Annotated in this window: 111 protein-coding genes, 2 tRNA genes, 1 pseudogene and 1 CRISPR repeat array (1 of these 115 cut by a window edge); of the genes and pseudogenes, 49 read left to right on the forward strand and 65 right to left on the reverse strand. The window is 50.8% G+C overall.

Annotated features, from left to right (window positions below):
• Positions 1–2 precede the first annotated feature (2 nt).
• The 8 genes from OGW13_RS24085 to mltB form a co-directional block, all read right to left on the reverse strand.
• Positions 3–79 (reverse strand) — tRNA-Arg (locus OGW13_RS24085).
• 3 nt (positions 80–82) lie between these two features.
• Positions 83–175, reverse strand: a tRNA-Ser gene (locus OGW13_RS24090).
• 334 nt (positions 176–509) lie between these two features.
• Positions 510–695 carry a carbon storage regulator CsrA gene (gene csrA / locus OGW13_RS24095; RefSeq protein WP_000906486.1) on the reverse strand — a complete coding sequence of 62 codons (186 nt, stop codon included), beginning with the start codon at positions 693–695 and terminating at the stop codon, positions 510–512.
• A 240-nt stretch (positions 696–935) separates the two neighbouring features.
• Complete coding sequence (gene alaS, locus OGW13_RS24100) at positions 936–3,563, reverse strand: alanine--tRNA ligase (RefSeq protein ID WP_248381709.1); 2,628 nt, start codon at positions 3,561–3,563, stop codon at positions 936–938.
• 128 nt (positions 3,564–3,691) lie between these two features.
• The gene (gene recX / locus OGW13_RS24105; protein WP_044255094.1) at positions 3,692–4,192 is read right to left on the reverse strand and encodes a recombination regulator RecX; all 501 of its coding nucleotides are present in this window, start codon (positions 4,190–4,192) and stop codon (positions 3,692–3,694) included.
• Between the two features lie 115 nt (positions 4,193–4,307).
• Positions 4,308–5,369 (reverse strand): recombinase RecA, encoded by a 1,062-nt coding sequence (gene recA, locus OGW13_RS24110; protein ID WP_044255092.1) that lies wholly within the window; start codon positions 5,367–5,369, stop codon positions 4,308–4,310.
• Between the two features lie 80 nt (positions 5,370–5,449).
• Positions 5,450–5,947 (reverse strand): nicotinamide-nucleotide amidase, encoded by a 498-nt coding sequence (gene pncC / locus OGW13_RS24115; RefSeq protein ID WP_044255090.1) that lies wholly within the window; start codon positions 5,945–5,947, stop codon positions 5,450–5,452.
• Positions 5,948–6,090: 143 nt separating this feature from the next.
• Positions 6,091–7,170, reverse strand: a complete 1,080-nt coding sequence (gene mltB / locus OGW13_RS24120; RefSeq protein ID WP_042999611.1) for a lytic murein transglycosylase B — start codon at positions 7,168–7,170, stop codon at positions 6,091–6,093.
• 269 nt (positions 7,171–7,439) lie between these two features.
• Here mltB and srlA point away from each other — a divergent pair, with 269 nt between their 5' ends.
• From srlA to gutQ, 7 genes are all read left to right on the forward strand, one after another.
• Complete coding sequence (gene srlA, locus OGW13_RS24125) at positions 7,440–8,003, forward strand: PTS glucitol/sorbitol transporter subunit IIC (protein WP_044266606.1); 564 nt, start codon at positions 7,440–7,442, stop codon at positions 8,001–8,003.
• Positions 8,000–8,983 carry a PTS glucitol/sorbitol transporter subunit IIB gene (srlE, locus tag OGW13_RS24130; protein WP_044266608.1) on the forward strand — a complete coding sequence of 328 codons (984 nt, stop codon included), beginning with the start codon at positions 8,000–8,002 and terminating at the stop codon, positions 8,981–8,983. Before srlA ends, srlE begins: the two co-directional genes overlap by 4 nt.
• Before the next feature lie 11 nt (positions 8,984–8,994).
• Positions 8,995–9,357, forward strand: coding sequence for a PTS glucitol/sorbitol transporter subunit IIA (srlB, locus tag OGW13_RS24135; RefSeq protein ID WP_042322676.1), 363 nt, complete (start codon positions 8,995–8,997; stop codon positions 9,355–9,357).
• A gap of 10 nt (positions 9,358–9,367) precedes the next feature.
• Positions 9,368–10,147, forward strand: a complete 780-nt coding sequence (srlD, locus tag OGW13_RS24140; protein ID WP_042999607.1) for a sorbitol-6-phosphate dehydrogenase — start codon at positions 9,368–9,370, stop codon at positions 10,145–10,147.
• A 91-nt stretch (positions 10,148–10,238) separates the two neighbouring features.
• Complete coding sequence (gene gutM / locus OGW13_RS24145; protein ID WP_042999606.1) at positions 10,239–10,598, forward strand: transcriptional regulator GutM; 360 nt, start codon at positions 10,239–10,241, stop codon at positions 10,596–10,598.
• A 68-nt stretch (positions 10,599–10,666) separates the two neighbouring features.
• Entirely contained in the window at positions 10,667–11,440 is a 774-nt protein-coding gene (srlR, locus tag OGW13_RS24150) for a glucitol operon DNA-binding transcriptional repressor SrlR (protein WP_042999605.1), read from the forward strand.
• Entirely contained in the window at positions 11,433–12,398 is a 966-nt protein-coding gene (gene gutQ / locus OGW13_RS24155; protein ID WP_042999604.1) for an arabinose-5-phosphate isomerase GutQ, read from the forward strand. Before srlR ends, gutQ begins: the two co-directional genes overlap by 8 nt.
• Here gutQ and norR read toward each other — a convergent pair.
• Positions 12,395–13,912 carry a nitric oxide reductase transcriptional regulator NorR gene (gene norR, locus OGW13_RS24160; RefSeq protein ID WP_054176945.1) on the reverse strand — a complete coding sequence of 506 codons (1,518 nt, stop codon included), beginning with the start codon at positions 13,910–13,912 and terminating at the stop codon, positions 12,395–12,397. The two genes, gutQ and norR, sit on opposite strands and share 4 nt — an antisense overlap.
• Positions 13,913–14,099: 187 nt before the next feature.
• Between norR and norV the strand changes: the two genes are divergently transcribed.
• Entirely contained in the window at positions 14,100–15,545 is a 1,446-nt protein-coding gene (gene norV / locus OGW13_RS24165) for an anaerobic nitric oxide reductase flavorubredoxin (protein ID WP_125339075.1), read from the forward strand.
• Complete coding sequence (gene norW, locus OGW13_RS24170; RefSeq protein WP_287116576.1) at positions 15,542–16,684, forward strand: NADH:flavorubredoxin reductase NorW; 1,143 nt, start codon at positions 15,542–15,544, stop codon at positions 16,682–16,684. The genes norV and norW overlap by 4 nt, the downstream gene beginning before the upstream one ends.
• A 106-nt stretch (positions 16,685–16,790) precedes the next feature.
• On the opposite strand, the gene hypF is transcribed toward norW, so the two are convergent.
• The 3 genes from hypF to OGW13_RS24185 all read right to left on the reverse strand — a co-directional run bounded on the left by hypF (position 16,791) and on the right by OGW13_RS24185 (position 20,838).
• On the reverse strand, positions 16,791–19,031 hold the full coding sequence (gene hypF / locus OGW13_RS24175) for a carbamoyltransferase HypF (RefSeq protein ID WP_287116577.1): 2,241 nt from the start codon (positions 19,029–19,031) through the stop codon (positions 16,791–16,793).
• Between the two features lie 103 nt (positions 19,032–19,134).
• Complete coding sequence (gene hydN, locus OGW13_RS24180) at positions 19,135–19,680, reverse strand: electron transport protein HydN (protein WP_042999599.1); 546 nt, start codon at positions 19,678–19,680, stop codon at positions 19,135–19,137.
• 144 nt (positions 19,681–19,824) lie between these two features.
• A complete protein-coding gene (locus OGW13_RS24185; RefSeq protein WP_054176948.1) occupies positions 19,825–20,838 on the reverse strand; it encodes a LacI family DNA-binding transcriptional regulator in 1,014 nt (337 codons plus the stop codon).
• A 265-nt stretch (positions 20,839–21,103) separates the two neighbouring features.
• On the opposite strand from OGW13_RS24185, the gene ascF reads away from it, so the two are divergent.
• The 3 genes from ascF to OGW13_RS24200 all read left to right on the forward strand — a co-directional run bounded on the left by ascF (position 21,104) and on the right by OGW13_RS24200 (position 24,423).
• The gene (gene ascF, locus OGW13_RS24190) at positions 21,104–22,558 is read left to right on the forward strand and encodes a PTS cellobiose/arbutin/salicin transporter subunit IIBC (RefSeq protein WP_287116578.1); all 1,455 of its coding nucleotides are present in this window, start codon (positions 21,104–21,106) and stop codon (positions 22,556–22,558) included.
• 21 nt (positions 22,559–22,579) lie between these two features.
• Positions 22,580–24,004, forward strand: a complete 1,425-nt coding sequence (locus tag OGW13_RS24195) for a 6-phospho-beta-glucosidase (RefSeq protein WP_287116579.1) — start codon at positions 22,580–22,582, stop codon at positions 24,002–24,004.
• 167 nt (positions 24,005–24,171) lie between these two features.
• Positions 24,172–24,423: a SymE family type I addiction module toxin gene (locus OGW13_RS24200; protein WP_042999595.1), complete on the forward strand. Its 252-nt coding sequence runs from the start codon at positions 24,172–24,174 to the stop codon at positions 24,421–24,423.
• A gap of 26 nt (positions 24,424–24,449) precedes the next feature.
• Here OGW13_RS24200 and hycI read toward each other — a convergent pair whose 3' ends face one another.
• The 9 genes from hycI to hycA all read right to left on the reverse strand — a co-directional run bounded on the left by hycI (position 24,450) and on the right by hycA (position 32,318).
• Complete coding sequence (hycI, locus tag OGW13_RS24205; protein WP_044266632.1) at positions 24,450–24,914, reverse strand: hydrogenase maturation peptidase HycI; 465 nt, start codon at positions 24,912–24,914, stop codon at positions 24,450–24,452.
• On the reverse strand, positions 24,907–25,317 hold the full coding sequence (locus OGW13_RS24210; RefSeq protein ID WP_044266634.1) for a formate hydrogenlyase maturation HycH family protein: 411 nt from the start codon (positions 25,315–25,317) through the stop codon (positions 24,907–24,909). Before OGW13_RS24210 ends, hycI begins: the two co-directional genes overlap by 8 nt.
• Positions 25,314–26,081 (reverse strand): formate hydrogenlyase subunit HycG, encoded by a 768-nt coding sequence (gene hycG, locus OGW13_RS24215; RefSeq protein ID WP_042999592.1) that lies wholly within the window; start codon positions 26,079–26,081, stop codon positions 25,314–25,316. Before hycG ends, OGW13_RS24210 begins: the two co-directional genes overlap by 4 nt.
• Positions 26,081–26,623, reverse strand: a complete 543-nt coding sequence (gene hycF / locus OGW13_RS24220; protein WP_044255059.1) for a formate hydrogenlyase subunit HycF — start codon at positions 26,621–26,623, stop codon at positions 26,081–26,083. The genes hycG and hycF overlap by 1 nt, the downstream gene beginning before the upstream one ends.
• A gap of 9 nt (positions 26,624–26,632) precedes the next feature.
• Positions 26,633–28,342: a formate hydrogenlyase subunit HycE gene (gene hycE, locus OGW13_RS24225; RefSeq protein ID WP_042999590.1), complete on the reverse strand. Its 1,710-nt coding sequence runs from the start codon at positions 28,340–28,342 to the stop codon at positions 26,633–26,635.
• Positions 28,343–28,359: 17 nt separating this feature from the next.
• A complete protein-coding gene (locus OGW13_RS24230) occupies positions 28,360–29,283 on the reverse strand; it encodes a respiratory chain complex I subunit 1 family protein (protein WP_042999589.1) in 924 nt (307 codons plus the stop codon).
• A 2-nt stretch (positions 29,284–29,285) separates the two neighbouring features.
• On the reverse strand, positions 29,286–31,112 hold the full coding sequence (gene hycC / locus OGW13_RS24235) for a formate hydrogenlyase subunit 3 (protein ID WP_061069679.1): 1,827 nt from the start codon (positions 31,110–31,112) through the stop codon (positions 29,286–29,288).
• Positions 31,109–31,720 (reverse strand): formate hydrogenlyase subunit HycB, encoded by a 612-nt coding sequence (gene hycB / locus OGW13_RS24240; RefSeq protein ID WP_042999587.1) that lies wholly within the window; start codon positions 31,718–31,720, stop codon positions 31,109–31,111. Before hycB ends, hycC begins: the two co-directional genes overlap by 4 nt.
• Positions 31,721–31,856: 136 nt before the next feature.
• Entirely contained in the window at positions 31,857–32,318 is a 462-nt protein-coding gene (gene hycA / locus OGW13_RS24245; RefSeq protein WP_042999586.1) for a formate hydrogenlyase regulator HycA, read from the reverse strand.
• Between the two features lie 210 nt (positions 32,319–32,528).
• On the opposite strand from hycA, the gene hypA reads away from it, so the two are divergent.
• The 6 genes from hypA (at position 32,529) to flhA (ending at position 38,450) form a co-directional block, all read left to right on the forward strand.
• Positions 32,529–32,879 carry a hydrogenase maturation nickel metallochaperone HypA gene (gene hypA, locus OGW13_RS24250; RefSeq protein ID WP_042322631.1) on the forward strand — a complete coding sequence of 117 codons (351 nt, stop codon included), beginning with the start codon at positions 32,529–32,531 and terminating at the stop codon, positions 32,877–32,879.
• A gap of 3 nt (positions 32,880–32,882) precedes the next feature.
• Positions 32,883–33,755, forward strand: coding sequence for a hydrogenase nickel incorporation protein HypB (gene hypB, locus OGW13_RS24255; RefSeq protein ID WP_042999585.1), 873 nt, complete (start codon positions 32,883–32,885; stop codon positions 33,753–33,755).
• Positions 33,746–34,018 carry a hydrogenase 3 maturation protein HypC gene (gene hypC / locus OGW13_RS24260; RefSeq protein ID WP_042999584.1) on the forward strand — a complete coding sequence of 91 codons (273 nt, stop codon included), beginning with the start codon at positions 33,746–33,748 and terminating at the stop codon, positions 34,016–34,018. The genes hypB and hypC overlap by 10 nt, the downstream gene beginning before the upstream one ends.
• Positions 34,018–35,139, forward strand: a complete 1,122-nt coding sequence (gene hypD, locus OGW13_RS24265; RefSeq protein ID WP_044266644.1) for a hydrogenase formation protein HypD — start codon at positions 34,018–34,020, stop codon at positions 35,137–35,139. The genes hypC and hypD overlap by 1 nt, the downstream gene beginning before the upstream one ends.
• Entirely contained in the window at positions 35,136–36,146 is a 1,011-nt protein-coding gene (gene hypE / locus OGW13_RS24270) for a hydrogenase maturation carbamoyl dehydratase HypE (protein WP_044266646.1), read from the forward strand. Before hypD ends, hypE begins: the two co-directional genes overlap by 4 nt.
• A 225-nt stretch (positions 36,147–36,371) precedes the next feature.
• Positions 36,372–38,450, forward strand: a complete 2,079-nt coding sequence (gene flhA, locus OGW13_RS24275) for a formate hydrogenlyase transcriptional activator FlhA (protein ID WP_044255048.1) — start codon at positions 36,372–36,374, stop codon at positions 38,448–38,450.
• A gap of 77 nt (positions 38,451–38,527) precedes the next feature.
• On the opposite strand, the gene OGW13_RS24280 is transcribed toward flhA, so the two are convergent.
• Positions 38,528–38,872 (reverse strand): nitrous oxide-stimulated promoter family protein, encoded by a 345-nt coding sequence (locus tag OGW13_RS24280; protein ID WP_042999580.1) that lies wholly within the window; start codon positions 38,870–38,872, stop codon positions 38,528–38,530.
• Positions 38,873–39,075: 203 nt separating this feature from the next.
• Here OGW13_RS24280 and OGW13_RS24285 point away from each other — a divergent pair, with 203 nt between their 5' ends.
• The 7 genes and pseudogenes from OGW13_RS24285 to OGW13_RS24315 all read left to right on the forward strand — a co-directional run.
• The gene (locus OGW13_RS24285; protein ID WP_287116580.1) at positions 39,076–39,993 is read left to right on the forward strand and encodes a metal ABC transporter substrate-binding protein; all 918 of its coding nucleotides are present in this window, start codon (positions 39,076–39,078) and stop codon (positions 39,991–39,993) included.
• A complete protein-coding gene (gene sitB, locus OGW13_RS24290) occupies positions 39,990–40,811 on the forward strand; it encodes an iron/manganese ABC transporter ATP-binding protein SitB (protein WP_042999578.1) in 822 nt (273 codons plus the stop codon). Before OGW13_RS24285 ends, sitB begins: the two co-directional genes overlap by 4 nt.
• Positions 40,808–41,665: an iron/manganese ABC transporter permease subunit SitC gene (gene sitC / locus OGW13_RS24295; RefSeq protein ID WP_287116581.1), complete on the forward strand. Its 858-nt coding sequence runs from the start codon at positions 40,808–40,810 to the stop codon at positions 41,663–41,665. The genes sitB and sitC overlap by 4 nt, the downstream gene beginning before the upstream one ends.
• On the forward strand, positions 41,656–42,504 hold the full coding sequence (gene sitD / locus OGW13_RS24300) for an iron/manganese ABC transporter permease subunit SitD (RefSeq protein WP_192502212.1): 849 nt from the start codon (positions 41,656–41,658) through the stop codon (positions 42,502–42,504). Before sitC ends, sitD begins: the two co-directional genes overlap by 10 nt.
• A 490-nt stretch (positions 42,505–42,994) precedes the next feature.
• Positions 42,995–44,179, forward strand: coding sequence for a DUF4297 family anti-phage-associated protein (locus OGW13_RS24305; protein ID WP_080916667.1), 1,185 nt, complete (start codon positions 42,995–42,997; stop codon positions 44,177–44,179).
• The gene (gene herA, locus OGW13_RS24310; protein ID WP_016239655.1) at positions 44,179–45,894 is read left to right on the forward strand and encodes an anti-phage-associated helicase HerA; all 1,716 of its coding nucleotides are present in this window, start codon (positions 44,179–44,181) and stop codon (positions 45,892–45,894) included. Before OGW13_RS24305 ends, herA begins: the two co-directional genes overlap by 1 nt.
• Positions 45,895–46,030: 136 nt before the next feature.
• Positions 46,031–46,246, forward strand: a pseudogene (locus OGW13_RS24315) (hypothetical protein); the annotation flags it as partial.
• A 90-nt stretch (positions 46,247–46,336) separates the two neighbouring features.
• On the opposite strand, the gene OGW13_RS24320 reads toward OGW13_RS24315, so the two are convergent.
• The gene (locus OGW13_RS24320) at positions 46,337–46,654 is read right to left on the reverse strand and encodes a hypothetical protein (RefSeq protein ID WP_080916671.1); all 318 of its coding nucleotides are present in this window, start codon (positions 46,652–46,654) and stop codon (positions 46,337–46,339) included.
• A gap of 1,003 nt (positions 46,655–47,657) precedes the next feature.
• Between OGW13_RS24320 and OGW13_RS24325 the strand changes: the two genes are divergently transcribed.
• From OGW13_RS24325 to OGW13_RS24385, 13 genes are all read left to right on the forward strand, one after another.
• Positions 47,658–49,205, forward strand: a complete 1,548-nt coding sequence (locus OGW13_RS24325) for a type I restriction-modification system subunit M (protein WP_085037110.1) — start codon at positions 47,658–47,660, stop codon at positions 49,203–49,205.
• Positions 49,202–50,434: a restriction endonuclease subunit S gene (locus OGW13_RS24330; RefSeq protein ID WP_186943942.1), complete on the forward strand. Its 1,233-nt coding sequence runs from the start codon at positions 49,202–49,204 to the stop codon at positions 50,432–50,434. Before OGW13_RS24325 ends, OGW13_RS24330 begins: the two co-directional genes overlap by 4 nt.
• A 58-nt stretch (positions 50,435–50,492) precedes the next feature.
• A complete protein-coding gene (locus OGW13_RS24335) occupies positions 50,493–53,732 on the forward strand; it encodes a type I restriction endonuclease subunit R (RefSeq protein WP_186943940.1) in 3,240 nt (1,079 codons plus the stop codon).
• Between the two features lie 52 nt (positions 53,733–53,784).
• Positions 53,785–54,378, forward strand: coding sequence for an anti-phage protein KwaA (gene kwaA, locus OGW13_RS24340; protein ID WP_064150751.1), 594 nt, complete (start codon positions 53,785–53,787; stop codon positions 54,376–54,378).
• 10 nt (positions 54,379–54,388) lie between these two features.
• Positions 54,389–55,360, forward strand: a complete 972-nt coding sequence (locus OGW13_RS24345) for a Kiwa anti-phage protein KwaB-like domain-containing protein (RefSeq protein WP_080917241.1) — start codon at positions 54,389–54,391, stop codon at positions 55,358–55,360.
• Between the two features lie 429 nt (positions 55,361–55,789).
• On the forward strand, positions 55,790–56,776 hold the full coding sequence (locus OGW13_RS24350) for an ankyrin repeat domain-containing protein (protein WP_080917244.1): 987 nt from the start codon (positions 55,790–55,792) through the stop codon (positions 56,774–56,776).
• Between the two features lie 356 nt (positions 56,777–57,132).
• The gene (locus OGW13_RS24355) at positions 57,133–57,573 is read left to right on the forward strand and encodes a hypothetical protein (protein ID WP_080917247.1); all 441 of its coding nucleotides are present in this window, start codon (positions 57,133–57,135) and stop codon (positions 57,571–57,573) included.
• 15 nt (positions 57,574–57,588) lie between these two features.
• The gene (locus tag OGW13_RS24360) at positions 57,589–58,533 is read left to right on the forward strand and encodes an ankyrin repeat domain-containing protein (protein WP_045286507.1); all 945 of its coding nucleotides are present in this window, start codon (positions 57,589–57,591) and stop codon (positions 58,531–58,533) included.
• 176 nt (positions 58,534–58,709) lie between these two features.
• Complete coding sequence (locus tag OGW13_RS24365) at positions 58,710–59,114, forward strand: hypothetical protein (RefSeq protein ID WP_001594377.1); 405 nt, start codon at positions 58,710–58,712, stop codon at positions 59,112–59,114.
• Positions 59,111–60,340 carry a relaxase/mobilization nuclease domain-containing protein gene (locus OGW13_RS24370; protein ID WP_080917250.1) on the forward strand — a complete coding sequence of 410 codons (1,230 nt, stop codon included), beginning with the start codon at positions 59,111–59,113 and terminating at the stop codon, positions 60,338–60,340. Before OGW13_RS24365 ends, OGW13_RS24370 begins: the two co-directional genes overlap by 4 nt.
• 189 nt (positions 60,341–60,529) lie before the next feature.
• Complete coding sequence (locus OGW13_RS24375; RefSeq protein WP_080917253.1) at positions 60,530–60,802, forward strand: hypothetical protein; 273 nt, start codon at positions 60,530–60,532, stop codon at positions 60,800–60,802.
• Positions 60,803–60,851: 49 nt separating this feature from the next.
• Positions 60,852–61,238 carry an SEN1984 family lipoprotein gene (locus OGW13_RS24380; protein WP_080917256.1) on the forward strand — a complete coding sequence of 129 codons (387 nt, stop codon included), beginning with the start codon at positions 60,852–60,854 and terminating at the stop codon, positions 61,236–61,238.
• 26 nt (positions 61,239–61,264) lie between these two features.
• Positions 61,265–61,585, forward strand: a complete 321-nt coding sequence (locus OGW13_RS24385; protein ID WP_057058078.1) for a hypothetical protein — start codon at positions 61,265–61,267, stop codon at positions 61,583–61,585.
• Positions 61,586–61,730: 145 nt separating this feature from the next.
• Here the strand turns inward: OGW13_RS24385 and OGW13_RS24390 are convergent, their stop codons facing one another.
• Positions 61,731–62,156, reverse strand: a complete 426-nt coding sequence (locus OGW13_RS24390) for a hypothetical protein (protein ID WP_080917259.1) — start codon at positions 62,154–62,156, stop codon at positions 61,731–61,733.
• Between the two features lie 991 nt (positions 62,157–63,147).
• Between OGW13_RS24390 and OGW13_RS24395 the strand changes: the two genes are divergently transcribed.
• A complete protein-coding gene (locus OGW13_RS24395) occupies positions 63,148–63,714 on the forward strand; it encodes a helix-turn-helix domain-containing protein (protein WP_080917262.1) in 567 nt (188 codons plus the stop codon).
• 88 nt (positions 63,715–63,802) lie between these two features.
• Here OGW13_RS24395 and OGW13_RS24400 read toward each other — a convergent pair whose 3' ends face one another.
• Positions 63,803–64,378, reverse strand: coding sequence for a hypothetical protein (locus OGW13_RS24400; protein WP_016239676.1), 576 nt, complete (start codon positions 64,376–64,378; stop codon positions 63,803–63,805).
• Positions 64,375–65,844 carry a tyrosine-type recombinase/integrase gene (locus OGW13_RS24405; RefSeq protein ID WP_080916715.1) on the reverse strand — a complete coding sequence of 490 codons (1,470 nt, stop codon included), beginning with the start codon at positions 65,842–65,844 and terminating at the stop codon, positions 64,375–64,377. Before OGW13_RS24405 ends, OGW13_RS24400 begins: the two co-directional genes overlap by 4 nt.
• A gap of 159 nt (positions 65,845–66,003) precedes the next feature.
• Between OGW13_RS24405 and mutS the strand changes: the two genes are divergently transcribed.
• Positions 66,004–68,571, forward strand: coding sequence for a DNA mismatch repair protein MutS (gene mutS, locus OGW13_RS24410; protein WP_287116582.1), 2,568 nt, complete (start codon positions 66,004–66,006; stop codon positions 68,569–68,571).
• 97 nt (positions 68,572–68,668) lie between these two features.
• On the opposite strand, the gene OGW13_RS24415 is transcribed toward mutS, so the two are convergent.
• From OGW13_RS24415 to OGW13_RS24425, 3 genes are read right to left on the reverse strand one after another with little or no spacing between them, the layout of a single operon-like run.
• Complete coding sequence (locus tag OGW13_RS24415; RefSeq protein ID WP_042999548.1) at positions 68,669–68,905, reverse strand: non-oxidative hydroxyarylic acid decarboxylases subunit D; 237 nt, start codon at positions 68,903–68,905, stop codon at positions 68,669–68,671.
• 10 nt (positions 68,906–68,915) lie between these two features.
• Positions 68,916–70,343: a non-oxidative hydroxyarylic acid decarboxylases subunit C gene (locus tag OGW13_RS24420; RefSeq protein ID WP_287116583.1), complete on the reverse strand. Its 1,428-nt coding sequence runs from the start codon at positions 70,341–70,343 to the stop codon at positions 68,916–68,918.
• Positions 70,343–70,936, reverse strand: coding sequence for a non-oxidative hydroxyarylic acid decarboxylases subunit B (locus OGW13_RS24425; protein WP_044255030.1), 594 nt, complete (start codon positions 70,934–70,936; stop codon positions 70,343–70,345). The genes OGW13_RS24420 and OGW13_RS24425 overlap by 1 nt, the downstream gene beginning before the upstream one ends.
• A 171-nt stretch (positions 70,937–71,107) precedes the next feature.
• Between OGW13_RS24425 and OGW13_RS24430 the strand changes: the two genes are divergently transcribed.
• Entirely contained in the window at positions 71,108–71,515 is a 408-nt protein-coding gene (locus tag OGW13_RS24430; RefSeq protein WP_044255027.1) for a MarR family winged helix-turn-helix transcriptional regulator, read from the forward strand.
• Positions 71,516–71,634: 119 nt separating this feature from the next.
• On the opposite strand, the gene rpoS is transcribed toward OGW13_RS24430, so the two are convergent.
• The 12 genes from rpoS to cysD form a co-directional block, all read right to left on the reverse strand.
• The gene (gene rpoS / locus OGW13_RS24435; RefSeq protein WP_000081550.1) at positions 71,635–72,627 is read right to left on the reverse strand and encodes an RNA polymerase sigma factor RpoS; all 993 of its coding nucleotides are present in this window, start codon (positions 72,625–72,627) and stop codon (positions 71,635–71,637) included.
• A gap of 62 nt (positions 72,628–72,689) precedes the next feature.
• Entirely contained in the window at positions 72,690–73,766 is a 1,077-nt protein-coding gene (nlpD, locus tag OGW13_RS24440) for a murein hydrolase activator NlpD (protein ID WP_309295136.1), read from the reverse strand.
• A gap of 189 nt (positions 73,767–73,955) precedes the next feature.
• On the reverse strand, positions 73,956–74,582 hold the full coding sequence (gene pcm, locus OGW13_RS24445) for a protein-L-isoaspartate O-methyltransferase (protein WP_042999543.1): 627 nt from the start codon (positions 74,580–74,582) through the stop codon (positions 73,956–73,958).
• Positions 74,576–75,337: a 5'/3'-nucleotidase SurE gene (gene surE, locus OGW13_RS24450; RefSeq protein WP_042999542.1), complete on the reverse strand. Its 762-nt coding sequence runs from the start codon at positions 75,335–75,337 to the stop codon at positions 74,576–74,578. Before surE ends, pcm begins: the two co-directional genes overlap by 7 nt.
• A complete protein-coding gene (gene truD / locus OGW13_RS24455; RefSeq protein WP_044268948.1) occupies positions 75,318–76,367 on the reverse strand; it encodes a tRNA pseudouridine(13) synthase TruD in 1,050 nt (349 codons plus the stop codon). Before truD ends, surE begins: the two co-directional genes overlap by 20 nt.
• Entirely contained in the window at positions 76,364–76,843 is a 480-nt protein-coding gene (ispF, locus tag OGW13_RS24460) for a 2-C-methyl-D-erythritol 2,4-cyclodiphosphate synthase (RefSeq protein ID WP_042999540.1), read from the reverse strand. The genes truD and ispF overlap by 4 nt, the downstream gene beginning before the upstream one ends.
• A complete protein-coding gene (gene ispD / locus OGW13_RS24465) occupies positions 76,843–77,553 on the reverse strand; it encodes a 2-C-methyl-D-erythritol 4-phosphate cytidylyltransferase (protein WP_044255010.1) in 711 nt (236 codons plus the stop codon). The genes ispF and ispD overlap by 1 nt, the downstream gene beginning before the upstream one ends.
• A gap of 18 nt (positions 77,554–77,571) precedes the next feature.
• Positions 77,572–77,883 carry a cell division protein FtsB gene (ftsB, locus tag OGW13_RS24470; protein WP_042288707.1) on the reverse strand — a complete coding sequence of 104 codons (312 nt, stop codon included), beginning with the start codon at positions 77,881–77,883 and terminating at the stop codon, positions 77,572–77,574.
• Positions 77,884–78,066: 183 nt separating this feature from the next.
• Complete coding sequence (locus OGW13_RS24475; protein ID WP_042999538.1) at positions 78,067–78,390, reverse strand: DUF3561 family protein; 324 nt, start codon at positions 78,388–78,390, stop codon at positions 78,067–78,069.
• A 46-nt stretch (positions 78,391–78,436) separates the two neighbouring features.
• Complete coding sequence (cysC, locus tag OGW13_RS24480; RefSeq protein WP_058587028.1) at positions 78,437–79,042, reverse strand: adenylyl-sulfate kinase; 606 nt, start codon at positions 79,040–79,042, stop codon at positions 78,437–78,439.
• Positions 79,042–80,469: a sulfate adenylyltransferase subunit CysN gene (gene cysN / locus OGW13_RS24485; RefSeq protein ID WP_042999536.1), complete on the reverse strand. Its 1,428-nt coding sequence runs from the start codon at positions 80,467–80,469 to the stop codon at positions 79,042–79,044. The genes cysC and cysN overlap by 1 nt, the downstream gene beginning before the upstream one ends.
• 9 nt (positions 80,470–80,478) lie before the next feature.
• Positions 80,479–81,387 (reverse strand): sulfate adenylyltransferase subunit CysD, encoded by a 909-nt coding sequence (gene cysD / locus OGW13_RS24490; RefSeq protein ID WP_042322572.1) that lies wholly within the window; start codon positions 81,385–81,387, stop codon positions 80,479–80,481.
• A 273-nt stretch (positions 81,388–81,660) separates the two neighbouring features.
• Here cysD and OGW13_RS24495 point away from each other — a divergent pair, with 273 nt between their 5' ends.
• Entirely contained in the window at positions 81,661–82,698 is a 1,038-nt protein-coding gene (locus tag OGW13_RS24495; protein ID WP_287116584.1) for an aminopeptidase, read from the forward strand.
• A 139-nt stretch (positions 82,699–82,837) separates the two neighbouring features.
• Positions 82,838–84,393: a CRISPR direct-repeat array (repeat unit 29 nt; unit sequence CGGTTTATCCCCGCTGGCGCGGGGAACAC).
• A gap of 104 nt (positions 84,394–84,497) precedes the next feature.
• Here OGW13_RS24495 and cas2e read toward each other — a convergent pair.
• The 11 genes from cas2e to cysJ form a co-directional block, all read right to left on the reverse strand.
• Positions 84,498–84,782 carry a type I-E CRISPR-associated endoribonuclease Cas2e gene (gene cas2e / locus OGW13_RS24500; protein ID WP_287116585.1) on the reverse strand — a complete coding sequence of 95 codons (285 nt, stop codon included), beginning with the start codon at positions 84,780–84,782 and terminating at the stop codon, positions 84,498–84,500.
• The gene (cas1e, locus tag OGW13_RS24505) at positions 84,779–85,702 is read right to left on the reverse strand and encodes a type I-E CRISPR-associated endonuclease Cas1e (RefSeq protein WP_287116586.1); all 924 of its coding nucleotides are present in this window, start codon (positions 85,700–85,702) and stop codon (positions 84,779–84,781) included. The genes cas2e and cas1e overlap by 4 nt, the downstream gene beginning before the upstream one ends.
• Positions 85,699–86,349 (reverse strand): type I-E CRISPR-associated protein Cas6/Cse3/CasE, encoded by a 651-nt coding sequence (cas6e, locus tag OGW13_RS24510; protein WP_287116587.1) that lies wholly within the window; start codon positions 86,347–86,349, stop codon positions 85,699–85,701. The genes cas1e and cas6e overlap by 4 nt, the downstream gene beginning before the upstream one ends.
• The gene (cas5e, locus tag OGW13_RS24515) at positions 86,331–87,077 is read right to left on the reverse strand and encodes a type I-E CRISPR-associated protein Cas5/CasD (RefSeq protein ID WP_287116588.1); all 747 of its coding nucleotides are present in this window, start codon (positions 87,075–87,077) and stop codon (positions 86,331–86,333) included. The genes cas6e and cas5e overlap by 19 nt, the downstream gene beginning before the upstream one ends.
• A gap of 10 nt (positions 87,078–87,087) precedes the next feature.
• On the reverse strand, positions 87,088–88,146 hold the full coding sequence (cas7e, locus tag OGW13_RS24520) for a type I-E CRISPR-associated protein Cas7/Cse4/CasC (protein WP_287116589.1): 1,059 nt from the start codon (positions 88,144–88,146) through the stop codon (positions 87,088–87,090).
• A 22-nt stretch (positions 88,147–88,168) separates the two neighbouring features.
• Positions 88,169–88,711, reverse strand: a complete 543-nt coding sequence (gene casB, locus OGW13_RS24525; protein WP_287116590.1) for a type I-E CRISPR-associated protein Cse2/CasB — start codon at positions 88,709–88,711, stop codon at positions 88,169–88,171.
• Positions 88,708–90,264 carry a type I-E CRISPR-associated protein Cse1/CasA gene (gene casA, locus OGW13_RS24530; RefSeq protein WP_287116591.1) on the reverse strand — a complete coding sequence of 519 codons (1,557 nt, stop codon included), beginning with the start codon at positions 90,262–90,264 and terminating at the stop codon, positions 88,708–88,710. The genes casB and casA overlap by 4 nt, the downstream gene beginning before the upstream one ends.
• 10 nt (positions 90,265–90,274) lie before the next feature.
• Positions 90,275–92,938 carry a CRISPR-associated helicase Cas3' gene (gene cas3 / locus OGW13_RS24535; RefSeq protein ID WP_287116592.1) on the reverse strand — a complete coding sequence of 888 codons (2,664 nt, stop codon included), beginning with the start codon at positions 92,936–92,938 and terminating at the stop codon, positions 90,275–90,277.
• A 240-nt stretch (positions 92,939–93,178) separates the two neighbouring features.
• Positions 93,179–93,913, reverse strand: a complete 735-nt coding sequence (cysH, locus tag OGW13_RS24540) for a phosphoadenosine phosphosulfate reductase (RefSeq protein WP_044255000.1) — start codon at positions 93,911–93,913, stop codon at positions 93,179–93,181.
• A 58-nt stretch (positions 93,914–93,971) separates the two neighbouring features.
• Positions 93,972–95,684 (reverse strand): assimilatory sulfite reductase (NADPH) hemoprotein subunit, encoded by a 1,713-nt coding sequence (cysI, locus tag OGW13_RS24545; protein WP_287116593.1) that lies wholly within the window; start codon positions 95,682–95,684, stop codon positions 93,972–93,974.
• Complete coding sequence (gene cysJ, locus OGW13_RS24550; RefSeq protein WP_287116594.1) at positions 95,684–97,483, reverse strand: NADPH-dependent assimilatory sulfite reductase flavoprotein subunit; 1,800 nt, start codon at positions 97,481–97,483, stop codon at positions 95,684–95,686. Before cysJ ends, cysI begins: the two co-directional genes overlap by 1 nt.
• Before the next feature lie 304 nt (positions 97,484–97,787).
• Here cysJ and queD point away from each other — a divergent pair, with 304 nt between their 5' ends.
• The 4 genes from queD to OGW13_RS24570 all read left to right on the forward strand — a co-directional run bounded on the left by queD (position 97,788) and on the right by OGW13_RS24570 (position 100,346).
• Positions 97,788–98,150, forward strand: a complete 363-nt coding sequence (gene queD / locus OGW13_RS24555; protein ID WP_090048506.1) for a 6-carboxytetrahydropterin synthase QueD — start codon at positions 97,788–97,790, stop codon at positions 98,148–98,150.
• A gap of 81 nt (positions 98,151–98,231) precedes the next feature.
• Positions 98,232–99,503 (forward strand): FAD-dependent oxidoreductase, encoded by a 1,272-nt coding sequence (locus OGW13_RS24560; protein ID WP_287116595.1) that lies wholly within the window; start codon positions 98,232–98,234, stop codon positions 99,501–99,503.
• Positions 99,494–99,754, forward strand: a complete 261-nt coding sequence (locus tag OGW13_RS24565; protein WP_071888367.1) for a ferredoxin family protein — start codon at positions 99,494–99,496, stop codon at positions 99,752–99,754. The genes OGW13_RS24560 and OGW13_RS24565 overlap by 10 nt, the downstream gene beginning before the upstream one ends.
• A 16-nt stretch (positions 99,755–99,770) precedes the next feature.
• The gene (locus OGW13_RS24570) at positions 99,771–100,346 is read left to right on the forward strand and encodes a glycerol-3-phosphate responsive antiterminator (RefSeq protein WP_042999529.1); all 576 of its coding nucleotides are present in this window, start codon (positions 99,771–99,773) and stop codon (positions 100,344–100,346) included.
• On the opposite strand, the gene OGW13_RS24575 is transcribed toward OGW13_RS24570, so the two are convergent.
• The 5 genes from OGW13_RS24575 to OGW13_RS24595 form a co-directional block, all read right to left on the reverse strand.
• Entirely contained in the window at positions 100,343–101,197 is an 855-nt protein-coding gene (locus OGW13_RS24575) for an electron transfer flavoprotein subunit alpha/FixB family protein (RefSeq protein ID WP_054176865.1), read from the reverse strand. The genes OGW13_RS24570 and OGW13_RS24575 overlap by 4 nt on opposite strands.
• Complete coding sequence (locus tag OGW13_RS24580) at positions 101,194–101,976, reverse strand: adenine nucleotide alpha hydrolase family protein (RefSeq protein WP_042999527.1); 783 nt, start codon at positions 101,974–101,976, stop codon at positions 101,194–101,196. The genes OGW13_RS24575 and OGW13_RS24580 overlap by 4 nt, the downstream gene beginning before the upstream one ends.
• The gene (locus OGW13_RS24585) at positions 101,954–103,366 is read right to left on the reverse strand and encodes an MFS transporter (protein ID WP_072185400.1); all 1,413 of its coding nucleotides are present in this window, start codon (positions 103,364–103,366) and stop codon (positions 101,954–101,956) included. The genes OGW13_RS24580 and OGW13_RS24585 overlap by 23 nt, the downstream gene beginning before the upstream one ends.
• Positions 103,363–104,817, reverse strand: coding sequence for an FAD-binding oxidoreductase (locus OGW13_RS24590; RefSeq protein ID WP_042999525.1), 1,455 nt, complete (start codon positions 104,815–104,817; stop codon positions 103,363–103,365). Before OGW13_RS24590 ends, OGW13_RS24585 begins: the two co-directional genes overlap by 4 nt.
• Before the next feature lie 62 nt (positions 104,818–104,879).
• Positions 104,880–105,665, reverse strand: coding sequence for an SDR family oxidoreductase (locus OGW13_RS24595; protein WP_130097296.1), 786 nt, complete (start codon positions 105,663–105,665; stop codon positions 104,880–104,882).
• A 319-nt stretch (positions 105,666–105,984) separates the two neighbouring features.
• Here OGW13_RS24595 and OGW13_RS24600 point away from each other — a divergent pair, with 319 nt between their 5' ends.
• Positions 105,985–107,283 (forward strand): MFS transporter, encoded by a 1,299-nt coding sequence (locus tag OGW13_RS24600; protein ID WP_042999523.1) that lies wholly within the window; start codon positions 105,985–105,987, stop codon positions 107,281–107,283.
• A gap of 26 nt (positions 107,284–107,309) precedes the next feature.
• Entirely contained in the window at positions 107,310–108,788 is a 1,479-nt protein-coding gene (locus tag OGW13_RS24605) for an FGGY-family carbohydrate kinase (protein WP_287116596.1), read from the forward strand.
• Between the two features lie 35 nt (positions 108,789–108,823).
• Here OGW13_RS24605 and queE read toward each other — a convergent pair whose 3' ends face one another.
• The 3 genes from queE to OGW13_RS24620 all read right to left on the reverse strand — a co-directional run bounded on the left by queE (position 108,824) and on the right by OGW13_RS24620 (position 111,812).
• Positions 108,824–109,495: a 7-carboxy-7-deazaguanine synthase QueE gene (gene queE, locus OGW13_RS24610; protein ID WP_044254268.1), complete on the reverse strand. Its 672-nt coding sequence runs from the start codon at positions 109,493–109,495 to the stop codon at positions 108,824–108,826.
• Between the two features lie 71 nt (positions 109,496–109,566).
• Entirely contained in the window at positions 109,567–110,256 is a 690-nt protein-coding gene (locus tag OGW13_RS24615; RefSeq protein ID WP_287116597.1) for an N-acetylmannosamine-6-phosphate 2-epimerase, read from the reverse strand.
• Positions 110,256–111,812: a maltose/glucose-specific PTS transporter subunit IIC gene (locus OGW13_RS24620; RefSeq protein ID WP_044264684.1), complete on the reverse strand. Its 1,557-nt coding sequence runs from the start codon at positions 111,810–111,812 to the stop codon at positions 110,256–110,258. The genes OGW13_RS24615 and OGW13_RS24620 overlap by 1 nt, the downstream gene beginning before the upstream one ends.
• A 165-nt stretch (positions 111,813–111,977) precedes the next feature.
• Between OGW13_RS24620 and OGW13_RS24625 the strand changes: the two genes are divergently transcribed.
• Positions 111,978–112,802 carry a MurR/RpiR family transcriptional regulator gene (locus OGW13_RS24625; protein ID WP_044254266.1) on the forward strand — a complete coding sequence of 275 codons (825 nt, stop codon included), beginning with the start codon at positions 111,978–111,980 and terminating at the stop codon, positions 112,800–112,802.
• Positions 112,803–113,548: 746 nt separating this feature from the next.
• Here OGW13_RS24625 and OGW13_RS24630 read toward each other — a convergent pair.
• The 5 genes from OGW13_RS24630 to eno form a co-directional block, all read right to left on the reverse strand.
• Positions 113,549–113,797: a hypothetical protein gene (locus tag OGW13_RS24630; RefSeq protein WP_287116598.1), complete on the reverse strand. Its 249-nt coding sequence runs from the start codon at positions 113,795–113,797 to the stop codon at positions 113,549–113,551.
• A 4-nt stretch (positions 113,798–113,801) separates the two neighbouring features.
• Positions 113,802–114,245, reverse strand: a complete 444-nt coding sequence (locus OGW13_RS24635; RefSeq protein WP_287116599.1) for a DUF4225 domain-containing protein — start codon at positions 114,243–114,245, stop codon at positions 113,802–113,804.
• On the reverse strand, positions 114,170–114,586 hold the full coding sequence (locus OGW13_RS24640; protein ID WP_287116600.1) for a hypothetical protein: 417 nt from the start codon (positions 114,584–114,586) through the stop codon (positions 114,170–114,172). Before OGW13_RS24640 ends, OGW13_RS24635 begins: the two co-directional genes overlap by 76 nt.
• A gap of 12 nt (positions 114,587–114,598) precedes the next feature.
• Entirely contained in the window at positions 114,599–114,913 is a 315-nt protein-coding gene (locus tag OGW13_RS24645) for a hypothetical protein (protein WP_192502204.1), read from the reverse strand.
• A gap of 200 nt (positions 114,914–115,113) precedes the next feature.
• Positions 115,114–115,343, reverse strand: partial view of a phosphopyruvate hydratase gene (gene eno / locus OGW13_RS24650; RefSeq protein WP_042999518.1) — the 3' end only. Its footprint extends 1,066 nt past the window's final position; the window shows 230 of its 1,296 coding nt (coding positions 1,067–1,296); the start codon falls outside the window, past its right edge; its stop codon occupies positions 115,114–115,116.

Here is a 115,343-nt window from a genome sequence, read left to right on the forward strand (position 1 = left end):
GATGGTGCATCCGGGAGGATTCGAACCTCCGACCGCTCGGTTCGTAGCCGAGTACTCTATCCAGCTGAGCTACGGATGCAAATGGCGGTGAGGCGGGGATTCGAACCCCGGATGCAGCTTTTGACCGCATACTCCCTTAGCAGGGGAGCGCCTTCAGCCTCTCGGCCACCTCACCACACGCCTCTTACGAGTGCTTCGAAGAACTTGTTTCTGCTCATCGTCGCTGCGTGGCGCACATATTACTTTCTGGGACTTATAAGTCAAACAATTTTTCCTGAGCTTTTATCGTTTGCACACTTCACGTTCAATTAGTCTGCAAAAACGGCAAAAAGAGTGTTTTATCAACAGATAAATTGGACTCTGGGCAACGGACTACCTCAATGGAAAAGACATACGGATGCAGTAGCGCCAGGCGAAACTGGAAAAAGAGTCACAGAAAAACGAAACAGAGTGGGATATTGCGACGATGTCAGGTTGCGCCTCACCCGGTCAGGTGAGACGCGGAAACCTTAGTAACTGGACTGCTGGGATTTTTCAGCCTGGATACGCTGGTAGATCTCTTCACGATGGACAGATACTTCTTTCGGGGCGTTTACGCCGATGCGTACCTGGTTGCCCTTCACCCCTAAAACTGTCACGGTGACCTCATCTCCAATCATGAGGGTCTCACCAACTCGACGAGTCAGAATCAGCATTCTTTGCTCCTTGAAAGATTAAAAGAGTCGGGTCTCTCTGTATCCCGGCATTATCCATCATATAACGCCAAAAAGTAAGCGATGACAAACACATTACATGTAAGCAGTCACGGCATCACATTCTGTTAAACCTAAGTTTAGCCGATATACACAACTTCAACCTGACTTTATCGTTGTCGACAACGTTGATGCAAACGCCGCGGAATGCTTATCCGCGGCATCGGCTAACGCTTATAGTTATTACAATTTTGCGCTGACCCAGGCTTGCACACTGGCTAACGCCGCAGGCAGAGCAGAAGCATCCGTACCACCGGCTTGCGCCATGTCCGGACGACCACCACCCTTACCGCCCACCTGCTGAGCGACCATACCTACCAGTTCCCCTGCTTTGACACGGTCGGTCACGTCCTTAGACACACCAGCAATCAGAGAAACCTTACCTTCCGCTGCCGTTGCCAGCACGATAATTGTCGACCCCAGTTGATTTTTCAGATCATCAACCATGGTGCGCAACATTTTCGGCTCAACACCCGCAAGCTCACTCACCAACAGCTTAACGCCATTGATATCAACCGCTTTGCTGGAAAGATTCGCACTTTCCTGCGCCGCAGCATGTTCTTTCAACTGCTGAAGCTCTTTCTCAAGCTGACGAGTACGTTCCAGCACTGAACGCACTTTGTCGCCCAGATTCTGGCTATCGCCCTTCAACAGATGTGCAATATCGGCTAAACGATCGCTTTCTGCATGCACAGTCGCAATGGCGCCCTCACCGGTTACCGCTTCAATGCGACGAACCCCGGCGGCGGTTCCGGACTCAGAGACAATACGGAACAGGCCGATGTCACCGGTACGGCTGGCGTGCGTCCCGCCGCACAGTTCGGTAGAGAAATCACCCATGCTCAGCACGCGAACGCGTTCGTCATATTTCTCGCCGAACAGCGCCATTGCGCCTTTTGCTTTCGCCGCTTCCAGATCCATCACGTGGGTTTCAACCGGCAGGTTACGACGAATCTGCGCGTTCACCAGATCTTCAACCGCCCGGATTTCCGCCGGCTTCATTGCTTCATTATGCGAGAAATCGAAGCGCAGCATTTTGTCGTTAACCAGCGACCCTTTCTGTGCCACGTGCGTGCCCAGAATCTGGCGCAACGCCGCGTGCATCAGGTGCGTTGCGGAGTGATTCAGACGAATACGCGCACGACGCGCCTCATCCACATCAGCCTGGACCGCATCGCCCACTTTCAGAGAGCCCGCAGACAGCTTGCCGAGGTGGCCAATTGCCTGACCATATTTTTGCGTGTCACTTACGGCAAACGCAAAGCTCGCGCCTTTCAGTTCACCTTTATCGCCAACCTGACCACCGGATTCCGCATAGAATGGGGTTTGATCCAGTACGACAACGGCTTCCTGACCGACACTGATCGCATCAACCGCTTTACCATCAACAAACAGCGCGGTCACTTTACCGTTCAGTTCCAGATGGTCGTAGCCTTTAAATTCAGAGGCGCTATCCACGCGAATCATCGCGTTATAGTCCGCACCGAAACCGCTGGCTTCGCGCGCGCGACGACGCTGCTCTTCCATGGCGGCTTCAAAACCGGCTTCATCCACTTTGATGTTGCGCTCACGGCAAACGTCAGCCGTCAGATCAACCGGGAAACCGTAGGTATCGTACAGACGGAATGCTGTTTCGCCGTCCAGCGTATCGCCGGACAGTGTCGCCAGTTCTTCGTCCAGCAGCGCCAGACCACGCTCCAGCGTACGGGCAAACTGCTCTTCTTCGGTTTTCAGAACTTGCTCAACCTGAGCCTGCTGACGCTTCAGTTCTTCGCCCGCCGATCCCATGACGTCAATCAGTGGGCCCACCAGTTTATAGAAGAAGATCTCTTTCGCGCCCAGCATGTTGCCATGACGTACCGCACGACGAATGATACGACGCAAAACATAGCCACGGTTTTCGTTCGACGGAACCACGCCGTCGGCAATCAGGAACGCACAGGAACGAATGTGATCCGCAATCACGCGCAGTGACTTGTTGCTCAGATCGGTTGCACCGGTCACTTTCGCTACTGCTTCAATCAGCGTGCGGAACAGGTCAATTTCGTAGTTGGAGTTGACGTGTTGCAGCACAGCCGCAATACGTTCCAGACCCATACCGGTATCCACGGAAGGCTTAGGCAGCGGCTCCATCGTACCGTCAGCCTGACGGTTGAACTGCATAAAGACGATGTTCCAGATCTCAATGTAGCGATCGCCGTCCTCTTCCGGGCTTCCCGGAGGGCCGCCCCAGATGTGATCGCCATGATCGTAGAAAATTTCGGTGCACGGACCGCACGGACCGGTGTCGCCCATCTGCCAGAAGTTGTCGGACGCATAAGCCGCACCTTTGTTATCACCGATGCGGATAATACGCTCGCGAGGAATACCGACTTCTTTTTCCCAAATTTCATAGGCTTCATCGTCTGTTTCGTAGACGGTCACCCACAGACGCTCTTTCGGCAGGGCAAACCAGTTTTCACCGGTCAGCAATTCCCATGCGTACTGGATTGCATCATGCTTGAAATAGTCGCCGAAGCTGAAGTTACCCAGCATTTCGAAGAAGGTATGGTGACGTGCAGTGTAACCAACGTTTTCCAGATCGTTGTGCTTACCACCCGCCCGCACGCAGCGTTGAGATGTGGTTGCGCGGGAATAATTACGCTTGTCGAGCCCAAGGAAAACGTCCTTGAACTGGTTCATCCCGGCGTTGGTAAACAACAAAGTGGGGTCATTGTTTGGAACCAGGGAGCTGCTGGCAACTACCTGATGTCCCTTACTATGGAAAAAGTCGAGAAACGCCTGACGGATCTCAGCGGTGCTCTTGCTCATAATTATCCTGAAATCTTGCTAACGAAAAATCATTACCAGCAACAACTCTTGATTGACTGGGCCGCCGGCAACTGAAAAGTGGGAATAAGATAAGTTTTCTTTACGGGGAAGTAAAATCCCGTATGCGCTCAATCGTCAAAATTTCGCCATATTTCCTGGATATCCTCCATCAGATATCCACGATAGAGCAAAAATCGCTGTATCTTAACCTTTTCTGAAAATGCACCAGGCAGCGGTTCACCATATTTACGACAGGCCTGATCGCGTGCGAGGACGCTCCAGTCAATCTCACATTCCCGCATTGCTTTTTCCGTCGATTCACGGGCAATGCCCTTTTGATTCAACTCCTGGCGAATGCGCGCCGGACCATAGCCTTTACGGCTGCGGCTGGCGATAAAGCGGGCGATAAACCGGTCGTCATCGAGATACTGATGCTCGTAACACCAGGCAATCACTCGTTCATAATCTTCCGCAGTCGCATCAATCTCTTCCGGTCCATTTTTCCCCATCACCGGGGCGGCAAGTTTACGTCGCAACTCTTGTTCGCTGTGGTCACGAACCGCGAGGATACGTACTGCGCGATCTAACAGCCGGGAATACGCGGGTCGGCGCGGTGTGGGTTCACTCATAACAACCTTCGAAATCAGAAATGCAAAAAGGGCTGCATCAATGCAGCCCTTGAGTGTAATTCAACTTTTTGCCGGATGGCAGTGTTGCGTTATCCGGACGGACGACACCTGACGATTAAAAATCTTCGTTGGTTTCCGCAACGCCTTCACCGTCATCAACAGCGAAGTCAGGTTTGGCATCCTGGTTATTGAGCAGCATTTCGCGAACTTTCTTCTCAATTTCCTTCGCAGTCGCCGGGTTGTCTTTCAGCCAGGTGGTTGCATTCGCTTTACCCTGACCAATTTTCTCGCCGTTGTAGCTGTACCAGGCGCCCGCTTTCTCGATCAGCTTCTCTTTCACGCCCAGGTCAACCAGTTCGCCATAGAAGTTAATGCCTTCACCGTAAAGGATCTGGAATTCAGCCTGTTTAAACGGTGCCGCAATTTTGTTTTTCACCACCTTCACGCGGGTTTCGCTGCCCACCACGTTATCGCCCTCTTTCACCGCGCCAATACGACGGATATCCAGACGAACAGAAGCGTAGAATTTCAGTGCGTTACCACCGGTCGTGGTTTCCGGGTTACCGAACATCACACCAATTTTCATACGGATCTGGTTGATGAAGATCAGCAGCGTGTTGGACTGCTTCAGGTTACCGGCCAGTTTACGCATCGCCTGGCTCATCATACGCGCCGCGAGGCCCATGTGAGAGTCACCGATTTCGCCTTCGATTTCCGCTTTCGGCGTCAGTGCCGCTACGGAGTCGACAACGATAACGTCGACAGCGCCAGAACGCGCCAGCGCATCACAGATTTCCAGCGCCTGTTCACCGGTGTCCGGCTGAGAACAGAGTAGATTGTCGATATCAACGCCCAGCTTACGTGCATAGATCGGGTCCAGCGCGTGTTCTGCATCGATAAACGCACAGGTTTTACCTTCGCGCTGCGCCGCGGCAATCACCTGCAGCGTCAGCGTGGTTTTACCGGATGATTCTGGCCCGTAGATTTCGACGATACGGCCCATCGGCAGGCCGCCTGCGCCCAGCGCGATATCCAGTGAAAGCGAACCTGTGGAGATCGTTTCCACATCCATAGAACGGTCTTCACCCAGGCGCATGATGGAGCCTTTACCGAATTGCTTTTCGATCTGGCCCAGCGCTGCCGCCAACGCTTTCTGTTTGTTTTCGTCGATAGCCATTAATTACTCCTGTCATGCCGGCTGAAACCGGATAGTGATTCTGTACTGTTGTCGCAATTATACTGTATAGTCATACAGTATCAAGTATTTTGTAGAAATTGTTGCCACAGGGTTTGCAGCGCATAAACCGTGGCTTGCCGACGCACCGCCTCACGGTCGCCGTGAAAGCATTCCCGACGGGTAATCCCTTCTCCGCGCACGCTGGCGAAGGCAAACCAGACGGTGCCGACCGGTTTCTCTTCGCTGCCGCCATCCGGCCCGGCGATCCCGCTGATGGAAACCGCAAAATCGGCACGCGCCGCTTTCAGTGCGCCAATCGCCATCTCAACCACCACCGGTTCACTGACCGCGCCATGCTGCGCCAGCGTCTCTTCCCGCACGCCGATCATCTGCGATTTTGCTTCATTACTGTAGGTGACAAAACCGCGCTCAAACCAGGCGGAGCTGCCGGCAATATCGGTAATGGCTTTCGCCACCCAACCGCCGGTGCAGGACTCTGCGGTGGTCACCGTCGCACCACGCGCTTTCAGCGCCAGCCCGACCTGTTCACTTAACTGCATCAGTTCACTGTCAGTCATATCAGCCTCTGTCAGTTAAAAAATATGCCGGACAAGATAACACTTTCCCAACGGAGATGGGGATGAGGTAACAATTTTACGAGGGGGATTCCGAAAAAACGAGTGAGGCCCAGGGAAGCCGAAGCAACCCTGGGTAAAAACCATTATTGCACGCGCGCCAGCGCCACTGCCTGACCTAACTGCCACACCGCCATCGCGTAATGGGTGCTGTGGTTGTAGCGGGTAATAGCATAGAAGTTCGGCAAACCGTACCAGTACTGGTAGCCGGTACCAATATCCAGGCGCAGCAGGCTCACCTGCTGATGGTTGCCCAGCGGTTGTTGCGGCGTGAGTCCGGCGGCCGCCAGTTGAGAAAGGCTGTACTGCGTTTTAAAGCCATTCGCCAGTCCCGGTGCCTGACCGTTCGCCATCACCGCCACCGCGTCGCCCTTCACCCAACCGTGCGCTTTGAAGTAATTCGCCACGCTACCGATAGCATCGACCGGATCCCACAGGTTGATGTGGCCGTCGCCGTTGAAATCTACCGCGTACTCTTTATAGGACGACGGCATGAACTGTCCGTAACCCATCGCGCCAGCAAAGGATCCTTTCAAATCTAACGGGTCATCCTGTTCGTTACGCGCCATCAGCAGGAACGTCTCCAGCTCGCCGGAGAAGTACTCCGCACGACGTGGGTAGTTAAACGACAGCGTCGCCAGCGCGTCCAGAATGCGCGTTTTTCCCATCACGCGGCCCCAGCGGGTTTCCACGCCAATAATGCCCACGATGATCTCCGGCGGAACGCCGTAAACCTGCCAGGCACGGTTGAGCGCATCTTCATACTGATTCCAGAATGCCACGCCGTTTTGCACGTTATCCGGGGTAATGAACTGTTTGCGATAGCGTAGCCATGCGCCGTTAGGTCCGGCCGGCGGCTGCGTGGTCGGCGCCTGCCTGTCCATCAGACGCAAAACGTAATCCAGGCGCTTCGCCTGTGACAGGATCTCCTGCAACTGCTGACGATTAAAACCGTGCTTGTTCACCATCTTATCGATGAACTGCTGCGCATTCGGGTTATTGGCAAAGTCGCCCCCCATCTGCATAACGTTGTGCTGGGGCTCAAGCAGGAAGCCGCCGGAAGGCGTGCCCGTTGTCGTTTGAGGCTCTTGAGGTTTCGGTTTGCTACTACAGGCAGCAAGTAACACAAACAGGGGAAGTAATGCTACATAACGACGCTTGAACATGAGACATCCATTAAACAGATTCAGCCAGAGAGAAGTATGGTAAAGCATCCCCCGTCATACAAGGAAGCACCAGACGCGCTCCGTCACACAATTTACGTATCACGTCCCCTCGTTTGATCGTCAGTACATTCTTTCCTTTCCATAAAAACTTTCAATTTAAAATATTTTACTTTCATTTTGAGATCAAAATAACACTTTTATTTCTTTCAACCTGATTAAAATAAGTCACCCATTCGCAAGATAACTAAAAATCCCTACAGGAGAGAATAATGATCGAAACCATTACACATGGAGCAGAGTGGTTCATCGGGCTGTTCCAGAAAGGTGGAGAGGTGTTTACCGGAATGGTCACCGGCATTCTTCCACTGCTGATCAGCCTGCTGGTCATCATGAATGCGCTGATCAACTTTATCGGCCAGCAGCGAATCGAACGCTTCGCCCAGCGCTGCGCCGGGAATCCGTTGTCCCGCTACCTGATTTTGCCTTTTATTGGCACGTTTGTGTTTTGTAACCCCATGACCCTGAGTCTGGGCCGCTTCATGCCAGAGAAATACAAGCCCAGCTATTACGCAGCCGCCTCTTACAGCTGTCACTCAATGAACGGTCTGTTCCCGCATATCAACCCTGGCGAACTGTTCGTTTACCTCGGCATTGCCAGCGGCCTGACCACGTTAGGTCTCCCGCTCGGGCCACTGGCCGTGAGCTATCTGCTGGTCGGAGTGGTCACCAACTTCTTTCGTGGCTGGGTCACGGACCTCACAACCTCCATCTTTGAGAAAAAGATGGGTATCCAACTTGAGCAGAAAGTCCACCTTGCAGGAGCAGCATCATGACGCGTATTCGAATTGAACGAGGAACTGGCGGCTGGGGTGGCCCGTTAGAGCTGGACGTGACCGCCGGAAAGAAAATTGTCTATATCACCGCAGGCACTCGCCCGGCGATTGTCGACAAACTGGCGCAGTTAACCGGCTGGCAGGCTGTCGATGGCTTTAAAGAGGGAGAACCGCCTGAAGACGAAATTGGCGTTGCCATCATTGACTGTGGCGGGACGCTGCGTTGTGGCATCTATCCTAAACGCCGTATTCCGACCGTGAACATTCACTCAACCGGGAAATCCGGCCCGCTGGCCCAGTATATTGTTGAAGACATTTATGTCTCTGGCGTCAGGGAAGACAACATCACCGTCATCAGCGACGCGTCTGCTGCACCGCAGCCGCAATCACAACCGGCAAGCGCTACCGCCGGGCGTGATTACGACAGCAGCAAAAAAATCACCGAACAGAGCGATGGCCTGTTAGCAAAAGTCGGCATGGGGATGGGGTCGGCGGTGGCCGTGCTGTTCCAGTCCGGTCGCGACACCATCGATACGGTTCTGAAAACCATTCTGCCGTTTATGGCATTCGTCTCGGCACTGATCGGCATCATCATGGCCTCGGGTCTGGGTGACTGGATCGCCCATGGCCTGGCGCCGCTTGCCAGCCATCCGTTGGGTCTGGTGACGCTGGCACTGATCTGTTCGTTTCCACTGCTGTCGCCGTTCCTCGGCCCAGGTGCGGTCATTGCGCAGGTTATCGGCGTTCTGATCGGCGTGCAAATTGGCCTGGGCAACATCCCGCCGCATCTGGCGCTGCCCGCCCTGTTTGCCATTAACGCCCAGGCAGCCTGTGATTTTATTCCGGTCGGTCTGTCGCTGGCAGAAGCCCGTCAGGACACCGTTCGCGTCGGCGTGCCGTCGGTACTAGTGAGCCGCTTCCTGACGGGGGCACCCACCGTTCTCATCGCCTGGTTTGTTTCCGGCTTTATCTATCAATAAGAGGTGTCGACATGACCGTTATTTATCAGACCACCATCACCCGTATCGGCCAGAGCGCACCGGATGCGCTCTGCGACCAGATGCTGATTACCTTTCGTGAAGGCGCGCCTGCGGATATCGAGGAGTTTTGCTTTATCCATTGTCATGGCGAACTGAACGGCCCGCTGCAGCCCGGCGCCCAGTTCGAACTGGGTCAGCATCGTTATCCGGTCACTGCCGTTGGCAGTGTGGCCGAGCAGAATTTACGTGAACTGGGGCATATCACCCTGCGCTTCGATGGGCTGAGCGAAGCGGAATTTCCCGGCACCGTGCATGTCGCGGGGCCTGTACCGGACGATATCGCACCGGGCTGTATTTTGAAGTTTGTCGCTTAAGGAGAGAAAAATGAATCAGGTTGCCGTTGTCATTGGTGGAGGACAGACCCTGGGGGCGTTCCTCAGCCGTGGGCTTGCAGCAGAAGGGTATCGCGTTGCGGTGGTAGATATTCAGAGTGATAAAGCCGCAAACGTTGCACAGGAGATTAACGCAGAATTTGGCGAAGGCATGGCCTACGGTTTCGGCGCCGACGCCACCAGCGAACAGAGCGTGCTCGCACTCTCTCGCGGTGTGGATGAAATCTTTGGCCGCGTGGATCTGCTGGTTTACAGCGCCGGGATTGCGAAAGCAGCATTTATCAGTGATTTCCAGCTCGGTGATTTTGACCGCTCGCTGCAGGTGAATCTGGTCGGCTACTTCCTCTGCGCACGTGAATTCTCCCGTCTGATGATCCGCGATGGTATTCAGGGACGTATTATTCAGATCAACTCCAAATCCGGTAAAGTGGGCAGCAAGCACAATTCCGGCTATAGCGCGGCGAAGTTTGGCGGCGTGGGGTTAACGCAGTCGCTGGCGCTGGATCTGGCGGAATATGGCATTACCGTGCATTCGCTGATGCTCGGCAACCTGTTAAAGTCACCGATGTTCCAGTCGTTGCTGCCGCAGTACGCCACCAAGCTGGGTATCAAGCCAGACGAAGTGGAGCAGTATTACATTGATAAGGTTCCGCTGAAGCGCGGCTGCGACTATCAGGATGTGCTGAACATGTTGTTATTCTATGCCAGCCCGAAAGCGTCGTACTGCACCGGGCAGTCAATCAACGTTACCGGTGGACAAGTAATGTTTTAATGGGTATCGCCCGGTGGCGATACGCTTACCGGGCCTACCCGCAGGCCGGATAAAGTGAAACCGCCGTCTGGCAAAATAAAAGGAGCAACATATGGTATCCGCACTCGTTACTGTCGCCGTCATTGCCTGGTGTGCACAACTGGCGCTGGGATACTGGCAAATATCGCGCTTTAACAACGCATTTGACCGACTTTGCCAACAGGGACGTGTCGGCGTAGGGCGTTCAGGAGGACGTTTTAAACCACGCGTCGTGGTCGCCGTCGCTGTCGATGATAATCAGCGAGTCACCGATACGTTGTTTATGAAAGGTCTCACCGTATTCGCCAGACCAGGAAAAATCGCCGACATTCAGGGCAAACATCTTAATGAATTACAGCCTGATGTGATCTTTCCCCATGATCCGCTATCGCAGAATGCACTATCATTGGCGCTTAATCTGAAACATGGGTAATTTCGTTGTGAATGCTATTAGCTTGCGAAATTATCATTTCGCAAATTTAATTCAGGGTTATTTCGCCTATGAAACCTCGTCAGCGTCAGGCCGCCATTCTGGAGCATCTGCAAAAACAGGGTAAAAGCTCTGTGGAAGAACTGGCCCAGTACTTTGACACCACGGGCACGACCATTCGCAAAGATCTTGTCGTTCTGGAAAATGCCGGTACCGTCATTCGCACCTATGGCGGCGTGATGTTAAATAAAGATGAGTCCGATCCGCCTATCGATCACAAAACGCTGATCAATACGCATAAGAAAGAGCGTATTGCTGAAGCTGCGGTCCGCTTTATCCATGATGGCGACTCCATCATTCTGGATGCCGGGAGTACCGTGCTACAAATGGTGCCGATGCTTACCCGCTTTAGCAATATCACCGTCATGACCAACAGCTTGCACATTGTCAACGCGCTGTCCGAGTTAGACAACGAACAAACCATCCTGATGCCTGGCGGAACATTTCGTAAAAAATCGGCCTCATTTCACGGACAACTGGCCGAAAACGCCTTTGAGCAGTTCAGTTTTGATAAACTCTTCATGGGCACCGACGGTATTGATCTCAGTGCCGGCGTAACCACCTTTAATGAGGTTTACACCGTCAGCAAAGCGATGTGTAACGCCGCTCGCGAAGTTATTCTGATGGCGGACTCATCAAAGTTTGGCCGCAAGAGTCCGAATGTTGTGTGCAGTCTGGAAAGCGTCGACAAACTGATTACCGACGCGGGTATTGATCCCGCATTTCGTCAGGCGCTGGAAGAGAAAGGGATTGAAGTGATCATAACCGGAGAAACCAATGAGTGATGCACTACTGAACGCGGGCCGTCAGACGTTAATGCTGGAATTACAGGAAGCAAGCCGTCTGCCGGAACGTCTGGGCGATGATTTTATCCGCGCCGCCAATACCATAATCCACTGTGAAGGCAAAGTGATTGTCTCAGGTATCGGCAAATCGGGCCATATTGGTAAGAAAATCGCCGCGACGCTCGCCAGTACCGGCACCCCGGCCTTTTTTGTTCACCCTGCCGAAGCGCTGCATGGCGATCTGGGGATGCTCGAAAGCCGTGACGTGATGTTGTTTATCTCCTATTCCGGCGGCGCAAAAGAGCTGGATCTCATCATCCCGCGTCTGGAAGATAAATCCATCGCCCTGCTGGCAATGACCGGCAAACCCAATTCACCGCTGGGTCTGGCGGCGAAGGCTGTTCTGGATATCTCCGTTGAGCGCGAAGCCTGCCCGATGCACCTGGCGCCGACCTCCAGCACCGTCAATACCCTGATGATGGGCGACGCGCTGGCGATGGCGGTTATGCAGGCACGCGGCTTCAATGAAGAAGATTTTGCCCGCTCGCATCCGGCCGGGGCGTTGGGCGCGCGTTTGCTTAATAAAGTGCATCACCTGATGCGCCGTGACGATGCTGTCCCGCAGGTTCAACTTGCCACCAGCGTGATGGACGCGATGCTGGAATTAAGCCGTACCGGTCTGGGTCTGGTCGCCGTTTGCGACGACCAGATGCAGGTGAAAGGCGTCTTTACCGACGGCGACCTGCGTCGCTGGCTGGTTGGCGGCGGCGCGCTCACCACGCCGGTCAGTGAAGCGATGACCCACAACGGCATCACCTTGCAGTCAGAAAGCCGGGCGATTGATGCCAAAGAGATCCTGATGAAACGCAAAATTACCGCCGCGCCGGTGGTGGATGAAACCGGTAAGCTCACCGGCGCCATCAACCTGCAGGATTTCTATCAGGCCGGGATACTCTAATCCTTCAGCCCCAGACGCTTCGCCAGCCGGTGCAGGTTGGCGACATCCGTTTCAAGTGCCCGGGCGCTGGCCGCCCAGTTGTGATTATTTTGCGCCAGCGCCTGGCGAATCATTTCCCGCTGGAACGCCTCCGTCGCATCACGCAGATTGTGATTGCGCGGTAAACCCGCTGTCACTTCCGGCTGCGGCGTCATGGCCTCCTCCTGCAACGCGAAATGCTTCGCTTCCAGTACCACTTCGTCTCCGGATCGGGTCGCGCGCGCCAGCACTACCGCCCGATGAATCGCATGTTCCAGTTCACGCACGTTACCCGGCCAGCCGTAATTCAGCAGATGGCTACGCGCCCCAGGACTGAGCACCACGCGGGAAAGCCCCAGTCGTAATCGACACTGCTCGCAAAAATAACCCGCCAGCAACACCACATCTTCCCCGCGCTCCCGTAGCGGGGGAACCAAAAGCGGAAACACGCTCAGACGATGAAACAGATCGGCACGAAAACGTCCCGCCAGCACCTCTTCACGCAGATCGCGATTCGTTGCCGCCAGCACGCGCACATCCACGCGCAGGCTGCGGTCATCGCCGACGCGCTGAATATCGCCATACTGCAATACGCGCAGCAGTTTGGCTTGCAGAGCCAGCGACAGTTCACCAATTTCATCGAGGAATAACGTGCCGTTATCGGCCATTTCAAATTTGCCGCTACGGTTGCTGATGGCCCCGGTGAATGCCCCTTTCACATGACCAAACAGTTCGCTCTCCGCCACGCTTTCCGGCAGCGCGGCGCAGTTCAGGTAGACCAACGGGTTGACCGCGCGAGGTGAACCTTCGTGAATCGCCTTCGCCACCAGTTCTTTCCCGGTACCAGTTTCGCCGCTGATTAACACGTTAAGATCGGAGCCTGCCACAATCTCGATCTCTTTTTTCAACTGCATCATGTTCGGCGAGAGACCAATCATCTGCGTCTCTTTTATCTGTTCGAAATCGGTACTCGACCCCGGCAACATATTCTGGCTTTCCAGTTGTTCAATCAGCAGCGCATTGCTCAATGCACCAGCGGCCAGCGCGGCGATGAGCCGTAACTCCTCATCGCTGAAAACATCAAACTGATCCGGCGCCATGCCATCGAGGGTCAGCGCGCCGATCAGGTTCTGCCCGGCAAAAAGCGGCAACCCAATACAGGCATGCACTTTCAGACTCTCCTGCCCCGGGATCAATCCGTCATACGGGTCAGGCAAATCGCTGTCTGCCGGAAAGCGCACCACGTCTCCGGCGCGGGCGATGGCCTCCAGTCGGGGATGCCCTTCGAGGGTAAAACGCCTGCCGAGCACATCACGTGCAAGACCATCAATCGCCAGCGGGATAAACTGGCGCGCCTCATAACGCAGCAACGCAGAAGCATCGCATTCCAGCACCTGACGCAGCGTAGTAATCAGACGCTGAAAACGATCCTGATGGCCCACTCCGCGCTGTAATTCAATGGCGATCCCCGCCAGAACATCAACAGAAAAACTCATGCTGTCCTCACTGTCATTTTGACAATCCATACTGTCATATTGACTGTGTTATGAATAGTCTTTTTGACTACCATCTAATGAGTATAAAATTTTAAATCAATAAAAATCAAATAGATAAAAAATTGGCACGCGACCTGCAATAAGCGAAACAACTTATTTGAACAACGCTAAATGAATTGAGGTTGCTATGTCTATTCTGGTTAAAAATAATATCCATTGGGTTGGCCAACGTGACTGGGAAGTACGTGATTTCCACGGAACCGAATACAAAACGCTGCGCGGCAGCAGCTACAACAGCTATCTCATCCGTGAAGAAAAAAATGTCCTGATCGATACCGTCGATCATAAATTCAGCCGTGAGTTTGTGCAGAACCTGCGTAATGAAATCGACCTCGCAGACATCGATTACATCATTATCAACCATGCGGAAGAAGATCACGCCGGGGCGCTGACCGAGCTGATGACGCAGATCCCGGATACCCCTATCTACTGCACCGCCAACGCGATTGACTCAATTACCGGTCATCATCACCATCCGGAGTGGAATTTTAACGTCGTGAAAACCGGCGACACGCTGGATATTGGTAACGGCAAACAGTTGATCTTCGTGGAAACGCCGATGCTGCACTGGCCGGACAGCATGATGACCTACATGACCGGCGATGCCGTCCTGTTCAGTAACGACGCTTTCGGTCAGCACTACTGCGACGAACGTCTGTTTAACGATGAAGTGGATCAGACCGAGCTGTTCGAACAGTGCCAGCGTTACTACGCCAATATCCTGACCCCGTTCAGTCGTCTGGTGACGCCAAAAATTACCGAAATCCTCGGCTTCAACCTGCCGGTCGATATGATTGCCACCTCCCACGGCGTGGTCTGGCGCGATAATCCGACCCAGATTGTTGAGCTGTATCTGAAATGGGCGGCGGATTATCAGGAAGATCGCATCACAATTTTCTACGACACCATGTCCAATAACACCCGCATGATGGCGGATGCGATTGCGCAGGGAATTAACGAAGTCGACCCGAACGTGGCAGTGAAAATTTTTAACGTCGCCCGCAGCGATAAAAACGAAATCCTGACCAACGTTTTCCGCTCTAAAGGTGTGCTGGTCGGCACCTCCACGATGAACAATGTGATGATGCCGAAAATCGCCGGTCTGGTGGAGGAGATGACCGGTCTGCGTTTTCGTAACAAACGCGCCAGCGCTTTTGGTTCCCACGGCTGGAGTGGCGGAGCGGTCGACCGCTTATCCACCCGTTTACAGGATGCCGGTTTTGAAATGTCGCTGAGCCTGAAGGCCAAATGGCGCCCGGACCTGGATGCGCAGGAACTGTGCCGCCAGCACGGTCGTGAAATCGCGCGTCAATGGGCGCTCGCGCCGTTGCCGGACGCGACAGTGAAAGCGACAACCAAAGAAGAAGCATGCGCCTGCGCCGCCGCAGCAGCCGACCTCGGTCCGAGCATGCAGTGCAGCGTGTGCCAGTGGATTTACGATCCGGCAAAAGGTGAACCGTTGCAGGATGTCGCGCCAGGTACGCCGTGGAGCGATGTGCCGGACAACTTCCTCTGTCCGGAATGTTCATTAGGCAAAGATGTCTTCGACGTGCTGGCAACGGAGGCAAAATGAGCCGGGGAATTGTCATCATTGGTTCGGGCTTTGCTGCCCGCCAGTTAGTCAAAAACATTCGCAAGCAGGACGCGGATGTCCCGTTAACTCTGATTGCGGCTGACAGCATGGATGAGTATAACAAACCCGATCTCAGTCATGTGATAAGCCAGGCGCAGCACGCCGACGACCTCACCCGTCAGTCGGCGGGAGAGTTTGCTGAACAGTTTGCTCTGCGTCTCTTTCCCCACACCTGGGTCACCGACATTGATGCCGATGCCCACGTGGTAAAAAGCCAGGACAAGCAGTGGCAGTACGACAAACTGGTGCTGGCTACGGGCGCTGCGGCCTTTGTTCCACCGATAGCAGGACGTGAGTTAATGCTCACATTGAACAGCCAGCAGGAGTACCGTGCCTGCGAAACACAGCTACGCGATGCCCAACGGGTGCTGATTGTCGGCGGCGGGTTGATTGGAACCGAACTGGCGATGGATTTCTGCCGCGCAAGTAAAGCGGTCACGCTGATAGATAACGCAGCCAGCCTGCTTGCTTCGCTGATGCCGCCGGAAGTGAGCAGTCGCTTACAGCATCGTCTTACCGATATGGGCGTACACCTGTTGCTGAAATCACAGTTACAAGGGCTGGAGAAAACCGCATCCGGTATTCGTGCAACGTTCGATCGCGAGCGCAGCATTCACGTCGATGTGGTGATTGCCGCCACGGGTCTGCGCCCGGAAACGGCGCTGGCGCGTCGCGCCGGTTTAACCCTCAACCGCGGCGTTTGTGTCGACAGCTACCTGCAAACCAGCCACCCGGATATTTATGCCCTCGGCGACTGCGCGGAGATCAACGGTCAGGTGCTACCGTTCCTGCAGCCTATTCAGCTCAGTGCGATGTACCTGGCGAAAAATCTGCTCGGCGGCAACGCGCCGCTGAAGCTGCCTGCCATGTTAGTCAAAATCAAAACGCCAGAACTGCCGCTGCATCTGGCAGGGGAAACCCAGCGTCGCGATCTGAACTGGCACATTGCCGCAGAATCTGACGGCATGGTAGCCAAAGGGATGAACGGTGAAGGACAGCTCTGCGCCTTCGTGGTAAGTGAAGACAGAATGAAGGAGGCTTTCGCCCTGCTGAAAACGTTGCCTCGGCAGGCCGGATAAGACGCTCTGCGTCGCCATCCGGCGCTATCGCCACTGATTGATTAACCTCATGCACACGGAAGTGCGATATTGCTTGTCGTTTCGCCCCGCCTGTCCCGGGGCTTTTTTATGCTTCCGCCATCCCACGCGCCGCAGCAATCACCCCCTGTCCCAGCGACAGTCCACCGTCACCGGCTGGTAACTGCTGCGGGAAGAGCAGCGTGAAATCCGCCAGATAATAAGCCAGGCGAGCCGACAGTAACCGGTTGTGCATCACCCCACCGCTGAACACCAGCGTGTTGATACCGCGTGCCGTGGCCTGCTCGCGCAGCATCGCGGCAAACCCTTGTGCCAGCACATCGTGGAAAGCCCATGCGCGTTCAGCGGGCGTTGCCTGCCAGTTCAGCCACTGCGACCAGAAGGTTGCCAGATCCAGTTGATTCCCCGTCAAGGGAAGCGTGACCGGATGTTTAACCCCCGCGCATTGCGACGCCAGCGCCTCCAGTGTGCAGGCGGCTTCCCCTTCATAACTGAGCGATTCTGGCGCGCAGTTCAGCGCTGCGGCAACCGCATCGAACAGACGCCCGCAGGACGAGGCCAGCGGTGCGTTAATCCCACGCTCAATCGCTCGCGCCAGCACGTTCCAGTTCTGTCGCTGTAGGTATTGCGTTTCCGGATAGCGCTGCCAGTCAGGCACAAAGCGCAGACACTGCGCTAACAGGTTACGCCAGGGCTGCTTCGCGGCGAGATCGCCACCGGCAAGCGCCACGGCGGGCAATCCACCAAGATGTTCACACTCACGGTAGTTCACCCGCAGACACTCTCCTCCCCACAGCGCGCCCGCGTCACCCATTCCAATGCCGTCCAGCGTCAGGGCGATAACATCGCCACCGTCCAGCGGCCACCCATGCTCGGCCAGACAGGCTGCGGCATGAGCATGATGATGCAACACGATCTCCGTTGGCAGGTTCATCTCACTGGCCCACTGGCTGGAGACATACCCCGGATGGGCATCGCGAACAAGGCACTGTGGCGTGAAGTCATAGATAGTCTGGATTAACCGCAGTGCGTCACGCCACTGATGTTGGATCCCATCGTCGCTGAGATCGCCAAGATGCTGGCTGATCACCGCCTGCTCACCGCGCACCAGGCAGAAGGTGTTTTTCAGATCCGCCCCCAGACAGAGTATCGGTGGTATATGATGAAATCCCGGCGGCAACGCCAGCGCGTCCGGGACATATCCCCGCGAGCGACGCAGCATTTCACCGCTTTCACGTACCACGGAATCGTCCATGCGCTGCACGATGTCGCGATTGTGTAACAGGAAACCCTCGGCAATATCCTGCAAATCCTTAATTGCCTGTTCGTTGCTGATGGCCGGCGGTTTACCGCTAAGATTGCCGGAGGTCATTACCAGCGGGCGCTTCAGTGCCTGGAGCAACAGGTGCTGAAGTGGATTGGCGGGCAACATCACGCCAACCTCCGCAAGCCCTGGGGCAATACCGTCACACAGCGAGGAAACATGTTGCTTATCCACCAGCACAATCGGGGCGGCGGGCGTTTTCAGCAGTCGGGTCGCCGCATCCGACAGGCCCGACGCATCCGGCAGCATAACCGCCAGCGGTTTTGCCGGACGGCGCTTACGCGCACGAAGCCGCGCCACGGCATCGCTGTTTCCCGCATCGCAGGCCAGATGAAATCCGCCGATCCCCTTAACGGCAACAATACCTCCGGTCTGTAGCATTTCAACCGCAGCCTGTAATGCCGCCTCTTTTTCCGCCTGGTGTCCGCCGCTCAGCCAGCGCAGATGCGGACCACACGCCGGGCACGCCACCGGCTGGGCGTGAAAACGTCGGTCACTGGGATCGCGATACTCGCTGTCGCATTGCGGGCAGAGCGGAAATGACGCCATCACGGTAAACGGACGATCGTAGGGCATCGCCCGGATAATGGTAAAACGCGGGCCGCAATGGGTGCAGTTGATGAAGGGATAGCGATAACGCCGCTCTCCGGGCGTATTCATTTCGGCAAGACATTCCGGGCACGTCGCGGCATCGGGCACAATCTGGGTGTTCATCGTGCCGCCCGCACTCTGGCGAATGCTGAACTCCGCGGGCGGCTGCGCCCAGCGAAAAGGTTCACTTTCTACGCTGTCGATACGCGCCAATGGCGGACAATGGACATGCAGTTCACGGATAAACAGCGCGGGATCTTCCAGCAATCGAACCACCACGCCATCGCCATCATTACAGACGTCGCCATGCAACTGAAGCTGCTGCGCCAGTTGCCAGACGAAAGGACGAAAGCCGACGCCCTGAACTTTGCCGCGAATACGGAGCTGTATGCCAGAGGGGGTATTTGTTGCCATTGAGTCATTCTCGCCATCATCATTCCCGGAAAGGTATTTTACGAAAATTTCCGGGAATTCCCTTGATGCCAGCGCATTTCCTGAGTGATTTTTGCGGTAGGAATCAGAAAAGCAAAGAAGCGGAAGAATCCAGCGCCGCACGACGACGCTTTTCCGCGCTGAGTTGCTCGAGCTTATTACGGTCAACGCAAATCAGGGCATGCGTCGGACAGGCTTCCATACAGGCCGGACCGGCATCGCGGTGATAACAGAGATCGCACTTGTTAGCTTCCGCTTTTTCTGCCCGTACGTTCAGGCCGGCACCGCTATTACGCACAACCGGACGCACCACGACTTCCATTGCACCATATGGACAGGCCACCACGCAGGTTTTGCAGCCAATGCAACGTTCCTGCATGACATGAACAAAACCTTTATCACGGCTGATGGCACCGTTCGGACAGACGTTCGCACACGGCGCGTCCTCGCACTGGCGGCACAGCGTCGCCGTCGAGACATTCACACCTTTGATTACATGAATACGGGGTAAAAAGGTTTCAGGGGTCAGTGACGCGCAGTCCTGGTTTTCCTGATGGGAGACCACGCAGGCCACTTCACAGGTACGGCAACCAATGCACTTATTGGCGTCTGCAATGATGAAACGGTTCATCAAATTCTCCAGCAATGACAGATAATGTGCCGAAACATTCACAAATCATGCCAGTTTTTATCTTGCTGTAATCTAACGATATTTAAAAACAGAGGGTGACCGTTATGGTGTCATCGTCACGAATGACGATGACGGGTGACAATGTTACTGCGCCGCCAACGACATAACGGAATCTCGGCGAATCAACGTGCCGGTGAAGCTTTTCGGTGGCGTAAACGCCCCGCCGTCCAGCATGAAAATGAGTCGGCCAATGGTCTCCTGAATCATCTCCGTCACCGGAATTTTGACGCTGGAAAGCGCCGGTATGGTGTAGGGCGCCATCGCGATATCGTCAAAACCAATCACCGACACCTGCGATGGCACGGCGACCCCTTTGTCATGCAACTGTTTGATGGCCCCAATCGCCATGTCGTCATTGCTGGCCACCAGCGCGCTGAACGTCACGTCGCGAGAAAGCAGCACGTCCACCCCTGCGGCACCGCAGGCCGGCGTCCATTTGCCTTTGACGATCAGGTCGTCATTAACGGCGATGCCATGTCGGGTCAGTGCCTCTTTGTACCCCGACAGGCGTTCAACCCCGGTGGGTGAGTCCATCGAACCGGTGATAAAGGCAATCTGCTGATGGCCTGCGGCAATCAGTTCCGCCACAGCGTTAAAACTGGTCTGCTTTTGATCGCACCAGACGCAGTGGCTACTGTTTTTCCGTAACCGGCGGTTAAGCACCATAATCGGCTGCGAATGGCTGTCGATTATTTTATCGATCTCATCCACGCTGAGAAAACGCGGGTAGATCATGATCGCGTCGCAGCGCAAATCCAGCAGATACTGGATCGCCTGGCGTTCCTCCTCCGCGCTGTGTTTGCCATCGGCAAGCAGAAGCTGACGCCCCTGATCTTCCGCCATCCGCGCGGTATGAAACAGCAATTCGCTAAAATAGACGCCGTGGTAGAGGGTGTTAGTCACCACCAGCCCCAGCGTCTGACTGGTTTTCGCCGCAAGGCTACGCGCCAGCAGGTTAGGCCGATAGCCGCTCTCCTCAATCGCCTGAAATACACGATCCTTCGTCTCCTGGCTGACGTAGCCATTCCCTGAAAGCACCCTGGAGACCGTCGCCTTCGACACCCCGGCCCGCTGCGCTACCTCCAGCATCGTCGTCATAAGTTTTCTTCCTTTTCTCGCAATGAGATGCAGTGTACTTCACTGCTGCGTGGTTGTCCCCGATGCTAAATCACCCCAGAAAACCGCGAGTGACATGAATCACATTTCACGAAAATGAATAAAATTAAATATTGCCCAACTTGAATAAACTATTCATGATTTTGTGGAACCGGTTTCTCATCAGCGTTTCATCACCGACGATCGCTCAGGCGAATGTGCGGCAAAAATAAAACGTACCCTACTGATAAAACAGGATAAAAATCCTATGTCCAAGAATTATGCAGCGCTGGCGCGCTCCGTGGTGACGGCTCTGGGCGGCGTCGACAATATCACCGCAGTGACACACTGCATGACGCGTCTGCGTTTCGTTGTGAAAGATGACACGCTGGTCGACAGTGCCACGCTCAAAACCCTCAGCGGTGTACTCGGCGTCGTTCGCAGCGACAACCAGTGCCAGGTGATTATCGGCAATACCGTCTCCCAGGCGTATCGTGAGGTCGTCAACCTGTTGCCGGGCGATATGCAACCCGCCGAGCCCGTTGGCAAACCCAAGCTGACGCTCAGACGCATTGGCGCGGGGATCCTTGATGCGCTAATCGGTACCATGTCGCCGCTGATCCCGGCGATTATCGGCGGATCGATGCTCAAACTGTTGGCAATGATCCTTGAAATGACCGGCGTGCTGGAAAAAGGCTCCTCCACGTTAACGATCCTGACCGTGATCGGCGATGGCGCCTTCTTCTTCCTGCCGTTAATGGTGGCGGCCTCGGCGGCGATTAAATTTAAAACCAACATGTCGCTGGCGATCGCCATTGCCGGGGTGCTGGTGCATCCAAGCTTTATCGACCTGATGGCGAAAGCGGCACAGGGTGAGCACGTTGAATTCGCCCTGATCCCGGTCACCGCGGTGAAATACACCTATACGGTTATTCCGGCGCTGGTGATGACCTGGTGTCTGTCGTACATCGAACGCTGGGTGGATCGCATTACGCCCGCGGTCACCAAAAACTTCCTCAAGCCTATGCTGATCGTGCTGATCGCCGCGCCGCTGGCTATCGTCCTGATTGGGCCGATTGGCATCTGGATTGGTAGCGCGATTTCCGCGCTGGTCTATACCATTCACGGTTATCTCGGCTGGCTGTCTGTTGCCATCATGGGCGCGCTGTGGCCGCTATTGGTAATGACCGGGATGCACCGTGTCTTTACGCCAACCATCATTCAGACCATTGCCGAAACGGGTAAAGAAGGGATGGTCATGCCGTCCGAAATTGGCGCCAACCTGTCGCTCGGCGGTTCCTCGCTGGCGGTAGCCTGGAAAACGAAAAACCCGGAACTGCGCCAGACTGCGCTGGCAGCGGCGGCCTCGGCCATCATGGCCGGAATTTCGGAACCCGCGCTCTACGGTGTGGCGGTGCGCCTGAAACGTCCACTGATTGCCAGCTTGATCAGCGGCTTTATCTGTGGCGCGGTCGCCGGGATGGCTGGACTCGCCAGCCACTCAATGGCGGCACCGGGCCTGTTTACCAGCGTTCAGTTCTTCGATCCGGCGAATCCCATGACTATTGTTTGGGTATTTGGCGTCATGGCGCTGGCGGTGGTGTTGTCATTTGTCCTGACGCTGCTGCTGGGCTTTGAAGATATCCCCGTCGAAAACGCGGCCGCACAGGCACGCAAAAACCAGGCTGCACAACCGTCTACGGTAAAAGGCGCCAGCGTCTGACTGTTATTCACTGAGGTTATTATGGCTGTATTTCCGCAAGGATTTTTATGGGGCGGCGCACTGGCCGCCAACCAGGCTGAAGGCGCATACCTGGAGGGCGGCAAAGGGCTGACCACTGTCGATATGATCCCGCACGGAGAGCATCGCATGCCGGTCAAACTGGGACAGGAGAAACGTTTCCAGCTGCGGAATGATGAATTTTATCCCAGCCATCAGGCGATCGATTTTTACCATCGCTATAAGGACGATATCGCCCTGATGGCGGAAATGGGCTTCACCGTCTTTCGCACCTCGATTGCCTGGAGCCGTATTTATCCCAACGGCGACGAACTGACGCCTAACGAGGAAGGCATTGCCTTCTATCGCGCGGTGTTTGCCGAGTGCAAAAAGTACGGTATTGAACCGCTGGTTACACTGTGCCACTTCGACGTGCCCATGCACCTGGTTACCGAATACGGCTCCTGGCGTAATCGCAAGATGGTGGAGTTTTTCACCCGCTATGCGCGTACCTGTTTTGAAGCTTTTAACGGGCTGGTGAAATACTGGCTGACCTTCAATGAAATCAACATCATGCTGCACAGCCCGTTCTCCGGCGCGGGGTTGGTGTTTGAAGAGGGGGAAAATCAGGATCAGGTGAAATATCAAGCCGCGCACCATGAGCTGATTGCCAGCGCGCTGGCGACGAAAATCGCCCATGAGATCAACCCGCAGAACCAGGTGGGCTGCATGCTGGCGGGCGGTAATTTTTATCCGTACTCCTGCAAACCGGAAGATGTCTGGACAGCGCTGGAAAAAGATCGTGAAAACCTGTTCTTCATTGACGTACAGGCGCGCGGCGCATATCCAGCTTACTCTGCCCGTGTGTTTCGTGAAAAAGGTGTGGTGATTGAGAAAGCCCCGGCAGATGATGCAATCCTGAAAAACACCGTCGATTTTGTCTCTTTCAGCTATTACACGTCGCGCTGCGCGTCGGCTGAGATAAACACAAAGAACAGCAGTGCCGCGAACGTGGTGAAGTCAATGCGCAACCCGTACATCCAGGTCAGCGACTGGGGCTGGGGGATCGACCCGCTTGGACTGCGCATCACGATGAATATGATGTACGACCGCTACCAGAAACCGCTGTTCCTGGTGGAAAACGGTCTCGGGGCAAAAGATGAAATCGATGCCGATGGCCACATTAATGACGATTATCGTATTAGCTATTTGCGCGAACACATCCGTGCGATGGCTGACGCCATTGAGGACGGCGTGCCGCTGATGGGTTACACCACCTGGGGCTGTATTGATCTGGTGGCCGCGTCGACGGGTGAGATGAGCAAACGGTACGGGTTCGTCTATGTCGACCGCGATGATGCCGGCAACGGTACGCTTGCGCGAACGCGTAAAAAATCGTTCTGGTGGTACAAAAAAGTGATCGCCAGCAACGGCCAGGATCTGGCGTAAACAGGATGGCGGATGGCGCTCGCGCTGTCCGCCCTTCCCTTCCCTCGTTACATCATTTGCATTTCGTTTCCGCTATCTCCCTTCCAGTTTTCGGTTTGCCCCTTCCCTTTTTTACTGGCATTTTATACAGGTATTTTCATCTACTCGTGGGCAACAAGGAATCGTTTATGACTATTGAGGCTGGCAGTCCTGAAATCGCTATCATCAGGCCGTTTCGTCGTTTAAAGGTGAGCTATGTCAGAAAGCGCCATGAAGATCCAAAAACCGGCAACACGCGCCGCTATAGCCGGCATGCGTCGTTAACCATTAATGGCGACTGGCTGGAACAGGCGGGTTTTCCGACCGGTACCCTTGTCAATGTGGCGGTAATGCAGGGGAAATTAGTGATCGAACAGGTGAGAGAGGAACAGGCCGGATGAGGTCAGAGCGTCATCCGGCATGAATGTCACGACGCCGCTAATTCCGCAAAGCCGCCGTGGCCCTCCCAGCCGTCGAGACGCTGGTAAACGGTGTCGACGGCATCCTTAATGGGTTGAGTCATAGGATAATAGAACCCGACGATATCCGGCTGAATCCCGAGGAAGATCACCTCGCCGACGTCTTCTTTAAGCTGATCAACCAGATAATTCAGCGGCATATTGTGGGTCGTCATCATGAACATCTCGGCGATATCGTCAGGATCGACAATGCGGATCTCGCCGGGATTCAACCCCATGTCGGTGGCGTCCACGATCAGCAGACGATCCGGGCGCAGTTCGCGAATGGCCACGATGTCATTTTCCGGCGCACAGCCTCCGTCAATGACCACCCAGTGACCTTTCGCCTGCGCCGCGCATTTTTCTGCCAGCAGCGGACCCGCGCCGTCATCCCCCATCATGCTGTTGCCAACACACAATAAAACGTCAGTCACGGTGTCTCCTTACCATCAGGTAAATCGCGCTCTCCTGATGAATATCGTGCAACATGCTGAGCATCTGTTTGCTCCATGCCTGCTGCTCCGGGGTCTGTACCGCGAGCGCACGATCAAACGCGTGCGCCAGCATTTGCACATGATTAAAATCGATGACGATCTCGCCATACTTCGGCACACCTTCCATCTTCCGACGGGCCTCGCTGCCCTCTTCCAGCGTGGCAATCCACGCCAGATACGCCTCCCACGGGCAGATCAGCGCGGCTTCCAGGCAGTCGATGATCCCAAGGTGGTGACCAATCGCCAGGCTGTAATAGACAACCTGCTGCGCCTCGGCGGGCGTCGCATCGTTCTCATCAATAAACTTACGGCTCAGTTGACTGAACACCACCGTTTCACTCATCGGATTCGCGCCTCTTCGACAACCTGATTCAGGTGCGTGACAATCTCGGTCAGGCGCGGATCGCTTTCCGCTTCCAGCCAGCGCGCCACCTGATGTTCACCCTGGCCGAGTTGACGCAGGTAATCATCCGCAATCTGACGCCCATAGCGATAACCGGCCAGTCGACGCGCCTCGCGATCGACCTTCACACGCAGCGGCTGCACCATGTCCGGATGCAGGATTTCCGCTGGCTGATCGTCCAGTTCTCCCGGTGCACGAGCATGAATTTTCTGCTCCAGCAGGCCCAGCGCCATCGCAAAGCCGTACAGCGTTGCCGCAGGCGTCGGCGGGCATCCTGGAATATACACATCCACCGGCACAATTTTGTCAGTGCCGCCCCAGACGCAGTACAAGTCATGGAAGATACCGCCGCTGTTGCCGCAGGCGCCGTAAGAGATGCAGATTTTCGGATCGGGCGCAGACTGCCAGGCACGCAGCGCCGGGGAGCGCATGGCACGGGTAACCGCGCCGGTGAATAGCAGTATGTCCGCATGACGCGGCGACGGTACGACTTTGATACCGAAGCGTTCGGCGTCAAACAATGGTGATAAGGTCGCGAAAATTTCAATTTCACAGCCGTTACAGCCGCCGCAGTCCACGCGGTAAACATAGGCTGAACGCTTGATGTTTTTCAGTAATGACGCCTTCATGCTGGCGATGGACTCATCCACCGTCATCGGTACCGGAATACCGTTTGCGTCACGCGGACCTAATAAATGGCTCATCAGCTGGCCTCTTTCATATGGCGAGTCAGTTCAATTCGGTCGGACGGCACCAGGCACTTCTGACGTTTGCAGTCCGGGCAGGTCTCAAAGCTTTCGCGGTGATGCTCCGCGCGGCTGTCGCCGTTGTGCTTAAGCAGCGCAATGGCGTAATCAATCTCTTTCTGAACAGCGAAAGGACGATGGCATACGCGGCAGTTGCACAGCGCAAAACGGGACTGCTGGAGGAAATCCTCTTTCTTCCACACCGCCAGTTCATACTCCTGCGAAAGCTTGATCGCCGCCGTCGGGCACACTTCTTCGCAGCGGGCGCAGAAAATGCAGCGCCCGAGGTTGAACTGCCAGGCCAGTTCGCCGCTGGCCAGATCCGTTTCCACCGTCAACGCATTTGACGGGCAGGCATTCACGCAGGCCGCGCAGCCAATGCACTGCTGCGGATTGTGCTCCGGCTTACCGCGGAAGTTTTTATCAACCGCAATCGGCTCCAGCGGATAAGACGAAGTCGGCGCGCCGGTTTTGATGACTTTTTTGATAAAGGTAAACATGGCGATTCCTTATTTCAGCGGCGAGTTTTTACGCTCAATGCTGTAGCGCTCAAGTTCTTTGTATGGCACGACTTTGCTCTTCTTCTTACGCACATCCACCACGGTCATGCGGTCAGTACAGGAGTAGCAAGGGTCAAGGCTACCGATAATCAGCGGTGCATCAGAAACGGTGTTGCCGCGCAGCATGTAACGCAGGGTCGGCCAGTTAGCGTAAGTCGCCGCACGACAGCGCCAGCGATACAGCTTCTGGTTGTCGCCGGTCATGCTCCAGTGAATATCGTCACCGCGTGGTGCTTCGGAAAAGCCCAGCGCAAAGCGATGCGGAATGTAGGTGAAGCCTTCCACCATCAGCGGACCGCCGGGCAGGTTGTCCAGACCGAAGTCGATCATATTCAGTGCGGTGTACACTTCGTTGATACGCACTTTCAGACGCGAGATCACATCGCAGCCCTGTTCGCTGTGAACCGTCATCGGCAGTAGACCGTAACCGACAAACGGGTGATCGGCGCGGGTGTCACGAGCGTGACCGCTGGCGCGAACCATCGGCCCAACGTTACTGAAATCACGCGCAATCTCTGGATCCAGACGACCAATTCCCACGGTGCGCTGTTCCATGTTCGGCGTACTGAGCAGCATATCCACCAGTTCCTGCACGTCGCGACGCATCTGCTGCGCCAGTTGACGGGTCTGGATCATGTCCTCTTTCAGCAGATCGCGACGAATCCCGCCGATCAGGTTCAGACCGTAAGTCTTACGCGCCCCGGTCAGGATCTCCGCCATCTTCATGGAGGTTTCGCGTACGCGGAAGAACTGCATAAAACCGGAGTCAAAACCGGTGAAGTGACAGGCCAGACCGAGGTTCAGCAGATGGGAGTGCAGACGCTCCACCTCCAGCAGAATGGCGCGGATCATCTGCGCGCGTTCCGGCACCACGATGCCCATCGCGTTTTCAACGGAGGTGGTATACGCGGTGCTGTGGGCGAAGCCGCAGATCCCGCAAACGCGATCCGACAGGAAGGTGACTTCGTTGTAGCCCATCCGGGTTTCCGCCAGTTTTTCCATGCCGCGATGGACATAGAACAGGCGGTAATCAGCGTCGATAATATTTTCGCCATCAACAAACAGGCGGAAGTGTCCCGGTTCATCCGAAGTAACGTGCAGCGGGCCAATCGGCACCACATTATTTTTCTTGTCACCCAGTTCATTGATGAACTCGTAGGTTTCCGCATCGGTGGTCGGTGCCGGGCGCTGACGATAATCCATGCTGTCTTTACGCAACGGATAGAGTTCGTCCGGCCAGTCATCCGGCAGCACCAGACGGCGTTCGTCCGGCAGACCGACCGGGATCAGACCGTACATGTCGCGCACTTCGCGCTCGCCCCAGACGGCAGCCGGCACGCGCGGCGTGACGGACGGGAATTCCAGCTTATTGGCATCAACTTCAACACGTACCGTGATCCAGCATTTGGTACCCTGCTCCATCGACAGCACGTAGTACACCGCGTAATGACCACACAGCTGGCGTTCATCATTGCCAAACAGCACCGAGAGCCATCCGCCCTGCTTGTAGTAGAGGAATTCGACCACTTCCGGCAGATAGTTGACCTTCACGGTGATGGTCAGCTGATCCCGGGTCTGCCAGGCTTCGTCCAGCACCACGCCAGGAAACGCCTGGTGCAGTGCGGCAAGGTATTGTTGACCAACTTTTTCTTCAGACATGCTCAAACTCTCTTAAATCACGCCACCAGCAAGGAGACGAACGCTAAAAACGCAAACCCAAAACCGGCCCAGGTCACGCGTGAGGTGGCGCAAAAACGCAGACGCGCCATGCTGTTTTCAAACAGGGCAATCACCAGTACGCCGACAAGCAGCTTGATGATGGCGATCACCAGCGCCAGCAACAGTCCACCTGCGCTGAACGTTTCCATCTGTCCCCACGGCAGGAACACGCCGACAAACATTTGCAGTACTACCAGCTGTTTCAGGCTAATGCCCCACTTCAGCACCGCAAAACCGCTGCCGCTGTATTCGGTCAGCGGCCCTTCCTGCAATTCCTGCTCCGCTTCCGCCAAATCGAACGGCAGTTTGCCCATTTCGATAAAGGTGGCGAACGCACAGGCGCACAGTGCCAAAATCAGCGGAATGCTGCGGGCTGCTGGCCAGTGATAGATCGTATCGGTGATATTGCTGATATGTGTGGAACCCGCAACCTGCGCAGCGACCCACAGTCCCAGCAGCAGGATCGGCTCCACCAGCACGCCGAGCATCGCTTCACGACTGGCACCGATCGCTGTGAACGGGCTGCCTGTATCAAGTCCCGCGATAGAAAAGAAGAAACGGGCAATAGCGAACAGATAAATCAACGTGATCAAATCGCCCAGTTGCGGCAGCGGTGAACCCACGGTTACCACCGGCAGCGCGGTAGCGATGGTCAGCATAACGCCCACCATCACAAAAGGCGTCAGACGAAAGACCCAGCCAGCATCCGCTGGCGCGACGCTCTGACGGCCCAGCAGTTTGAGCAGGTCGCGATACTCCTGCAATACACCAGGACCGCGGCGATTGTGCAGACGGGCACGCGCCACGCGGGTCACGCCGGATAGCAGCGGCGCAGCGGCAAATAACACCAGCGCCTGAATTAACGGATATAAAACACTCATTCTCAGGCTCCTCGTGAAACCACAATCACCACCAGCACGGCCAGTTCGATCAGCGCCAGGCGGCGGAACAGCACCGGTACCGCCGCGCTTTGCCAACCCGGAACCCACGCTACCGGATTGAGCCACTTACGCAGTTTGAGAACCGGTGCAAAGGCTTCCTTCACTGGCATCGCGAAACCGTGCGCGGTAATGACCATCGACTGCTCGTGATCGTAACCGCAGACCCATGCCGTCCCGCGAGAACGCGATGGCAGACGGTTGCCTTTGAACATCGCCATGATGATGAATGGCAGCAGCGGACAGGCAATCAGCAACAGCGTGATCATGGGTTGCGATACGGTGGTATTGGCGGTTTCCAGCGGCAACGGTACGGCAGTCGCCAGCAGCGGCAACAGCCACGGCGCGGCAACCCCGCCGAGTACGCAACAAATCGCCAGCGCCACGACGCTGATGCCCATCAGGAGAGGCGCACAGCAGGCGTTTTCCGCCTCTTTCGTGCGCGGCGCGCCGAGGAAGGTCACGCCATACACTTTCGCCATACACATCACCGCCAGCGCACCGGTAATCGCCAGTCCGACCGCCAGTAGTGGCCCCAGCAGACGACCAATAAACGCGCCGCTGTTGCCCAGTTTGAAGAAGGACTGGTAGATCACCCACTCGCCAGCAAATCCGTTCAGCGGCGGTAGTGCAGCCATCGCCATCAGCCCCACCAGCATCGCAATGGAAATGACCGGCATGCGTTTACCGATGCCGCCCAGTTTTTCGATATCCCGATGTCCGGTACGAAACCAGATGCTGCCCGCGCCAAGAAACAGCACGCTTTTGAACAGGCTGTGGTTCACCAGGTGATAGAGACCACCGGTCAGGCCCAGCGCAATCAGCGTCGGTTGTTTGAGAGCAATCCCGGTCACGCCTGCGCCGAGACCGAGCAGGATAATGCCGATGTTTTCCAGCGTGTGATACGCCAGCAGGCGCTGAATATTGTGCTCCATCAACGCATACAGACCGCCGACAAACGCGGTGATCATGCCGAGAACCAGCAGTAACACACCCCACCACAACGGCGCATTACCGCCAATCAGCGATAACGAGAGAATGCCCAGTAGACCGACCTTCATCACCACGGTGGAGAACAGGGCCGCCGCTGGAGCGCTGGCGTTCGCGTGAGCCTGCGGCACCCATCCGTGCAGCGGAATAATCCCGGCCAGCAGACCAAAGCCCGCCACGCCAAGCAGCCAGATGTCAGCGCCCAGCGGCAGTTCCTGAGTGCGCAGATCGAGGAGACGCAACTCAAGGGTGCCATAGCGCTGCCACACCAGATAACAGGCGATCGCCAGCAGCAACGTACCGAGACGCCCCAGCGCAAACCACAGCTTGCCTTCTTTGCTGCATCCGGTCAGGAACACCGCACACAGCGCCATGATTTCCGCCATCACCACCAGCGTGCCGAGATTGCTGGCGGCAACTGCGCACACCGCCGCCGCCATCAGCAGATTCACCAGCAGACCGTTGGCCCTGACCTGCGGATGGCGATGCCAGTCGATGTTGTACAAACTGACAAACAGTCCGCACAGCCCCAGCGTAATCAGCCAGATGGCATTCAGTGGGGTGATTTGCACGCTGTGACCGATAAACGGCATCACGCCGCGCACCGCGACAGCGTTGATGAGCACGGAGAAACCCGCCGCGGCAGTACACAAGCACCCCACCGCGCCGCCCACGCCAGCAACCCAGCCGCTAAGCGCTTTATGAAAAGAGAACAGAAATGCCAGGACGGCGGCGGCGGCAAACCAGGCCACACCGCTGATGATCAGTGAAATTGCGCTCATTTTGCCTCCCCACTCTGAGCCTGCTGAAACAAGGAGAGATCGCCGAAGTCAGTATTGAAAGTCAGCTCACGTTTCCGTTTACTGGCGCGGGCGATGTCCATGTTGTTCACCAGATGCAGAGCTTTCGTCGGACACATCCGTACGCAGGCCGGGCCTTGTTCATCGAAACTGCACAGATCGCATTTCACCGCGATGGCACGCACGCCCGGAACCCAGTCCAGCAGCGTACTGACGCGAGCCGGTGCCGGTGGCGCTGGTGGTGCTTTAGGCGTATTGGCGTTGGCCGGGATATGCAGCGGACGGCTGCCGGAAAATTCGATCGCGCCAAACGGACAGGCAATGCCGCACAGTTTGCAGCTCACGCACAGGCTTTCATTAAGCTGTACGGCGCCATCCACCCGGTTAATGGCGTTAACCGGACACACGGTGGCGCAAGGGGCATCTTCACAGTGGTGGCAAAGCTGCGGCGCAGATTCTTTTTCATTCAGCATCACTTTCAGGCGCGGCATAGACTGTAGGCCGTGCTGGCGATGCGTCTCTGAACAGGCGGCCTCGCAGGTGTGGCAGCCGATACAGAGCGTGGAGTCAGCAATTACAAAACGATTCACCAGGCATTCCTCAGGTGATAGTCATTTTTGACGAAAACATGCCGATGAAATGTCATTTTCGACACTGTTCGACACGTCTGTCCCTTAAAGCGTCGTGACAACCCATGAGACGACGTCACGACGTAAAACGCTGGGGTCAGGCCGCCGGATTTTGTCTCGCCACCAGTTGGCTCAGATTGATCGGCGACCCGCTTTCAACAGCGGCATACAGTCGGTCATAAACGCTGGCGATTTTATCGAGATAGTGTTCCAGCACCTGCTCACGCTCACGGTTGCTGACCCGCTCGTCCACTTTGCCATCAATGCTCAATTGCGCCTGTGCAATCAGTTGCTTATCTTCGCCATCTTTTGTTTCGACGTAATACTCAATGGTGTGGCTGTTGAAGCCTTCCGCCATCGTGACGGTGATGCGAAAGTGTTCGAACAGTACGAAACAGAGATCTTTATCCGGCGCGCAGCTCATCGCATGGTGCAGACGCGCTTTCGACAGGGTGATCCCCTGAACCAGCGAATTGCAGTAAATATGCCACTGGTCCTGTAGGCGACGATGCCGCTGCGCGATGTAATCGGCTTTTTCGCTTATTTCCCAAATAGTCATGTCAGGTTACCCGTTTAACAGAGATAGCCTGCCATAAGCATTTTCCATGCCAGTTTTTAACTATTTGTTTTTTCATGAATTTAATAATAAAAGACGGCTGTCGACGCCCGAATGACATGTCATTTCGTCATCATCGTCATCGACAAATGCCCCCAACTTTCAGGCTGGCATAGTTATTGCTTATCACTGCCCATCATATCGGGAGGCACTATGCACGAAATTACCCTTTGCCAGCGGGCACTGGAATTGATCGAACAACAGGCCGTCGCGCACGGCGCAAAACGGATAACTGGGGTCTGGCTCAAAATTGGCGCATTTTCTTGCGTAGAAACCAGCGCTCTCTCCTTTTGTTTTGATCTGGTATGCCGTGGCACCGTTGCGGAAGGTTGTAAACTGCACCTCGAGGAACAAGAAGCCGAATGCTGGTGTGAATCCTGTCAGCAATACGTCACCTTACTGACCCAACGCGTACGCCGTTGCCCGCAATGCAATAGCGACACGCTGCAAATCGTGGCCGATGACGGATTACAGATTCGACGAATAGAAATAGATCAGGAGTGAGCGATGTGTACAACATGCGGTTGCGCTGAAGGCAACCTTTATATAGAGGGTGATGAGCATAACCCTCATTCCGCGTTTCGCAGCGCGCCTTTTGCCCCGGCAGCTCGCCCGGCGCTGAATATTACCGGCATAAAAACGTCCGAATTCACCCCGAGCCAGACGGAAGAAGGCGATCTGCACTACGGTCACGGTGAAGCCGGCACCCACGCGCCAGGCATGAGCCAGCGGCGTATGCTGGAAGTAGAAATCGACGTGCTGGATAAAAACAACCGTCTGGCCGAGCGCAACCGCGCCCGCTTCGCCGCGCGCCAACAGTTGGTGCTCAACCTCGTCTCCAGCCCAGGATCCGGTAAAACCACTCTGCTTACCGAAACGCTGATGAAGCTGAAAGACAGCGTCCCGTGCGCCGTCATTGAAGGCGACCAGCAGACGGTCAACGACGCCGCACGCATTCGCGCCACGGGCACTCCGGCCATTCAGGTCAACACCGGCAAAGGCTGTCACCTCGATGCGCAGATGATTGCCGATGCCGCGCCGCGTCTGCCGCTGGAAGACCACGGCATTCTATTTATCGAAAACGTCGGTAACCTCGTCTGCCCGGCGAGTTTTGATCTCGGCGAACGCCATAAAGTGGCGGTGCTTTCTGTCACCGAAGGCGAAGACAAGCCGCTGAAATACCCGCATATGTTCGCCGCCGCCTCGCTGATGCTGCTCAACAAAGTCGATCTGCTACCGTACCTGAATTTCGACGTTGAGAAGTGCATTGCCAGTGCCAGGGAAGTTAATCCGGATATCGAGATCATCCTGATTTCCGCCACCAGCGGCGAAGGAATGGATCAGTGGCTGAACTGGCTGGAGGCACAGCGATGTGCATAGGCGTTCCCGGCCAAATCCGCACTATCGAAGGTAACCTGGCGAAAGTCGACGTTTGCGGCATTCAGCGCGACGTCGATCTGACGCTGGTCGGCAGTTGTGATGAGCACGGCGAACCTCGTCTGGGCCAGTGGGTACTGGTCCACGTCGGTTTTGCCATGAGCGTGATTAACGAAGCCGAAGCGCGCGACACGCTCGATGCGCTCCAGAACATGTTTGATGTTGAGCCGGACGTCGGCGCTTTGCTGTATGGCGAGGAAAAATAATGCGTTTTGTTGACGAATACCGCGCGCCGGAACAGGTGATGCAACTGATTGAACACCTGCGTGAACGTGCCGCGCATCTGCCGTATACCGCCGAACGTCCGCTGCGCATTATGGAAGTTTGCGGCGGCCATACGCACGCGATCTTCAAATTTGGTCTCGACCAGTTGCTCCCTGATAACGTGGAGTTTATCCACGGCCCGGGTTGTCCGGTCTGCGTACTGCCGATGGGACGTATCGACAGTTGCGTTGAAATTGCCAGCCATCCGGAGGTGATTTTCTGTACCTTTGGCGACGCCATGCGCGTGCCGGGGAAACAAGGTTCGCTGTTGCAGGCGAAAGCGCGCGGTGCGGACATTCGCATCGTCTACTCGCCGATGGATGCGCTCAAACTGGCGCAGGAAAACCCAACGCGTAAAGTCGTGTTTTTCGGCCTCGGCTTTGAAACGACCATGCCGACCACCGCCATTACCCTGCAACAGGCAAAACTGCGCGACGTGCAGAATTTTTACTTCTTCTGTCAGCACATCACGCTCATTCCGACCCTGCGCAGCCTGCTGGAACAGCCCGATAACGGCATCGACGCGTTTCTCGCGCCAGGTCACGTCAGTATGGTGATCGGTACCGACGCCTATCATTTTATTGCCAGTGAGTTTCATCGTCCGCTGGTGGTCGCTGGATTCGAACCCCTTGATCTACTGCAAGGCGTCGTGATGCTGGTTGAGCAGAAAATAGCGGCCCACAGCCAGGTCGAAAACCAGTATCGCCGCGTGGTGCCAGACGCCGGCAACCTGTTGGCGCAACAGGCTATTGCCGACGTATTTTGCGTCACCGGCGACAGCGAGTGGCGCGGCCTGGGGGTGATTGAATCCTCCGGTGTGCATCTGACGCCTGACTATCAGCGTTTTGATGCCGAAGCGCATTTCCGACCGGCACCTCAGCAGGTTTACGACGACCCGCGCGCCCGCTGCGGCGACGTGCTGACCGGGAAATGTAAACCGCATCAGTGCCCGTTGTTTGGCAAGACCTGTAATCCAGAGACCGCCTTCGGCGCACTGATGGTCTCTTCAGAAGGCGCATGCGCCGCCTGGTATCAGTATCGTCAGCAGGAGTGTGAAGCATGAACAGCGTACAACTCGCCCACGGTAGCGGCGGTCAGGCCATGCAGCAACTGATTAACAGTCTGTTTATGGAAGCCTTCGCTAACCCGTGGCTGGCGGAGCAGGAAGATCAGGCGCGGCTTGAGCTGGCGCAACTGGTCGCTGAAGGCGATCGGCTGGCATTCTCCACCGACAGCTACGTCATTGACCCACTGTTTTTCCCCGGCGGCAACATCGGCAAGCTGGCGATCTGCGGTACCGCCAATGACGTCGCCGTCAGCGGCGCAATTCCACGCTATCTCTCCTGCGGCTTTATCCTCGAAGAAGGACTGCCGATGGAGACGCTGAAAAGCGTGGTAAACAGCATGGCCGCCACCGCGCGTGAGGCCAATATCGCGATTGTGACCGGCGATACAAAAGTTGTTCAACGTGGCGCAGCGGACAAATTGTTCATCAACACTGCAGGCATGGGGGCGATTCCAGCCAATATTCACTGGGGTGCACAAACCCTGGCAGCGGGCGACGTGCTGCTGGTCAGCGGTACGCTGGGCGATCACGGCGCCACTATTCTTAATCTGCGTGAACAGTTAGGGCTGGATGGCGAACTGGTCAGCGACTGCGCGGTATTAACGCCGCTAATTCAGTCGTTGCGCGATATCCCCGGCGTGAAAGCCCTGCGCGACGCGACGCGTGGCGGCGTGAACGCGGTCGCCCATGAGTTTGCCGCCGCCTGCGGTTTTGGCATTGAGCTGTCCGAATCCGCACTTCCCGTGAAACCTGCCGTTCGTGGAGTATGTGAACTGCTGGGTCTGGATGCGCTTAACTTCGCAAACGAAGGCAAGCTGGTCATTGCCGTTGAACGTCAGGCGGCCGGGCAGGTGCTGGCGGCGTTGCATGCCCATCCGTTGGGGCGCGATGCGGCACTGATTGGCGAAGTGGTCGAACGTAAAGGTGTGCGTCTGGCCGGTCTTTACGGCGTGAAGCGCACGCTGGATTTACCGCATGCAGAACCGCTGCCGCGGATCTGTTAAGTCCGTCATTATGCCGGATGGCGGCGTCGCCTTATCCAGCCTACACAATCGGTTGAACCGTTGGTCGAATAAGGCGTTTTCGCCGTTATTCAACTCACACAAACTGTTCGAACCGTAGGCCGGATAAGGCGTTTTTTGTCGACACCCAGCGGAAGTCGAGTGTCTATACCTATAATTTAATTTCTTTTTTTGCACCGCGCAGCGGTACTTTCCTGGAAAAGCAATATGTCGTATACACCGATGAGCGATCTCGGGCAGCAAGGATTGTTCGACATCACTCGCACATTGTTACAGCAGCCCGACCTGCAATCGCTAAGCGAGGCGCTTTCGCAACTGGTAAAGCGCTCGGCGCTTGCCGACAGCGCGGCGATTGTGTTGTGGCAAGCGCAGACACAGCGGGCGTCCTGGTACGCCACGCGCGATAACGGCAAACCCGTCATCTACGAAGATGAAACCGTGCTGGCCCACGGCCCGATCCGCCGTATTCTCTCTCGCCCCGATGCCCTGCACTGCAATTATCACGAGTTTTCAGAAACCTGGCCGCAACTGGCTGCTGGCGGCCTTTACCCGCCATTCGGCCACTACTGCCTGCTGCCGCTGGCGGCGGATGGCCGCATTTTTGGCGGCTGCGAATTTATCCGCAACGACGATCGCCCCTGGAGCGAAAAAGAGTACGAGCGTCTGCAAACCTTCACCCAGATTGTCGGCGTGGTGGCAGAGCAAATTCAGTGCAGGGTCACGAACAACGTCGATTACGATCTCTTGTGCCGCGAACGCGACAACTTTCGTATTCTGGTCGCCATCACTAACGCCGTACTCTCCCGGCTCGACATGGATGAGCTGGTAAGTGAAGTCGCCAAAGAGATCCATCACTATTTCAACATCGACGACATCAGCATTGTCCTGCGTAGCCACCGTAAAAATAAGCTCAGCATTTACTCCACTCACTACCTCGATGAAAATCATCCCGCACACGAACAAAGCGAAGTCGATGAAGCTGGCACTCTGACGGAACGGGTGTTTAAAAGCAAAGAGATGCTGCTGATAAACCTGAACGAACGGGACGCGCTGGCCCCCTATGAACGCATGCTGTTCGATACGTGGGGCAACCAGATTCAGACGCTGTGCCTGCTACCGCTGATGTCGGGCAACACCATGCTCGGCGTACTCAAGCTGGCGCAGTGTGAAGAAAAAGTGTTTACCACCGCTAACCTGAACCTGCTACGCCAGATTGCCGGGCGCGTCGCCATCGCCGTGGACAACGCCCTCGCCTATCAGGAAATCCATCGGCTGAAAGAGCGGCTGGTGGATGAAAACCTGGCACTTACCGAACAGCTCAACAATGTCGACAGCGAGTTTGGTGAAATCATCGGGCGCAGCGATGCGATGTACAGCGTGCTCAAGCAGGTCGAGATGGTGGCCCAGAGCGACAGCACTGTGCTGATCCTCGGTGAAACCGGCACCGGGAAAGAGCTGATTGCCCGCGCAATCCACAATCTGAGTGGGCGTAACGCACGCCGGATGGTGAAGATGAACTGCGCCGCCATGCCCGCTGGCCTGCTGGAAAGTGACCTGTTCGGTCACGAACGCGGCGCCTTCACCGGTGCCAGTGCGCAGCGCATTGGCCGCTTTGAGCTGGCTGATAAAAGTTCTTTGTTCCTGGATGAAGTGGGCGACATGCCGCTGGAATTACAGCCTAAGCTTTTGCGCGTCTTACAGGAACAGGAATTTGAGCGTCTGGGCAGCAATAAGCTGATCCAGACCGACGTGCGTCTGATCGCCGCCACCAACCGTGACCTGAAAAAAATGGTCGAGGATCGCGAGTTTCGTAGCGATCTCTACTACCGCCTCAACGTTTTTCCGATCCGACTTCCGCCGCTGCGCGAACGCCCGGAAGATATCCCCCTGCTGGTGAAAGCATTCACCTTTAAAATCGCTCGCCGCCTGGGGCGTAACATCGACAGTATCCCGGCGGAAACCCTGCGCATCCTCAGCAATATGGAATGGCCGGGTAATGTGCGCGAACTGGAGAACGTGGTGGAGCGCGCCGTTCTGCTGACGCGAGGAAGCGTGCTGCAACTCTCGCTGCCGGATATCGGCATGCTCTCACCTGGTGAACCGCCCGTCGCAACCGAAGTCGCCCAGGAAGGGGAAGACGAGTATCAGCTCATCCTGCGGGTGCTGAAAGAGACCAATGGTGTGGTTGCAGGCCCGAAAGGCGCAGCTCAGCGGCTGGGTCTTAAGCGTACCACGCTGCTTTCACGCATGAAGCGTTTAGGTATTGATAAAGACGCGCTGGTTTGAGGCACGCGTTGCTGGATGTCGGGTGGGCAATTATCCGTAGGCCGGATTAAGGCGAAGCCGCCATCCGGCATTTCGCTTCACTTCTTACGCGAGTATTTTTCCGGCAGTTCCGGCACGGGACGTTTATCGTCGATGAGATGACGAACGGTCAGGATGGGATGACGCCAGAGCATTCTCGGCCCCGCCCAGCGCATGATCTGCTTCATCTCTTCACGCTTCGCTGGCTGATAACAGTGTACGGGACACTGTTTACAGGCCGGTTTATCCTCGCCAAAGACGCACTTATCCAGACGTTTTTGCGCATAGGCAAACAGCGCGTCGTAGTGTTCCGGCTCATCAGATGCCTGCGGACACTGGCTCTCGTACAGCGCGATCATTTTTTTAATCGTCAGTTTTTCGCGAGCAATGCGCTTGCCGGACATGATGCGCCCTCCACTACATTAAGGTGTATTTATTCTACAACTTAAATTCTCGCAACACTATCACCCAAAGGTGACACTCCCCCACCACACCTCAAATAAGAATTATTTTCATTTAACACTATCTTTATACATGCCTTGTGCTATATAACATAGCAAAGGCTATATTCGATGAATAATTAACCACTTTTTTTATGAGGGATACTATGTCGCACCTCTCCCGTCTGACCTCGTCTCTGCTGGCGGCTGTACTGGCCATCTGCTTGCTGTCACCGGTTTATGCCAAAGAGAAGCTCAATGTCGTTACCACCTTCACGATCATTGCGGACATGGCGCAAAACGTGGCGGGTGAGGCGGCCAATGTCAGTTCGATCACCAAACCCGGCGCGGAAATTCATGAGTATCAACCCACTCCGGGCGACATTAAGCGAGCGCAGGGGGCGCAATTGATCCTCTCTAACGGTCTGAATCTGGAGCTGTGGTTTGCCCGCTTCTACCAGAATTTGTCGGGTGTGCCGGAAGTGACGGTGTCTGACGGGGTGAAACCCATGGGCATCAGCGAAGGACCGTATAACGGGAAACCCAACCCTCACGCCTGGATGTCGGCGGAAAACGCGATGATCTACGTCGACAATATTCGCGACGCGCTGACGAAATACGATCCGGATAGCGCCGCGATTTACCAGAAAAATGCCGAACGTTATAAAGCGCAAATTCACCAGACGCTGGCCCCTCTCCATGCCGCGCTGGCAAAAATCCCTGCCGATAAACGCTGGCTGGTCACCAGCGAAGGAGCGTTCTCTTATCTTGCCCGCGATAACGATCTGCAAGAGCTTTATCTCTGGCCGATCAACGCCGATCAGCAGGGAACGCCCAAACAGGTACGTAAAGTGATCGATGCGATCAGAGCGCATCAGATCCCCACAGTATTCAGCGAAAGCACCGTATCAGATAAACCGGCCCGTCAGGTCGCGCGGGAATCCGGCGCACATTACGGCGGCGTGCTGTATGTCGATTCCCTGAGCGCCGCCGATGGCCCCGTTCCCACCTATCTCGATCTGCTACGCGTTACCACCGAGACCATCGTCAGTGGTATCAATGACGGTTTGAGGAGTCAGAAATGAGTCAATCTGCGATTACCGTGAATCAGGTGACGGTGACGTATCGCAATGGTCATACCGCACTACGCGATGCCACCTTTCAGGTACCGGGCGGTTCGATTGCCGCGCTGGTAGGAGTCAACGGGTCAGGAAAATCAACGTTGTTCAAAGCACTGATGGGTTTTGTCCGCCTGGCCGACGGCGACATTTCCATCCTGCAACAGCCGGTGAATCACGCGCTGAAGCAGAATCTGATTGCCTACGTCCCACAGTCCGAAGAGGTTGACTGGTCATTTCCGGTGCTGGTGGAAGACGTCGTGATGATGGGCCGCTACGGACATATGGGCTGGCTACGTCGTCCGAAGGCTCAGGATCATGCCAGTGTTGACGCTGCGCTGGCGCGGGTGGATATGCTGGAATACCGCCACCGGCAGATTGGCGAGCTTTCTGGCGGGCAGAAAAAACGCGTCTTCCTCGCCAGGGCCATTGCCCAGGATGGCCAGGTCATTCTGCTGGATGAGCCTTTTACCGGCGTCGATGTCAAAACCGAAGCGCGCATTATTGCGCTGCTACGCGAGTTGCGCGATGAGGGGCGCACGATGCTGGTCTCCACCCACAATCTTGGGTCAGTCACCGAATTCTGTGATTATACGGTGATGATCAAAGGCACCGTGCTGGCGAGCGGCCCGACCGAAACCACTTTTACCGCCGACAACCTTGAACTGGCGTTCAGCGGCGTCCTGCGTCACGTCGCGCTCAGCGGCGGCGAAGAACACATCATTACCGACGACGAACGCCCGTTTATCTCCCGACGAGCGGCAGGCTGCGGAGAGTCATCATGAACTGGCTGACAGAACCCTTTGGTTATCAGTACATGCTCAACGCGATGTGGGTATCGGCGATGGTTGGCGGAGTGTGCGCCTTTCTCTCCTGCTATTTAATGCTTAAAGGCTGGTCGTTGATTGGCGATGCGCTGTCGCACTCCATCGTGCCAGGCGTTGCCGGTGCCTACATGCTCGGCTTGCCCTTCTCTCTCGGTGCCTTTCTCTCCGGTGGCCTGGCAGCAGGCAGTATGCTTTTTCTGAACCAGCGCTCACGGCTTAAAGAAGATGCCATTATTGGCCTGATCTTCTCGTCATTCTTTGGCATCGGGCTGTTTATGGTGTCGCTCAACCCGATGTCGGTGAATATTCAGACCATCATTCTCGGCAACGTACTGGCCATCGCGCCGGAAGACATTGTGCAACTGGCGATTATCGGCACGGTTTCCCTGCTCATCCTGCTGCTGAAGTGGAAGGATCTGATGGTCACTTTTTTCGATGAAAACCACGCCCGCTCCATTGGCCTGCACCCGGCCCGTCTGAAGCTGCTGTTTTTCACTCTGTTATCGGTGTCCACCGTCGCCGCGCTGCAAACCGTGGGGGCATTTCTGGTGATCTGCCTGGTCGTGACGCCCGGTGCCACCGCCTGGCTGCTGACTGACCGCTTTCCACGCCTTCTTATGATCGCCGTTGCGATCGGCAGTGTGACCAGTTTTTTCGGCGCCTGGCTCAGCTACTGGCTGGACGGGGCGACCGGCGGGATCATTGTGGTGCTACAAACCGTATTATTCCTGCTGGCGTTCGTTTTTGCCCCCAAACACGGCCTGCTGGCGAACCGCCGTCGCGCACGACGTAAGGAGTCATCATGTTTCTGAGCACCCTGCTGGAACCTTTTCAGTTCGACTTTATGGTCAACGCACTGGCCGTCTCCGCTCTTGTGGCGATTCCCTGTGCGTTACTGTCGGTATTTCTGGTGCTCAAAGGCTGGGCGCTCATGGGCGATGCCATGAGTCATGCGGTTTTTCCGGGAATTGTGCTGGCTTATATCGTCGGTATTCCACTGGCTATCGGCGCGTTTATTGCGGGCCTATTCTGCGCAGTCGCGACCGGATATCTTGACGACAACAGCCGCATCAAACGCGACACCATCATGGGGATCGTCTTCTCCGGGATGTTTGGCGCCGGACTGGTGCTCTATGTCTCTATCCAGTCAGAGGTTCACCTCGATCATATTCTGTTCGGCGACATGCTAGGGATTTCGCTGAGCGATATTGGGCAAACGGCCTTCATTGTGCTGGGTATCGCCCTGATCATTGCATTCAAGTGGAAAGATTTGCTGCTGCACGCCTTCGATCCGCATCAGGCGAAAGCCTGCGGCCTTAACACGACTTTGCTGCATTACGGACTGCTGTGCATGATTGCGTTGACCATCGTTGCGACGCTGAAATCGGTGGGGATCATTTTGTCAATCTCCCTGCTGATCGCCCCAGGCGCGATTGCCGTTCTCCTCACCCGACGCTTTGCCCGCGCGCTGTTGCTGGCAACGGGTCTGTCGGTGATTACCTCATTTTTAGGTGTGTATCTGTCATTCTTCCTCGACAGCGCACCCGCTCCCACGATCGTCGTGCTGTTCACCATTCTCTTTATCGCGGCGTTTGTTTTTGCCGCATTACGCGACCGACATTCGGAATTTCGACAACAACAATCGGTGTAAAATTCTGAAACGGAAGAAGGATCGAGAAGTCGGCGATCCTGACTTTCCCTGAAATGCGTATCTCCGCTATCATGTGTCCCTTATGTGATAACAACGAAAACTAAAAGTATCGCAACCCATTTACATTCAGGGACTGGACACAACTCCATGAGTACAATCGATAATCTCGACGCCCACACCCCCATGATGCAGCAGTGTTGAAAAATATAACATATCCAACTGATTATATTGAAAATTTAAAATAGCCATATAACAAAAGGTTACACATAAGCTACTTTTTGGGGTTTCAGGCAAGAAACTAAAAATTATTAACGCCATCAAATTATTCACATCTTAATAATTAGCATTGAAATTTAATGTTTTTGGTTCTTTGTACATGTCAATGGCTTGTCTTTGTGGCAGAATAATAAAGCTATGCAATCATTGCATTGTTATTAACACAGCATATTTTTATATACTTTTAACACCTTACCTCAAAAAGGATAACAAAGTGGACAGAAGTGCGGTTGATACAATTCGTGGGTATTGTTATCAGGTTGATAAAACGATTATTGAGATTTTTTCGTTACCACAAATGGATGACTCGATTGATATAGAGTGCATTGAAGATGTTGATGTCTACAACGATGGGCATTTAACTGCGATACAATGCAAATATTATGAAAGTACCGATTATAACCACTCCGTTATATCAAAGCCCATAAGATTAATGTTGTCACACTTTAAGGACAATAAAGAAAAAGGGGCTAATTATTATCTTTTTGGGCATTATAAATCCGGTCAAGAAAAGTTAACACTCCCATTAAAAGTTGACTTTTTCAAATCTAATTTCCTCACCTACACCGAAAAAAAAATCAAACATGAATACCATATTGAAAATGGGCTTACCGAAGAGGATCTACAAGCCTTTTTGGATCGGTTAGTTATAAATATCAATGCAAAATCATTTGATGATCAAAAAAAAGAAACTATACAAATAATAAAAAACCATTTCCAATGTGAAGATTATGAGGCAGAGCATTATCTTTATTCTAATGCTTTCAGAAAAACATATGATATCTCTTGTAATAAAAAAGATAGAAGGATAAAAAAATCTGATTTTGTTGAAAGTATCAACAAATCAAAAGTCTTATTTAACATATGGTTTTATCAATATGAAGGAAGAAAAGAATATTTAAGAAAATTAAAAGAATCTTTCATACGCAGAAGTGTAAACACCTCACCTTATGCTCGTTTTTTCATCTTAGAATTTCAAGACAAAACTGATATAAAAACAGTTAAAGACTGTATATATAAAATACAATCAAATTGGTCTAATTTATCTAAAAGAACAGATCGACCATATTCTCCTTTTTTACTTGTTCATGGCACCAGCGATGCCAATTTATACGAATTAAAGAATCAATTATTCAATGAAGATCTAATTTTCACTGATGGGTACCCTTTTAAAGGAAGTGTATTTACCCCCAAGATGTTAATCGAAGGTTTTTCAAATAAAGAAATCCACTTCCAATTTATCAACGACATAGATGATTTCAATGAAACACTGAACAGTATTAATATAAGAAAAGAAGTTTACCAGTTTTATACGAAAAACTGCCTTGATATCCCATCCCAACTACCCCAGGTAAACATACAAGTTAAAGACTTTGCCGACATAAAGGAGATAGTGTAATGAGCAGGAATAATGATATTAATGCAGAAGTAGTATCGGTATCGCCAAATAAATTAAAAATTTCCGTAGACGATCTTGAAGAATTTAAGATAGCAGAAGAAAAATTAGGTGTAGGATCTTATTTAAGGGTTTCAGATAATCAAGATGTTGCTCTTCTGGCGATCATAGATAATTTTTCTATTGAAGTTAAAGAAAGCCAAAAGCAGAAATACATGATAGAAGCAAGTCCAATAGGTCTTGTTAAAAATGGAAAATTCTATCGCGGTGGAGATTCACTTGCACTTCCTCCTAAAAAAGTGGAACCAGCGAAATTAGACGAAATAATATCCATATACTCAGATAGTATAGATATAAATGACCGTTTTACTTTTTCAAGCTTATCGCTTAATACCAAAGTATCCGTACCTGTGAATGGGAATAGATTTTTCAATAAACATATCGCTATCGTAGGTTCAACGGGTTCAGGTAAATCCCACACTGTTGCAAAAATACTTCAAAAAGCCGTAGATGAAAAGCAAGAAGGTTATAAGGGATTAAACAATTCTCATATAATTATTTTTGATATACATTCTGAATATGAAAATGCATTCCCTAATTCAAATGTATTAAATGTAGATACATTAACCCTTCCATATTGGCTATTAAATGGTGACGAGTTAGAAGAGCTTTTTCTTGACACGGAAGCAAATGATCACAATCAAAGAAATGTGTTCCGTCAGGCAATAACATTAAATAAAAAGATACATTTTCAAGGAGATCCAGCCACAAAGGAAATAATAAGCTTTCACTCGCCATATTATTTCGACATTAATGAAGTCATCAATTATATTAACAATAGAAATAATGAAAGAAAAAATAAAGATAATGAACATATTTGGTCAGATGAGGAAGGAAATTTCAAGTTTGACAATGAAAATGCTCATAGGTTATTCAAAGAGAATGTAACTCCTGATGGAAGTTCAGCCGGTGCTTTAAATGGAAAACTTCTCAATTTTGTTGATCGATTACAAAGTAAAATATTTGATAAGAGATTAGATTTTATTCTGGGTGAAGGTAGCAAATCCGTAACATTTAAAGAAACATTAGAAACTTTAATAAGCTATGGAAAAGATAAATCAAACATAACAATACTTGATGTAAGCGGTGTTCCTTTTGAAGTACTTAGCATATGTGTATCATTGATATCTCGATTAATTTTTGAATTTGGCTATCATTCAAAAAAAATAAAAAGAAAATCTAATGAAAACCAAGATATCCCAATATTAATTGTTTACGAAGAAGCACATAAATATGCTCCCAAAAGTGATCTGAGCAAATACAGGACATCCAAAGAAGCAATTGAGAGGATTGCAAAAGAGGGTAGAAAATACGGAGTAACCCTTCTCCTTGCAAGTCAGAGACCTTCTGAAATTTCAGAAACAATATTTTCTCAGTGTAATACTTTTATCTCAATGCGATTAACTAACCCAGACGATCAAAATTATGTTAAGCGATTACTCCCGGATACAGTAGGTGATATTACAAACCTCCTACCATCGCTCAAAGAAGGTGAGGCCTTAATCATGGGGGATTCAATATCAATACCTTCGATTGTAAAAATAGAAAAATGTACAATACCCCCATCGTCAATTGACATCAAATATCTTGATGAATGGAGAAAAGAATGGGTAGATTCGGAGTTTGATAAGATAATTGAACAATGGAGTAAAAGTTAATTTCAGAAGTGGATTCACTCTTGCTCAAGAGTGAATCCACTAATATCATATCCTAATGATATAGTTTAATAAAATCTATTCTGGAATCATTAGGCTGAGAGTTAATAGATTCTTTTATCTTCCCTATTGTATAAGAAGCTCTCTTGATAGGCTTCCTCCGGTCGTTCCTGCTATCAATGTTGAAGCTTGGAAATCACTCTCTAACATATCCCAAAAGCTGAACTGCCTTACAAACCATCTTAATGCAAAAAGTAGCAATAGTGAGTTAACTAAAACAGAGATCTTCGCAGTCAATAAACAGATCAAAGAGCTTCGCTTGTGCCAGGCAGCCTCTATGAGTAGGTATTCCTAAGAGGGAATGCAACGGCCCCTCAGTTTGAGGATAGTTATCACCCCTCTAAAAATAGCCCTGAGGGCAGATTGTTAGGATTGCAATTAACCATTAAATTCTTTTTATGTCTTTACCTTTATCTGAATTTTCTAATATGATTGAAGAAATTACTTTTTCTTCTTTTTTTGCAATTAGAGATTGGATATTAATAGTTCCAAAATCTAAATTATCGCCCCACCAGTACATGAATTCTTTTATTACGGGAGTCATATCGTCTATAACCTCTTGAGATCCTTCGTTATAAATAAAAGACAGTATTTTTAAATTTTCAACATCAATCTCACGCACAATTATCCGAAACATATCATTAGTTGGATATAAATTCGTTTCATTTAATGCTATATTTAATTTACCAAGCATTTCATTCATAAGCAACTCTACTTCATCTAAAGCCTTATTATATTTAACTCCTTATTTTTAATTGATATAACATTATCACTATCATTTAAATAAGAAATGTCAACGCTTGTCCAAAAACAAATAAAAATTATTTAAAAAGAATTGCATGAGTGAATATTTTAAATTACAAACACAATACTGTGTCATCTATGCAACCGAAGCGTAAATTTTATCATCTCCTGAGCTGCAACAGAAGATTTAAAACAAATACAAGTGAAGCTGTATATATTTACATAAAAATATCAGCAACTCCGATTTTTATGATTATACGAAATGAAGCAAGGGCTAACTCTGCGAAGCCGCTGCGCTTGCTTCTTCGAGTTCCCCTTGCTTTTCTTCCCTTCGGTTAGAAAAGAAAGAAAACCTCTGCCAACCTTGCATATCAATAATTATACTCAGGCAAATATCATACATACTTCTCTTAAGCATTTCTTCCAAAAATAAACCTCTCACTTTACAAACAACTTGACACATCATTTTAGCTTGACATCCTATTCGTTTAGAATATTAACACCCGATGAATTTTAATGACCAAGTAAAAACTTTCACCATGACAAAAAATTTAATAACTAAACGTGATGTAAGTACATTAAGACAGTTTTTTGATTACAAAGTTTTGTATCTTTTGCTTTATCTTCCTGTAAATATGCAAGAAGAGGATAGAGTGAAGGGTACAGAAAATTCTCACAGTTATGTAGTATGGAACTCACTTGGTGTTAGTCCGAGTAATAGAAATTCACCCAGACAAACATTAACAACTATACAGCAATTATGCCTATGACCGTGACTTCATTGAGGGCCAACGACTGACATCAACAACCCTGTTACAAAGCACTTACCCCATGAGTCATTGCACTTGCTGAGCTGAACGAAAACACTAAAATCAGATAATAATTAATCGCTGTATAAGCTCGTAACAAGCGGAACTTTAAGGCAAAATAGGGCTACCATCCTAATTCACGAAGTTACGCTAATGGCAAGAAAACCTAAAGAAATCAAAACAGATCCGTTAGAAGTCATCCTGTGGAAAGCGGCAGACAAGCTGCGTAAAAACATTGATGCAGCCGAGTACAAGCATGTCGTACTAGGCCTCATTTTCCTTAAGTACATTTCTGATTCTTTTGAATCTCATTATGAGTTGCTGAAAGCCGGTGAAGGCGAGTTCGCAGGTGCTGACCCGGAAGACAAAGACGAGTACACCGCTTACAACGTTTTCTTTGTCCCAGAGCTTGCACGTTGGAACTATCTGATTTCTAAGGCAAAGCTACCCGAAATCGGTAAGCTGATCGATGATGCTATGGAGCTTATCGAAGCGGGAAATCCACAATTAAAAGGTGTGTTGCCGAAAGTCTATGCTCGCCAGAACCTCGACGCCACTATCCTTGGTGAACTGATTGATCTCATTGGTAACATTGCATTAGGCGATGCAAAAGCGCGTTCTGCAGACGTCTTAGGCCATGTATTTGAATACTTCCTTGGTGAATTCGCACTCGCAGAGGGAAAACAAGGCGGGCAGTTCTATACGCCAAAATCTATTGTTAGCCTGCTGGTAAACATGCTTGAACCCTACAAAGGCCGTGTCTTTGATCCCTGCTGTGGTTCCGGTGGTATGTTTGTTCAGTCAGAAAAATTTGTAGAAGCACATCAGGGAAATATTGACGATATTTCAATCTATGGGCAGGAGTCCAATCAGACCACTTGGCGTCTGGCAAAAATGAACTTGGCAATTCGTGGAATTAACTCTGAACACGTTCGCTGGAATAATGAAGGTTCATTCCTTAACGATGCCCACAAAGATTTGAAATCTGATTTTATCATAGCTAACCCACCGTTTAACGTCTCTGACTGGTCTGGTGAGCAGCTTCGTGGTGATGCCCGCTGGCAATATGGCATTCCACCTGCTGGTAATGCTAACTTTGCATGGATGCAACATTTCCTGTACCACCTGTCTCCAAAAGGTCAGGCTGGCGTTGTGCTGGCAAAAGGGGCTTTAACATCTAAAAGTTCGGGTGAAGGTGATATCCGTGCGGCGCTGGTAAAAGATGCCAATGTTATTGACTGTATCGTTAACTTACCTGCAAAACTGTTCTTGAACACCCAGATCCCTGCGGCCTTATGGTTTATGCGCCGTGATCGTGAAAACAGCAGTCAATATCGTGATCGCAGTAAAGAAATTCTGTTTATCGATGCCCGTAATCTTGGTCATTTGATTAATCGTCGTACCAAAGTGCTTTCCGACGACGATATCAAAACAATTTCCGATACCTACCATAACTGGCGTAACAAAGGTGGCGACTATCAAGATATCGCTGGCTTCTGTGCGTCTGCCGATATCAACGAAGTCGCTGAACTTGATTATGTACTAACTCCTGGCCGTTATGTTGGCCTTGCTGACGAAGAAGACGATTTTGACTTTAAAGAACGCTTTACGGCTCTTAAAGCCGAGTTTGAAGCACAACTGGAAGAAGAAACACGCTTGAATAAGGCTATCGCTGATAATCTTGCGAAGGTAATATTATGAGTGAGTGGGAATTTTTACAAATTAAAGATCTGGTAAGTGATGGTAGCCTTGAAAAACCACTAGATGGTAATCATGGCGGCATACACCCAAAGGGTGCAGACTTCGTATCGTCTGGAATTCCTTTCGTCATGGCTTCAGATATAAACAATAGCCAAATCGATTTGGTTGGATGTAAGTTTATATCCAAACAACAAGCATTGTCTCTACGTAAAGGATTCGCAAAAACAGGGGATGTTCTATTAACACATAAAGCAACATTAGGCCGGACAGCTATCGTTCCGCCATTAAAAACCGACTTTATAATGTTAACACCACAAGTTACTTATTATAGAGTAAAAGACAAGAACAGAATAAATAATCATTATTTAAAATATTATTTTGACACCCCTGATTTCCAACAAACTCTTGCTAATCATGGAGATGCTGGTTCGACAAGAGCTTACATAGGTATAACTGCTCAACATGATCTACCAGTTATTCTTCCTCCAATAAATGAGCAAAAAGCCATCGCATCTGTGCTTTCCTCTCTCGATGACAAAATAGACCTGCTTCAACGCCAGAATAAAACTCTGGAATCCATGGCCGAAACCCTGTTTAGGCAGTGGTTTATTTTAGATAGCACTGGTGTATCAGTTAGTATAGATCAGATAATTGACTTTAATCCAAAGCGAACTTTAATTAAAAGCCAAGACGCTACTTATTTGGACATGGCTGGACTGAGCACTGTTATTTTTCGTGCAAATGGATATTACAGACGTCCATTTTCTTCAGGAACTAAATTTACTAAACGAGATACCTTGCTAGCCAGAATTACCCCATGTTTAGAAAATGGGAAAGCGGCCTATATTGATTTTTTAGACGACAATGAAACTGGATGGGGTTCTACCGAATTCATAGTTATGCGTCCTAAAAAAGAAATCCATCCTTTTATCTCATATATCATGTGCCGAAACCCGGACTTCAAAGAATATGCGGAAAGCTGTATGGAAGGTTCAACTGGCAGACAACGAGTTAACTTGGATCATCTTAAGAAGTTCAATATTAATCTGCCAACAGAAGCTTCCCTACGTATAATTAATGAGTTATTAGATTCATTTGAAAGTAAACTTATTAACAACTCAAAACAAATTGATAGCTTAGAAAAACTCCGCGATACCTTACTTCCCAAACTGATGAGCGGTGAAGTACGGGTTCAGTATGCAGAAGAAGCAATCGCATCAGTAGCATAAAATAATTATGCGGGTGTACAGCCCGCTCTCTGGTTAAGCGGCAATAAGGACAGTACGCATGGCAAAGATGACCGAATCCGATATTGAAGTAATGGCAATTGAGCACCTGCAAGGGCTGGGCTATGAGTATGTTTACGGCCCGGACATTGAACCCAGTGGAATCAATCCGTTACGTAGCTATCAGCAGGTTATCCTTGAAGATAAAGTGCGTACAGCATTGCAACGAATTAATCCGCACCTTGGTGAGCAGAAGTGTGAGGAAGCTCTAAAACAGGTGATGCAGATCAGCACACCTGACCTAATGACAAACAATCTGGCCTTTCATCGCCTGTTGACCGAAGGAATCAATATCGAAGTCAGCAAGGATGGTAATACACAAGGAGAGCTGGCCTGCCTGATCGACTTTAACGATCCCACGAATAATGAATTTTTGGTTGTGAACCAGATAACCATTAAAGAAGGCAATCATACCCGCCGACCAGACCTTATTTTATTCATTAACGGTCTGCCGTTAGTCGTTATCGAACTTAAAAATGCCGCTGACGAAAATGCAACGGTTGCAGGTGCTTATAACCAGATAAAAACGTATCAGAACCAAATCCCCAGCCTGTTTACCTACAATGCCTTTAATGTTGTTTCAGACGGACTGGAAGCCAAAGCGGGAACGGTTTCCGCCGATTTCAGTCGTTATATGACATGGAAAACCGCTAATGGTAAAACACAAGCTACCAGTACCCAACCACAGCTCGAAGTTTTATTACAGGGGTTGCTTAATCCTGTAACGCTGTTGGATGTGATCCGCCACTTTATCGTGTTTGAAGCCAGCAAACATGAAGACAGCAAAGGGATTATCAGTATCCGTACCGTTAAAAAAATGGCTGCTTATCACCAGTACTACGCGGTTAATGCAGCAGTACTTTCCACTATTCGTGCCTCAGCGGTGAATGCGGACTCCCCCTCTGCCGAAGTAGCACTGCGCCAGCAGGGACGTAACAGTAAAGTTCTTGTTAATGCGCAAAAAACCGGAGATCGTAAAGCGGGGGTCGTGTGGCATACCCAGGGTTCCGGTAAATCGCTTTCGATGGTGTTTTATACCGGGAAGATTGTACTGGCGCTGAATAATCCAACAGTGGTAGTGATCACTGACCGTAACGATTTGGATGATCAGCTATTCGGTACGTTTTCTTCTGCCACTCAGCTACTTCGTCAGACACCAAAACAGGCCAACAACCGGGAAGAACTCAAAGAATATTTGCGTGTCGCCTCTGGTGGTGTGGTGTTTACCACTATTCAAAAATTCCAGCCTGATGACGGCGGCAATATCTATGAGCTACTATCAGATAGAACCAATATTGTCGTTATCGCTGATGAAGCACACCGTTCTCAGTACGGTTTCAGTGCCAAAGAAGTTGACGTGAAAGACAGCGAAGGCAACGTAACAGGTAAACGTACCGTTTATGGCTTTGCCAAATATATGCGTGATGCCCTGCCCAATGCTACCTATCTGGGTTTTACCGGAACCCCCATAGAAAAAACGGACGTTAACACACCTGCTGTTTTTGGTAACTACGTTGATATCTACGATATCTCACAGGCCGTAGAAGACGGTGCAACCGTGCGTATCTTCTATGAAAGCCGTCTTGCCAAAATTGCCATCAGTGACGAAGGTCGCCAGCTAATTGAAGACTTCGACGATGAGTTTAACGAAGACGAGCTGACGCTTACCCAGAAAGAACGGTCTAAATGGGCCAGAATCGAAGGTTTGATTGGCAGTTCAAAACGTATTAAAGCTATTGCGGCGGATATGGTTCAGCACTTTGAACAGCGCTTAAAATCTAATGCCGATCATGGCAAGGGCATGATTGTCACCATGTCCCGTCGTATTGCTGCTGAACTTTATAAAGAAATCATAGAGTTAAAACCTGAATGGCACAGCGATAATCTAAATGATGGCGTGATTAAAGTCGTCATGACCTCTTCTGCTGCTGACGGACCAGAAATCGCTAAACACCACACCACAAAAAAAGAACGTCAGGTTCTGGCTAACCGTATGAAGGATGACGACGACAAGCTGAAACTGGTGATAGTGCGTGATATGTGGTTAACCGGCTTCGACGCTCCCAGCATGCATACGCTGTATATCGACAAACCAATGAAAGGCCACAACCTCATGCAGGCAATTGCCCGTGTGAACCGTGTGTATAAAGATAAGATAGGCGGTCTGGTTGTTGACTATCTGGGCATTGCCTCTGATTTAAAAGAAGCCCTCTCCTTTTACTCTGATGCAGGTGGACGTGGAGATCCTGCTGAGGTTCAGGAAGAAGCCGTAACACTCATGCAGGAAAAGCTGGAAATCCTGGAAGGCATGATGCATGGCTACGATTACAAAGCTTACTTTGCCGCAACTACTTCACAACGCCTGACAATTATTCTTGAATCAGAAAACCATATTTTAGGGCTGGATAACGGTAAAGGTAAAATGCGTTTCCTGGCTGCGGTTGCAGCCTTGTCGCAGGCATTTGCATTGGCGACACCGCACGATAAAGCAATGGAAGCGGCACCCGAAGTAGCATTCTTCCAGGCCGTAAAAGCCAGACTGAATAAATTTACTGAAAACTCAGACGGATCAGAAGAAGAACACAATGACAGTCTCGAAGTTCGGGTAAAACAGACTATCGATCAGGCTCTGGTTACCGATAAAGTTGTTGATATTTTTGACGCTGCTGGGATACAAAAACCTGATATTTCCGTTCTTTCTGAAGAATTCCTTCAGGAAATGAAGGATTACCAACACAAAAATATTGCTTTGGAAACGCTTAAAAAACTGCTTTCTGACGAGATTAAGGTTCGCTCGAATCAAAGTATCACCCAAGGCAAAAAACTGATTGATATGCTGACCTCTGCAATCAATGGCTACCAGAACAAGGTACTGACCGCAGCGGAGGTAATTGATGAGCTAATCAAGCTTGCCAAGACTATCCAGGAATCTGACAGCCTTGCCAGCCAGTTAAACCTCAGCGCTTATGAATATGCCTTCTATTCTGCTGTTGCAGATAACGACAGTGCTCGCGAGTTAATGGAAAAGGAAAAACTACGAGAACTGGCAGTCGTACTTACAGAGGCTATCCGCAACAATGTCAGTCTTGACTGGACAGTGAAAGAAGCAGCAAGAGCAAAAATTCGCGTGGTGGTAAAACGTCTGCTCAAAAAATATGGTTATCCACCCGATATGTCCTTGCTCGCCACAGAGACCATTTTGAAGCAGGCTGAACTTTTAGCTGGAGAATTAGGAAAATGATTCCCCTAAATTTTTAACATACAAACTATTTTAAGTTATACAGGAGAAGCTAATGGATAGCAGGCCATATCTTAAAACAGTACTATATATACTATCACTATGGCTTCTATTTTTATCATTATTAATTATGTCCTTCGATAAGGTTTTGATAAAAAATGTGTGGGACTATATTTTTACTGAAAACTTTACTTTCTCAATCTCGTCATTGAAAGTGAGAAATATCGTTTTCATAGTTAGTTTGATTTTCATTTTTATTGGTGCAATTATTTTAATAGTCCTTGCAAATAGCTTTGGTTCGGGTTGGTCTGTTGCATGCACTGTCTCGGATATTAGCAATGAAAACCATGAACATTTAGAGTTTTTAACCACTTATATAATGCCCTTAGTTTTCACTGATGTCGATAGTAAGAGAACTGTATTAAATTTAGGGTTGATGATATTTGTAATCGGCGCAATATACGTAAAGACAAACCGGTTTTATTCTAACCCATCACTTGCAATACTCGGATTCAGAATATACAAAGCTAATGTTCATGACCGTGGAGTGAAAAAATGCACAGTAATCTGCCGCAGTGTTCTAAAGAGTACAGATAATATAAAGTATATAAAAATCGACGATGAAACTTATTTGGCTAAAATAGTGTAGAGGTCATGACATGTTCACTAACATTGAAAATATTTCAAAATCGAAACGCATCTCTGGCGAAGCTTTTTTTGTCGCTGATATTCAAGGTACGATAGATATATTCAAGGTTAACCTTGAACCTGATGCTGAAAAAGATCTGACCACTTCATTTTCTAAAAGCTTAATCAATAATATTATTGAACCTAACAGAGGTAAAGTGGCCGTTCCACTTGTATCCACTTTATTAGAAAGAGATAAACAAGTTTTCGAATATGATCACTTAGCAATTAATCATCTCCCAATTGAATTTACTAAAATGAACAACGTGCTAAATTTCGGTGTCAATGGGAATGCAACACAGTTTGATTTTGCAACACAAAGCCTGACATCGGTAAAAGCCGTAATTTACCACCTTTGTGATGGTAATGGAAACAGCGTAGTCATTTACCAACATAAATATCCTGTTTCTCTACATAAGAAAACAAAAAAGTCTTTCTTGAGTCTAAATGGCAGAACCTTAGATAAGATCACTCATGACAGTATTGATATAAATGACACGATTGACTTCTTCTTTTTTCAGAATAAGCACTATGCGCTAAACATTAAACTTCTTGAAAGAATGTATGGATTAGAAAGTGTAATAGATAATCTTGCAAATAACTCAACGCCATTAATAATAAACCTTGGAATTGTTAATACACAAGGAATGCCAGTGCCACTAGATATTTTCAAGGACATGTATAAAGACAGAGCATTTATGCGTAGACTTGCTATGGTTTCAAAAGGGAACTTAGTAAAAACGGGAGTTTCAGTCCCTCAAATACAACAAGTTATGCAAAAATTTCCTGTATTTCAACGGAATATTGATCTAACAGGAGGATTAATAAACCTTAATACTAAAGATCAAAAGAGATACTTTATCCGGCTTCTAAATAATGAAGCATCTTTTGCAGCACTTGATAACTCGCCCTTCCTGGCTGTTGAAAAAGACTCCGCTGCTTAAATTTTAAATGAGCATCCTCAAGCCGAATAACTTAAAGGATGCTCTTCAAATTTTAATAAGAATTATCAACAGAAAAAAACCTCATAAAAAACACTACTCATTTAATTTCCAAAATTAAGAAGAACATTAATAACCACCATTATATTACATGATCTTTTCCATATCCTATAGCATTACTCTCTATATTATTAATATCTGAGCCTCTAATTATCTCCTTTATACAAATTAGCTCCAATATGGATAAATATTCTTGTGAAAATGGTTAATCCACATCACATAGGATAACCTTAACGTCCCTATGTTCCATTAAGTTAAGAATAACCTCAAGCAAACCAAATCAGATACCCCCTAATAAAACAAAAATAAATTTGAATACCGTAAAATCTGGTGTCATTAATATCTTGAAAACAACAAAAAAGGAGATAAACAATGATATCAAGAGAAAATAATAAAAATAACCTATTCCGTGTAAAGTCTAAAAATGGTGTCCTTCGTTGCCTCAAGGCTGGCATGGATATAAATATGTGCAATAGTAAAGGTCAAACTGCTCTTTTTACCTGTAATGTACCCGAAGCTATACAGGCAATGATTGACGCTGACATTGACATTCACCACTTAGACAATGACGGAAACAATGCATTGTTTTATGCTCAAAATATAGAGACGGTGGAACTTCTTGTCAGCAATGGAATTAATGTAAACCACAGAAACAAGTCAGGCACCCTTGCCATACAGCATATTAATGTTTCACCTGGGTTAATAAAATATCTTATCAAAGCAGGACTAGATATCCATGCCAAAGATAGCTATGGCAATTCCTTTCTTTTCATTCCATTTGAAGGATATGTGTACGATGCACTAATTGAGGCTGGTTGCGACATTAATCATAAAAATATAAGTGGACAGACAGCATTCGATCACTGGCAGTCAGAAAATAATAGCATAGTTGGTAAATATACGCACTGGGAATCTAAAAATGATAATTACATACGCTTCCTTATCCGTAATATTCACCTTACAAACAGTTCAAAAATTTTATTCAAGAACATTACATTTAAATCAATTGAGCTGTTGTCATTGCTTATAAAACAAAAAAATGAATTTGAGATAAGTGATAAATGTATCATAACACCAACAAATGCCGACGCTAAAAAATTAATTTTACAACTAAAGAAGCTGACAGACATTAGTCATGTTTGGTTTTACATAAGCAGTACATATCTACTGACGCACTATGCAGGAAAACTGCTAATTAAATGGTTAATACGTAATGATATAAAAGTTGATATAGAATCACTAAAAGAACGCTACTTCTATGAAGAAATCCTCCAGGAAAAATCACAGAGAGAGCAAAAGGTTTTACGAACAACGCTTCAACCAGTTACCTGTAAAGCAATTACAAAAAAAAGATTATGAATTGAATCTGCCTGAACACTCTCCCCTTGGCTTTAACCTTTAGTTAGATAGCCAAGGGGCGCTAACATCATTAATTTAATACAAAGCCCCACATTGCACCTTAGCACTTTGATAAATTTATTTTTTAAAACACCCTCATCGCCAATTCATACAATATCAATCACTACTCTCAAACCAAATCAATCAAATAAAACACAGCACTTTTTGATAAAAATAATATAACAATGAAAAACAACACCTTATATGAAATATAATAAAAATATAACTATTTAATTAAATAAATATAAAAATATATTTGCATTTTGTTTATTTAATAATATATATTTCCTTTGTTAATTAAATAAAGGAGAACTAAAATGAATAAAACAAACTATCCAAGCCTGACTAACTATCTCGCCAAAACAAAAAAGAACGCAGATCTTTATAGATTATATAATCCACAATTTTCTTTTTTCTGCAAAAGTGACACTCAGGAGCAAAGATTTTATTTCGATTATTTCTCAAGACATGTGGTCTCGAAGAGAAATATTTTAACCGTATTCTCTATCTATACATTCACCTCTTATAACATGAACAAAAAAGAGACAATAAAAAATTTCATTCGATTTCTCAAAACGACGAATGAAAGTACATTCCATAATGCTTTTTCATTTCGCGGTGGTAACATTTTGTATGTAAGCAACAAAAACATGTTGAAAGAGATCTCATGGTTTTCACTCGCTCGAATTTACGAAGACATTAAAAAAATAAAGGAATATAAAACCAACCATGAAAACTATATCAGATTAGTCGCTTAACAGAGGAGAAGAATTATGAATAACAACGCAATAAATGCATTACTCTCTTGTAAAACTCCAAAAGACATTCAGGCTTGCATTACTGCAGGCTCCGATATTAATACACTGGATTCGTTTGGAAGAAATATACTGTTTTACTGTAAAAACCCAAGAATGATTGACACTCTGGTTAAAGCAGGAATAGATTTTAACCATGTTGACAACTATGGTCACAATGTTTTGTTTAACCAGCGAAATCCTCACATACTGAAAAAATTGATTGATTCCGGCGTAGATATACACCACAAAAATGGTCTCGGCCAAACCTGTTTATGCTCGTTAGCTGATAATATATCCTGTTGCAAAACCCTGATCAATGCTGGAATTAATGTCAACAATGTGGATAAATGCGGAAGAACAATACTTTTTTACGTAAAAAATCACTCTATCTTTGATTTGATGGTACAGGCCGGTTGCGATATAAACCACAGAGATAACCAGGGTCATGGTATTTTTGAAATTTGCTATTCATTAGGCGATTTCAAAGCCAAAATGCTCATTCGTCATATTAGTATGAAGGATAGCAGTCCAGTAATTTTCAACTACCTCAACAGCGAAAGTCTGCAGATAATGGATTTGCTTCAGAAGAAAAACCTTAACTTTACTATCTCTGATAACTGCCAGGTTTATCTAAGTGCCAATGAAAATGAAATGAGCTCTTTCTTCAGTGAACTAAAGAAGAAGACAGATATCAGCAACACACATTTTCGCCATATTGTACTGCGAGGTTATGATTTACGCGGGGACATTGAAACCATTAAATGGTTTATCCGCAATGACATAAAAATAGATAAAAAACAACTGGAACAGCATATTCGACATGATGAGATTTGTAAATATATAGCAGAACATGAGAGAAAGAAACTTAGCGAAATTATGAAACAAACAATCTCTTTAATGCCAGTAAAACGTAGATTGTAACCTCCACCCCTCCTCACTGTCATAATGAATTTAATATGAACCCTATTTTTACCCAGAGCAGATTACTTAATTAGCAATCTGCTCCACCTCTCTTATTTATAAATTTCGACACTGCCTTGACTTATTTTACCAATGCGCTAACTGTAGATCATGAACACATTTTAAAAAGGTTAGATATGCATAAAAATGAAAGTAAAGAAGATCTATCAAGAAGCTCAAGAAGAGGTAAATTCCATACAGCAAAATATTCACCTAATGAAGTTCGAACTCACTGCGTCAGCGTTCGGTTAAACGAAGAAGAATTATCTATTCTCGATAGTAAAAGAGGCCCTTATAAAAAAGGGGAATGGCTAAGAATGGCATCCCTCAACAAACTCCCACCGGTATTACCTGAAATCAATCGTGAAGCATGGATTAAACTCGGCAACCTTTCACAGGATTTAAACCGCCTGCTGAATCATCTCGACAGCAAAAGCCCTGACAGCGAACTGACCCGTACAGAACTCTTCGCCCTGCGCAGACAAATCAAAACTCTCAGGGATCACCTTATTCCATCAACCTTTCTGGAGCAAGACCAGTGAAAGGCATGCAGAAAATAAAGCGGGGTAAACAGTTTGCAGGTGTGGTTCTCTATAGCCTTAAGCCAGGATCTCACCACAAAATCACGCCTTATATTATCGGTGGCAACATGACGGGAAGCACTGCTGCTGAACTTATCAGTGAATTTGAAGGCACAAGACTACTGCGCCCCGGTGTCGCCAAACCTGTCTGGCATAATTCGCTTCGCCTGCCAAAGGGAGAAACACTGTCAGTCAGACAATGGGCGGCATTCGCTGACGATTATATGACCCGGATGGGATTCACTGAAACCCATCTTCGCTGCTATATCATGCACGATGATTCGGACGGGCAGCATATCCATATAATAGCTAACAGAATTAACATGGTCGGTGGGAAATTATACCTTGGTAAAAATGAAAACCTCATCAGTACCCGGATTATCAGCGAACTGGAGAAAGTCCACAAACTCACTCAAACTACACCTGCAAACAGTGGTCATCGTCAGGAGAAAAGAAAGCCTTCCCGCAATGAGCTGATGATGGCTGAACGAACGACAACTCCCTGCCCCAAGTCCACTCTGCAGAGCCTGATTGATAATGCGTTAACCGGCCGCCCTGATTTGCTGACTTTTATCACTATGCTGGAAAAGGAAGGCGTGAACTGTAAACCCAATATCGCCTTAACGGGAAAAATGAACGGCTTTTCATTTCAGTACCAGGGCATTGCCTTTAAAGCATCTCAGTTGGGTAAGAAATATGGCTGGTCTTACCTGCAAACGCTGATTGATTTCGTACCGGAACATCTGACTTTACTGAAACAAGCACAAAAGCCAATACTACCTGCACCAGTGCCAGTGCCAGTGCCAGTGCCAGTGCCAGTGCCAGTGCCATCATGCGAGTCTGAAGAACAGGATGCAAACCGGGAAACGATTCTGGAGAAAATCCATCAGCTTGAAGAAAAAATTCGTCTGGAAAGACAACAGGAGACAGTGGGTATCATTCAGCTCAGGAGCAAGCTGCACAATACAACCCGTCAGATACCCCGCCAGCGTCGCCTGAAGGTGTGGCTTTTATTACTCAACCAAATTGTTGTACTTCTAAGGCGCAGGGGAATGTCACTGCTGCATGCCACAACACATCCTTTCCGCAAGATTCTTCATCTGCACCTGTTAGCACCCGTTCCTTTCACAGCCAGTCATTCTCCTCAGGAACAATCAGTTAGGAATAACCAGCACCACACACCATAAGGTGTGCTAGTCCATAACGAAACGATAGTCAATGAATAATTGATCGTTTGTATAGATCGATAATTAATTTATGATAGCCACAAACTATCACGAAGTAATCATCGATCGGTACAAGCAATTTTACTAAAGCGGGTCATTCATCGAAAATGTTCAAAAATACATCATCTTAAATCAGTCCTTGGAGTCACGATGGATAATAAAACGATTAGCTGCCCCTTCTGCTTTACACAAAGCCCACATGGTGTGCGGGTTTGCAAAGGCTGTCATGCAAAAGTGGCCTATGGTGAAAGCCCGCTCAGTGTGGCATTCTTGTTTCAATTCGTGGCATTAGCTATCGCCTGGTTAGTATTTTCATTAACCGGCAGCACTCCTGTCTCAGTCATTACGTTTTTTGCCAGCGTCATTATTCTTATCTACATTATTAAAAAGAAATATGCAGACAGAGTTATTTTTATACGGTGATATTAATTTTACACTACCGCAAACATAAAAAACTAATATGAGATAACTTATGAACAGATTCATGATTTCTGTGTTTTTTATTTCTTCTTTCCTTATTTCTGGTTGTTCAACATCAGGCAATCAGCAACTGAAAAAAGAAACATCACAAAGTCTGCAGTCTAAAATCATCAAAAATAAAACAACGAAATCAGAAATAATTACCGCATTAGGCGAGCCCGAAACCAAGACTACACTTGATAGTGGAAACGAAGAATGGACTTATTCGATGGATAACAATCAGTTTGATGCCACCACATTTATTCCCGTTGTTGGGCTGCTGACGGGGGGCTCACAGACGCAGGCCAAAACGCTGGAAATCGAATTTAAAGGAGAAACGGTCAGCAATTGGACGTTCTCTGAAAACAGCAGCAAGATGAAAACCGGTCTTATTCAATAACGTACTCTACAGTCTGGGATTATTTTATGAAAACATATGCATTTACCACACTCATTGCGTCCATTTTTTTGCTGAGTGGCTGTACCGGTGAACCGTCTGAGCAGGATATTTACACTGCGATGAATAAGGTCGTGGAGCAGACGAATGCCATCGTTAAATCCATAGCAGGTAAAGATGTCCCGAAAGACGCACTGCGCGAATTAAAATCAGTCAAAAAGCATGACTGCGTAGAAGTCTCTGATAAAAGCTATAAATGCAATGTGACGGCTATTGTCGATAACGAAAAGCGTACTGCTGCTGTAACCCTTGTCAAAACGGATGATGGCTGGCAGGTCGTTGATAAGTAAACCCACCTTAAAGCCATCACGACAGGCGGGACGCCAACTGGGTGGCTCCTGCCTTTTTAATACTCGATTATGACCTGCCGGAAACGCCAGCTCCATTTCTCTCCACCATTCAGCATCCCATTCCTTGTACACGCTGCTGCCGCTATCAAAGTCTTTTCCTGATCACTGAGACTGGCGGAGTATAAGCCAGAGAGCCTGCAATGCGTTTCTTTTCATACTGAGCCAGCAAATCAGCATAAATATGCTCTGCTTCGTCCAGATTGCCTGAAATATAATTCACAAGTGAATTCAGGCAATGCAGCAACGTGTCGCTATTTGCAAGCTTCCTGAGCAGCGTTGTGTTCAGAGTCGAAACGACTCCTGTAAACATCTGCATAATATTATCTACGTGATAACATGAATTACGGTACTGCGCCCGTGAATAAAAATACTTCAGATGATACCCTGCGAAGAGAACATAAAGTTTTTTATAAAAGGCATTGTTATTAACGCTGTTGTGATGATGGGTTATAAATTTATCAACAACATGTATAAATTTTTCCTCCTGTGATAAAACATTAATAGCACTCATGATTTCCTCCATTCTTTTGTTTTTATAATTAAGTACTATCATCTTAAAATTTAAAATCAATAGTAAAATTAAAATATTTTATTATTGATATATATTTTACCCCCCCCATAAGTAAAAATAGCTTTTACTGTACTATGGTGTGTCTTCCCGACTGTATTACTATTTCATATTTCAATTATCAGAGTTATTTCCCTATTGCTGATAAGAAACCCACAGGAATATTTTTTGAGAGCGTGCTACGCACTGGCTTACGCCCCTACTACCGATAAATGTTAATTATTTTTACCAAACAGTTGAAAAATCGTAATTTTGTCTCCCTGGCAGCGCCGCTGAGTGCCCACAGCACTCACTCGCTGAAGCAGAAAGGATTTTTCCGAAGGGTCCCGGCGTGAGCCGTAGTCAGCAGACGGGTAAAATCATGTATCTGTGTTCGCTTTCCCGATCAACTCAGCCTCCTGATTTTTTTGCGCGAAGCGTATTTGTAATGACAGTTAACCTCAGTTCTATGAACTCGTGCGCGAAGCGTATTTATACTTTCAGAAAATACTGTAGTAATGTTCTGAAGCCCAATGGCGCAACATACAGTTGCGCAGGCTTCATTTCAGAAATGATATTATGTAAGAAAAACAACAATAAAAGTATTTTCATCAGGTACACCAAGGCCTTGAGTGTCGATCTAATGTAAAACTGTGGTTTCTTATTTCTTTATCACTCTTTTATCTTGCAGATCAAAATAGGAAATTAATCAATAAAATCATATCATTACGCAAAATCTGCTGTTGTTAATTTCAGCACCAAAAATCATTAATTACATACCAGGTGATGGTGAAATTTAGTACCCCTTGTTTTAAATCTGATAACCCATTACCCCCTACTAAATAATAAACTTAAAATTTAAAAGTAAATATAATTAAAATAATATCACTAACCAAGTTGACAAATGAATTAAACATGCCATATCTGTAATTACAAAAATAAAAAAGGAGCCATTATGTCAATCACAAGTGTTGTATTAACTAAAGAACAGAAATCCATTATTGCAGAAGCATTAGAGGTTATGCCCGAAGATCTGGAAGAGATAAAAATTAAAGCAACCAGCTATAAAAAGACGTCCTTCAGGGACGATTTCTCAATGATCTTTAAAGGTAATATGGCGACACTCGCCAGAATGGATTTGACGCCCACAGCATTTAAAATTGTGCTTTATCTCTTCTCAGCCATTGATTACGGTAATATTATTCCTGATTTTTCACAGTCACGTACTGCTAAAGAGCTTGGACTGAATAAATCAAATGTTTCACGTGCATTCAAAGAGTTATTTGGTAGGAAAATACTTATTCGTGACACCATAGATAATCAGGTATATCTGAATTCAAACTTGTGCGTTAAGGGAATTCCTCGTCGTTTCAATGAAGATCTGATGGATAAATTCAGAAAATCCAGACTGGAGACAGAAGACTTTGCCAATTCGTTTAATTTTTATCGTGCCGGGAGTAAAACAAAGCCGGTTAAAAAATCCAGAAGAAGATATCCTGAAGACGGAATTCCATTTGATTGAAATAATAAACAATACTGTTGAAAATTTACACTTCCGCAGATAATGATTTCCCAATACAAATTCAACTTTATATTGGGAATAAAACTAATCATAAGATATCATTAAGTATATGACGTTCTTGTTCAACTTCACATGATTTAATCATCCCACTTAGTACTCTAACAAAAACATCATTCCATTTCTGACGCTCTCTCGAAGTATGCCAGTTCTCAAACAACACTTTTTCAAGAGAGATCCAAATAACTTCTGCGCGAGAGGTATTTAATAGCTCCTTGAATACTTCGTCAGATACAGTAAGAGCATGAGAATAGATTTTATTATCAATAGTCCAGAAAGGCTCTGGCTTGGTAAAATCAGTCAAAGAAGCAAAAGCCAACCCACGGATCTGTGCTGCTTCCATTGTGCTGTTCACTTTATGATGATCCCGCCATGTTCTTAAATCACCTAAAAGATAATTTACTCGTTGATTCCTTGCCTTGCTGTCTTCTGCCTGGTATTGAATATAAGCAGGGCCATTACCAGTCTGGCGATAACGAGCCAATGTTTTGACACTTACACCAAGATAAAGGGCCGAAACTTCAGCACTCAGGGTTGCATCATCTGGCATACTACCAAATAGCCGCCATACTTCGGCGTATTCCCTTAAAGTATCAATAGTACTCATTCCTTATTCTCCTGATTTTCTGGCAATGGTGGGTACTTCGCCGAAGCCAAAAGTGTATTATACAATTCTGGTGACGTCATCAGCATATGAAGCTCAATCAGTTGAAGAGCTTCAAATACCCGCTCTTTATCAGGCTCAGCATATCTTTCAGTAGGGTCTGTGGTATTACGGTGGTTAAGCAATCTTTTCACCACTGCATACGAAGTAAGCCCTTCTGCAACTCGACCAAAGGTTCTTCTTAGATCGTGCATTCCCAGCTTCATTATTCCAGCTTCCTGGCAGATATACTCGCGCAAGCTTTTACTGTCAGAATAATGTCCAACCTTGCTTCGTGATGAACGAGCCGGAAAAACCCATTTGCGTTTATCTGCCCGTATTTCGGTATCGTTGACGATATCTCGTCGGTCTTCCAGAATTCTCTTTGTAGCATCACAGATTGGAAGCTCATGGTCGTTACGATTTTTCGTGTCGTAAAAGCGAATAACCCGGTTTTCGAGATCGACATAGCTTGTCGTTCTGACTTCCTCTTCTGTCAGGGCCTCTCGCCAGCACAGTGTTGCTGTCTCTTCTTTCCTGGCTCCTGTCAAAATGGTCAGCAACAGATAATCACAACCCAAACGATTAAAACCTCGCTTATTGTGTAATGCACCTAGAAACCGTCCCAAAGTATCTTTGGGGGACAATGGATTTCGTACGCCCTTGGCACGATAGCTATCTTCCAGCTCAGATCGTGTTCTGAACTTCTTCTGTACCTTTAAAATTGAAAAAGGATTATAGGACAACGAAGGTTGTCGTTGCTGGGTCTGAGCATTCCCAGCTTCTATCTCGATTGCGTGTTTTACAGCAACATTGGCCCACCTAAAAGTCTGTTCTGCTGCTGTTCTGGCTCTTGAAGCAATCTCGTCAAACTTCCGAAGGATTTCATTACCAGTAAGATCCTTGATTCGAAGGTTCTGCCATTCTTTTAACCGACTCTCAGCTTTGTCTAACACATTGAGAGTGTTTGGTTTAGCAGGTTTGGTTCTGCCAAGTAAGTGACTCCTGTATTGGGCAAAAGCTTCACTCACAGTCAATTCAGCCAGATCGAGTTCCCTTTTAATCTTGTTGGGATTTCTCTTTGTTGCAATCATTGTCTGAACCAACTGCCGAGCTGCCTCACGGGCTTGATCGATACTTGGAAAATCAGACACATTTCCAACCTTTACTTTCAAGACAGAGCTTGGCTTCTTACCCTCACTGACATTACGATCTGACGAGGCTACTCTTCGCTGGATTACATAGGTTTTTTTCGTCAAACTGACCTTCACACCGAAACCAACAGGCGAATCTCGATGATCGTCAAAAACTATGTAAGGTTTTTGGTCAGGGTTAGCTTCGAAAACGACTTTTCCAGAGCTACTGAGCTCAGGCTTAACATTGATACTTAACTTATTGATAATAAAAGCCTGATTGAGAGTTGTTTTCAAAGTATCACCACCATTTGTAGCCCAGAGAAGGAGTAAAACCAATCTATCACGTCTTGGGCTACAAGTGAGCTACAAATTTATGGGTTTATGTGGGTTTAAAAGGGTTTTACCTGGGGCCACATGAGCACTTGAAAGAATTAAAAAACGAGCAAAATCAATATGAATGAGTCTATTGACAAGGATCTATCAGACCACACGCCAATGATGCAGCAGTATCTCAAGCTGAAGGCCCAACACCCGGAGATTCTGCTTTTCTATCGCATGGGCGACTTTTACGAACTCTTTTACGACGATGCAAAACGGGCGTCGCAGTTGCTCGACATTTCGCTGACGAAGCGCGGTGCGTCTGCGGGCGAGCCCATCCCGATGGCGGGTATTCCCCATCATGCGGTCGAAAACTACCTCGCCAAGCTGGTCAATCAGGGTGAATCCGTCGCCATTTGCGAGCAAATTGGCGACCCGGCCACCAGTAAAGGGCCGGTTGAGCGTAAAGTCGTGCGTATTGTCACGCCGGGCACCATCAGTGATGAAGCCCTGCTACAGGAGCGCCAGGACAATTTGCTCGCCGCCATCTGGCAGGACAGTAAAGGCTACGGTTATGCCACGCTGGACATCAGCTCCGGGCGTTTTCGTCTGAGCGAACCCGCCGATCGCGAAACAATGGCCGCCGAACTGCAACGGACCAACCCGGCGGAACTGCTGTACGCCGAAGATTTCGCGGAGATGGCTCTGATTGAAGGTCGTCGAGGATTACGTCGTCGCCCGCTGTGGGAATTTGAAATTGATACTGCACGTCAGCAGTTGAATTTGCAGTTTGGTACCCGCGATCTAATTGGCTTTGGCGTTGAAAACGCGCCGCGCGGACTTTGCGCCGCTGGCTGCCTGTTGCAGTACGTCAAGGATACCCAGCGCACTTCCCTGCCGCATATTCGCTCTATCACCATGGAGCGGCAGCAGGACAGCATCATCATGGATGCCGCGACGCGCCGCAATCTGGAGATCACCCAGAATCTGGCCGGGGGCATGGAGAACACGCTGGCCGCCGTGCTCGACTGCACCGTGACGCCGATGGGCAGCCGTATGCTCAAACGCTGGCTGCATATGCCGGTACGTGATACGAAAATCCTGACAGAACGTCAGCAAACCATTGGTTCATTACAGGATGCAACCAGTGAACTGCAGCCCGTGCTGCGCCAGGTGGGCGATCTGGAACGTATTCTTGCGCGTCTGGCACTGCGTACCGCGCGTCCGCGCGATCTCGCTCGCATGCGCCACGCTTTCCAGCAACTGCCGGAACTGCGTGCGCAACTGGAGTCGGTGGACAGCGTCCCTGTACAAATGCTGCGCGAGAAAATGGGCGAATTCGCCGAACTGCGGGAACTGCTGGAACGTGCGGTCGTTGATGCTCCCCCGGTTCTTGTTCGTGACGGTGGTGTTATTGCGCCGGGCTACAACGAAGAGCTTGATGAGTGGCGCGCCCTGGCAGACGGTGCGACCGACTATCTCGACAGGCTGGAAATCCGTGAGCGCGAGCGTACCGGGCTGGACACGCTGAAAGTCGGCTTTAACGCGGTGCACGGTTATTACATCCAGATTAGCCGTGGGCAGAGCCACCTCGCACCAATCAACTACGTCCGTCGCCAGACGCTGAAAAACGCCGAGCGCTACATCATTCCGGAACTCAAAGAGTACGAAGATAAGGTTCTGACCTCCAAGGGCAAGGCGCTGGCGCTGGAAAAACAGCTCTATGACGAACTGTTCGACCTGCTGCTACCGCATCTGGCGGATCTACAACAGAGCGCCAGTGCACTGGCGGAACTCGATGTACTGGTGAATCTGGCCGAACGCGCGTACACGCTGAACTACACCTGCCCAACCTTCAGCGATAAACCGGGTATTCGTATTACCGAGGGCCGCCATCCGGTGGTGGAACAGGTCCTGAATGAGCCGTTTATCGCCAACCCGCTCGACCTCTCACCACAGCGCAGAATGCTGATCATTACCGGACCAAACATGGGCGGTAAAAGTACCTACATGCGCCAGACCGCGCTGATTGCCCTGCTGGCCTATATTGGCAGCTACGTACCGGCGCAGAAGGTGGAAATTGGTCCTGTCGATCGTATCTTTACCCGTGTAGGTGCAGCGGACGATCTGGCCTCCGGGCGCTCCACCTTCATGGTAGAGATGACCGAAACGGCCAACATTCTGCACAACGCCACTGAGAACAGCCTGGTGCTAATGGATGAGATTGGCCGCGGGACATCCACGTACGATGGCCTGTCGCTGGCGTGGGCATGTGCGGAAAATCTGGCGAATAAGATCAAAGCGCTGACGCTGTTCGCGACGCACTACTTCGAGCTGACCCAGTTGCCGGAAAAAATGGAAGGCGTAGCCAACGTCCATCTCGACGCGTTAGAGCACGGCGATACCATTGCCTTTATGCATAGCGTGCAGGACGGTGCGGCCAGTAAGAGCTACGGCCTGGCGGTCGCAGCGCTGGCGGGCGTTCCGAAAGAGGTGATCAAACGTGCGCGACAGAAACTGCGCGAACTGGAGAGCATTTCACCCAACGCGGCGGCAACACAGGTGGATGGCACCCAGATGTCGCTGCTGTCCGTTCCCGAAGAGACCTCTCCTGCCGTTGAAGCACTGGAAAATCTCGACCCGGATTCGCTAACGCCCCGTCAGGCGCTGGAGTGGATCTATCGGCTGAAGAGTCTGGTGTAAGAAAAAGGCCCGATGCCGCTTTGCGTATCGGGCCACATATTAACGGTACTGTACTTTCCCAGGCCGGATAAGGCCTCAGCCGCCATCCGGCACTCCGTCAGCGCTTATCTTCTGTCAGCAGCGGCGGAATAGTGGGTACCATCGGCGCCTCATCGATATCTTTCTGCGTCATACGAAACGCCTGCGGGTAGTGTTCGCGGCTGGTACGACGTAGCGGCTCCGTATCACGCCAGGTGTACAGGCAATGTTGGCACTGATACACCGTCCAGACGCCTTTCACTGGCGAGGTCGCCATCACTTCAATATGTTCATCAGCACAACGTGGGCAAATCATCTGAGGCTCCTTATTTACGGTTGGCCAGCATGGCAGTCAGCTTTTCAGCCCAGGCTTTGGTTTCCGGGAGATCGCACACCGGCTGGCTATAGTGACCACGGTTATCCGGCGCAACGGGCGTGGTGGCGTCGATAATCAGCTTATCGGTGATCCCCGCCGGACTTGAGCCCGGATCAAGTTCCAGTACTGACATATTCGGTAGCTGAACCAGATCCCCCGCCGGGTTGACTTTCGACGACAGCGCCCACATCACCTGCGGCAGGTTGAACGGATCGACATCTTCATCCACCATGATCACCATCTTCACGTAACCCAGCCCGTGTGGCGTGGTCATCGCGCGCAGTCCCACCGCTCGCGCAAAACCGCCGTAGCGTTTTTTGGTCGAGATAATCGCCAGCAGGCCGTGGGTATACATGGCGTTAACCGCCTGCACTTCCGGGAACTCCGCTTTTAGTTGCTGATACAGCGGAACGCAGGTGGCCGGCCCCATCAAATAGTCGATTTCTGTCCACGGCATACCGAGATAAAGGGATTCAAAAATCGGTTTACTGCGATACGACACCTTATCAATACGCACAACCGTCATATTGCGACCACCGGAATAGTGGCCGGTAAACTCGCCAAACGGGCCTTCAATTTCACGTTTGCGGCTTTCAATCACCCCTTCCAGGATCACCTCCGATCCCAACGGCACATCAAATCCGGTCAACGGCGCAGTGGCGATGGGATACGGGCTTTCGCGCAGCGCCCCTGCCATTTCATATTCGGACTGATCGTACTTCAGCGGTGTCGCCCCCATCAGCGTGATGATCGGATCGTTACCCAGGGTGATGGCGATCGGCAGATCCTCGCCGCGCTCTTCCGCCTTATGCAGATGCAGCGCGATATCATGCATCGGTACCGGTTGCAGGCCCAGCTTACGCTTGCCCTTCACTTCCATCCGGTAGATACCGACGTTCTGCTTGCCGAAGTTGTCCGGGTCGAGCGGATCGCGGGAGACTACGCAGGCTTTATCCAGGTAAAATCCGCCATCGCCGTCGTTCAGGCGAAACAGCGGCAGAATATCGAACAGGTTAATCGCTTCGCCATCGACACTGTTTTCCGCCCATGCCGGATTCGCGCGGCGTTCCGGGGTGACCGGGAACTTATCCCAGCGACGAATAAACTCATCTATCTGCTTTTTCACTGGCGTATTCGGCGGTAAGCCCAATGAAATGGCATGATTTTGCCAGGAGCCGATGGTATTCATCGCCACACGCGCGTCGGTAAAACCACGAATATTATCGAACCATAGCGCCGGTGCGCCGTCGCCAATACGGCCAGTGGCGTTGGCAGCCGCGGCCAGATCCGGCTCCGCGTTCACCTCTTCACTGATTTTCAGCAATTGTCCCTGGTCGTCGAGCGCCTGCAAAAAGCTGCGCAAATCATCAAATGCCATTATTCATTCTCCTGTGAAAAATTCTGTGCCTGCGCTAATCCCTGCCAGCGACGCGCATGCGGGTGCTCCAGCGCAAACTGGTCCAGTACGCGGGCCACGATGTGTTGCGTAATATCATCAACGGACTGTGGATGGTTATAGAACGCAGGCATGGGCGGCACCATCGCCACGCCCATGCGTGAAAGCGCGAGCATGTTTTCGAGATGCACCGTACTAAGCGGCATTTCACGCGGCACCAGAACCAACTTGCGCCCTTCTTTCAGCACCACGTCGGCAGCGCGTCCCACCAGACCGTCGGCGTAGCCTGCGCGTATTCCAGCCAGGGTTTTCATGCTGCAAGGAATAACGATCATGCCGTCGGTACGAAACGAACCTGACGAGATGGTCGCCGCCTGATCCGCCGGGCTGTGGCAAAAATCGGCCAGTCCGGCAACATCGCGCGCACGGTATGGCGTTTCCAGTTCAATGGTGGTTTTGGCCCATTTCGACATCACCAGATGCGTTTCCACATCCGGCATCTTCCGCAGCGCCTGCAACAGTGCTACACCCAGCGGCGCTCCCGTTGCCCCAGTCATCCCCACAATCAGTCTCATTCATCACTCCACAAATTGTTCGTATACGAACATTTAATATAAATTACCCCTGTAAAACAGCGACGACAATAGCGCCCGTTTTTTTCCGCACGTATTGCTTAAGATTTCCTCGTTAAAAAACGCGGTGTTACCCGTTATGATAGGAGACATGATTTTTAGCCTGGAGTTTTCATGGAGTTACGGAATAAAGCGTTTCACCTGTTACGCCAGCTGTTCCAACAACATACGGCGCGTTGGCAGCATGCGTTGCCGGATCTGACTAAACCACAGTACGCGGTGATGCGTGCCATTGCGGAATGTCCCGGCATTGAACAGGTTAATCTGATGGAGGCCGCCGTCAGTACCAAAGCGACGCTGGCAGAAATGCTAAGCCGAATGGAAAAACGTGGGCTGGTGAGGCGTGAAAACGATCCGCTGGATAAACGTCGCCGCTTCGTTTATCTGACCCCTGAAGGAGAAGCCTTGCTGAAGGTAAGCATGCCGTTGGGAAATCGGGTGGATGAGGAGTTTCTGGGACGGTTGAATGACGAAGAACGCGCGCAATTCGCCCTGCTAATCAAGAAAATGATGCCTGATTAACAAACCTGAGTAAGCATGAAAATGCTCCCGTCTGCCTTCACCCGCAAAAACACAGCGTAGTCAGCCAGAAAGAAGAAGGCCAGCCTCAAAGAGGCTGGCCTTTCTTGTTAGAACGGTGCTTACTCGCGGAAGAGCGCTTCGATATTCAGCCCTTGAGTCTGCAGAATTTCACGCAGACGGCGAAGGCCTTCAACCTGAATCTGACGAACACGTTCACGAGTCAGACCGATTTCGCGGCCCACATCTTCCAGTGTTGCAGCTTCATAACCCAGCAGACCGAAACGACGTGCCAGCACTTCACGCTGTTTGGCGTTCAGTTCGAACAGCCATTTGACGATGCTCTGTTTCATATCATCATCTTGCGTGGTGTCTTCCGGACCGTTCTCTTTCTCATCGGCCAGGATATCCAGCAACGCTTTTTCGGAATCGCCACCCAACGGGGTGTCTACCGAGGTAATGCGCTCGTTTAGACGAAGCATACGGCTAACGTCATCAACCGGTTTATCCAGCTGTTCTGCAATTTCTTCCGCGCTCGGTTCGTGGTCCAGTTTATGGGACAACTCACGCGCGGTACGCAGATAAACGTTCAGCTCTTTAACGATGTGGATCGGCAGTCGAATGGTACGGGTTTGGTTCATGATAGCCCGTTCAATCGTCTGGCGAATCCACCAGGTTGCGTATGTGGAGAAGCGGAACCCACGTTCCGGGTCAAACTTCTCAACGGCACGGATAAGCCCCAGATTGCCCTCTTCAATCAGATCCAGCAACGCCAGACCACGATTGCCATAACGGCGGGCAATTTTCACCACCAGACGCAGGTTACTTTCAATCATCCGACGGCGTGAGGCGACATCTCCACGCAGTGCGCGACGCGCAAAATACACTTCTTCTTCGGCCGTTAACAGTGGCGAATAACCAATCTCACCAAGGTAAAGCTGAGTCGCGTCCAACACACGCTGTGTGGCCCCCTGCGATAACAGCTCTTCTTCAGCCAAATCGTTATCACTGGGTTCCTCTTCAACTAAGGCTTTTTCGTCAAAAACCTCAACTCCGTTCTCATCAAACTCCGCGTCTTCATTTAAATCATGAACTTTCAGCGTATTCTGACTCATAAGGTGGCTCCTACCCGTGATCCCTTGACGGAACTAGCAAGTGTCAGCCTGGTTCCGTCGCTTTATCGCTGCGGTAAATAACGCAGCGGGTTTACGGATTTCCCCTTGTAACGAATTTCAAAATGCAAACGTGTAGAACTGGTTCCGGTGCTACCCATCGTCGCTATTTTTTGTCCTGCCTTCACTTCTTGTTGTTCCCGGACCAGCATTGTATCGTTATGAGCGTAGGCACTCAGGTAATCATCGTTGTGTTTGATGATAATAAGATTACCGTAACCGCGCAGTGCGTTACCGGCATAGACCACGCGCCCATCGGCGGTCGCGATAATAGCCTGTCCCTTACTGCCTGCAATGTCGATCCCTTTATTGCCCCCCTCGGAAGCCCCAAAGTTCTCGATCACTTTGCCGTCAGTCGGCCAGCGCCATGTGGAGATTGGCGAACTGGTAGACGAACTGCTTGCTGTCGATTCGGTTGCGCTAACTGCTGGAGCCGTTACAGGTGCTGTGACCACAGTCCCAGCAGGCTTGTTGTTCGGCAACATTTTGTTAGCACTTTGTTCACCTGAATCCTCAGAATACGTAATTGTCGGTTTCGACGCAACAGCGATGGCGGAATTTTGTGCAGGTCTGGTCACAACTCCTTGCTCTGCCGCGTCGGCCTGAGTTATCGCATTACCGCCGGTAATTGGCGCACCCGATGCGTTACCCACCTGCAGCGTTTGTCCGACATTCAGAGCATACGGGGCCTGAACGTTGTTGCGTTGCGCCAGGTCACGAAAATCGTTCCCGGTGATCCAGGCGATATAAAAAAGCGTATCGCCTTTTTTAACGGTGTACGTACTGCCACCGCTGTAGCTACCTTTCGGAATATTCCCATACTGGCGATTGTAGACAATACGTCCGTTTTCCATCTGCACGGGTTGCTCGGCGACGGGCTGAACATGCGTCGGTTGTGTCGTCGGACGTTGCACCGGTTGAATTTGCGGTGTCTGCGGAGCGGACGTCGTCGTCCCCATCTTCGGCGGCGGCGTAATCAGCATGCCAGAACTGGTATTCGTCGGAGCATTACCATTGACTGAGCTTACCGGCGCCGGTGGATTCGATGAATTTGAACAACCCGCCAGCCATAGCGAAACCAGTGACAGTGCCGCAATGCGGCTAACGGTGAATTTTGGGCTTCCCGCGCTCATTTATCCCCCAGGAAAAATTGGTTAACAACCAGTGACGTATAATCGTGCAGACAGCAAATGGGCACTGGAAAATGTGACCACGATACGCTGACCAGTTCCAAAAACTCCAGGAAAATTCCAGGTATTCGGAACCGCTTTTTACGCGAGTTCCCCTTTAACTAAGGGAACAAAACGTACCGCCTCCACGGTGTCGATAATAAATTCGCCGCCCCGACGACGCACCCGTTTCAGAAACTGATGCTCGTCACCCACGGGCAAGACGAGAATGCCACCTTCATCCAGTTGCGTCATCAACGCGGTCGGGATTTCCGGCGGTGCTGCCGTCACAATAATAGCGTCAAATGGCGCGCGTGCCTGCCAGCCTTGCCAACCATCACCGTGACGAGTTGAAACATTGTGTAAATCGAGTTGTTTCAGACGGCGACGCGCCTGCCATTGCAAACTTTTAATACGTTCGACGGAACAAACCTGCTGTACCAGGTGCGCCAGTATCGCCGTCTGATACCCGGAACCCGTGCCAATTTCCAGCACACGCGACTGCGGCGTCAGTTCGAGGAGTTCGGTCATTCGCGCCACCATGTACGGCTGCGAAATCGTCTGCCCCTGACCTATCGGCAACGCGATATTGTCCCAGGCTTTATGTTCAAACGCTTCATCAATAAATTTCTCACGCGGCACCGCGGCCAGGGCATTAAGCACCTGCTCATCGCGAATCCCCTGTGCGCGCAGTTGATCAAGAAGCGTTTGTACGCGTCTGCTTACCATTGCGTGCCAACTCCCACGCTCTCTAACCAGTCGGAAACCACATCATGCGCGCTGTGCGCGGTTAAATCTACATGCAACGGCGTAATGGACACGTAACCGTCGTCCACTGCCGCAAAATCGGTATCAGGCCCGGCGTCGCATTTGTCGCCCGGTGGGCCAATCCAGTACAGCGTGTTGCCGCGCGGATCTTCCTGCGGGATCACTTTGTCTGCGGGATGACGACTGCCGCAACGCGTCACGCGAATGCCTTTGATCTGCTCCAACGGTAAATCGGGCACGTTGATATTGAGGATCCGCCCGGTACGCAGCGGTTCACGCCGCAGGGCGCGTAAGATCCGACAGGTGATGGCCGCTGCGGTCTCATAATGCTGGTGCCCGTCTAACGACACGGCAAGCGCCGGAAAGCCAAGATGTCGCCCTTCCATTGCCGCCGCGACGGTGCCGGAATAGATAACGTCATCCCCCAGGTTGGGGCCGGCATTAATTCCCGAGACCACGATGTCCGGACGCGGGCGCATGAGTGCATTGACGCCCAAGTATACGCAGTCAGTGGGTGTGCCCATCTGCACGGCGATATCGCCGTTCTCGAAAGTAAACGTCCGGAGAGAGGATTCAAGCGTCAGCGAATTTGACGCACCACTGCGGTTCCGATCCGGGGCGACGACCTGTACATCAGCAAACTCCCGCAGGGCTTTCGCCAGCGTTTGTATACCGGGCGCGTGGACCCCATCATCGTTACTCAGCAATATGCGCATAATCACCCATTGTGTTGATCAGTTCCCTCACAACGCTGGTGGCGAAGCTCCCCGCCGGCAGCCAAAAACGTAACTCGACGGTGACATCATCCCACCAGTTCCAGCTTAATTGCTGCGGATAGAGCAGCATCGCTCTTCGCGACGCCTCAACTTTTTCACGCAGCAGCAGCGACTGCAACGCGGTCTCCTCGGCAATCGCGGACTGTTCGAACGCCAGCGCATCCCGCTGGGTTCCCCACTCGCCGCTGCCGGGAAGCGAAGCCGTCACCATCAGTTCTTTTTCATCGACACGATGCTGTAATTCCGCCCGTTCTTCTTGCGTGGCGACAAACCAGCTTCCGCGTCCCGCTAATTGTAGCGCATCGCCGTCAACAACTTGATTAAAGTCTGTTTTTTTCAGACGCTCGCTGACAATTTGATTAAACAACGCACTGCGGGCCGCCGACAACCAAAAACTGCGTTTATTGCGATCCCTGACCGGTGCATCGCTTTGCGCCCAGCGCAGCGCACCTTGCAGATTGCTGCCGCCGATACCAAAACGCTGAGCGCCGAAATAGTTCGGTACGCCGCCAGCGTTTATCGCTTGCAGACGGGATTCCACTTCATCACGATGACTGATTTCCCGTAGCACCAGCGTGAACGCATTGCCTTTCAGCGCGCCTAAACGTAGCTTGCGTTTGTGACGCGCATATTCCAGCACCTTGCAACCTTCAAGCTGGAAAGCGCTCAGGTCGGGCATCTCTTTGCCTGGTACGCGCGCGCACAGCCACTGTTCGGTGACCGCATGCTTATCCTTTTGCCCGGCAAAACTCACTTCACGGGCATGAATTTTCAGAAACTTCGCCAGCGCGTCAGCCACAAAACGGGTGTTGCAGCCGTTTTTAAGAATACGCACCAGAATGTGTTCACCTTCGCCATCGGGTTCGAAACCTAAATCTTCGACCACCACAAAATCTTCCGGACTGGCTTTCAGCAGACCGAAGCCTTGCGGCTTACCGTGGAGATACGTGAGATTTTCAAACTCTGTCATTTCGCGGCCTTAATGAGTAACGCCACCGCTTCGCAGGCAATCCCTTCCCCACGCCCGGTAAAACCGAGTTTTTCCGTGGTGGTGGCCTTCACGTTCACATCATCCATGTGACAACCGAGGTCTTCAGCAATAAACACACGCATTTGCGGGATGTGCGGCAGCATCTTCGGCGCCTGAGCAATAATGGTCACATCGACGTTGCCCAGGGTGTAACCTTTTGCCTGGATCCGACGCCAGGCTTCACGCAACAGCTCACGGCTGTCTGCGCCTTTAAACGCCGGATCGGTATCCGGAAACAGCTTGCCAATGTCACCCAGTGCCGCCGCGCCAAGCAGCGCGTCGGTGAGCGCATGCAGCGCAACATCGCCATCAGAATGCGCCAGCAGCCCCTTTTCATAGGGAATACGCACACCACCAACGATAATGGGGCCTTCCCCGCCAAAGGCGTGTACGTCAAAACCGTGTCCGATTCGCATTATGCTTTCTCCTGGTGAATTATTTGGGTCAGGTAAAATTCAGCCAGCGCTAAATCTTCCGGACGGGTTACTTTGATATTATCAGCCCGTCCTTCAACAAGCTGTGGATGGAAGCCACAATATTCCAGCGCCGAGGCTTCATCGGTGATCGTCGCCCCTTCATTCAGTGCGCGTGTCAGGCAGTCATGCAGCAGCTCGCGAGGGAAAAATTGCGGCGTCAGCGCGTGCCATAAATCGTTACGTTCGACCGTATGGGCGATGGCGGTTTTGCCCGGCTCTGCGCGTTTCATCGTGTCGCGCACCGGTGCGGCAAGGATCCCGCCAGTGCGACTGGTTTCGCTAAGCGCCAGCAGACGTGCTAAATCATTCTGATGTAAGCAGGGACGCGCCGCATCATGCACCAGCACCCATTCGGCGTCTCCGGCGGCCTGCAATCCGGCCAGCACAGAGTCTGCACGTTCATTTCCCCCGTCCACGACGGTAATTTGCGGATGCTGCGCCAGAGGGAGCTGGGCAAAGCGGCTGTCGCCAGGGCTTATCGCGATGATCACGCGGGTCACCCGGGGATGCGCCAGCAGCGCAAAGACCGAGTGTTCGAGAATGGTTTTATTGCCGATCGAGAGATATTGCTTCGGACATTCCGTTTGCATACGGCGGCCAAATCCGGCCGCCGGCACCACGGCGCAAACATCCAATAAAGTGGCTGCCATGTGATTTCCTGGGCTGGTTTAACGAGTATTTTGCCCCGCAGTTTGCGCGCGTTTAGACGCGTCGGGCACCAGGCGATAAAACGTTTCGCCCGGCTTAGTCATGCTGAGTTCGTTGCGTGCACGCTCCTCAATAGCCTCCTGACCGCCATTGAGATCGTCAATTTCGGCAAACAACTGATCGTTACGTGCTTTAAGTTTGGCGTTCGTCGCCTGCTGCGCCGCCACGTCATCATTGACGCGACTGTAATCATGTATGCCGTTCTTACCGAACCACAGTGAATACTGTAGCCAGACCAGTAAAGCCAGCAACAGCAGCGTTAGTTTACCCATCCTGCCCCCTGAAAAACGGCATCATCCTCCCATACTTCCGCAAACGACACGACGTTTGCAGACGGGAAAGCCGCAACAACGCGGGCAAATGTACCACAATTGCCCTTTATAACGTATACCCAGAACCCTGAGAACATCATCTCATTGTTAGTTACGGTTTGAATTATGGACAGCCGTCGCGCTTTAGCCCAGCAACCACATAAACAGTGCGCCGAACATTGCGCAAACGGTCAGCAGCGTTGCAACAATGCTGTAGCGCAATTTGCCGTTGAGCAGGGAATGCAGCGCGATACCCACAACCACCGCAACGGGCATCAACGCCAGGAAGAAAGGCCAGGTGTAGATAAAGAAAAACAACGTGTTAGGGCCATACACCAGAAAGGGGATCCCCAACGCCAGCAGCCATGACGCGAAACCCACCACCGCGCCCGGTAGCGACCAGGTGGTTTCGTCATCTGTAGCAAACGCGTCTGTCGTTGTGAGTGTGATGTTCTGGCTATTGCGCATAGTGAATCCTGTAACCTTGACTGACCGTACACAGCGGTCAGGTGTCTCAGGATCTGATAATATCGCTCTGTCTGAGCAGGTCTAATAATTGGGCGACCAAATTTGTTACTAATTGTTCGCCATTGAGATGAACCTCTGGCGATTCAGGCGCTTCGTAAACGGAATCAATTCCGGTGAAGTTGCGCAATTCGCCAGCCCGCGCTTTTTTGTATAATCCTTTTGGATCGCGGACTTCACAGATTTCCAGTGGCGTATCCACGAACACTTCAATAAAGCGCCCCTCACCGACGCGTTCGCGCACCATTTGCCGCTCTGCACGGTGCGGAGAAATAAACGCCGTCAGTACCACCAATCCCGCATCCACCATCAGGTTTGCGACTTCGCCCACGCGACGGATGTTCTCTTTTCGGTCGGCATCACTGAACCCCAGATCGCTGCACAGGCCGTGGCGAACGTTATCGCCATCCAGCAAATAGGTACTGACGCCCAGTTGATGCAGCGCCTCTTCGAGCGCCCCGGCGACGGTCGACTTACCGGACCCGGACAGCCCGGTAAACCACAGCACAACACCACGATGACCGTGGTGTTGCTCACGCTGTTGCGGCGTGACGGGATGAGCATGCCAGACGACGTTTTCGTCATGCAGCGCCATTATTTTCCTCCCAGTAGATCGCGAGCACCCCAGTGCGGGAAGTGACGACGTACCAGCGCATTCAGTTCCAGCTCAAAGGCGCTGAATTCTGATGGCGTAGCGGTCTCCTGCACAATCGGTTCGCGGACCATACCGGCACCGACGGTGACATTGCTCAGACGATCGATAAAGATCAGCCCGCCGGTCACCGGGTTTTGCTGATAGGTATCCAGCACCAGCGGCTCATCAAAGGTCAGATTCACCAGGCCAATACCGTTCAGCGGCAGAGTGTCTACCTCACGCTGCGTCAGATTGTTGATATCTACCTGATACTGAACATGATCAACGCGCGCACGGGTCTTTTTACCAGCGATTTTGATTTCGTAGCTCTGCCCCGGTGCCAGTGGCTGTTCCGCCATCCAGACCACGTCAACGGCGGCGCTCTGTACGGCAGGTAAACTCTCCTCCGCCGCCAGCAGCAGATCGCCACGGCTGATATCAATCTCGTCTTTCAGGACGAGGGTAATGGCTTCTCCGGCAAAGGCTTCGTCCAGATCGCCATCAAAGGTGACGATCCGCGCCACGCTGGATTCCACACCGGACGGCAGCACCTTCACGCGCTGCCCTACCTTTACGCGCCCGGAAGCCAGCGTGCCGGAATAACCGCGGAAATCGAGGTTTGGACGGTTTACGTACTGCACCGGGAAGCGCATTGGCTGACTGTCGACCACGCGCTGGATCTCAACTGTCTCCAGCACTTCAAGTAAGGTCGGGCCGCTGTACCATGGCATGCTGACGCTCTGGGAGGCGACGTTGTCACCCTCCAGCGCGGAGAGCGGGACAAAGCGGATATCCAGATTCCCCGGCAACTGTTCGGCAAAGGTCAGATAATCTTCACGAATACGCGCAAAGGTTTCTTCGCTGTAATCGACCAGATCCATTTTGTTGATCGCCACCACCAGGTGTTTGATCCCCAGCAGTGTTGAAATAAAGCTGTGACGACGGGTCTGATCCAGCACGCCTTTACGGGCGTCGATCAGCAGGATCGCCAGATCGCAGGTAGACGCGCCGGTCGCCATATTGCGGGTATATTGCTCATGCCCAGGGGTATCGGCAATGATAAATTTGCGCTTCTCAGTGGAGAAATAACGATACGCCACGTCGATGGTAATCCCCTGCTCACGCTCGGCCTGCAGCCCATCCACCAGCAACGCCAGATCCAGTTTTTCACCCTGCGTACCGTGACGTTTGCTGTCGTTATGCAACGATGAAAGCTGATCCTCATAAATCTGCCGCGTGTCGTGCAACAGGCGACCGATCAGGGTGCTTTTGCCGTCATCCACGCTACCGCAGGTTAAAAAGCGCAGCAGACTTTTATGTTGTTGGGCAACCATCCAGGCTTCGACGCCGCCTTCATTAGCGATTTGTTGGGCAAGTGTGGTGTTCATGGCGGCTCCTTAGAAATACCCCTGACGTTTCTTCAGCTCCATAGAGCCCGCCTGGTCGCGGTCAATCACGCGGCCCTGACGTTCACTGGTGGTCGAGACCAGCATCTCTTCAATAATTTCCGGCAGCGTTTGTGCGTTTGACTCGACGGCGCCGGTCAGCGGCCAGCAGCCGAGAGTACGGAAACGCACCATCCGTTTTTTGATCATTTCGCCAGGCTGGAGGTCGATGCGATCGTCATCAATCATCATCAACATGCCGTCGCGCTCCAGCACCGGGCGCTCCGCCGCCAGATACAGCGGGACGATCTCGATGTTTTCCAGCCAGATGTACTGCCAGATATCCTGTTCCGTCCAGTTGGACAGCGGGAAGACGCGAATACTTTCGCCTTTGTTAATCTGCCCGTTGTAGTTGTGCCACAGTTCAGGACGCTGGTTTTTCGGGTCCCAGCGATGAAAGCGGTCGCGGAAGGAGTAAATGCGCTCTTTCGCCCGCGATTTTTCTTCATCGCGGCGCGCACCGCCAAAGGCGGCATCAAAACCGTATTTGTTCAGCGCCTGCTTCAACCCTTCGGTTTTCATAATGTCAGTGTGTTTGGCGCTGCCGTGGACAAAGGGATTGATACCCATCGCCACACCTTCCGGATTTTTATGTACCAGCAGCTCGCAGCCGTACGCTTTGGCAGTACGATCGCGGAATTCATACATCTCGCGGAACTTCCAGCCGGTATCGACATGCAGCAGCGGGAACGGCAGCGATCCCGGGTAGAACGCCTTACGGGCAAGATGCAGCATGACGCTGGAATCTTTACCGATGGAGTACAGCATTACCGGGTTCGAAAATTCTGCTGCCACCTCGCGAATGATGTGGATGCTTTCGGCCTCCAGCTGTCGCAGGTGGGTGAGTCGTTTTTGGTCCATAACCGTTCCTTTACAATACCGCGAATGTCGAGCGCGTCAGATAACCCGACTATAGGGAGCGCAAGAGAACGAATGAAATTACGAATTGGAATGAGTAGTTCCTCAAAGGAATAACGATCTGGCAAAGCAAATATCAAAAAGTGCTTAACCCACCGGAATTCGGGCATTTAAGAGCAAATGAAATTGTTTTAGCGAAGTCACCGTTTCATACTAGATGGGTTGAAATTTTTGCTTTGTATTCAGGGCTCCCCCGCTGGCTATTAAGGATTCACTATGTTTTCCGCAACGCGCCGTCTTTCCGCCCTCCTGGCGCTCGGCGTATGCTTTATTATCCCCGCTCAGGCGTCATCGCCAAAACCGGGCGAATTTGCAACAACGCAGACCCGTCATATTGCGACCGTTTTCCCGGGAAGGATGACCGGCTCGCCGGCAGAAATGTTATCTGCCGACTATTTACGCCAGCAGTTTGAGCAGATGGGCTATCGCAGTGATATCCGCACGTTCAACAGTCGCTATATTTATACCGCCAAAAATAACCGCAAAAACTGGCATAACGTCACCGGCAGTACCGTTATTGCCGCCCACGAAGGCAAAGCCCCGCAGCAGATTATTATCATGGCGCACCTGGATACCTACGCGCCGCAAAGTGATGCCGACACTGACGCGAATCTTGGCGGGCTCACTCTGCAAGGGGTGGATGACAACGCCGCTGGTCTGGGCGTTATGCTCGAACTGGCAGAACGCCTGAAAGATGTGCCGACGGAATACGGTATTCGCTTTATTGCCACCAGCGGCGAGGAAGAGGGAAAACTGGGGGCTGAAAACCTGCTGAAGCGAATGAGCGCGGCGGAGAAGAAAAACACGCTGCTGGTGATTAATCTCGATAACCTGATCGTCGGCGACAAACTGTATTTTAATAGCGGGCAGAGCACGCCGGAAGCGGTGCGTAAATTAACCCGCGACCGGGCATTAGCGATTGCGCGTCATCATGGCATTACCGCCACCACTAATCCAGGCCTGAATAAGGACTATCCCAAAGGCACCGGTTGCTGCAATGACGCAGAGGTTTTCGATAAAGCGGGAATTTCGGTGCTATCCGTTGAGGCAACGAACTGGAATCTTGGCAAGAAAGATGGTTACCAACAGCGCGCCAAAACCGCCTCTTTCCCGACAGGAAATAGCTGGCACGATGTACGTCTGGATAATCAACAATACATTGATAAAGCCCTGCCCGGACGCATTGAACATCGCAACCGCGACGTAATGCGCATTATGCTGCCGCTCGTAAAAGAATTAGCAAAAGCGAGCTAATCATAAGGCCGGATAAGGCAATGCCATTATCCGGCCATACTCTCAGACTGCCGGAATAACATGCAGACCCTGTTTATCTTGCTTTTCCCCGCGGGTGCGGGGAACACATCACAACCCGGAAGGCTGTAAAGCAGTTTTTCGGTTTATCCCCGCTCGCGCGGGGAACACGTCAGCGTGTCGAATCCTGTCCAGTTGTACGCCGGGTTATCCCCGCTCGCGCGGGGAACACAAGAAAAGCTGAACGCGACGCTAAAGAAGCGCGGTTTATCCCCGCTGGCGCGGGGAACACAAAAAAAGCTCTTCGCGGATTTTTTATTCTGCCGGTTTATCCCCGCTGGCGCGGGGAACACGTCCATTGGAGGAATGGCGGAAAATACACGCCCGGTTTATCCCCGCTGGCGCGGGGAACACGGTCGCCATGACTGGCGCTGTGCCGGATCATTTCGGTTTATCCCCGCTGGCGCGGGGAACACGACAATGAGGACAACACATGTACGAAACAATCCGGTTTATCCCCGCTGGCGCGGGGAACACTAGGCCGGGCAACCTCCCCGTCGGTTTCCGCCGCGGTTTATCCCCGCTGGCGCGGGGAACACCACGCCAAGTTGAGAACGGGCAAACTCAATCACGGTTTATCCCCGCTGGCGCGGGGAACACAACCCCTCCGATTCTTCGTTATATATTCCCAACGGTTTATCCCCGCTGGCGCGGGGAACACGCCCAGCGGGATACAGATGGCCCCATATTGTCCGGTTTATCCCCGCTGGCGCGGGGAACACCATCAGACGGCAGACTACGAAAGCGGTAGTGACGGTTTATCCCCGCTGGCGCGGGGAACACGTTGTAGCTGATAACGTGCCGGGTGATTAGAGCGGTTTATCCCCGCTGGCGCGGGGAACACGTTGTAGCTGATAACGTGCCGGGTGATTAGAGCGGTTTATCCCCGCTGGCGCGGGGAACACGAATCGCATCAGTGACACTTGACTTTTAAAACCGGTTTATCCCCGCTGGCGCGGGGAACATTTCGCGTAACATTCCCAGTATGAAAGCGTCGTCGGTTTATCCCCGCTGGCGCGGGGAACACATCTGCTGATTTCATTGCCAATTCAGCCGTGCCGGTTTATCCCCGCTGGCGCGGGGAACACAACGGTCAGTGTGACTATCTCTGTGGGCTGTCCGGTTTATCCCCGCTGGCGCGGGGAACACGATATCGCACTCGATTTCCGGCAACTCATCGCTGGTTTATCCCCGCTGGCGCGGGGAACACGCAATTGCGCGCCAGCATCTCCAACTCCTGAGCGGTTTATCCCCGCTGGCGCGGGGAACACATGGTCACTTCCGTGTCGCCGCTCGCCTGTGGCGGTTTATCCCCGCTGGCGCGGGGAACACAATACCGTCTGATTCGTAGTAGAGCGTTTGCACGGTTTATCCCCGCTGGCGCGGGGAACACAAAAAAGCCCGCGCATCGGCGGGCTGATTGTGAGGTTTATCCCCGCTGGCGCGGGGAACACCTGAATCCTGTACTGCCTGGTCGCTCTCTCTGCGGTTTATCCCCGCTGGCGCGGGGAACACGCGGATAATGTCTTCGTCATCATCCAGTACCGCCGGTTTATCCCCGCTGGCGCGGGGAACACCAGGCCGTCAGCAGCGGCATTAGCATGCTCAGCGGTTTATCCCCGCTGGCGCGGGGAACACACTAAAAATATATAATTGATTTTAAAAAGCTTTATTAGTCAGCCACAATCTACCAACATAAAATCAACATTCCATAATGTTAAAGAACTCGTAATCAATTGAATTTAAACAGGAAGAAATGAAACTAATCTAAGCCCGTCTAAATCCACCGGCATACGGCGATTTTCACCCCACGTCTGAAATTCAAAACCCGACTCGGTATTGGTTGCCCAGGCCATCACGACATTTCCACCGCCTCCTAATTGGATGACCTGATGCCATATCATCTCCCGGATGCGCTTCGACGCATCGCCGACATACACACCCGCTCGAATTTCCAGCATCCAGATGGCCAGGCGGCCCCGAAGGCGTGGGGGAACATTTTCGGTTACCACAACAACCATACTCATCCGCCGTGCCCTCGATGACCACTATCACCCAGCGTCTCCGGTTCGGGTATTGCAGGAGGAAGCATATCGGGAGCCGATTGGGGTGGTTCTATTTCTCCTGCTGACAATACCTCTTCAATCAGAGGGATAATTTTTCCGGTGAGTTTGTAACTACGAAAGATATCCCGACAGGCCAGCCTGACTTCACGATCGGGTTCAGCAGGATGGCGAGCCGCGATTTCAAACGCTTTTGGCACTACCGACTCAAATTTAATGATGTCAGCAATGTCATAGACAAACGAAAGCGGCTTGCCGCTATGAATAAACCCAATGGCCGGAGCATAGCCTGCGGCTAAAACGGCAGCTTCAGTAATCCCATACAGGCAGGATGTCGCCGTGCTAATACATTGATTGACACAATCGCCCTTTTCCCACTCTTTTGGATCATAGCGACGCCCGTTCCATTTCACGCCATATTGCTTTGCCAGTAACGTGTACGTCTGACGAACGCGTGAACCTTCAATCCCCCGCAATTGCTCAATGGAACGCCGCATCGGCGGCGGCTCCCGAAAGCGCAGTTCATACATCTTTCGCACCACTTTCAAACGCAAATCGTCATCCAGCGCCAGTTTCGCCTGATAAAGCAGTTTATCCGCTCGCGCACCGCCTGGTTGTCCCGACGAGTAGACGCGCACGCCCGCCTCTCCAACCCATACCAACAGCGTACCCACCGTTGACGCCAGTTTGACCGCCGCATGAGAAACGCGTGTTCCGGGCTCAAGCATAATGCAGGCGATGGAGCCGACCGGGATATGCGTCCGTATGCCGGTCTTATCAATCAACACAAACGCGCCATCAAGCACATCAATCTGCCCATACTGCAAGAAGATCATCGACGTCCGATCCTTTAAAGGGATCGGACTTAATGGAACGAAGGTCACACCCCCTCTCCAGGTTTTATCAGCATCAAACCACAGCCAAAAGCCCGGCTTTTGCCGTATCCCTGTGTCAGACGTTGTAGAAACAGACGCGGCTCGGTGATCTCCAGCCCTCCTGAATAATCCACGCTGCTAAAGTGAATTGGCTGTCGCGATTTCCCCCGTATCACCTGTTGCTGTCGGTACGCATCCACACGCACTTCCCGTAGCGAAAACCCATTAAGTTCCCCTTGTCTGGCCAGCCAGTTTTGTGCGGCCTGTTGTTGGTGACCCCAGATATCGCCTCCCTCGGGGCGATCCTTTATCTGCTGCTTTGCATCCATTAACAGATCATGGCGTTTTCCGGCTTTGCACACCGTAGGATTAGCGCGCAGGCTAAAGCATAATCGCTGCCCCGCGCTTAATTCCGGCGCAAACGGACGGCATTCAACCTGAGATAATTCGCTTGCCGCTGGCGGAGATAAAGACAGCACGTAAAAAAGAAATGCACCCTGTCGCTCTTCCCGACGATACAAATACTGCCGTTCTTGTTGTCCGGGGAATAATGCCCACAGCCACTGGTGCATGACATATTCTCCTCGTTCAACCATCTGGATCAGTTGCACAGGAGAAAGTTGCCCGGTAGGCAAGGTTATTCTTGAGAAGTACACATTTCCTCCTTGAGGGACAGTGGCCCTTGATTCAGCGTTCGCTCGCCAAATAACCATTGCTGCCGGCTCAGCGGGATATCCCGGCACCGCAGAATTTTGTTGGCAACCATCCCCTCATGCTCCCCTTCCCACCAGCATGTCGGTTGAAGTTTCGGCAGTGAAATGCGCAGCGCGCGAAAGCGCTCCTGATACTGACGCCAGGCCTCATTTAACACATCCCCGGCATTTCCCTGAAGAAGCAAAGGTGCCATCGGTAGCGCTAATGAATGACTTTTTCGCCCCAGGTACAGAGTAAAAACAGGCGATTTCAGCGCCATCTGTAGTTGCGCCAGAGAGTACGGGGCCTCAGGCGTTGCGGCCACCGCCACCATCCACCACGCATCGCTGTAATAGTCCCTGCGGGAGATCAAGGCACTGAGCAGTTCAGGGTGACGTAACTCATCACGACGGCTGAAATAACGGGCATTGCGCGCCTCTTTTGGCACTTGTACCGTATGGTAATCGCGCGCCCAGCGAGGGCATTCGCTGGCGCACAACAAAAATTCATAATGACGGTTAAAAGTCGTCAACCGGGGTTCATCATCACGATGAATACCGACTGCCGCTGCCAGCAATCCCAATAGCGCGGAACGGGTTGGCCACGCCTGAGTGTGGCGCACTTCGCCAGGCGCCTCCACTCCCCAGGACGCCATCGGGCCATGAAGCTGAAAAACCAGATATTGGCTCATTCCCCGCTCCTTAGGCGCAGATAAAATCCAGCACGTCTTTCATGCTTCCTTCTTGATTCATGACATTGAAACCCACGGCCTGGGTCTGCTGCTCGTAAACCGTATTCATGTTTTCACGCAGTTCAGTAATGCGCTTTACCGACACGCCAAACTGATCCGCGCCGACAATCGGTTTATAGAACGCCGCTGCCAGAGAACGAGGCTGATCGGTCCCTTTTTCCGCCAGCGCCCAGGAGGCATAGGCACGGCTGGCAAAGCTATTTTGTTTACCCGTTGGCGAAACTTTAAGCGCAGCCTCGGTAAATGCCCGCAGTGTTTGATTAACCAGCGCTTCATCACCGTTCAAATTTTTAGTCAGTAAGTCTTTATCGATACAGATGTAGGTATAAAATAATGCTGAACCAAAAGCAGTCTCACCAAGATGTCCGGCACCCGCGTCTTCTTGCGAGGCATGGCGTAAATCATCAACAGCGGTGAAGAAATCGTCTTCGACCAGGGTTTCGCTCACGCCAAACGCATGTGCCACCTGACAAGCAGCCTCAACATTGAATTCAGGTTTATTCGCCAGCATGCGGCCAAACAGCGCAATGTCCACCGCCATACGGTCCCGGCGCAATAATGCCAGTTCGTCCTCTTTCGGCCCCCGTTTTTCTTCGGCCAGGCGATGGGCCAGCGCTTTTACGCCATCAAACTCCGCGGGACTGATATGAACCAATTGCTCCGTTTCGGTAAGCGTGAGCTTGTCATTCGCTTTTTTATCCATTTTTGCCTTGCCTAAAAAATCGGCGATATCCGCCCCCCACGCGATCGCTTTCGCCTCTTCGATGCCTTTCGCGATCATGATCTTCGCGGCTTCCCGGCCAATACGCCCGCTGCGAATACCGACATTTCCCGCCAGCGCCTGCTCAAACAGTGCAGACGTGCGCCAGGCCCGCTTCAGACTTTGCGAAGAGATACGCAAACGCGTTGCGCCACCCAGCACGACGGTCTTCGGTGAACCGGTATCGTCACGGTTAAGATTGGCGGCCGGATAAGCTGTCAGTAAGTGGAGCTGAATAAATGTGGTCATTTGATTATCCCTTTTAATCGTTTTATTCGTTGTCGCCAGCCTGGTAATACTCCAGCGCCCAGCGGATGCGGATAAATTCGCTGGGCTGCTGCTGACGACGTATATGATTGAGTAAATCGTTGTTTTCCTGACACCAGCGAAAAATATCTTCCGCCAGCGAGATAAGATTCACCGTTCCGTTGAGTAACCGCACTGCACGGCGTAGTTGACGTAACAGTTCATCTGGCGTTTTTACCGCCGACAGTCGGGCGAAACGTAGCTCTGACATCACGCGACGGCTGCCTTTCGTTTGCCCTAATTGCTCAGCAAAACACTGACGTTCATCGATGGATTTAACCTGTGCCGCGACGGCTGCCGTCACCGCCAGCGCCGTAAAACGCCACTCCTGCCCTTTAATCTTCCAGAGTGAATGCGTCAGCATCAGCAGATCGCGGAACCCCTCCGCCAGATAAGCATCATTCACGGTGTTGCTGCGCCTTAAGCTCGCGCGAAGCCCTCGTTTTTCCTGCAATGTGCCATGCCACAGACGCAGCGTGGACTTGTGTTCATCCTTCACAACATTCATTCAGCAGCCTCCTGCTTTTTTACGCTGGCGTTTTTTTTACTCGGCCTTCCCGCCAGACGGGTGATTAGTTTTTTTCGTGCCGCCATGCACCGTTTCAGATCCGTAACGTCGTAAGGGTTGGTAAATACACGATCATCAAACCAGCCACGGGCGTATCGGCTGATTTTTTTCTCAAATTCCGCCCTTCTTTCCTCTGCGTCCTGTCCCTCTTCCAGTTCCCTCACCAGCGTCAAAAAATCGCCCTGCGTACGATTCCAGAAGTCGATATCGACAAAGTTGAAATCGCCGCGGGCACCTTTGGCATCAGAAAACCAGGCCTCTTTCAGCGCGCTACGTAACAGGCTGAGCGTGTAGGACGCCATTTGCGTCGCCTGGCGTAGTTCCGGGATGATTTTTTCCGAAAGCAATTGCGGGAGGTGGTGTTCATACCAGCAACGGGCCTTCATATTGTCGAAGTCGTAGCCAAACCCCCATAAGCCAACCCTGGCGCCGGTTGGGGAGTGGCCGTTGAACACGCTCACCACCTGCGCTGGCTCTTCAGTATTACTCTCTGTAAGGTTTTCCTGGTTCAGCCCAAGCCAGTCGCGCCAGACCAGGCCGCCGGGCTGCGGCTTAACAGAGAAGAATCCTTCTGCGCCCTTAACGGGTGTGCGATGCGGCGTTAGCGGATGCCGCCAGCCTTCGTAATTGACGCCATAGTTTTTGGTGGTCATGTGGCTCAACAGTGCATCACATTCTGATCCGCAGATATCGCAGGTTCCGGTTGCGGTGGTCGTGAAATCCAGCCGAATCCGCCGCGGCATCCCCCAGTAGGCCTGCAGCTTATTCACCTGTTGGTCTGTGGTGACGGCATTTGCCTGTTCGCTGGTGCGCGTGGCGGCAAGCCAGGGAAAAACGGAAGCATCATAAGTTTGCGGAAGAGGAAGCCTGGCAGCGTCCTGCGGCATGACGTTCAGCCACAGCTTGCGCCACAGCGGCGTCTGACAGTTATTCTTATACCCCTGTAACTCAATCAGCGTGGTCATCGGACCGCCACCGCGCAGGCCAGTGCGGTAACCTTTCCCCCCAGCCGGTGCGTTAAGCTGCAACGAAAATAACGCCAGCGCCGCACAGTACGGGCAAAAACGTTCGGTAATATCACGCTTAATGAAATGATCTTTGTTGAGCTTCTTTGTCTGTTCACCGGGCGCGTCAGGGAGCAACTGCGCGATGGCATCTTTTGCCCCGGATATTGGCTCAAAATCCTGCATAAACGCCGGGGTTTCCGGACCAAACTGAAAGGCTGGCTCAATCTGCGTAAACGCGGTTCGAAGCGCATCTTCGGGTAGACCATCCAGCCAGATATCTTCCCAGCGGCTGCGATTTTTAGGCGCAAAACTGCTTTGCAACAAACCCAGCAGGAACTGCCACGCCGCGCCCTGTAAATCCCCCCGCGTTGCGGCGATATCCACGATGTTCTCGTCTGCCAGATCCACCGGAGCCAGCTTTCCCGTTGTCCCGTCTTTGAAATGCACGGGAAGCCATGGGGTGGTAATCAGTGAAAAATTGTTCATTTCTTTATACTTAAACCTCCGTCCTGCCGATCAAACCTTCCCTTGCGGAGTAGCCACACGTTGCAGCGTCTGACACCACAATCACGTTGGCGAATTCCCTGTTCTGATGCTGTGCAACACACCAATGCTGAAGCAGTTCGCCTTCTAACAACCGGAACTCTCGCTCGTGTTTTTTCCACCATCCCGCACGCACGCGCAGCATGCTCATTTCCCAGGCATGTTCACCCGGCGCGTAAGGCATCACGACGTTATCCACGATTTTCGCCAGCCAAAGCGAGGTAGATTCTTCAGAAAGTCGTGTGGAGAGGTTTTCAGAAAGAAATTCGCTGTTATCCGGGCTGTAACCCGACGCAAAGTTGAGCGTGCTTTGTTGTGCAAACGCGCGATCGCAATAAAATTTGCCCTCCTGCCGTTGTTCTGTCTTCGCAAAACCGACCGGGATATCGACATCGTCGCCATAGACGGACTCAATCAACAGACGGGCTGATTGCGGCATCTGGAGTTGCCCCTCCGCCATCAGGACTCGCTGCGTCAGCCATAAACGGCTGTGATCGGGATAGACATAGGCGCTGTTGCGCATTGTGAGTGACAACCAGTTCTCTTCAGGCTCGTCATCCCATTCAGGCGCAAGAATGAACAGTACCGGAGGCGGGCGCTCATCCCGGCCAGATGATTTCAGCAGGCCGTGCCGATCCCGAACGTGGCGTTGTAAACGCCCTGCACGTTGAATGAGCAGATCCACGGGAGCTAAATCCGTGATCATTTCATCGACGTCAATATCGAGGCTTTGTTCGATCACCTGAGTAGCAATAATGACTTTGCCTGCCCGTGGCGACTGGCCGCTTTTACCAAAGATATGTAATGTCTGATTTTCGATTCTCTGGCGATCGTGGAAAGCAAAGCGACTATGAAAAAGGAGCAGATCATCAGCAACCACTCGCTGATTCTCGAGCAATTGATGAAACGCAGAAAGAGCGTCATCGACAGAATTACGGATCCAGGCAATGCATTTGCCTTCACTGACTGCCGCTTCAATGCGTGCAATACAGGCACGTTCATCATGCAGCCAGGCAATACTGACGTTGCGTTCCACTTCCTGACGCGTAGACACGTACTGTGAAAGAACCGTATTCCCCGCCAGGTGAGTCAACCACGGATAATCCCCCAACCCCAATAATGGGGCATGCACTAGCTGTCTGGCTCCGCGAGACCAGGCCGCAATAAATTTCTCTCGCTGCTGCTGTGATAGCGTTGCAGACAGCAATAGTGTGCAGTTGCCATCACGTGCCTGTTTTTCGATCAGACACTCGAGAATTCTCGACATATAGGCGTCGTAGGCGTGAATTTCGTCGGCGATCAGAACCTTATTCCTCAAGCCCAGCATGCGTAAATTGTTATGCTTAAAGGGCATGATGGCCATCATTGCCTGATCCAACGTGCCTACGCCGACATCGGCTAATAAGGCTTTTTTATTGCTGTCTGCAAACCATGCTGCGCATCCCTGCCGAAAAGAAGGCGGCTCGTCCAGCGTTTCTGAATCTGATAACTCGGCTGACCAGAGTGACTGATTAAATCCATCCATTAACGCACGCGCGCTGTGTGCTAATACCAGACTGGGCCGTGAAGAAGATTGATAAAGCGACAGCCATGTTGTTGCCATGCGCTCGTACATTGCATTGGCGGTCGCCATGGTTGGCAGACCAAAATAGATGCCCTGCGCTTTTTGGCTTGCCATCAGCCGATGCGCGAGAATCAGTGCCGCCTCTGTCTTCCCGGCTCCCGTGACGTCCTCAAGGATAAATAACTGCGGCCCGGCGTGATGAATATCCAGCTCAATGGCTTTTTGTTGTAAGGGCGTCGGTTGCTGAATAAAGGGAAAGAGACCTTTGATGCCGATGAAATCCGCAACAGACGGAGATGGCGGAAAAACAGCGATAGCCTTTTGCGCATTACGTAAGGCGCGCCGCCAGTAATCTTCAACCGGCATGCGCTTTGCCACGCGCGGGAAATACTGCGTGGAGGAACCCGTCCAGTCAGCAAGAACAACCGCGGCTGAAATAAACCATGAGAGATGGTTAAATGTTTCAATACCGTCATCGTCATCCCAGTATTGCGGAATCTCAACGAGTGGGAATAAGGGTTTTATTAGCAGAAGAAAATCGCGGGCTGCTTCTTTATCTTCCTGGCGAAAATTATTTAATGTCTGAACGGCAACAGGAGGACGGCCGTGATGCCCGGTTGTTAAGGGCATCCACAGCGCAATGGCACGTTTAAGTTTGCGAGCGGACAATAATGAAGAGGGAAATAATTCTGGGCATTCACTTAAATAGTGATTCCATAACCAGAATCCCAGCGTCGCATGGGGAATTTTTTCATAGGTGTGAGCCTCCCTCTCTGCGGTGAGAAAATCGTCGTGATGGTATAATTGCTGGAAGGAATCGGCAAATTTACCGATATCATGCCAGCATAAAAGCCAGGCAAAAAACTGGGCTGATTGCTCTGTATTTTTCAACCCTGACGACTGCAGATAAGTATCAATTGAATAGATATTATTTCTCACCATCCAATAGCCGACCGCCGCCACATCCAGTGAGTGCCAGCACAGCAGGTGATAATCATCGCCGCCGTCTTTATCGCGCTTATTGGTTTTACCCCAGTAGCAAACTCTTTTCACTCGTGGGTCCTGGTTCAGGAGTCTGATTCCGTATCTTCCTCCTCTCTTTTAATTATTTTATTGACCAGGCGCAAAATGATTATTCACAAAATATTTTCTCACACAGTTATGGGCTTTTATTACATTATAAAATCCGACTTATATACATAATATAAATACAATAGTGCTATATATTTATATTTCCCATAAAAAAGCCTTCTGACGTTTTATCCATCAGAAGGCTTTAAAAAAGAAATGAAATTATCCTTCGTGCAGCCCGCACTCGCGCTTCAGGCCAAAGAAGCGGGTTTCTTCTTCAGCCATACCCGGTTCCCATTTCCGCGTGGTGTGCGTATCACCGACGGAAAGATAGCCCTGATCCCACAGCGGATGGTATTTCAGCCCGTGCTTTTGCAGGTATTGATAAACCGTGCGGTTATCCCAGTCGATAATCGGCAGCACTTTAAAGACCCCACGCTGGATAGCCAGCACGGGCAGATGCGCACGGCTACCGGACTGTTCTCGCCGCAGTCCTGCAAACCAGGTTTGCGCGTTCAGTTCCTGCAACGCCCGGTTCATCGGTTCGACTTTGTTGATCTCATTGTATTTCTCAATGCCTTCAACGCCCTGCTCCCACAGCTTACCGTAGCGCGCTTCCTGCCAGGCGGGGCTTTCATTCGCCCGGTAGACCTTCAGGTTCAGCCTGAGTTTGTCCGTTAACTCATCAATAAACTGGTAAGTTTCCGGGAACAGATAGCCGGTATCGGTCAGGATCACCGGGATATCCGGGCGGATCTGATTGACCAGATGCAGGCTGACTGCCGCCTGAATCCCAAAGCTTGATGAGAGGACGTATTCGCCAGGCAAATTCTCCAGCGCCCACGCCACACGCCCCTCAGCGTCACGTTTTTCCAGTTGGCTGTTGGTTTCAGCCAGCGCCATCACGCGCTCTACCTTCGGCAATGCATTAAGCGCGTTTAGATCGAGTACGGACATAAGAACCTCGTTTGCCTGTTTTGCCGGGGGGCACTGCGTTTGCCCGGCAAAGGATGGGTTATTCCCAGAAATCCCGTGCGGGATCGAGCACCGGGCGAATAATGCCCGCACGCACCGTAAAGTCGCCGAAGCCTTCACCCGCTTCGCGCTCTTTCGCCCAGCGCCCAATCAGTTCGTCCAGCGAGTCGAGAATTTCTGGTTCGGTGATATTCTCTTTGAACATCCGCGGGATACGCGTGCCGATTCGGTTACCGCCGAGATGCAGGTTATAGCGGCCAGGCGCTTTCCCGACCAGACCGACTTCCGCCAGCATCGCGCGACCGCAGCCGTTCGGGCAGCCTGTTACACGCATAACGATGTGTTCATCGCTCACGTTATGCTTCGCCATCAGGCCATCAATCTTGTCGATAAACGTCGGCAGGAAACGTTCGGCCTCCGCCATCGCCAGCGGACAGGTCGGGAACGACACGCAGGCCATGGAGTTTTCACGCTGTGGCGTCACGGTGTTCATCAGACCGCTCTCTTGCGCGATCTTCTCTATCTTCGCTTTCTGGCTTTCCGGTACGCCAGCAATGATCAGATTCTGGTTCGCAGTAATACGGAACTCGCCTTTATGGATTTTCGAAATCTCCAGCAGGCCCGTTTTCAGCGGACGTCCCGGATAATCGAGAATACGGCCATTTTCGATAAACAGCGTCAGATGCCATTTATTGTCGATGCCTTTCACCCAGCCAATCCGATCGCCGCGCCCGGTGAATTCATACGGACGAATCGGCTCAAATTTAATGCCTGCACGACGTTCCACTTCCGCTTTGAACGTCTCAACCCCTACGCGTTCCAGCGTGTATTTGGTTTTCGCATTTTTACGATCGGTACGGTTTCCCCAGTCGCGCTGGGTGGTGACCACCGCCTCCGCCACGGCCAGCGTGTGCTCGAGCGGCAGATAGCCAAATTCGCTGGCCGTACGGGCATAGGTTTTCTTGTTACCGTGCTCGATAGAAAGACCGCCGCCCACCAGCAGGTTAAAGCCAATCAGCTTGCCGTTTTCAGCAATCGCCACGAAGTTCATGTCGTTGGCGTGCAGGTCGATATCGTTCTGCGGCGGGATCACGACCGTGGTTTTAAACTTACGCGGCAGATAAGTCTGACCGAGGATCGGCTCCTCGTCCGTGGTCGCGACTTTTTCCTGATCGAGCCAAATCTCCGCATAAGCGCGCGTGCGCGGCAGCAGGTGCTCGGAGATCTTCTTTGCCCACTCGTAGGCTTCGGCATGCAGCTCGGACTCATACGGGTTCGAGGTGCACAGCACGTTACGGTTCATATCATTGGCTGTCGCCAGCGCGTCCAGCCCCACGGAGTGCAGCATCTTGTGCACCGGCTTCACGTTCTTCTTCAGAATCCCGTGAAACTGAAACGTCTGACGGTTGGTCAGGCGAATGCTGCCGTAAATCGTGTTCTCGGCAGCAAATTTATCAATCGCCTGCCACTGTTTGGTGGTGATAACGCCCCCCGGCAGACGGCAGCGAAGTAACATCGCGTGACGCGGCTCCAGCTTCTGCTCGGCACGCTCGGCGCGGATATCGCGGTCATCCTGCTGGTACATCCCGTGAAAACGGATCAGCAGGAAGTTGTCACCTTTAAAACCGCCGGTGAGACCGTCATTTAAATCTTCAGCAATGGTGCCGCGCAGATAGTTGCTTTCCAGCTTCATACGCTCGGCGTCGGTCAGTTTACCTTCGACCACCAGGGGCCCTGGATGTTTTTCGCTCATTAGTAGACATCTCGCTGATAACGGCGCTCAACGCGCAGCTCACTTAAAAATTCATCCGCTGATTCCGCGTCCATCGCGCCGAATTCAGCAATCACGTCCAGCAATGCCTGCTCAACGTCCTTCGCCATGCGATTGGCGTCGCCGCAGACATAAACGTGGGCACCGTCATTGATCCAGCGCCACAGTTCTGCGCCCTGTTCGCGCAGTTTGTCTTGTACGTAGACTTTTTCTTTTTGGTCTCGTGACCAGGCCAGATCGATACGGCTCAGTACGCCTTCTTTGACGTAACGCTGCCATTCCACCTGGTAGAGGAAATCTTCGGTAAAGTGCGGGTTGCCAAAGAACAGCCAGTTCTTGCCTGATGCTCCCTCGGCAGCGCGCTGCTGCATGAAAGCGCGGAACGGCGCGATGCCTGTCCCCGGACCAATCATGATCACCGGGGTTTCAGGATTCGTCGGCAGACGGAAGTTATCGTTATGTTCGATGAACACACGCACTTCGCCCTCTTCTTCGACGCGATCGGCGAGGAAGCTGGATGCGCCACCGGCACGCGCGCGGCCTTCCACTTCATAACGCACCGCCCCCACGGTGATGTGCACTTCGCTCTCCACTTCGGCCTGTGAAGACGCAATGGAGTACAGACGCGGCGTTAACGGACGCAACAGATCGACTAACGCTTGTGCATCCAGTTGTGCGGGCGAGAAGCGCAGCATATCGACAACAGGCGTCGTGGTGGCGTAATGCTGCAACTGTGCCTTATCGCCGACCAGCGGCAACAACGATTCACTGCGCGTTAAGGTGGCATAGTTTTCAACGATATTGGCGGTATTTACGGTCAGTTCAACATGCCACTGTAGCGCTTCGGACAGCGGGAGAGATTTGCCATTGACCGTAACGGGCTCATCGCCTTTCAGCCAGACCAGTTCTACGATTTCTTTCACCAGCGCCGGATCGTTTTGATACCAGACACCCAGCGCATCGCCAGGCTGGTAGCGCAGACCCGAATCACCGAGATCGATTTCAATATGGCGAACATCTTTCTCTGAATCGCGTCCGGTGATTTTTTGATTCACGGACAACGTGGCGCTCAGCGGCGCTTCTTTGGTATACGGGCTGGTGTGGATCTCATTTACCGCTCCGCTGGCAACCGCCTGAGCCGGTGTCGCAACCGGCGCTCGTGATTTCAACACCTCAACCACACGAGCACGCCATTCGGCGGCGGCGGCCTGGTATTCCACATCGGCGTCAACGCGATCCAACAAACGCTCACCGCCGAGTTCCGCCAGCTTGCTGTCAAAATCTTTGCCCGACTGGCAGAAAAATTCATATGACGTGTCACCCAGACCAAAAATGGCAAAGGCGGTGTTTTCGAGCTTGGGCGCTTTTTTAGAGAACAGGAACTTATGCAGCGCGACCGCTTCTTCCGGGGGTTCGCCTTCTCCCTGCGTAGACGTGACGATAACCAGCAACTTTTCATTGGCGATTTGTTTGAATTTGTAGTCGCCTGCGTTAACCAGCGTGACGCTGAGTTTTGCTGCCAACAGATCATCACGCAACGCTTCCGCCACACGACGCGCATTGCCCGTTTGTGATGCAGAGATTAGCGTGATGCCCGGCATTTCCGCCACGGGAGCGGGTGTTGCAACGGCTGCGCCAGGTTGCTGATTCAGCGTACCCCAGAAATAGCCAGAAACCCATGCAAGCTGCGTGGGCGTAAGATCGGTGGTGGCCGCCTGGAGGCGTGCCAGCTGCTCCGGGTTCAGCGGAAGCAAAGCGGAAGGTGGGGCCTGTATCGTCATGCGTCGTTATGTTCCAGTAAGCAAAGCGGATTTAAGCAATAAAACCCAAACTGAAGATAAGGGTAACGGCGGTGATAGTAACAATTAAAGAAGGGATGGAAATAACAAATAACCAAATGAACTAACCTGTTTTAGCTATAGTTATTAACGACAAAAATGATTAAATAACCACATGATATATAAATAATTATTTAATATTTGCCATCAATATGTGGCATTCTGCTGCTCAGCGCCCTTTTAACTAATGCTAAAAATTGTACTTTACGGTACCCTACGGCGTTTTTTGCATTCTTGAGAGTCAATAATGTCCACCACCTTGTTTAAAGATTTCACCTTCGAAGCCGCTCACCGCCTGCCACACGTACCGGAAGGGCATAAATGTGGCCGCCTGCATGGTCACTCATTTATGGTGCGTCTTGAAATTACCGGTGAAGTCTGCCCGCATACCGGTTGGATCATGGATTTTGCCGAGTTAAAAGCCGCATTTAAGCCGACGTATGAGAGGCTTGATCATTACTACCTGAACGATATTCCCGGTCTGGAAAACCCGACCAGCGAAGTACTGGCGAAATGGATTTGGGATCAGGTCAAACCGGCAGTTCCTCTGCTGAGCGCGGTGATGGTGAAAGAGACCTGTACGGCGGGCTGTGTCTATCGCGGCGAGTGATTCCAGCGGATGTGCTGAGGGTCAATATTCTTTAACTAACATTCTGTTAGGGTTATGTGCTCTGGATATCTGGAGCACGATATGTCTGACGATTTTGATATTATTATCATCGGTGCAGGAATAGCAGGCACCGCGTGTGCTTTACGCTGTGCACGCGCCGGACTATCGGTTCTGCTTCTTGAACGCGGCGAGTTACCTGGTAGTAAAAACCTTTCGGGTGGACGTCTGTACTGTCATGCTCTTACCGAACTCCTTCCCGATGCCCATCTGTCAGCCCCACTTGAACGCCGCATTACCCAGGAAAATCTCACGCTTTTAACTCGTCACGGTGCGACAACCTACACCAGTCTTCGTCCGGAGGGAGATTCGTGGAGTTTACTACGTGCCCGTTTCGATCCGTGGTTCGTCGCCCAGGCGGAAGCGGAAGGTGTGCAATTTGTCAGCGGCATAACGGTTGATGCGTTACTTATTGAAGCGGGTAGAGTCTGCGGCGTCATTGCCGATGATGAAACGCTTCGCGGCCGTTATGTCGTTCTCGCGGAAGGGGCAAATAGTGTTCTGGCTGAACGCTATGGTTTTCAGCCACGACCATCAACAACCGCAATGGCGCTGGGAATGAAAGAGACCCTGGCGCTGGATCAACAGATTCTTGAAGAGCGTTTCCGGTTATCTGCACAAGAAGGCGCCGCAATGCTGTTCAGTGGAGAAGTGTGTGGCGCTCTGCCCGGCGGTGCGTTTCTTTACACCAATAAAGAAACGCTCTCTTTTGGTGTTGTATGTCCGCTCTCTACGCCTGCTCAAAGCGACATACCGGCAGTCGAACTGCTGGAAAGGCTCAAATTGCATCCGGCGCTACATCCGTTGCTCAAAGGGAGTGAAACGCTGGAGTATGGCGCGCATCTGGTGCCGGAAGGGGGATTACACAGCCTGCCCGTGCAGTACGCGGGAGAAGGCTGGCTGTTAGTGGGAGATGCGCTGCGCAGTTGCGTCAATACGGGTTTCTCCGTACGCGGGATGGATATGGCACTCATCGGCGCGCAGGCCGCCTCCCAAACACTCATCAACGCCTGTCTGAAATGCGCGCCGCAAAACCTGTTTCCAGCCTATCATCACGCTATTCAACGTAGTCTGTTGTGGGACGTTATGCACCGCTATCGCGAGATGCCCACGCTATTGCAGCGTCAGGGATGGTATAACCAGTGGCCCGCGCTGATGGACGATATTTCTCGTGAGATTTGGCACCAGGGCGAGCGCCCGGTCGCCCCTCTGCGCCAGATTGTCTGGCGTCATTTTCGTCGTCACGGCCTGCGTCACCTGGCAGGCGATATTATCAGGAGCTTACGATGCCTGTAGCCCACAACGTCTGGCACCCTCCCGGCATGTCTCCTATTGTTCCTGCTAACCGTGTCGATTGCGACGTTGCAGAACGGCTGATCACATCTTGCCCGGCAGGACTTTTTTCCCTTACGCCGGAAGGAGAACTGCGGGTCGATTTTCGTGGTTGTCTGGAATGCGGAACCTGTCGACTTCTGTGTGATGAAAAAACGCTACAACAGTGGCGCTACCCACCGTCGGGTTTTGGCATCATTTACCGCTTTGGTTAAATAATAAGGATAATCTATGCCTCTGTTACACCTGCTCCGACAGAATCCAGTAATTGCCGCCGTAAAAGACAACGCCAGTCTGCAACTCGCCATCGATTCTGAATGTCAGTTCATTTCTGTTCTGTACGGCAACATCTGTACTATCAGTAACATCGTGAAGAAAATTAAGAACGCCGGGAAATACGCATTTATCCACGTAGACCTGCTGGAAGGGGCATCAAATAAAGAGGTGGTCATTCAGTTTCTGAAACTGGTTACCGAAGCGGACGGAATCATCAGTACTAAAGCGGCAATGCTGAAAGCTGCACGGGCGGAGGGTTTTTTCTGCATCCATCGCCTGTTTATCGTTGACTCCATCTCTTTTCATAGCATCGATAAACAGGTGGCACAATCAAACCCGGACTGTATTGAAATTCTGCCGGGGTGCATGCCAAAAGTGCTGGGATGGGTAACGGAAAAAATACGCCAGCCGCTGATTGCCGGTGGCCTGGTATGTGATGAAGAAGATGCCCGCAATGCGATGAAAGCAGGAGTTGCGGCGCTTTCCACCACTAACACCGATGTCTGGACGTTAGCCAAAAAGCTGAATTAGGTTTCGGCGAAGGCTGCCAACGCCTCCAGCACCGGTAGCCAGTCATCGACAACGCCGACATCAGCCTGGAAGAAAACCGGGGCATTGGGATCACTATTTATCGCCACGACAAACTGGCTGTGGCGAACTCCGGCCATCAACGCCGCCGCACCAGAGGCCCCCGAGATAATACAGACATCCGGTGAGAGTAAATGCCCGGAGATCCCAATCACACGTTCAGCGTCATACCCGCCATTCATCACCCGCGCGCGGCTGTACCCTACTTCGGCTTTCATCGACTGTGCCAGAGCGAAAATGGCCTTTTCGTTCACGTCACGGTTTCCCTGACCGACAACCAGCACGTATTGAGCCTGTAACAGAGGATGAGTGCTGACCTTTTCTATGGTTTCCACCGTTTCCAGCCAGCCCGGACGCGCCATAAGCTCAAGCTGGCGTTCAATCATGGTGGGCAAAGGATCATGCGAAACGCGCTCTTCAGCCTGTCGCGCCAGTGATAAACATAACGGGGATGCGGCAATTTTCAACGTAGCGTTTAACGCATTGCCCCAGTGGGATTTAGTGACCAGACCTTGTTGCGCATCCAGCGTTCTCACCTGACAAATACTGCCGCCCCCCAGTCGCCAGGCCAGTCGTGTTGCCAACTCATCGCCAAGTGGACTGGCCGCAAAGACCAGGACATCGGCAGGTGTCAGTAACCACTGGGCTTCCAGTGTATCCAGTACCTGATCTGCGACATCCGGCACCGGATCGATAATCCAACGCTCTAGTTCTGCCGAACCTGGTCCATTTTCAATGATCCAGTCAGTCAATGCGCCGCATTCGCCAGACGCCGACACCATCACTATCTTCATGGTTTCATCCTTTGGCGTAAGTAGTCTTGCCACAAAATCCCTGCTTTTTCCTGTGCCGTTGCACCGTCAATAAGGGTAGCGCGACGGCATTGTTCCGGTCGCGTCAACAACTGACACTCCCTGACAGGTACTTCATCGCAAGAGATTGTCTGACGAATTATTTCGGCTTTTGCTGCCGCCAGACGCTGACGCATACCCGGTACGGGGAGCGCAACCTCACCGCATTGTCTGACCGCAATCACCGCAGGAAGCCGTACCCGACATCGGCGAACGCGAGTCGCGGTTCTCTGCTCAAGGACGATAAAAGGTGGTTCAAACGTAAAACGCTCAACCATGGTAAAGCAAGGCCACGCCAGCATTTCAGCCACCAGAAACGGTGTCTGCCCGTTCTGCCCTTCACTACTCTGGCAGCCTGTCACGATCACGTCAGCATTGTGCTTACGCTGCCAGTCTGCAATCTGCCTGGCGATAAACTCCGGCGCAAAGCGCAAATCGCCTTTTGTCTCTAACAACACGGGCCGGTCAAAACCCAGCGCGATAAAATAGCGCAACCAGTGTAGCGAACGTTCATCACCAATACTGAGTGCTGTCAACTTCATCTCACACCTTTTATGGCGTTGGGCTAACAACAACGCGGCAGCCGCCTGCTCATCTGCCCCCGGAGAACAACGCAACAACGACGTATCCGGCCCGCAGGTCTCTTTTGTCGCAGCCTGCCAGTCCTTTTCCGCCAGCATGCTGGGATCCGGTTCTGACTTAAACGCTAACAGAATGTTCATTCACACCTCCCTGTTTTTTGTCCCCGTTCCCCGCTGCCACCAACGGTAATGCTTTCGTTTCAGGCGCCCATAGCCAGGTCACGACAAACCCTGTCAGTAATACGCCAGCCAGCAGCAGCAACGTGACTTGCATTCCCCATTGAACCAGCGTCCAGGGTAACAGCCCGGTACTGATTGCCGCACCAAGGCGGCTCATAGCCGTCGCAAATCCCACACCCAGAGATCGAATATCCGTCGGGAAACTCTCTGCCGGCAGGATCCCCACCAGATTACTGACGGCCGATATGGCTGTACTGAACAGCACAAACAGCAACAGCGTCAGCGGGCTAGCAGACGGTAAAAAAGCCATCACAATAAGCGTTACGGCAAGCAGGAGAAAACTCCCGAGAAGGAACCGTCGGTGCGCCAGTAAATGCGTCAATACAAGCCCCAGCAATGCGCCGAAAATTAATAGCATGTTCAGTAACAAACTGGCTGTCAGTGCATTTTCAAGACCGAGGGTCTCAGCAATGGTCGGCAGCCAGGTATAAATAACAAACCACGGGATCACCAGACAGACAAAAAATACGCTGTTAAAAACGGTTCGCCGCCAATAGCGGGCACAAAAAAGGGTCTTAATATGCTTGCTGGATGCGGCGGCTATCTCATCACCGAGCAGCACATGTGGGCCAAAATAGCGATGTACCACAGCATAAGCTTCAGTAAAGCGCCCCTGGCGTAGCAGCCAACGCGGTGATTCCGGCGTTCCCCAACGTAACAGTGTAATCAAGAGCGCCGGCAGCGCCGCCGAGGCGAGCAGCCAACGCCAGGCTTCCGGACTGTCAGAAATAAAATGATGCCCCATCACACTTGCCAGCACGTAACCAATAGTCCATACCACGCTGAACGCGCCCAGCAAAACCCCCCGATGGCGACGTGGAGAAAACTCTGCCAGCAGGGTATGCCCCACGGAATAATCCCCCCCGAGTCCAATGCCTACCAGGATGCGTAATACGATGAGCTGCTCCGGCATCGTCGCAAAAAACTGTAAAAAAGAGGCAATGGTGATAAGGACAAAACTAAAGGTAAATATCTTTTGCCGCCCGATGTAATCAGACACCCAGCCCAACACCAGACTGCCAAGAAAAAGCCCAAGCAATGCCGAGCCACCGATCATCCCGGCCATAAGCGGCGTTAACTGCATGGCAGGAGTCAACTGGATAATGGCGTAACCCACGACGCCCAGTACATATCCGTCAGTCAGATGGGCGCCAAACGTGAGTGCAGCAATACGGCAGTGAAAACCATTAAGCGGTAAATCATCCATACGCACCGGTGAAGTGTTCATATCTACCCCTTCATTGTCCGGTAAAGTAACGGCTTCCCGAATGAGAAGCCGTTTATTCTTTATTTCTCAATCGGGTAGATCGTCCCCGCGTTCATAATGCCGTTTGGATCAAACTGGCGTTTGAGACCTTCCAGCAGCACCCATGCGCTCCCATGTTCCAGCTTGCTCCAGTGGACACGGTGCTTACCAATGCCGTGATGATGCACCATTGAGCCACCGAGACGGATCGTCTCCTCGCAGATGATCTTGTTAAGGGGGTTATGGTACTTATCAATCTCCTCTTCTGGCTTGCAGTCCACTACGTTGTAGTCATAAACGAAGTACATATTGGTACCATTGATATAACTGTGAGAAGAGTGACCACCCAGCATGGTGATGTCATCCGAATGCGGGAACTCATCGCGGATACGATTAATCACATTTTCATAGATTTGATGGATACAGCTCCAACTGCCGGAAACCTCAGTCGTAAAGCCCATATTGCCCGTTTTTAAGATCTGTACACGTTCAGCCGCCACTTTTTCCGGGCCCCAGTTGAGATGATTAAACCAGTGCTCAATCAGCTTACTGTCCACGCGAGTACACTGCGGATAACGCGCTACAATCTCCGCTATACCTTCACCCGTTGCCTTTGCCATCCGAGGATTCCCCTCAGCCATAAAGATCAGCACGCATTTGCCGTCGGCAAAATGGGTAAAATGTTGAGTGCCATCCTCTGCGTCGTACAGACGCGCAATGGAGGGACGATAGCCTTCGACCATCACTTCACGCAGGATGTTAAAACCGGTTTTCATGTCATCCAGAATGTAACCGTAGTAAAGGTTGTTCTCCGGCGTGAACTTAAATATTTTCACGGTAACTTCAGTGATATAGCACAACGCACCTTCATTACCGATGATAATGTGGCGGATATCCGGCCCAGCCGCCCGCCGCGGCACGTTCTTAATACGGGTTACCGTGCCATCCGCCAGCACAGCTTCCAGACCAACCACCATGTCCTCAATGGCACCATACAGTGTAGAGAACTGCCCGATACTACGGGTCGCCACCAGTCCCCCCATCTGTGCCAGCGGTTTAGACTGTGGAGAATGCCCGGTGGTATAACCCTTTTCACGCAGCGCGTTTTCCAGAATCTCAAGCGGAACGCCGCACTGTGCCGTCGCCTGCATGTTCTCAATGTCGATACTCAAGATTCGGTTCATGCCAGCACCGTCCAGCACCACGGAATTTTTAACTACGGTTTCCAACCCTCCTTCCGTTGCCGAGGCACCAGTGCGAGGTACTCCGTTGATTTTATGTTGATTCATAAACGCCAGAACGCGGGAAACGTGTCCTGTGGACTCCAACTTCACCACGGCAGCAGGAATGGGTAGCGTATAAACACCGTGAATATCCGCATATTTACGAAAACGGTCAATACTGTTTTTCTTTAACACGGTTTCATCGGTGATTACGCGTTCGGACCCGACAATTTCTTTTAACTGGTCAACAATCGCTTCTCGAGATAAAGACATAGTCATACCTTCCTGATAATTAACTTGGAATAATTAATAAAAACAGAAGCCACCTGACAAAATTAGCGAACTAAATAACCGCCATCGACAACAAGTAAATGACCGTTAACGTAATTTGAAGCCTGACTGGCAAGAAAAATCGCCGCCCCCATTAGGTCCTGGGTATCACCCCAACGATTGGCAGGGATATGATCCAGTACGCGCTGATTTGTTTCAGGATTACTCCGGGTCGCTAACGTAATATCTGTTGCATAATATCCAGGTGCGATACCGTTAACCTGAATATTATATTGACCCAGTTCATCGCAATACGCTTTAGTAAATCCAGCAAGGGCATGCTTGGTTGCCGCATAAGCCGGAGACCACTGACCACCAAGCCAGGAGAACAAAGAACAAATGTTAATAATTTTACCGCTATTTTGTGGAATCATAATTTTCGCGGCTTCATAACTCAGCTCAAACGCCGCCGTCAGGTTAACATCAATCATGGGATCCCAATCGGCACGACCAAAATCCAGGACCTTATTCAGCTTACAAATTCCCGCATTGTTTACCAAAATATCAACGGTACCAAAACGCTCGCAGCAGGCGGCGATAATCTTCTGAGGTGCTCCTTTTTCGGTAATATCCACCTGCATAAACTCCACTTCAACACCTTGTTTTTCAATTATTTTCTTCGTTTCACCGCTATCTTTTACAAAGCTTGGTATGAACAGGTTCGCGCCAGCTTTCGCCAGTGCCATTGCGAAAGCCTGACCCAAACCGCTGTTCCCTCCCGTTACAATCGCCGTTTTTCCTTTCAGAGAGAAAAAATCCATTGAAAATGCGTTGAGTGATTCGATCGACATAAGTAAGCTCCAAATTTCTTAAGGCAAAAAAAAAGAAAGGTAACTTCCCCCGCGTGAGGGAAGTTACCTTTCTCATTATCTCTGGTAACTGGAATGAATTTTTAGCACAGTGACAAAATACCTAATGTGATCATTCTCACAGAAGCCTCTTTCATTTTGTTATTATGGTTAAAAACAAGAACCGTGATTATTCTCACACTATATCCCTCCCTTCCGTGCTATTCCTAATTGTAATTACTAGAGACCTGAGAAAAGTAATCCTCCTGCAAAGGCGGTTTACTTTTCTCTTTTTTTTGTCTACGCAAAATGGGAATTCGATATGCAACATAACTCATATCGCCGTTGGATAACGCTCGCTATTATTAGTTTTAGCGGCGGCGTCAGTTTTGACCTGGCTTATTTACGCTATATATATCAAATTCCCATGGCAAAATTCATGGGATTTAGCAATACCGAGATTGGATTAATAATGAGTACATTTGGTATTGCCGCTATTATCCTATATGCCCCCAGCGGCGTCATTGCTGATAAATTCTCTCATCGTAAAATGATTACCTCCGCAATGATTATTACTGGATTGCTCGGTTTAGTGATGATGACGTACCCGCCATTGTGGGTCATGCTCTTTATCCAGGTCGCCTTTGCCGTCACCACAATTTTGATGCTGTGGTCAGTCTCGATCAAAGCCGCGTCATTGCTGGGAGATCACAGTGAACAAGGGAAAATTATGGGCTGGATGGAAGGGCTGCGAGGGGTTGGCGTCATGTCTCTTGCAGTCTTTACCATGTGGGTCTTCTCCCGTTTTGCGCCAGATGACAGCAACAGCCTGAAAGCCGTGATCCTGATTTACAGCGTGGTTTATATCCTGTTAGGGATTCTGTGCTGGTTCTTTGTCAGCGACGGTCCCCAGCACATTGACAGCGTAAAAGAAGAAAAAAAGGCGTTCGAGTTCAGCGATATTCTGACGGTTCTGCGAATCAGTACAACCTGGTACTGCAGTATGGTCATTTTTGGCGTTTTTACTATCTATGCCATCCTCAGTTATTCCACAAATTATCTGACTGAAATGTATGGCATGTCACTGGTCGCTGCGAGCTATATGGGGATCGTCATCAACAAAATTTTCCGTGCTTTCTGCGGGCCTTTGGGTGGCATTATCACCACCTACAGCAAAATAAAGTCACCGACGCGCGTGATCCAATTGCTCTCAATAGTGGGCGCTCTCGCCCTGATAGCGTTGCTGATAACCAATTCAAACCCGCAATCTGTCGTTATGGGGATCGGTCTTATTCTATTACTGGGATTCACCTGCTATGCCTCACGTGGACTTTACTGGGCCTGTCCAGGGGAAGCCAGAACGCCGCCTTACATCATGGGAACCACTGTGGGCATCTGCTCGGTTATTGGTTTTCTTCCTGATGTCTTTGTCTATCCAATTGTGGGTCACTGGCAGGATACGCTTCCTGCAGCAGAGGCCTATCGCAATATGTGGTTGATGGGGCTGGCCGCCTTGTGCACGGTAATCCTCTTTACTTTCTTACTGTTTCGTAAAATTCGAACCACCCATACCAGACCGGAAAAAATGACATCACTGACCGCAGATATCTCCGGCGAGTGAAAACGGAAAACGAAAGGAGCATGATAATGTCAAAAAAATACATCATTGGAATTGATGGGGGAAGCCAGAGTACCAAGGTGGTGATGTACGATCTGGAGGGAAACGTCGTTTGTGAAGGGAAAGGCGTTTTGCAACCGATGTATACTCCCGATGCTGATACCGCGGAACATCCGGATGATGATTTATGGACCTCTTTATGTCTTGCCGGCAAAGACTTAATGAATCAATTCTCGGGTGACAAAAAAGACATTGTCGGAATTGGTCTGGGGTCCATACGCTGCTGTCGCGCCCTACTCAAAGCCGATGGAACGCCAGCAGCCCCGCTGATTAGTTGGCAGGATGCACGCGTAACGCGCCCCTATGAGCATACCAACCCGGATGTCGCTTACGTCACCTCATTTTCAGGTTATCTGGCGCATCGCTTAACTGGCGAGTTTAAAGACAATATTGCCAACTACTTTGGGCAATGGCCGGTGGATTACACCACCTGGTCATGGAGTGATGATGATGAAGTGATTAAGAAATTCAATATTCCGCGCAAAATGCTATTTGATGTCCAGATGCCAGGCACTCTGCTTGGTCATCTGAAAACCGATGCCGCACAGGTGACAGGATTTCCGGCTGGATTGCCCGTCATCTGTACGACCAGCGATAAACCAGTCGAAGCCCTTGGCGCAGGTTTACTGGACGATGAAACGGCAGTGATTTCGTTGGGGACCTATATTGCCCTCATGATGAATGGCAAGGCGCTTCCCAACGATCCGTCCGCCTATTGGCCGATTATGTCTTCCATTCCGGAAACCCTGCTCTATGAAGGTTATGGCATCCGCAAGGGGATGTGGACGGTCAGTTGGTTGCGCGACATGTTAGGTGAATCATTAATCCAGGATGCTAAAAATCAGGGGCTCTCACCTGAGGACCTGTTGAATAAGAAAGCCGCATGCGTGCCGCCAGGCTGTAATGGCCTGATGACCGTGCTGGACTGGCTGACTAATCCCTGGGAACCGTACAAACGCGGGATCATGATTGGCTTTGATTCCAGTATGGATTACGCGTGGATTTACCGATCTATTCTGGAGAGCATTGCGCTGACGCTTAAAAACAACTACGACAATATGTGCAGTGAAATGAACCACTTTGCTAAACATGTGATCATCACCGGTGGCGGTTCAAACAGCGATCTGTTTATGCAGATCTTTGCTGATGTGTTCAACCTTCCTGCCCGCCGAAACGTCATTAACGGCTGTGCCAGCCTGGGAGCAGCCATTAACACGGCGGTGGGGCTTGATCTTTATCCGTCCTATCAGAAAGCGGTTGAGAATATGGTACGGGTGAAAGATGTGTTTATCCCGATTCCTGAACATGCAGCACGCTATGAAGCCATGAACAAAGGGATCTTCCGGGAATTAACAAAACATACCGATCCGATTCTGAAAAAATCGTATGAAGTGTTCCACGGCGATTTAAGTAAGGTGGACGCAATACAAAGCTGGTCAAACGCTTAAGGTCAAAAAAGCCGGATTATGTATCCGGCTTTTTATCAGGCAATATTCAGATACTTGTGCGTCTGCATCGACAGGCGCCAGTTGCGCGCGATACAGGTATCAATGCACAGGCGTGTGGCATCCTCTTTCTGGCTGATAGGTTGCAGCGCAATCACCCGCGGTTTGTCGTCGCTCAGCGTGGCGAGCAGTTCGTCCAGCGCTTCAATGTCACGCACGCGCCCGACCGGATGTTTAATCTCATTCGCGCGTTCCAGCGCCTGAGACAGAACGTCATAACCACCGCGCATGTTCACCTTCGGAGAAACGGTCACCCAGGTATTTGGCGTGCAGCGCACTTCGTGTGTACCGCTGGTTTCTATCTGGCAGCTAAAACCGTTCTTTTCCAGCAAATCAGTGAGGGGTATCAGGTCATGAATACACGGTTCACCGCCGGTGATCACCACATGACGCGCGGTGTAACCTTGTCGGCCAATCACCGCCAGCAGATCTTCACTGCTTGCCGCGCCCCATTTATCACTCTCTTTGGTTTTCGCCAGGATGCTGTACAGGGAGACTTCCCGATCCTCAAGCTTATCCCAGGTGTGTTTGGTATCGCACCAGGCACAGCCAACCGGGCATCCCTGTAAACGAATAAAAATGGCGGGGACGCCGGTAAAGTAACCCTCACCTTGCAGGGTCTGGAACATCTCGTTAATCGGGTACTGCATAGCGCTCTCAATATGGGGATAAACGATAATTATCGCAGATCCCCACCAAAGTATCATGCCCCATCGGTGCTTTACGAGGCGATCGCCGCGATAAAGCGTGCCGTTATCTGTTGCGGACGAGTGATTGCCCCGCCAACCACCACAGTGTGAGCGCCCAATGCCAGGCAGCGTGCGGCCCGTTCCGGGGTATCGACGTTCCCTTCCGCCGCGACCGGAACGCTGACCGCAGCCAACACTTCACGTAAGAATCCGCAGTCATTTTCCACCAGCACATGCCCGGCGGTTTCTGCGGTATAGCCGTAAAGCGTAGTGCCCACACAGTCAAAACCCAGACGCTCGGCTGTCACTGCCTCGTCTACGGTGGCTATATCCGCCATCAGTAGTACGGACGGGTAGCGAGCACGGATCTGCGTGACCAACTCTTCCAACTGCTGCCCACCGGGGCGCGGCCGCGCAGTGGCATCCAGAGCAATAATTTCCGGCTCAACGGTCATCAGCTCATCCACTTCCTGGAGAGTGGCCGTGATAAACACCTCACTGCCAGGGTAATCGCGTTTGATTATCCCAATCACCGGCAGGGAGACGCACTCTTTGATAGCACGAATGTCCACCACGCTGTTCGCACGGATACCTGCCGCACCGCCTTGTGCTGCCGCCAGCGCCATACGAGACATAATAAACGGACTGTGTAGAGGCTCATTTTCCAGCGCCTGACAGGAGACGATTAATTTACCTTTCAGGGGATCCAGTACAGTTTTCATTACGATAACATCTCTTCGACTTCGTTTTTAATGATGGTGACATGCGGGCCATAAATCACCTGAACACCGTTGCCACGAATAATCACGCCACGGGCTCCGGTCGCTTTCAGCGCCGCTTCATCTACTTTGCTGCTCTCTTTCACCGTCACGCGTAAGCGCGTGGCGCAACAGTCCACCTCTTCCAAATTCTCTTTGCCTCCCAGCCCAGCGATGACTGCCACTGCGCGTTCACTTTGAGACAAGCCGGATTCAACCGGGGTTGCGTTCTCACGTCCTGGCGTCAGCCAGCCAAAGCGGGTGATCAAATAGCGGAAAGTGAAGTAGTAGAGGAAGAACCACGGTATTCCCACCATGGGGACATACATCCAGTTGGTTTTAGCTTCTCCCTGTAACACGCCGAAGAGGAGGAAATCGATAAGCCCACCTGAAAAGGTTTGCCCAATCGTGATATGTAAAATATGGGCGATCATAAACGCCAGACCATCGAAGAAGGCGTGAATGACATATAGAATGGGCGCGACAAACAGGAAGGAGAACTCAATAGGTTCAGTGATTCCCGTCAGGAAAGAGGTCAGGGCGGCCGACAGAAGCAGTCCGGCGACAACCTTTCTGTTCTCCGGCTTTGCGGTGTGGTACATCGCCAGACATGCGCCAAGCAGACCAAACATCATGGTGATAAAGCGACCGGACATAAAGCGCGCGGTACCCGCATAGAACTGCTGCGTATTCGGATCGGCAAGTTGGGCAAAGAAAATCCGCTGCGTACCTTCCACCAACTGGCCGTTGACGATTTCGCTGCCGCCCAGCGCCGTCGTCCAGAACGGCAAATAAAAGATATGGTGTAAACCCAGTGGGCCAAGCATACGCAGGATGAAGCCGTACAATAGCGTCCCCAGATAGCCCGTCGCATCCACCAGACCGCCCAGTCCAAAAATGAGTTTCTGGAAATGCGGCCACACCACCGTCATAACCGCACCCACTACAATCGCGGCAAGGGAGCTGATAATCGGTACAAAACGCGAACCGCTAAAAAAACCGAGGAACTGAGGTAATGAAACTTTATTGAAACGGCTATGCAACGCGCAGGTGACAAGACCCATCACCACACCACCAAACACGCCCGTTTCCAGCGTCTGAATACCAAGCGTCATCCCCTGGCCAACAGCACCGGGGTTCTCTTGTGCCAGCGTTCCGTTGAGCGTTAATAAGGCATTGATGGTGGCGTTCATCACCAGAAATGCCAGCAATGCTGCAAGTCCGGCAGTGCCTTTATCTGTTTTCGCCAGCCCCACGGCGACACCGACCGCAAAGAGTACCGACAGATTGGCAAACACAATGGAACCTGCGCTGGTCATGATCGTGAAGATGGCCTGCAGCCAGTCGACATCTAAAAACGGATAAGCCGTCAATGTGTTTGGATTGGACAACGCGCCACCAATCCCTAACAACAGCCCTGCTGCGGGCAATACCGCAATCGGCAGCATGAAGGATTTGCCAAACCGCTGCGCTTTTTCAAACCATCCCCCGGATGAGGCGCCGCTAAACATTTGCATCATTTTTTCATCTCCTCGATTATTGATGAAAATTTTTACCATATTAATTTTTATAAATGAAAATTATCATCAAAATCCAGGAAGCCGATCATACTTTTTTAAAATGTCTGGCATCTCTCCCCTGCTTTCCGCCACACTATCAACAGATAAACGCATTAAGGATTTTGCATGTCTGAAAATGAAAACCTGCTGCTGAGATTGCGGCAGAGCGTTGATGGATACAGCCGAACACAACAGAAGCTCGGCGAGTTTGTACTCAGCGATCCGGCAAAAGTGGTCTACCTGACGATTACCGAACTGGCGCGTGAAAGCGGCACCAGCGAGGCTAGCGTCACACGTCTGTGTCGAACGCTAGGGTGTAAGGGCTATAACGAATTCAAAATGGCGCTGGCACTCGATCTCCGACAAGGACAGTCTGTCGAGCACAGCGGCGATGAGATTGACAATGTGGTCAATGAATCCGTCCAGGCGCTGCAGGACACAGCAAAATTACTCGACAGGACCTTACTGGAAGCCGCCGCGCTTGCACTGCATCAGGCTCAGTCAGTGCAGATTTATGGCGTAGCAGCCAGTGCCATTCTGGGGGAGTATTTACATTACAAACTCCTGCGTCTGGGTAAACCCGCACAATTGTTCAGCGATATGCACCGTGCTGCCATGAACGCCACAACGCTTAGTAAAAACACGCTCGTAGTGGCAATTTCCAGTTCAGGCTCCACACGCGATCTGCTGCATGTTGTAAAGCTAGCGCGTAAACAAGGTGTGCGCGTAGTAGCGCTGAGTAATACGCCGCGCAGCCCGTTAGCATCGCTTAGTGATATTCAACTGGTCGCAGCCAAACCAGAAGGTCCGTTGAGTGCCGGCGCGCTAAACGCCAAGGTGGGTGTGATGCTGTTGATAGAACTGCTCACCACATCGCTAATCGCACTGGATGAAAAGTACAGCGATGTAAGCCAGAAAACAGCCAGCGCGACCCTGCCGCTACTGCTTTAAAGACATAAAAAACCCGCCGAAGCGGTTTTTTACGTTAAGAATTAAAGAACAGGCTTACAAATAATCATGGTGGGGACGCCGGTAAAATCCCCTCTTCTTGCAGAGGCTGGAACATCTCCTGAATGTATCCTGTTGGCGTTCTCAGTATGAAGATAAGCAATAATTTTCACAGATTCCGGAAACGGTCATGCACTGCGCTTGTGTAAGGTAAGATTTACCTGTTTGCCGCAAAACATATATCGAGCTTAATTCCTCTACCGCTTACCCATTAGCTTAATCTGTAACTTGATGCTCCAAACCAGATTGATAAAGAAAGGGTTAAAAAAGACTGACATCAAGGCTAAGAGGAGGCAGCAAAGTATAAACACTATAAATAGCTCAACCCCTCCCATTGTTGCAGGAAAAAGCATGGAGAAAAATAACGCGCCACCCCATGCATAGTACTTCCAGGCATGGAGAAAAAAAGCGCGGCTTACGCTGATGTTTTTCTTTCTCGCTAACTTAAGCAAGAAATGAATGTTTTTTCTTTCATCCCAGCATTCACGAGTATTGTCTTTATGTCGTTATTCATAACAACCATCAATTAAAATAATTAGAACATACAAAAATACTATCCAGTGTCTCATTAAAGTAACACCAGACAATCATTTAAAGCCCTCGTAATTTGATATAAACTTTCCAAATCTTAAAGTAATTTTTATGAAGCCGACAGGTTAACTCGATAACAAAAAATAACAACCCAAATATTAAAAAAAACGCCCATAACTCATTGAAATCTTTTTGTGCAATTGAAAAGATAAAAATGACATAACAAAAAGCAAGATAATATCAACTTTAATGACACTTGCATCAGTTAATAAATAAGCCTTTTGTAAGCTTATCTTATTTTCATTAGCAACGCGGATAAGTTTCTGTGTTTTATACTCACTTAAACCCGCAAGTCTAATACTCTCAGTTAAAGCCTTATCATTTTGATCATATATTTTGAAGAACATGGCTTTATTCCCTCAAATCTGACCAGTTAGTGCTTTCTCCACCAAGAAGTTGATAAATAGTGAATCCACTAGCTGCATCACCGGTTAACTCATTAGCCCCCCCAACAGCTCCAAGGGTTGTCCAGTTCCGAATATAGTCTTCCTGTATATAGCGGAATAATTTCCACGAATCTGTCCTCAGCGTCAGCGTTGAAACCGAGCCTAAAGAAAGAACAAGATCTCCCGTTGAAAAAGCAATATCACCAACCTTATCATCCCCACCCAATAGCTTTGCTGCCTGACGGTAGGCATACCGCAAAGGCATTTTCTTAGGATCATCATGATATAATAAATAATAACCATTTTCCCAAACATTCTCGCTTCCCTGCATCATTAAAGGAATCCCATAACTTTTACAGGCAGCACCAAGGCTTGCTTTACATAAACCAAAACCACCGATTGCTTGCATTGCCCACTAACAAATCCGATTTGTTTTAATGCTATAGTAAGAGTAGAATGCCTTTCTCTTTCACGCTCAGCTATTACATATAATTTAACACTTCCCATTCTCAAGTTCATATGATACTTAATTAAAGAGTTATGATATTCACGTAGTCTATCCATTGCTCTACCGAAATCCAATTTTCCGTATCGATATTCATCAAGGCAACCTGATGTAAATCTACGTTCCTCTATCATATATTTTGTACGTATAGATAAATCATGAATATATTGAAAGCCGATATCATAGACAAGCCGGTCAATCCTTTCTTTTTCACGTTGCACATTCATTAATCCATAACTACTCAAAATAACCTCCTGTTATTTACCGAGTAACTTATATTGAATCTTAATACTCCAAAGTAAATTTATGACAAACGGTGTAAAGAAGAGTGAAATGAAAGCTACAGCGATACAAAAGAGAACGTTTACTATAAAGAACTCTATTCCCTCAGAAAGTGATGCGAAAATTACTGACAATAGTAAGGCTATACTCCAAGCGTAATATGTCCAGGCATAAAGAAAAAATGCCCGACTTAAGCTGATATTTTTTACTTTCGCCTGTTTCATCAGGATAGTAGCATCTTTCCTTTTCATGCCCGCTTTCGCCAGCATCTCTTCCAATTCATTATCCATTCAATATTTCCATCATTTGTTGATGATAAATATAAAAAATATATACAAGCAATAATCACACCTTTAAATTACTCTTCGTAAAATAATAGCAAAGTGACAAAGATCAAATCGTTTATTAAAATATTCAATCAATAATAAATTACAGACATAAAAAAACCCGCCGAAGCGGGTTTCTTAGAGTGTAAAGCGACAGTAATAAATTACTGACCTTTGATCTCTTTACGACCGTTGTACGGTGCTTTTTCACCCAGCGCTTCTTCGATACGAATCAGCTGGTTGTATTTAGCAACGCGGTCAGAACGGCTCATAGAACCCGTTTTGATCTGGCCTGCAGCAGTACCCACAGCCAGGTCAGCGATGGTAGCATCTTCAGTTTCACCGGAACGGTGAGAGATCACAGCTGTGTAGCCAGCGTCTTTCGCCATCTTGA

It is taken from the genome of Citrobacter sp. Ca225 (genome assembly GCF_030337175.1).
Taxonomy (GTDB): domain Bacteria; phylum Pseudomonadota; class Gammaproteobacteria; order Enterobacterales; family Enterobacteriaceae; genus Citrobacter_A; species Citrobacter_A amalonaticus.

What these genes read in the sequence shown, in the direction of transcription:
- csrA (WP_000906486.1), bottom strand. Translation starts at nt 695, where the DNA reads ATGCTGATTCTGACTCGTCGAGTTGGTGAGACCCTCATGATTGGAGAT.
- alaS (WP_248381709.1), bottom strand. Translation starts at nt 3,563, where the DNA reads ATGAGCAAGAGCACCGCTGAGATCCGTCAGGCGTTTCTCGACTTTTTC.
- recX (WP_044255094.1), bottom strand. Translation starts at nt 4,192, where the DNA reads ATGAGTGAACCCACACCGCGCCGACCCGCGTATTCCCGGCTGTTAGAT.
- recA (WP_044255092.1), bottom strand. Translation starts at nt 5,369, where the DNA reads ATGGCTATCGACGAAAACAAACAGAAAGCGTTGGCGGCAGCGCTGGGC.
- pncC (WP_044255090.1), bottom strand. Translation starts at nt 5,947, where the DNA reads ATGACTGACAGTGAACTGATGCAGTTAAGTGAACAGGTCGGGCTGGCG.
- mltB (WP_042999611.1), bottom strand. Translation starts at nt 7,170, where the DNA reads ATGTTCAAGCGTCGTTATGTAGCATTACTTCCCCTGTTTGTGTTACTT.
- srlA (WP_044266606.1), top strand. Translation starts at nt 7,440, where the DNA reads ATGATCGAAACCATTACACATGGAGCAGAGTGGTTCATCGGGCTGTTC.
- srlE (WP_044266608.1), top strand. Translation starts at nt 8,000, where the DNA reads ATGACGCGTATTCGAATTGAACGAGGAACTGGCGGCTGGGGTGGCCCG.
- srlB (WP_042322676.1), top strand. Translation starts at nt 8,995, where the DNA reads ATGACCGTTATTTATCAGACCACCATCACCCGTATCGGCCAGAGCGCA.
- srlD (WP_042999607.1), top strand. Translation starts at nt 9,368, where the DNA reads ATGAATCAGGTTGCCGTTGTCATTGGTGGAGGACAGACCCTGGGGGCG.
- gutM (WP_042999606.1), top strand. Translation starts at nt 10,239, where the DNA reads ATGGTATCCGCACTCGTTACTGTCGCCGTCATTGCCTGGTGTGCACAA.
- srlR (WP_042999605.1), top strand. Translation starts at nt 10,667, where the DNA reads ATGAAACCTCGTCAGCGTCAGGCCGCCATTCTGGAGCATCTGCAAAAA.
- gutQ (WP_042999604.1), top strand. Translation starts at nt 11,433, where the DNA reads ATGAGTGATGCACTACTGAACGCGGGCCGTCAGACGTTAATGCTGGAA.
- norR (WP_054176945.1), bottom strand. Translation starts at nt 13,912, where the DNA reads ATGAGTTTTTCTGTTGATGTTCTGGCGGGGATCGCCATTGAATTACAG.
- norV (WP_125339075.1), top strand. Translation starts at nt 14,100, where the DNA reads ATGTCTATTCTGGTTAAAAATAATATCCATTGGGTTGGCCAACGTGAC.
- norW (WP_287116576.1), top strand. Translation starts at nt 15,542, where the DNA reads ATGAGCCGGGGAATTGTCATCATTGGTTCGGGCTTTGCTGCCCGCCAG.
- hypF (WP_287116577.1), bottom strand. Translation starts at nt 19,031, where the DNA reads ATGGCAACAAATACCCCCTCTGGCATACAGCTCCGTATTCGCGGCAAA.
- hydN (WP_042999599.1), bottom strand. Translation starts at nt 19,680, where the DNA reads ATGAACCGTTTCATCATTGCAGACGCCAATAAGTGCATTGGTTGCCGT.
- OGW13_RS24185 (WP_054176948.1), bottom strand. Translation starts at nt 20,838, where the DNA reads ATGACGACGATGCTGGAGGTAGCGCAGCGGGCCGGGGTGTCGAAGGCG.
- ascF (WP_287116578.1), top strand. Translation starts at nt 21,104, where the DNA reads ATGTCCAAGAATTATGCAGCGCTGGCGCGCTCCGTGGTGACGGCTCTG.
- OGW13_RS24195 (WP_287116579.1), top strand. Translation starts at nt 22,580, where the DNA reads ATGGCTGTATTTCCGCAAGGATTTTTATGGGGCGGCGCACTGGCCGCC.
- OGW13_RS24200 (WP_042999595.1), top strand. Translation starts at nt 24,172, where the DNA reads ATGACTATTGAGGCTGGCAGTCCTGAAATCGCTATCATCAGGCCGTTT.
- OGW13_RS24210 (WP_044266634.1), bottom strand. Translation starts at nt 25,317, where the DNA reads ATGAGTGAAACGGTGGTGTTCAGTCAACTGAGCCGTAAGTTTATTGAT.
- hycG (WP_042999592.1), bottom strand. Translation starts at nt 26,081, where the DNA reads ATGAGCCATTTATTAGGTCCGCGTGACGCAAACGGTATTCCGGTACCG.
- hycF (WP_044255059.1), bottom strand. Translation starts at nt 26,623, where the DNA reads ATGTTTACCTTTATCAAAAAAGTCATCAAAACCGGCGCGCCGACTTCG.
- hycE (WP_042999590.1), bottom strand. Translation starts at nt 28,342, where the DNA reads ATGTCTGAAGAAAAAGTTGGTCAACAATACCTTGCCGCACTGCACCAG.
- OGW13_RS24230 (WP_042999589.1), bottom strand. Translation starts at nt 29,283, where the DNA reads ATGAGTGTTTTATATCCGTTAATTCAGGCGCTGGTGTTATTTGCCGCT.
- hycC (WP_061069679.1), bottom strand. Translation starts at nt 31,112, where the DNA reads ATGAGCGCAATTTCACTGATCATCAGCGGTGTGGCCTGGTTTGCCGCC.
- hycA (WP_042999586.1), bottom strand. Translation starts at nt 32,318, where the DNA reads ATGACTATTTGGGAAATAAGCGAAAAAGCCGATTACATCGCGCAGCGG.
- hypA (WP_042322631.1), top strand. Translation starts at nt 32,529, where the DNA reads ATGCACGAAATTACCCTTTGCCAGCGGGCACTGGAATTGATCGAACAA.
- hypB (WP_042999585.1), top strand. Translation starts at nt 32,883, where the DNA reads ATGTGTACAACATGCGGTTGCGCTGAAGGCAACCTTTATATAGAGGGT.
- hypC (WP_042999584.1), top strand. Translation starts at nt 33,746, where the DNA reads ATGTGCATAGGCGTTCCCGGCCAAATCCGCACTATCGAAGGTAACCTG.
- hypD (WP_044266644.1), top strand. Translation starts at nt 34,018, where the DNA reads ATGCGTTTTGTTGACGAATACCGCGCGCCGGAACAGGTGATGCAACTG.
- hypE (WP_044266646.1), top strand. Translation starts at nt 35,136, where the DNA reads ATGAACAGCGTACAACTCGCCCACGGTAGCGGCGGTCAGGCCATGCAG.
- flhA (WP_044255048.1), top strand. Translation starts at nt 36,372, where the DNA reads ATGTCGTATACACCGATGAGCGATCTCGGGCAGCAAGGATTGTTCGAC.
- OGW13_RS24280 (WP_042999580.1), bottom strand. Translation starts at nt 38,872, where the DNA reads ATGTCCGGCAAGCGCATTGCTCGCGAAAAACTGACGATTAAAAAAATG.
- OGW13_RS24285 (WP_287116580.1), top strand. Translation starts at nt 39,076, where the DNA reads ATGTCGCACCTCTCCCGTCTGACCTCGTCTCTGCTGGCGGCTGTACTG.
- sitB (WP_042999578.1), top strand. Translation starts at nt 39,990, where the DNA reads ATGAGTCAATCTGCGATTACCGTGAATCAGGTGACGGTGACGTATCGC.
- sitC (WP_287116581.1), top strand. Translation starts at nt 40,808, where the DNA reads ATGAACTGGCTGACAGAACCCTTTGGTTATCAGTACATGCTCAACGCG.
- sitD (WP_192502212.1), top strand. Translation starts at nt 41,656, where the DNA reads ATGTTTCTGAGCACCCTGCTGGAACCTTTTCAGTTCGACTTTATGGTC.
- herA (WP_016239655.1), top strand. Translation starts at nt 44,179, where the DNA reads ATGAGCAGGAATAATGATATTAATGCAGAAGTAGTATCGGTATCGCCA.
- OGW13_RS24320 (WP_080916671.1), bottom strand. Translation starts at nt 46,654, where the DNA reads ATGAATGAAATGCTTGGTAAATTAAATATAGCATTAAATGAAACGAAT.
- OGW13_RS24325 (WP_085037110.1), top strand. Translation starts at nt 47,658, where the DNA reads ATGGCAAGAAAACCTAAAGAAATCAAAACAGATCCGTTAGAAGTCATC.
- OGW13_RS24330 (WP_186943942.1), top strand. Translation starts at nt 49,202, where the DNA reads ATGAGTGAGTGGGAATTTTTACAAATTAAAGATCTGGTAAGTGATGGT.
- OGW13_RS24335 (WP_186943940.1), top strand. Translation starts at nt 50,493, where the DNA reads ATGGCAAAGATGACCGAATCCGATATTGAAGTAATGGCAATTGAGCAC.
- kwaA (WP_064150751.1), top strand. Translation starts at nt 53,785, where the DNA reads ATGGATAGCAGGCCATATCTTAAAACAGTACTATATATACTATCACTA.
- OGW13_RS24345 (WP_080917241.1), top strand. Translation starts at nt 54,389, where the DNA reads ATGTTCACTAACATTGAAAATATTTCAAAATCGAAACGCATCTCTGGC.
- OGW13_RS24350 (WP_080917244.1), top strand. Translation starts at nt 55,790, where the DNA reads ATGATATCAAGAGAAAATAATAAAAATAACCTATTCCGTGTAAAGTCT.
- OGW13_RS24355 (WP_080917247.1), top strand. Translation starts at nt 57,133, where the DNA reads ATGAATAAAACAAACTATCCAAGCCTGACTAACTATCTCGCCAAAACA.
- OGW13_RS24360 (WP_045286507.1), top strand. Translation starts at nt 57,589, where the DNA reads ATGAATAACAACGCAATAAATGCATTACTCTCTTGTAAAACTCCAAAA.
- OGW13_RS24365 (WP_001594377.1), top strand. Translation starts at nt 58,710, where the DNA reads ATGCATAAAAATGAAAGTAAAGAAGATCTATCAAGAAGCTCAAGAAGA.
- OGW13_RS24375 (WP_080917253.1), top strand. Translation starts at nt 60,530, where the DNA reads ATGGATAATAAAACGATTAGCTGCCCCTTCTGCTTTACACAAAGCCCA.
- OGW13_RS24380 (WP_080917256.1), top strand. Translation starts at nt 60,852, where the DNA reads ATGAACAGATTCATGATTTCTGTGTTTTTTATTTCTTCTTTCCTTATT.
- OGW13_RS24385 (WP_057058078.1), top strand. Translation starts at nt 61,265, where the DNA reads ATGAAAACATATGCATTTACCACACTCATTGCGTCCATTTTTTTGCTG.
- OGW13_RS24390 (WP_080917259.1), bottom strand. Translation starts at nt 62,156, where the DNA reads ATGAGTGCTATTAATGTTTTATCACAGGAGGAAAAATTTATACATGTT.
- OGW13_RS24395 (WP_080917262.1), top strand. Translation starts at nt 63,148, where the DNA reads ATGTCAATCACAAGTGTTGTATTAACTAAAGAACAGAAATCCATTATT.
- OGW13_RS24400 (WP_016239676.1), bottom strand. Translation starts at nt 64,378, where the DNA reads ATGAGTACTATTGATACTTTAAGGGAATACGCCGAAGTATGGCGGCTA.
- mutS (WP_287116582.1), top strand. Translation starts at nt 66,004, where the DNA reads ATGAATGAGTCTATTGACAAGGATCTATCAGACCACACGCCAATGATG.
- OGW13_RS24415 (WP_042999548.1), bottom strand. Translation starts at nt 68,905, where the DNA reads ATGATTTGCCCACGTTGTGCTGATGAACATATTGAAGTGATGGCGACC.
- OGW13_RS24420 (WP_287116583.1), bottom strand. Translation starts at nt 70,343, where the DNA reads ATGGCATTTGATGATTTGCGCAGCTTTTTGCAGGCGCTCGACGACCAG.
- OGW13_RS24425 (WP_044255030.1), bottom strand. Translation starts at nt 70,936, where the DNA reads ATGAGACTGATTGTGGGGATGACTGGGGCAACGGGAGCGCCGCTGGGT.
- OGW13_RS24430 (WP_044255027.1), top strand. Translation starts at nt 71,108, where the DNA reads ATGGAGTTACGGAATAAAGCGTTTCACCTGTTACGCCAGCTGTTCCAA.
- rpoS (WP_000081550.1), bottom strand. Translation starts at nt 72,627, where the DNA reads ATGAGTCAGAATACGCTGAAAGTTCATGATTTAAATGAAGACGCGGAG.
- pcm (WP_042999543.1), bottom strand. Translation starts at nt 74,582, where the DNA reads ATGGTAAGCAGACGCGTACAAACGCTTCTTGATCAACTGCGCGCACAG.
- surE (WP_042999542.1), bottom strand. Translation starts at nt 75,337, where the DNA reads ATGCGCATATTGCTGAGTAACGATGATGGGGTCCACGCGCCCGGTATA.
- truD (WP_044268948.1), bottom strand. Translation starts at nt 76,367, where the DNA reads ATGACAGAGTTTGAAAATCTCACGTATCTCCACGGTAAGCCGCAAGGC.
- ispF (WP_042999540.1), bottom strand. Translation starts at nt 76,843, where the DNA reads ATGCGAATCGGACACGGTTTTGACGTACACGCCTTTGGCGGGGAAGGC.
- ispD (WP_044255010.1), bottom strand. Translation starts at nt 77,553, where the DNA reads ATGGCAGCCACTTTATTGGATGTTTGCGCCGTGGTGCCGGCGGCCGGA.
- ftsB (WP_042288707.1), bottom strand. Translation starts at nt 77,883, where the DNA reads ATGGGTAAACTAACGCTGCTGTTGCTGGCTTTACTGGTCTGGCTACAG.
- OGW13_RS24475 (WP_042999538.1), bottom strand. Translation starts at nt 78,390, where the DNA reads ATGCGCAATAGCCAGAACATCACACTCACAACGACAGACGCGTTTGCT.
- cysC (WP_058587028.1), bottom strand. Translation starts at nt 79,042, where the DNA reads ATGGCGCTGCATGACGAAAACGTCGTCTGGCATGCTCATCCCGTCACG.
- cysN (WP_042999536.1), bottom strand. Translation starts at nt 80,469, where the DNA reads ATGAACACCACACTTGCCCAACAAATCGCTAATGAAGGCGGCGTCGAA.
- cysD (WP_042322572.1), bottom strand. Translation starts at nt 81,387, where the DNA reads ATGGACCAAAAACGACTCACCCACCTGCGACAGCTGGAGGCCGAAAGC.
- OGW13_RS24495 (WP_287116584.1), top strand. Translation starts at nt 81,661, where the DNA reads ATGTTTTCCGCAACGCGCCGTCTTTCCGCCCTCCTGGCGCTCGGCGTA.
- cas2e (WP_287116585.1), bottom strand. Translation starts at nt 84,782, where the DNA reads ATGAGTATGGTTGTTGTGGTAACCGAAAATGTTCCCCCACGCCTTCGG.
- cas5e (WP_287116588.1), bottom strand. Translation starts at nt 87,077, where the DNA reads ATGAGCCAATATCTGGTTTTTCAGCTTCATGGCCCGATGGCGTCCTGG.
- cas7e (WP_287116589.1), bottom strand. Translation starts at nt 88,146, where the DNA reads ATGACCACATTTATTCAGCTCCACTTACTGACAGCTTATCCGGCCGCC.
- casB (WP_287116590.1), bottom strand. Translation starts at nt 88,711, where the DNA reads ATGAATGTTGTGAAGGATGAACACAAGTCCACGCTGCGTCTGTGGCAT.
- casA (WP_287116591.1), bottom strand. Translation starts at nt 90,264, where the DNA reads ATGAACAATTTTTCACTGATTACCACCCCATGGCTTCCCGTGCATTTC.
- cysH (WP_044255000.1), bottom strand. Translation starts at nt 93,913, where the DNA reads ATGTCCGTACTCGATCTAAACGCGCTTAATGCATTGCCGAAGGTAGAG.
- cysI (WP_287116593.1), bottom strand. Translation starts at nt 95,684, where the DNA reads ATGAGCGAAAAACATCCAGGGCCCCTGGTGGTCGAAGGTAAACTGACC.
- cysJ (WP_287116594.1), bottom strand. Translation starts at nt 97,483, where the DNA reads ATGACGATACAGGCCCCACCTTCCGCTTTGCTTCCGCTGAACCCGGAG.
- queD (WP_090048506.1), top strand. Translation starts at nt 97,788, where the DNA reads ATGTCCACCACCTTGTTTAAAGATTTCACCTTCGAAGCCGCTCACCGC.
- OGW13_RS24560 (WP_287116595.1), top strand. Translation starts at nt 98,232, where the DNA reads ATGTCTGACGATTTTGATATTATTATCATCGGTGCAGGAATAGCAGGC.
- OGW13_RS24565 (WP_071888367.1), top strand. Translation starts at nt 99,494, where the DNA reads ATGCCTGTAGCCCACAACGTCTGGCACCCTCCCGGCATGTCTCCTATT.
- OGW13_RS24570 (WP_042999529.1), top strand. Translation starts at nt 99,771, where the DNA reads ATGCCTCTGTTACACCTGCTCCGACAGAATCCAGTAATTGCCGCCGTA.
- OGW13_RS24575 (WP_054176865.1), bottom strand. Translation starts at nt 101,197, where the DNA reads ATGAAGATAGTGATGGTGTCGGCGTCTGGCGAATGCGGCGCATTGACT.
- OGW13_RS24580 (WP_042999527.1), bottom strand. Translation starts at nt 101,976, where the DNA reads ATGAACATTCTGTTAGCGTTTAAGTCAGAACCGGATCCCAGCATGCTG.
- OGW13_RS24590 (WP_042999525.1), bottom strand. Translation starts at nt 104,817, where the DNA reads ATGTCTTTATCTCGAGAAGCGATTGTTGACCAGTTAAAAGAAATTGTC.
- OGW13_RS24595 (WP_130097296.1), bottom strand. Translation starts at nt 105,665, where the DNA reads ATGTCGATCGAATCACTCAACGCATTTTCAATGGATTTTTTCTCTCTG.
- OGW13_RS24600 (WP_042999523.1), top strand. Translation starts at nt 105,985, where the DNA reads ATGCAACATAACTCATATCGCCGTTGGATAACGCTCGCTATTATTAGT.
- OGW13_RS24605 (WP_287116596.1), top strand. Translation starts at nt 107,310, where the DNA reads ATGTCAAAAAAATACATCATTGGAATTGATGGGGGAAGCCAGAGTACC.
- queE (WP_044254268.1), bottom strand. Translation starts at nt 109,495, where the DNA reads ATGCAGTACCCGATTAACGAGATGTTCCAGACCCTGCAAGGTGAGGGT.
- OGW13_RS24615 (WP_287116597.1), bottom strand. Translation starts at nt 110,256, where the DNA reads ATGAAAACTGTACTGGATCCCCTGAAAGGTAAATTAATCGTCTCCTGT.
- OGW13_RS24620 (WP_044264684.1), bottom strand. Translation starts at nt 111,812, where the DNA reads ATGATGCAAATGTTTAGCGGCGCCTCATCCGGGGGATGGTTTGAAAAA.
- OGW13_RS24625 (WP_044254266.1), top strand. Translation starts at nt 111,978, where the DNA reads ATGTCTGAAAATGAAAACCTGCTGCTGAGATTGCGGCAGAGCGTTGAT.
- OGW13_RS24630 (WP_287116598.1), bottom strand. Translation starts at nt 113,797, where the DNA reads ATGTTCTTCAAAATATATGATCAAAATGATAAGGCTTTAACTGAGAGT.
- OGW13_RS24635 (WP_287116599.1), bottom strand. Translation starts at nt 114,245, where the DNA reads ATGCAAGCAATCGGTGGTTTTGGTTTATGTAAAGCAAGCCTTGGTGCT.
- OGW13_RS24645 (WP_192502204.1), bottom strand. Translation starts at nt 114,913, where the DNA reads ATGGATAATGAATTGGAAGAGATGCTGGCGAAAGCGGGCATGAAAAGG.